This window comes from Roseateles rivi (genome assembly GCF_043555845.1).
GTDB lineage: Bacteria > Pseudomonadota > Gammaproteobacteria > Burkholderiales > Burkholderiaceae_C > Roseateles > Roseateles rivi.
In genome coordinates this window covers 1-115,343 of the sequence record NZ_JBIGHZ010000001.1, presented here as the reverse complement: position 1 = coordinate 115,343, position 115,343 = coordinate 1, and the positions used below count along the sequence as shown (strand labels likewise).

The following is a 115,343-nucleotide window of genomic DNA, read 5'->3' as shown; positions in this document are numbered from 1 at the left end:
GCCCAGGCCTTCGATACGGCTTTTAATCAGTTCGGAAATTTCAGCAGGATTCAGTTGCATTGCTTGCTCCCATGGAGTCGCGGGTTGCTGCCCTCAGGCAGGGCACGCAACCCGGGTTCATCGGGGTATACGCGTTTCGTATCCGGTCCTTCAGGCCGCCAATGCGGCCTTCATACGCTCCAACCGCGCTTTGACGGAGGTATCCAGCACCTCGTCGCCGACCACCACGCGGATACCGCCGATCAAGGCAGGCTCCAGCTCAACATGGGCTTGCAGCTTGCGACCGAAGCGCTTCTCCAGCGTAGCAATCACCTCGGCCAGCTGAGCGGGCTCGATGGGGAAAGCGCTGTAGATGCGCGCATCGGCCACGCCGGAAGCGGCGTTGGCCAGGACGTGGAACTGCTCGACCATCGCCGGCAGCGCGGCCAGGCGACCGTTGGCAATCACCTCACGCAGGAAGTTCAGCACACCCGGCTGCAGCGTCGTTTTGGCGGCAGCCACCATGACGTCAATCACCTGTTCGGCGCTGACCTTGGGGCTGTCGGCAAACTGGCGCAGCTGGCTGTCCTGAGCGACCAGGGCCAGCGCGTCGAGCTGCTGCCTCCAAGTGGAGACATCCTGACGGGATGCCACCTGGAACAGCGCCTCGGCGTACGGGCGGGCAATGGTTGCGAGTTCAGCCATGATTACAGCTCCGTCTTCAGACGGCCCAGCAATTCGGCATGCACGCCAGCATTGACCTCGCGTTGCAGAATTTGCTCAGCACCTTTGACGGCCAGTGCAGCCACTTGCTCGCGCAGGGCTTCACGGGCACGCACCGACTGCTGCTCGGCCTCAGCCTTGGCAGCGGTAACGATCTTGGCGCCTTCATCGACTGCACGCTGCTTGGCCTCCTCCACGATGGCGGCTGCACGCTTTTCAGCGTCAGCCAACAGCTTGGCGGTTTCGTTGCGCGTTGCGGCGAGTTGCTCGTCGACCTTTTTGTTGGCAGTAGCCAGCTCGGCTTTCGCCTGGTCAGCGGCAGCCAAGCCCGCACGGATTTTTTCAGCGCGCTCGTCCAGCGCCTTGGTAATGGGCGGCCAAATGAATTTGGCCGTGAACCACACCAGGATGAAGAACGGAATCCACTGAATGAAAAGGCTTGCGTTGATATTCACGGCACGATCCTTTCAGTCGTGAAAGGTTTCGAGCGGATTACTTCGGCAGGAAGGGGTTTGCGAAGGCAAACAGCAGAGCAATTGCCACGCCGATCAGGAATGCAGCGTCGATCAGACCGGCCAAGATGAACATCTTGGTCTGCAGTTCACCCATCAACTCGGGTTGACGAGCAGAAGACTCGAGGAACTTACCGCCCATCAGTGCGATACCGATCGAAGCGCCGATTGCGCCCAGACCAACGATGATGCCGCAAGCCAGAGCGACGAGGCCGAGGGTGTTTTCCATTGTTTGCTCCTGAGAGGTTGAAAAAGAAGGAAGGGGTGAGAAAAGCAAAGAACGAGTCGGGATCAGTGCGCGTCGTGCGCCTGGCCGAGGTAGATCAGGGTCAACATCATGAAGATGAAGGCCTGCAGAACGATCACCAGGATGTGGAACAGTGTCCAGATGGTGCCCGCCACGACATGGCCGATGGCCAAGCCGATACCGGTGCCCGTCATGGCCCAAGCGCCACCCATCAAAGCGATCAACATGAACACCAGCTCACCGGCAAACATATTGCCGAACAACCGCATGCCATGAGAGACGGTCTTGGCCAGGAACTCGATGATTTGCATCGCGAAGTTGAATGGCCACAGCACAGGGTGAGCACCGAAGGGCGCAGAGATCAGCTCATGGCCCCAACCACCCAGACCCTTGATCTTGATGTTGTAGTAGAGGCACAGCAGCAGCACGGCCGTCGACAAGCCCAGCGTGGTCGACAGGTCGGCCGTGGGCACCACACGCATATAGGCGTGATGCGGGTCGGCATGAGGACCGTGGTTGGCCCACAGACCGGGCAACCAGTCCACGGGCAGCATGTCCATGAAGTTCATAAAGAAGATCCACACAAACACCGTCAGGGCCACGGGCCCGACGAATTTGCGGCTCTTCTCGTTGTGGATCACGCCCTTGGCTTGGTTGTCGACCATCTCGATCAACATCTCCACGGCCGCCTGGAAGCGACCGGGAACGCCAGCGTGGACGCTGCGCGCAGCACGCCACAGGAAGAAGCAGGCCAGCACGCCCAGAACCACCGTGAAGATCAGCGAATCTAGGTTGAACACCGTGAAGTCGATGATGTTCTTCTGCTTCACATCCTCGAAAGCGAAGTTCTTCTGCCAGTGCTGCAAATGGTGGGTGATGTACTCACCCGCGGTCGGCGCGTGTCCTTCAGCTGCCATGGTTCAGATTCCCGTTCTATTTCCGTTTCGACCCCGCAAAAACAGGGCCAGCCAATTCGCTTTGAGGCACAGCAACAACGCCGACAACAACGCCAGCCAATGGAGCTGCTGCACCTTCAAGACCACCGCCACCAAAATGGCCATGGCCAACATCATCTTGATCAACTCCCAGACCATCAGCGACAGCACCGCAGTGCCGGCATTCAGGACCGGTCGTCTGGTGAGGCCCCACGCCATCAAGGCATTGGGCAACACAACCGCAGCCGCGCCATACAGCGCAGACCACGGGGCCGAGGCATTGGGCGCGAACAGCCACCACAACACCACCAGCACCAGCCCCACCAAGGCTTGCCCTGCAACCACATGCCAGGGCGAGACGGCGGGTAGCCGTTGCCTCAAGGCCTGCGCCTCCTCGGAGGTCAAGCTCTTGAAAGCACTTTCGTCGGCCCCATCTGCATCCACACTGTCTTGCCACTGCGGCGCCTGATGCGCCCGCTTGCGCAACACTTCGCGCTCACCCTCAGAAGTCATGACGTTCTATGCAGTGCCAGGGAACCGGCAAATCCGCGGGATTATAGGGAGTTTCAAAAGCCCACCCCGAAGCAAAGCTGAAGTGAGCTAAGAGTTTTTTGCTTGACAGCGCCGCACCCTCGCAGCTAGGCGAGGCTCATCACCTTCACAAGGCAACCAACGAAGCCGCCAGACCGGGCACCGAGACGCGCATGCTCAGCACATGCCCCGCCCAGGGCTGCTGGGCCAGTTCGTCGGCCGGACGCTTGTCGCGCGCGGTGGTGATGTAGAGCGTGCGCAGGTCCGCCCCGCCAAAGGCCACCATGGTGGGGCAGCGCACGGGCAGCGAAACCTGCTGCACCACCTCACCTTGGGGCGAGAGGCGCAGCACTTGCTGACCTTCGTACATGGCCGCCCAGTAGCAGCCCTCTTCATCCACAGCAGCGCCATCGGGGCGCCCCCCATAGCTCTCCAAAGGCTGGCCCTCGGCCCGGGGTGCAAAACGCGCCCACACCTCGCGCTCACCCAAGGCACCCGTCTCGAGGTCAAAGCTCATGCGGTAAATCGTGTGGGCTTTGGTGTCGGCCCAGTACATCAGCTGCCCTTGCGGGCACCAGGCCAAGCCATTCGAGGTGGTGATGCCCTCGGCCCGGCGCTGGAACTGGCCGTCGCTCCAGCAATAGAGCGCGGCTTCGGGGCGGCGCGCGTCGTCCAGTGTGCCCACCCAGAGGCGCCCGCGCGGATCAGGCTTGCCATCGTTGAAGCGTTGGCGCGCAGCGTCGTAGGGCGGTGGGGTGAGTTGGTGGTATTCGTCGGTGAGCGGGTCCAGGCGCCACAGCCCGTTGCGCTGGGCCAGCAGCACCGAACCGTCAGCCACCGCAGCCACACAGCCGGGCTCATCACTGAGCGCCCACTGCCGCGTGGCGCCACGCGTGCTGAGGCAATGCAAGGCGCGGCCAGGAATGTCCACATAGAAGAGCTGTTGCGCCACCGGGTGCCACAAGGGCGACTCGCCCAGCAATGCTGGAGTCTCCGAAGCCAGCATCAGCGCTGCGTGTTGTTGTTCTTGCATGGTTCCGATGCTACGCCATGCTTGCCGGTGTAATCCCTAGGTTACCGGCCGGTGTGCCTGCTGGGCTGCAATCAGAGCAAATCGACTTTCAAGTAGTGCGCGCCGGGAATGGGGTTGTAGTAGTAGGGTGGCACTTCGACAAAACCCAAGGTGTCGTAGAGGTCGCGCGCGGCCTCCATATCGTCCAGCGTGTCCAGCAGCATGCAGGAGTAGCCCTGAGCCTGGGCGCGGTCGATGAGCGCTTGCGCCAGCACGCGCCCCAAGCCAAAACGGCGAAACGCTGAGCGCACGTAGAGGCGCTTCATCTCGCAGGCATTGGGGTAGTCGACATCGGCCAGCGGGCGAAAGCCCCCGCAACCGGCCACCTGCCCGTCGACATAGGCCAGCAGCAGCACGCCAGCGGGCTCGGCGTACTCACCGGGCAGCGTGGCGAGCTCCTGGTCGTAGTTTTGGAAACACAGGTCAACCTTGAGGCTGCGTGCGTAGTCCAGCAGGATGTCGCGTGCGTCCTCAAGCAGCTCGGGCTCGAGTGGGCGCAGTTCGTAGTCAGGCGTTTGCACGCAGTCGAGTGTAGCGGGGTGCTGCTTGCCTGCTCAGGGGCCTGCCCCAGGCCCCTGGGCCATGAATGCGGGGCGCTGGCAGAGGCGCTGATAAAAAGCCTCCAGCGCAGGCAGCTCCGGCTTGTCCATGGGGGCAGCGCGCCAGCGATGGGTGGACAGGCCCAGCACCACATCGGCCAGCGTGAACTCAGGCCCCACCACGAAAGTGCCGGTGCTTTGCAGCTGGGCGTCGAGCAGGGTCATGTGCCGGTTCCAGCCCTCGATGCCTGCGCGCAGCAGCTCGGCGTCCTGGTGCGCCGGACTTTGTCGTACCAAGCTCATGAAGGCATAACGCCAACTGTTGTTGAGCTCGGTGGCCTGCCAGTCCATCCAGCGCTCCACGCGCGCACGCTCACGCGGCGTGCTGGGCAGCAAGTCAGCCCGGCCTTGGCGATGCGCCAGATAGCGGCAGATGGTGTTGCTCTCCCAAAGCACAAAGTCAGCCCCGTCCAGCAGCACCGGCATCATGCCGTTGGGGTTGAGTGCCAGGAAATCTGGTGAGCGCCAGTCACGCTCCTCGCGCTCAAAGCTCAGACCCAATTCCAAGCAGGTCCACAATACCTTGCGCACATTGATAGAGCCTGCTCGGCCCAAAATTTTGAGCGCGCTCATGATGCAAAGCCCAGCACGACACGCCGGGTCTTGGCGCTCTTCTTCTCAATCTTGGTCACCACCACGGGGCCAATGTCGGCGGTGTTGTTCACATGGGTGCCACCGCAGGGCTGCAGGTCCACACCGTCGATCTTGAGCACGCGCACCCGGCCCGTACCGCGCGGGGGCTGCACGCTCATGCTGCGCACCAAACCGGGGTTGGCGTCGAGTTCCTCATCGCTGATCCAGCTGTGGCTCACCGCATGAGCCCCAGACACCAGGCGCGCCAGACCCGCTGTGAGCGCTTCTTTGTCCAGCGCATCGGTCATGTGGAAATCCAGCCGCGCATAGCCCGCGGTGATGGAGCAGCCATCCACCGGGTGCGGCACCAGCGCACACAGCAAATGGGTGGCGGTGTGAAAGCGCATATGGGCATGACGCCGCGTCCAATCCAGCTGCGCCAACAGCACCACGCCTGGCGCCAGACCCGCAAGATCAGCGCCGGTGGCGGGCAGGTGGAGGATTTCGCCGCCCTCGCCTTTTCGCGTGTCGGCAATGCCAATCTGGCGTCCATCGGCCAAGCGCAGCACACCGGCATCACCGGCCTGCCCGCCGCCTTGCGGGTAGAACACCGTGCGGTCTAACAAAATGCCGCGCTCGTCCACGCGCAGCACGGTGGCACTGCATTCGCGCAGCTGCGCATCTTCACGAAACAGGTCTTGGGTGGGAGAAAAGCTCATGGCAGCGCCTGGGTTGCAGAGGTCAATGGAGTCACAGCCGCACCTGGCCGTGGATCAGGGGCTGCACATCGCCGCCAATCCAGGTGTGCTCGCCTTCGCGCAACACATGGATGCGGCCTGAGCGCCCCAGCGCCGCGCCCTGGGCGGCCGTGTAGCGCTGCGGTGCCAAGCCCGCACCCTGCAGCCACAGGGCCAGACCGGCATTCAGGCTGCCGGTGACCGGGTCCTCAGGTACGCCCAGGTCCGGCACGAAGGCCCGCACTTCGAACTGCGCGGGGGCGCCGGGTGGGTAGGCGCCCACCACGCCGAGCTTGAGCCCACGCATGGCAGCAAAGTCGGGTTGCAGGGCCAGCACGCGGGCGGCGTCGGGCAGGCGCGCGGCCATCCAGCCCGGGCCGTTGTCCACCCAGACCAGGTCCAGCAAGTCGGAGTCATTCACACACAGCGAGCGCAGCACTTGTTCGCGCAAGGCCTGCTCCTGCACCGGGCCTGAGCGGCGCAGCGGCGGCGCGGCAAAAGCCAGGCGAGCGCCCTCGCGGCGCAGGCGCACAAGGCCAATGCCGCACTCCTGCACCAGCTGCCCAGGCTGCTTAGGGTCGCCGCCAGTGCTAAGCCAAGCGTAGGCCGAACCCAGGGTGGGGTGGCCCGCGAAAGGCAGTTCGCCGCCCGGCGTGAAGATGCGCACCCGGTAATCGGCCGACGGATCGGTGGGTGGCAGCAGAAAGGTGGTTTCGCTCAGATTGGTCCAGCGCGCAAACGCGGCCATCTGCGATTCGTCCAGGCCTGCGCCATCCACCACCACGGCCAGCGGATTGCCTTTGAGTGCCTCATCGGTGAACACATCGACTTGCAGGAAGCGGCGCAGTTGGCTCATGGGGCTATCTGGGTAGGTGGTGGGTGGTGTGCGGCTCAGTCCTGCGGCGGCAGGTAGAGCCCAGGTCGGGCGATTTCCATGGCCCGCTCCGGGTGGGCCAGGGCTGTGAAGCCGAAGGGGGCGTAGAGGCCGTGAGCATCGCGGGTGACCAGCTGCATGCGGCGCAGGCCCTGCAGCTCGGGATGCTGCATCACGGCGGCGATGAGCTGCCGACCCCAGCCGCGACCACGGCAGGCGGGGAGCACAAACACATCGCAGAGATAGGCGTAGGTGGCGCGGTCGGTGATGACGCGCGCATAGCCGCAGAGCTGCTCGCTGGCCGGAGCGCTGTCATCGACCAGCAGGAAGTTCATGGAACCCTGCATGGCGCGGCGCAGCAGGTCCAGCGGCATGCCCTCGGCCCAATAGGAGCGCGACAAAAAAGCGTGGATCTGAGCCAGATCAGCCTCCCCCCAGGCGTGGCGAATGCGGACTGCCGGGCTGAGGGGAGGGTTCATGCGGCCGAGTTTAAGGCGTGGGTTGCGGGGCTTGATCGAGCGCCGCATGCAAGACCCGGCCCAAAATGGCCACGGCCTCGCGGATGCGCTCAGGCGTGAGCGTCACGTAAGACAGGCGCACGCTGCGCACATCTGCCTGGTGCGCAAAGAAAGCCGCGCCCGGCACATAGGCCACACCGGCGGCTACAGCAGTCTCGAGCAGGGCCATGGCGTCCAGCCCCTCGGGCAAGCGCACCCAGAAGAACATGCCGCCCTGGGGTTCCAGCCATTCGCTGCCTTGGGGCAGATGCTGGCGCAGCGCCTCTGCCATGGCGTCGCGGTTGGCTTTGTAGCGGGCGCGAATCTCGGGGATGTGGCGGTCCAAAAAGCCGTCTTTGATGACCTCGTAGACCACGCGCTGGTTGAAGCCTGGCGTGTGCAAATCGGCCGCTTGCTTGGCCTGCAGGAGTTTGGGGTAGAGCTCGGTGGGCGCCACCACATAGCCCAGGCGAAAGCCCGGCGTGAGCACCTTGGAGAACGAGCCCAGGTAGACCGTTCCAGCAGGCCAGCGAGAGGCCAGCGAGGCGGCGGGCGGCGCGTCAAACCACAGGTCGCCGTAGGGGTTGTCTTCCACCAGCGGCACACCCGCAGCCTGCGCGGCGGCCACGACCTCGTCGCGCCGCTGCGCGCTCATGACGCGGCCCGTGGGGTTTTGGAAATTCGGCAGCACATAGGCAAAGCGCGTGCCTGGGGCCTCGCGCTCCAGGGCCGTGAAGGCCTCGGGGCGCACGCCTTCATGGTCACTGGCGAGGCTTTTGAAAATCGGCTCGTAGGGGTTGAAGGCCTGCAGGGCCCCCAAATAGGTGGGGGTTTCGACGCCCACGGGCGCGCCGGCTTCGCACATCACCTTGCCCACCAGGTCCAGGCCCTGCTGCGAGCCGTTGGTCACCAGCACCTGGCTGGCGCTGATGTTGAGCCCCAGCCCGGCCATCTTGGCCACCACCCAGTCGCGCAGCGGCGCAAAGCCTTCGCTGGGCGCGTACTGCAAGGCCTCGCGCGCCTGGGTGCTGAGCACGCGGTCGCAAGCGGCTTGAATGGCCTCGATGGGGAAGGTGTCGGCCGAAGGCAGGCCACCGGCCAGGGACAGCACGCCGGGGCGGTCGGTGATTTTGAGAATTTCGCGGATCAGCGACGGGTTCATGCGCGCCGTACGGCGGGCTTGGATCCAAGGGCTAGCAGACATGCAAAGACTCCGGCAATACAACGCAGTTAAGGGTCAGTCTAGACAGACAGCCGCGCCCTGTACCCATACAGTTAGCCATTACAGCTCGCCATCTGTATCAGTCGCAACAACCATACAGCGCCGCCCGCCGCATGAATCCACTCCAACTTGAGCGTTCCAGCAAACAGCCCTTGACTGAACAGCTGGCGGGGCAGTTGAGCGAACGCATCACCCAAGGTTTGCTGGCACCGGGCAGCCGTTTGCTTTCGGTGCGGGAATGTGCGCGGCGTCACGGCATCAGCCCCAGCACCGTGGTCGCGGCCTATGACCAGCTGCTGGCACGCGGGCTGGTGGAAGCGCGCAAGCAACGCGGCTTTTTCGTGCGCCCGCCGGGCCCGCGCCGCGCCGCGCCGCAACTGGCCCCGCTGAGCCCAGCCGTGCAGCCGCTGGATGCCACGGCCTTGATACGCAGCATGTTCGAACACGGTGGCCGCCCCGCCCCGGGCCTGGGCACCCTGCCCGCCACATGGCTGGACGGGGTGATGCTGCAGTCGGCCCTGCGCAAGGCGCTCAACAGCAGCAGCGCCGATTCGGTGGTGGACTATGGCGACCCGCTGGGTGACGCCGGGCTGCGCGAGGCCTTGAGCCAGCGCCTGGCGGAGCTGGGCATCGTGGCCGCACCCAAGCAAATTCTCACCACCGTGGGGGCCACGCAGGCGCTGGACCTGGTGACGCGCGCGCTGCTGCGCCCGGGTGACGCCGTGCTGGTGGACGACCCAGGCTGGGCCGTGGAGTACGCGCGCCTGAGCCAGGCCGGCATGCAGCTCTTGCCCGTGCCGCGCGGCGCGCAAGGGCCGGACTTGGCGGTGATGGAACAGCTCATTGCCCAGCACCGGCCGCGGCTCTACGCCACGGTGTCGGTGCTGCACAACCCCACGGGCAGCAGCATCAGCCTGAGCCAGGCCCACCAGCTGCTCAAACTCGCCGAGGCCGCGGACTTGATGATCGTCGAGGACGACACCTACGCCGCCTTCGCGCCCCCGCACCTGCCGCGCCTGGCCGCCTTGGACGGGCTGCAGCGCACCATCTACATCTCGGGCTTTTCGAAAATGCTCAGCCCCGGCTGGCGCGTGGGCTTTTTGGCCGCACCGCCGCAGTGGCAGGAGCGCCTGGTGGACATGAAGCTGCTCTCCACCCTCACCACCCCGGCCTGGTTAGAGCGCGCTGTGGCCCACTGCCTGCGCCAGGGCCTGCTGCGCCGCCATGCCGAACGCGTGCTGGCGCAGCTGGAGGCCGCGCGCGAACGCACGGTCAAGCTGGCGCTGGCGCATGGGGTGCGCTTTGTCACGCCGCCCGCGGGCCTGTTCGGTTGGGTGGATGTGGGTGTGGACAGCGAGCGGCTGGGCCAGCGCCTGCGCGAAGAGGGCTGGCTGTGCGCACCGGGCAGCTTGTTCAGCCCGCAGCGCGAGGCTGGCTCGCTCATGCGCATCAACTTCGCCAGCTCGCAAGACGCGGCGTTTTGGAAAGCCCTGGTGCGCTGCCGCGAAACGCTGCTGCGCAGCGGCAGCGTTGCGGCGCGGCTCAGCGGCTGCTGAGGGTGTCCCAGCGCTCCAGCAGCTGCATCAGCTGGTCTTCGATCTGGCTGGCGCGGTCGGTCACTTCCTGAATGCGCGCCGCACCCTGGGTGTAGAGCTCGGTGCCGCCCATCAAGGCGGCGAGCTGCTGTTGCTCGGCCTCCAGCTGCTCGATGCGCGCGGGCAGCTCGTCGAGCTCGCGCTGCTCTTTGTAGCTGAGCTTGCGCTTGGGCAGCGCAGCCGGGGTAGCCGCTGCCGTGCTGGCCGGTGCGGGCACGGCAGCGCCAGCGGTGGCGGGCGCCGCCTTGGCCTGCAGCTCGGCCGCGCGCTGCGATTGCAAGAGCCAGTCCTGCACATTGCCCACGTACTCGCGCCACAGGCCCTGGCCTTCGGCCACCAGACAGCTGCTGACGACGTTGTCGACAAAGCGCCGGTCGTGGCTGACCAGGAACACGGTGCCGTCGTAATCGGCCAGCAGCTCTTCGAGCAGCTCCAGGGTTTCGATGTCCAGATCGTTGGTGGGCTCGTCCAGCACCAGCACATTGGCCGGGCGCGCGAACAAGCGCGCCAGCAGCAGGCGGTTGCGCTCGCCGCCCGAGAGGCTTTTCACGGGTGAGTTGGCGCGCGCGGGCGAGAACAAAAAGTCCGCCAGATAGCTGTTGACGTGCTTCTTCTGGGTGCCGATTTCAATCCACTCGCTGCCCGGGCTGATGGTGTCGGCCAGCGTGGCATCGGGGTTGAGGGTGGCGCGCATCTGGTCGAAATAGGCCACGGACAGGCGTGTGCCCTGGCGCACGCTGCCCTCGTCGGGAGCGAGTTCACCCAGGATGAGCTTGAGCAGCGTGGTCTTGCCCGCGCCATTGGGGCCGATCAGGCCGATCTTGTCGCCGCGCAAGATGGTGGTGGAGAAGTCCTGCACCACGGCGCGCTCGCCAAAGCGTTTGCACACGCCTTCGAGCTCGGCCACGATCTTGCCGCTGGCGCTGCCCGCGTCGATGTCCAGGCGCACGCGGCCTTGCACATCGCGCCGCGCCATGCGCTGCGTGCGCATTTCCTGCAGCCGCGCCACCCGCGCCACGCTGCGCGTGCGCCGTGCTTCGACGCCCTTGCGAATCCAGACCTCTTCCTGCGCCAGCACTTTGTCAAAGCGCGCCTGGGCCAAGGCCTCGTTTTGCAGCTCGTAGGCTTTGGCGGCCTGGAAGGCGGCAAAGTTGCCGGGGTAGCCGCGCAGCTGGCCGCGGTCGAGTTCCACGATGCGCGTGCACACGGCGTCCAAGAAGGCGCGGTCGTGGGTGATGAGCAGCAGCGAGCCGCCAAAGGCGTTGAGCAAGCCTTCGAGCCAGCGTATGGCTTCCAAATCCAGGTGGTTGGTGGGCTCGTCCAGCAGCAGCACATCGGGCCGCGCCACCAGCGCGCGCGCCAGCGCCACGCGCTTTTTCAGGCCGCCCGAGAGCTCGCCCACGCGCCGCGTCCCGTCCAGGCCCAGGCGCTGCAGGGTTTCGTCCACGCGCTGCTCCCAGGTCCAGCCTTCGAGCTGCTCCAGCCGCTCCTGCATGGCCCCGAGGTCATCGCCCGGCGCGTGCTGCTCAAAGCGCAGGCGCAGCGCGCGCGCTTCGGCCACACCGTCGGCCACAGCGTCAAAGATGGTGGATTGCGCATCCAGCTCGGGTTCCTGCGGCACATAGACCGTGCGCAGGCCCTGCTGCAGTTGCAGCAGCCCGTCGTCGAGCTTTTCCAGGCCCGCGAGAATTTTCAGCAAAGAGGACTTGCCCGTGCCGTTGCGGCCGATCAGGCCCACACGGTCACCGGCTTCGAGCGAGAAATTCGCCGCGTCCAGCAGGGGCACATGGCCAAAAGCCAGGTGCGCGTCAGAGATTGAGAGAACAGCCATGGGGCGGGATTGTCCCAGAGCCGCCAACGTTGCTGGCGCGCCATCGCCTGCACTGTCTGACCCCAAGGCCAGCTATGCTCGACGAGATATCTCCAGCAAAGGGAGCGCCCGTGGCTGTGCAGCATCTGACACCCGAATGGCAGTCTTGGTTGCGTAGCAATCTGGAGCGCGGTTGCGCCACCTCGGTGCTGCTGCCTTTGCTCGAACAAGGCGGCTGGCCCAGCGATGTGGCGCAAGACGCCCTGGCCGCCGCCTGCGACCCCCTGCACCCCGACTGGCTGGGCCCGCTGGCCCTGCCCCGCCGCAGCGCTGTTGCAACCAACAGCAGCTTGCTCACACGGCCCCAGCCACGCCTGCAGCACAACCAATACCGCTGCCGCGATGGCACGCTGGTGCGCATGGTCATGCACCACCAGCAGCCCGAGCTGGTGCTGATGCTCGACGTACTCAGCCCCAAGGAATGTGAGGCTCTGATGCACGGTGCGGCACAGACACCGCAGGGCCAAGCGCCAGCTGCCGAGCTGCGCCGCCTGCATGCCCGCGTGGAGCAGCGCCTCTCTGAGCTTCTGGGCTGGCCGCTCGAACAGTCTGAAGCCCTCCAGGTGCAGCGCTACGGCCCGGGCGGGCAGTCTCGCGCCCACACAGACTTCTTCGATCGCAGCGACCCCGATCACCAAGCCCTGTTGGCCCAGGGCGGGCAGCGCGTGGGCACGAGCGTGCTCTACCTCAGCGAGGTGCAAACGGGGGGCGCCACGCACTTTGTCAGACAGGGCTTGGAGCTGCGCCCTGTGCAAGGCGCTTGGCTTTACTTTGCCAATGTAGACGCCCAAGGGCAGGAGGACCAAGCCACTTGGCACGCTGGCATGCCCGTGGTCAGCGGCGTGAAATACCTCGCCGTTCAATGGCACCGGCAACAACGCTGTCGCCATATCGGCAATTCTGAGGCGTGAATTTTCGGCACTGCGCCAAAACACGTTGAACAGCATTGGCGCAACAGCCCCGACTGAACCTATCCTTGAGGCTCTGAACAATGCTGTAAAGGCCGTGCCACATGGCATCACCTCAACCTCGGATGGCCAACCTATGGACAGGCTAAGGCTTGGCGTCCTGGCGTCGTTGGCGTTGTTGTGCACGGTGGTCGGTGCGCAAACGGCTGCACCTGCGTCCGAGCCCGAGCTTGACACTGCCAGCACAGGCCAGGGCCTGCGTATCAGCGGCTTTGGCACCCTGGGCGCGACACGCGTCAACACTCTGGCGCTGGGTGGCTTTCGGCGGGACACCGAACAAGCCCACCGTGCCCGCACGCCAGTGCTGGGCGTGGATTCGCGGCTGGGCCTGCAACTGAACTGGCAGCCCACGCCCCAATGGCAGGCCGTGGCGCAGGTGCTGGTGGCAGACAGCGTGCAAAACAAGCTCAGCAACCAAAGCCTGTCCATGGCTTTTGCGGGCTGGAGCCCGCTGCCGCAATGGACCCTGCGCCTGGGCCGCCTGGGGCTGGATGCCTACATGCTGGGTGATGTGCGTCAAGTCGGCGTGGCCTACCCCTGGGTCAGGCCCAGCCCAGAGTTCTATGGCTGGATGCCGATCTACGCCCTGGATGGCGCTGACGTCGAATACAACCAGCAAAACTGGGGCTGGCGTTGGCGCCTCAAAGTGCAGGGCGGACAGACGGGGCGCACGGTTTCACATGCGGCCTTGGGGAAATACCGTTTAGACATTGACCGCGGCCTTGGCGTGGTGCTGTCGGCGCAGCGCGATGGCTGGACGCTCAGAGCCAGCCAAGTGCGCCTGCGTGTGGGCTCTGAGCTCAATGTGCCTCAGCTCAACGCGGCCCTGCAGCAACTGGAGTCTCAGTTGCCCCCACCCTTGAACACACAGGCTCAAGCCCTCTCCCAAGCCTTGCACATCCGCGGCACCGCGCCCGTCTATTCGGCCGTGGGGGCCGCCTATGAGCTAGGCGCTTGGAGCTGGATGACAGAGTGGAGCCATGTGCGCAGCAGCGCGGCCTCGCTGCCCAATGGCAAGCGCTGGTACGTCAGCGCCGCCTACCGTTGGCAGGATTGGCAGCCCTACGTGATGTACGCGCAAGCACGGCCGGACCGCCCGGCCATGGCCGCACCGCAATGGCAGGCCGCGCTTGCCCCTGTGCTGGGTGCGGCTGCTGCGGCCCAGCTGCAAATGGTGGGGGACCAGAGCAGCGCCGCGGTAAACCTGCTGCGCAATGACCAGCACAGCTGGTCGTTGGGGCTCAGGCGCGATCTGGCCGAAAACATCGCCCTCAAGGCACAGATTGAGCGCGTGACGGTGCGGCCCGTGGGTGGTGGCCTTTGGGGGCAGCCGCTGAGCCCGCAGCAGCGTCGTGCCACGGTCAGCTCCGTCACGGTGGACTTCAGTTTTTGAACGCCATGAAGTGCCTCCACCCCACCCTTCTCGCGCTGGCGGCCCTGGTGTCGGGTCCGTGTTGGGCCGATGTGTACGTGGTCGTCAGCACCCAATCACCCGTCAAGTCGCTCACGCAACGTGAGCTGCAAGATATTTTCCTCAGCCGCTCGCGCACCTTCCCCAGCGGTGAGTTCGCCACGCCGCTGGACCAGCCACGCCAAAGCCCGGTGCGTCAGGAGTTCTACTTCCGGCTCACCGGCATGGGGCTGCCGGAAATCAACAGTTACTGGGCGCGCCTGAGCTTTGCTGGGCAGAGCATGCCGCCCCAGCCCATGGCCACACAGGAACAGCTGCTGCAGACCCTCAGGCGCAACCCCTTGAGCATCAGCTATCTGGCGCATGAGCCGCGTCAGCCTGGCCTCAGGGTAGTCCTGCAGCTCAAAGACCCATGAGGCGAACCGACTCAAGTCTGGGCCGCGCGCCTTTGTCCACCAGCATTCAAGGTCGACTCTTTGTGTTGTGCACGCTGGCGGCGCTGGCGTTTTCAGCCGTGGTCGGCCCGGTGGCCTTTGTTCAGGCCTTTCATGCGGCGCAGCTGGAGGACCAAGACAGCTTCACGCGGCTGATCGACACGCTGGAGAACAGCGCCACCATTGCAGCCTACGCCAAAGACCCCGTGCTGGCTCAAGAGCTGGCCGATGGTCTGGTGCGCGACCCCACCATCACTGCCGCCTCGCTGACCCTGCGCAGCGGCCAGACGCTGGGCCGCGCCGGACCCAGCCCCGAAGCCGGGGCGCAAGCCAGCGTCAGCCGCGTGTTGCGCGCGCCCTTTCGCCCCTTTGAGGAGCTCGGCACGATCGAGCTCTACGGCAACCAACCCGCACTGCGCGCGCGCGCGCAGCAGCGTGCCTTGGTGCTGGCGGGTGTGGCGGTGGGGGCGGCGCTGTGCATGGCACTGGTGGTCTACGCCCTCACCAGCATGCTGGTGAGCCGCCCCATCAGCCGCATCGTGGCACGCTTGATCCGGCTGCAGCCCGACAGCCGCGAGCAGCTGCCCGTGCCGCGCGGGCATGAGCAAGACCAAATCGGCCAACTGGTACACAGCCTCAACGCCATGCTGCGGGACAACGCGGCCGCGTTGCACCGCGAGCGCGAGCTGCGCACCGAAGTCACGGCGCTGGAGCGGCAGTACCGCGCCATTTTTGATGCCAGCAGCGCAGGCATCGTGGTGTTGGCGCCGCAGGGGGGGCTCATCAACGCCAACCCCACGCTGTTTCGCATGCTGGGGGTGTCGCGCGAACAGGCCTATGAGCAGCACGGCACACCCTGGTGGGAGCTGGCCTTCAAACACCCCGAGCAGTTTATGGACTTACTCAAAGACGCGCGCAGCAGCGCCAGCAGCGTCACCGCGGACCTGGAGCTCAAGGACTCTGCGCCCCTGCGCTGGGTGCACTGTCTGCTGTCAGCGCAAGGCCCGCAGGCCGGGCAGCCGGTGTCGGTGGAGGGCGTGCTCTATGACATCACGGCACGGCGGGCCAAAGAGCGTGCCACGCTGGAACTGGCCGAAACCGACGCCCTGACCGGGCTGCGCAACCGCCGCTCGGTGGAGGACGCCATTGACATGGCCTTGCAAAACGGCCGCGAGCTGGCGCTGCTCTACATCGACCTGGACGGCTTCAAGCAAGTCAATGACCACCACGGCCACGACGCTGGCGACCGCGTGCTGCGGCGCGTGGCGCAGCGCCTGCGCGACGGCTTGCAGCGCGGCTCAGACCTGGTGGCACGGCTCGGTGGTGACGAGTTCGTGGTGGTGCTGGTGGACTGCCGCACCGATTCGCCGCGCCTGGCCGAGATTGCGCAATGCGTGCTGAGTTCCCTGCAACAGCCCTTCACCCTGGCGGGCGTGCCGCCCTTGGTGCTGGGTGCAAGCATCGGCATTGCCTGCGCCCCGCACAGCGGCCTGAGCCGACCGGCCCTGATGCGTGCGGCCGACATGACCATGTACGAAGTCAAGCGCACGGGCAAAAACGCCTTCGCCATGGCCTGGGACAACACGTTGCACCGCCCGGGGAAATTGGCCCCTAGCGAGGCAGAAAGCGGCTTTGCAGCGCTGCCCCAGGGCTAGAATCGGCGCCGTCATTGGGGAGTAGCCGCTGCACTTGCATTGCCCCCGCAGGCTCGCGTCAACAGACTTGCATTCCACCTCAAGGAATCATGGCGCGAGCAGCCCGAAGCGCCGCACCCACCCGCACCCCAGCGGGGTTTGCGCGCATCCAGCCTGGCGAGACCTTTGACCACACCCTCCGGGTTAGCGGCCGGCGGGGGGCGTGGTCATGGGTTTTTGCCGGTCGCATGGGTCTCATTCATGGAAGCTTTTGCCATCGCCACCGGTTTGGTCACACTGGCCGAGATCGGGGATAAAACTCAGCTGCTGGCCTTTGTGCTGGCAGCCCGCTACCGCCGCCCCGGTCTCATCTGCCTGGGCATATTGATCGCCACCCTCGCCAACCATGCCGCTGCCGCGGCCTTGGGCACTTGGGTGACGGCCCACCTCTCGGCCAACACGCTGCGATGGGGCTTGGGGCTGGGCTTTTTGGCCATGGCGGCCTGGGCGCTGGTGCCCGACAAGCTCGACGACGTGCAAGCGCGCAGCGCCAGCACGGGCTGGGCGGTGTTGGTCAGCACCGTGGTGGCCTTCTTCTTGGCAGAGATGGGTGACAAGACGCAAATCGCCACCGTGGCCCTGGCGGCGCGCTACAACGACTTTGTGGCCGTGGTGGCGGGCACCACGCTGGGCATGATGCTGGCCAATGTGCCCGCCGTGCTGCTGGGAGACCGCCTGGCGCACCGCATTCCCACACGCTGGGTGCACGGTGTTGCCGCTGCGGTGTTTGCTGCGCTGGGCGTGGCCACATTGTTGGCCACGCCAAACTGGCTACCGCAGTGATATCGATAGAGGAGTGAGGAATTCGCGGTCGGGCGAATTCAGAAAGAACTGACCCTCACCCGCTTCTTCAAACTGACCGAATACTGATCTGTCATGCAGCACAGCCTCTGGCCCAAGGTGGGCGGGCTTGCTGTGCAGTATGGGAGGTCACGATGAACGAAACGCCCCGGATTCTTCTGGTCGACGACGACGAGCTGACGCTGGAGATGCTCAAAGCCACACTCGAAGGTGAATTCCAGCCCGAGAGTGTGGTCAGCGGCGAAGCCGCAGTGCAACGCTGCCAAGAGCAGTCCTATGCCTTGGTGCTGCTGGACGTGGACATGCCCGGCATGGACGGCTACGAAACCTGCCGCCAACTCAAAGCCCTGCCCGGGGGCGACCAACTGCCGGTGATTTTCCACTCGGCGCGGCTGCACGTGGACGAGCGCTTGCGCGGCTACGAGGTTGGTGGCGAAGACTACCTGCCCAAGCCCTTTGACCCGCCCGAGCTGCTGGCCAAGATCCGACGCGTGCTGGCCATCCGCGAGCGCCAACGCGAGATGGCCGGGCAGCTCGATGAAGTCATGAACGCAGTGCTCGTCTCGGCCGATATGGTGGGCGAGGCTGGCGTGGTGCTGGAGTTCCAGCGCCAGCTCTCGCGCTGCACGGACACCGATGCGCTGGCACGGGCGCTGCACGAATCGCTGCAACGCTACAACCTCGATGGCTGCATCCGCCTGCGCAGCGCCAGGGGCGAGACCAGCACCAACATCAAGGGCCCTTGCACCGCGCTGGAGCAGTCCATCTTGGACCATCTGCAAGCCCAGACCGAGGGGGCCTGCATCCAGCCCCTGGGTCCGCACACGGGATTTAGCTACGGCAGCGTGGTGCTGTTTGTGCGCAATCTGCGCATGTCGCGCGAGGGCATGGACCGGGCCGAGTCAGAGCGCATGGGTCGCGCCATTGACAACGTGGCCCTGCTCATCGAGGGTGCCGTGGCCAAGATGGCCGCGCTGGAGAGCGCCATGACGGCGCGCGACTTGGCCGATGTGCGCCATCTCGTGAGCATGACCACCGAGGCCCTCACCGACATCGCCAAGCGCAACCAAGCGCAGCTCGGCGAGGTGCGCACCTTGTTCGAGGAGCTCAAGCAGCAAATCGAAGACAGCTTTTTGCACCTGGGCCTGACGCAGTCGCAGGAGGAGCACCTGGCCTATATCGTGCGCACCCATATGGAATCGGTGATGACGGTGCTGGGCAAGAGCTCGGAGATCGAGCACTTCCTCAGCCGCATCATCACCAAGCTCAAGCAGCACGTCTAAACCCCGGCTGCAGGAGCTCACACGCCATGCCCGCTGTACCCCACTCGACCCCGCCCTCGGCGGCGCAAGACTCGCTGTTTGATGCGCCCTCTGCGCCCGAGTCCATCAGCCTGGACGCGGTTCGCCTGCGTCTGGACCAGGCCATCTTCCACGCCGCGCGCGGCCTGTGGCTGTCCATCATGGGTTTTGCCGCCTTGCACCTGCTCAGCCAGCTGTGGTTGATCCAGGGCGACTGGCTCTACCGGCTCGAGCGCATGGGCACCAGCGTGGCCATCTTGCTGACGGCCATGGCCTCGCTGTGGGTGGCGCGTCGCAGGGGCGTGCCCTATGGGGCCCTATTCTTTGTATGCATCACGCTGGTGGCACTGTTTGGCTTTGCCTGGTATTACGGTTTGGGCCTGCGCTCAGCCACCATGCCCGGCGTGCTGCTGATGATTGTCATGACCGGCTTCATGGTCGGGCGCAAGGCCTCCACCTACGTCACCGCAGCTTCGGTGGGGGGCTTTGCGCTATTGGGCGTGGCGCAGTGGGCGGGCTGGCTGCCGGAGAACGAATCCCTTCATGTGTCGCCGCTGAGCGCTCACATCATCGTTTACGCAGCCTGCGGCTCATTGCTGGGCTGGCTGGTGATGCGCTACTCGGCCATGTTCTGGGGGGTGACCTTGGGGCTGCATGCCTCGCGCGAAACGCTGCACGACGCCCTGCTGGCACAGCGCAGCGCCGCCGAGGCCCTGCAGGCCAGCGAAACGCGCTGGCGCACGCTGCTGGACAGCGCGCACACCAGCGTGTTGATTCTGGAGCCCGGCAAGCTGCGGCTGATCTACAGCAACCCTCTGACGCTGCAAGCCCATGGCTGCGCCACACTGGACGAGCTCACGCCCGAACTGCTGTGCCCCAGCGAGGACTACAACACCCAGCAGGTGCGCGACTGGGCGCGCAAAGCCGACTCCAGCCAAGCGCAGTACTTCCAATGGCAGACACGCAGCCGCCAGGGCGAGACCATGTGGTGGGACGTCAAGCTGCTGCGCACGCAACTGGCTGCTGACCAAGTGCTGGTGGTCTTTGCACACAACATCACCGGGCGCGTGCAAGCCGAGAACGAGCTGCGCCTGCATCGCATGCGGCTGGAGGACGAGGTGCGTTGGCGCACGGCCGAGCTCACCGCAGAACAGCAGCGCATGCGCGCCATCATCGAAGCTCTGCCCATCACGCTGAGCATCCGCGACATCAACGGCCGCTACCTGATGGTCAACCGCCAATTCGAGCAAGCCTGCGGCCTGGACCGCCTCACGCTGTTGGGGCGCGAAGCGGCCGAGGTGCTCTCGCCCGAACAGGCCCACGCCATGCGCGATGCCGACCACCGTGTGCTCGGCGGCGAGGCCCAGCTCACGCTGGAGCAGCAAATCCGCCACCCCCAGTCAGGTCTGCACGACTACCTGGTCACCACCGTGCCGCTGCTGGACGAGCAACAAAAGGCCTATGCGCTCTTGAACCTGGGCACCGATGTGTCCTCGCTCAAGCACCTGCAGCGCGAGCTCTCGCGCGCCAAAGACGGCGCCGAAAACCTGGCCCGCGCCAAGAGCGACTTCCTGGCCAATATGAGCCACGAAATCCGCACCCCGCTCAACGCCGTGCTGGGCCTGGCGCGCATGGGCGCCAAAAAGGCACAAGACCCCTTGGTGGCACGCAGCAGCTTTGAGCGCATTCAAAACGCTGGGCGGCATCTGCTGGGCGTCATCAACGACATCCTGGACTACGCCAAGATCGAAAGTGGCAAGCTCGAGCTGGAGTTGCGGCCCTGCAAGCTCAGCCATTTGCTCAAAGACGTGACCGACCTCATGGCCGAGCGCGCCGCCAGCAAAAATCTGGCGCTGCGCGTCAACACCGCAGGCCCCGCCGATTGGGTGCAGCTCGATTCGCTGCGCGTCAGCCAAGTGCTGCTCAACCTGCTGGGCAATGCCATCAAGTTCACCAACCAAGGACATGTCACGCTCAGCGTGCACCTGGAAGAGCAGACCCTGCGTTTTGCCGTCCAGGACACCGGTGTGGGCATTGCCCCCGAGCAGATTTCGCGTGTGTTCAACGCCTTCGAGCAAGCCGACAGCTCCACCACGCGGCGCTTTGGCGGCACGGGCCTGGGCCTGAGCATCAGCCGCCAGCTGGCGCTGGCCATGGGGGGGGATTTGCAAGTCAGCAGCACCTTGGGCCAAGGCTCTTGCTTCACGCTGGAAGTGCCCTACCGCGTGGCCGATGCGGAAGTGATGGTCAGCACCGCCGACCCCGCGCAAAGCACCACCGACATCTTGGCCGGGCTGCACCTGCTGGTGACGGACGACGTGGACATCAACCGCGAAATCCTCAACGACCTGCTGGTGAGCATGGGCGCCAGCGTGGAGTGCGCCGATGGCGGCCCCTCCACCCTGGCCAAGGTGCAAGCCGCAGGCGCTGGCGCCTACGACCTGGTGTTGATGGATGTGCAAATGCCTGAGATGGACGGCTACGAAACCACGCGCCGCCTGCACGAGATGGCGCCCCAGCTGCGCATCATTGCCCTGACCGCGCACGCCCTGCCCGAGGAGCGCTTGCGCTGCCTGGACGCCGGCATGCGTGCCCACGTCACCAAGCCCGTGGACCCGCCGGAGCTGCTGCGCGTCATCCTGGCGGAAACGCGCGACCTGCCCCGCCGCCCGCTGCATGCCACGCCACCGCCACCGCCACCGCCACCGCCACCGCCACCGCCACCGCCAGCGCCAGCGCCAGCAAGCCTGCCAGCGCCCCAGCCCGCTGCAAGCACCACAGCGCTGCCCCCTCCTCCAGCACCTGCGCCGAGGCCAGCCCCTGCAGCGGCCGACAGCACGGGCTGGCCGAACATCCCCGAGAGCGATTTCCCCGCCGCGCTGGCACGCTGCGCCAACCAGGCCCCCTTGCTGCGCAAGCTGCTCAAGTCCTTCCACCAGCAATACCTTGAGCACGACAAGCTGCTGCAGGACGCCTTGGCCGAGAGCAGTACCGCCCTCAAGAGTGCTGCCCACAAAATCAAGGGAATGAGCGGCAACCTGGGCCTGAGCGGCATTGCCGCGCGAGCTGCCGAGCTCGAAGGGCTGGCACTGCAAAGCGCAGGTGCGGACGAGCTCCAAGCGGGTTGTGCCTCGCTCAACACCGCCTTGGCGCAGGCCCTGGCAGCCCTGGCCGTGTGGCTGGAATAGCCCCACTCACCAGCACACGTGCCCCCCTCCCCCCCAAAAGCCACCTCGCATGCAGGGTGGCTTTCCCGCAACACCGCGGGAAGGGCCTGAGCCCCGTACTCGCTGGAGGCCGTGACAGTCCCTAAGCGCAAAGGCCGCAGCGGTTGACGGCCTGTATCTGCATTTCCCGGAGTGACATTTATGCATTCAATGAATCGATTCTCACAAGCCATGACGCTGGCGTTGTGCGCGCTGGCCGGCAGTCAAGCCTTGGCTCAGAACACGACGCTGGACAAAGTCACTGTCACGGGCTCCTCGATCAAGCGGCTGGAGTCTGAGACCGCCCTGCCCGTCACCGTGGTGACGCGCGAACAGATTGAAAAAACCGGCGCCACCAGCACCGAAGAGGTGCTCAAGCGCCTGTCGGCCAACAGCGCGATGTTCAGCGACACCACGCAAGGTGCGGGCTACGCCACCTCCAACGCCAACCTGCGCGGTCTGGGTGCCAACTCCACGCTGGTGCTGCTCAACGGCCGCCGCCTGGCCAACCACCCCTTTGGTTCCATCGGCGGCTCGGCCTCGGTGGACCTCAACAGCATCCCCTTCGCCGCCATTGAGCGCATTGAGGTGCTGCGCGATGGCGCCTCGGCCGTGTACGGCACCGACGCCGTGGGCGGCGTGATCAACTTCATCACACGTAAGGACTACCGCAGTGGCGAGGTCTCGCTGCGCTACGGCAACACCGAGGCCAATATCGGCGGTGCCGAAAAAGGCGCCTCCCTGGCTCTGGGCTTTGGCGACCTCGCCAGCCAGGGCTTCAACGTGCTGCTCACGGCCAATGTGCAGAAAAACACCCGGCTGCGCGCGGTGGACCAGCAGTTCTACAACCGTGGCGTGCAAGAGGTGCCAGGCTCGGCACCGCCGTCCTCCAGCGCACCCTTCCCCGGCTATATCGAAAGCCTGATTGCCCCCGGCGCCTACCCCGAGCTCAATCCCGGCGCCAACTACACCAGCTGCGGCAACGGCACCTCCTTTGTGGTGGACACCGGTGCAGTCAGCCCCAACGGCACCTCCATCCGCCGCTGCCGCTTCATCTACGCGGCCACGCTGGACAACCTGCCCGACCAAGACAAGGGCGACCTTTTCGGCCGCCTGACGCTGAACCTCAACAAAGACCACCAGCTCTTTGCCGAGGGCTCCTTCGCCCGCTCGCACAGCATTGGGCGCATTGCACCCACGCCCATTCGCTACGGCTTTGGTCCCTTCAACGCGCAGAAGTTCGACTTCGAGCCGGTGCTCATGCCCGTCTCCAGCAAGTACTTCCCGCTGGCCCTGCTCACGCAGATGGGCATTGGCGCCAAGAACGTCTACAAGACCGACGCTAACGGCGCTCCGGTGCTGGACAAAGACGGCAACCGCATCCTGCAATACCGCGGCTACGACAACGACGGTGACGGCTTTGCCGAGGTGGCGCTGCGCGCCATCCCGGCGGGCAATCGCATCAACGACAACACCAACACGCAGCAGCGCCTGGTGGTGGGTGCCACAGGGCAGCTCTCAGGCTGGGACTACGACACAGCGCTGAATGTCTCGCGCGCCCAAGGCCTGCTCAACTACAAGGGCTATGTGCAAGAAGCGCGTTTCCTGGAAGCGCTCAAGACCGGCAATCTCAACCCCTTTGGGCCGGGTGATGCCAAGGACGCCGAGCTGTGGCGCTATGCCGCCATGGAGGGCGATATGCGCAAGTCCTCCAGCACCACCACGGCGTTTGACTTCAAGGTCAGCCGCGAGCTCATGGCCATGCGCGGCGGTGCCATGGCCCTGGCTGCTGGCGTCGACCTGCGCCGCGAGAGCGCCGACGACAAGCCACTGAACGCCGACTACGCCGCGGGCAACCACATCGGCGGTGAAGGCTCGGTGCCCGCCACCAAGGCCTCGCGCACCGTGAAGGCCGTGTTCAGCGAACTCTCCATGCCTTTTGCCAAGGGCTGGGAAGCCAGCCTGGCCGCGCGCTTTGACCACTACAGCGACTTCGGCTCGACCTTCAACCCCCGTGCTTCGCTGCGCTTCCAACCCATGCGCGAGCTGCTGCTGCGCGCCGCTGCTGGTACGGGCTTCCGTGCCCCGACGCTGTGGGATGTGAACTCGCCGCCCTCCTTCTCCAACACCGCCGACTCGGTGAACGATCCGGAATGCCCAGACCCCAGCGAAGTGGAAGGCCGCTGCGCCACGCAGCTGCCCACGCGTTCGGCCGCTGCGTCGGGCCTGAAGCCGGAGAAGAGCCGCCAGTTCTCGCTGGGCGCTGTCATCGAGCCCAGCGCCAACCTCTCGGTGGCGGTGGACTACTGGCGCATCGCCAAACGCGACCAGATCGGTGTGATCGCCGCCAACACCCTGCTGCAAACGCCTGAGCTCTACAGCCGCTTCAAGAGCCGTGTGCACCGCAATGCCGACGGCTTCGTCCTCTTCGTCGACACGCCCGTGGACAACCTCGGCGAGCTGCGTACCTCGGGGGTGGACCTGGATGTGCGCGGGCGCCTGAACCTGGGCAACGCGGGCCGACTCAACCTCGGCTACGCCGGCACCTATGTGGCGCAGTACGACTCGCAAAAGTACGCGGGTGGCCCCTTCGGCAGCTTTGCAGGCACCGGTGGCGACAGCACCTTGGCTCCCGTGCCGCGCTGGATGCACACCGCCAGTGCGGAGTGGCAGCTCAAAGACCTGAGCCTGGTGCTGGAGCACACCTATGTGCGTGGCTGGGTAGAGTCGGCCGAGTCAGTGGACGCCAACATCGGTGTGGCAGAGCCTCATGCCGTGGCCAGCACCCAGCGGGTGAACATGTCCATGGCCTACCGGGGCTTCAAGAACACGACGCTGCGCATCGGCGTGCGCAACCTCTTCAACGAGGAGCCGCCCTATGTGGCCTCGTCGTCCTACGGCTCGCATGCCTCGGGTTACGCAGCCTCGTTTGCCGACCCGCGTGGACGCTACTGGTACGCTGGCCTGAGCTATCAGTTCAAGTAATCGTCCCAGCACTGTTCTCAACGCAACACAACCGCCCCCCGGGGCGGTTTTTCATGGCGGCTGAGGCGCTGGTTTTGCCCGCACCACGCCTACACTGCCGCGACACCCACTGCGACCGCGTTGCCGTGCCACTTCACTCAGCCTTTGACCCCGACTTGCCCGCCGACAACGCCTTGTGGGACGTGCTCGTGGTGGGCGGTGGGCTCAACGGCTGCGGCATTGCGCGGGACTTGGCCGGGCGCGGCTGGCGGGTGCTCCTGGCCGAGGCCGGGGACTTGGGCGCACAGAGCTCCTGTGCCACCTCCAAGCTCATCCACGGCGGCCTGCTCGAACTCAACCAGAGCCCCTTGCGCGAGATTCGCAAGGCTTTGCGTGAAGGCGAGCTGCTGCTGCACAGTGCCCCGCACATTGTCTGGCCGCTGCGCTTTGTGTTGCCACTGGAGCCAACCAGCCCCCCGGCGTGGCGGCTGCGCCTGGACCTGCTGCTGCACGACCACTTGGCGCCAGGCAATGCGCTGCCTCGCCACGAGCGGCTGGCCCTGCGTGGTCATGTTGCCAAGCAGCCCCTGCCCGCAGCGCTGCAAAACGCTTTTGCCTACTCCGACGTCTGGGCGGACGATGCCCGCTTGGTCTTGCTCAACGCCCTGGATGCACGCAACAAAGGCGCTCGCGTGTTGCCCCACACGCGGGTGCAGGCCGCAAGACCCTGCACCGATGGGGCGACGCCCTGCTGGGCGGTCAGCCTGGACACGGCGCAGGGCCCACTGCGGCAACGCGCCCGCGTGCTGGTCAACGCCACCGGAGCCTGGGCCCATCAGTTCAGCAACCACGTGTTGGGCCATACCCGCGCCGCACCGCGCCTGGTGCGCAGCAGCCATATCGTGGTGCCACGCATTCACGAGCATGAGCACGCCTACCTCTGGCCCGCAGGCCAGGGCCAGGCGCTGTTTGCTCTGCCCTATGAACACCGCTACACGCTCATTGGCAGCACGCAAGTCGAGGTCGGTGCTGCAGCGCTGGAGCACCCCACGGCGGCCAGCGCTGAGGACGTCGACACGCTGTGCCGTGAAGCCAGTCGACACCTGCACCAATGCCTGACCCCCAGCGATGTGGTGTGGCACTTCGCTGCCCTTCGCCCCATGCCGGTCGAACTTGGTGGCAGCGCCCAAAACGGACAGCTGGAGCTCAGCCGCAGCGGCCCCGCGCTGCTGCAGGTCTGGGGTGGGCGGCTGTGCACCTACCGCCACTTGGCCGAGAAGGCCGCCAATCTGCTGGGCCCCGTGCTGGGTGAATCGCGCCTGGCCTGGACGACGCATGCGCATCTCCCTGGGGGCGACTTCTCTGCCTGGGTCAACCCCGCGTTGGCCAGCAGCGACCCCCAACAAGCTTTCGAACAGCTGGTGCGCGCACTCAATCAGCGCTACCCCTTTATGGACGGCGACTCCATGCGCCGCTTGGCGCGGCGCTATGGCTCGCGCGTGCCCATGGTGTTGGGGCTGGCTGAAACACTCTCTGACCTGGGCAGCGCCGTGGCGCCGGGCCTCTACGAACGCGAACTGCACTACCTGCGCGACGAGGAATGGGCGCGCAGCGCCGACGATGTGCTGTGGCGCCGCACCAAGCTGGGGCTGCGCTACAACGCCCAGCAGCGCCACAACGTGCAGCGCTGGTTTGCCTGAGCGGCGCTGGCCCCAGGGCCGCTCAGCGCAAGCTCACCACCCCAGTGCACCACCCACCCAACCACCCTGGGGCGAGGTGCTGTAGGGCATGCGCGCCAGGCTGCCCGCGCCGCCGCACTGCGCGGCGTCAACCGCCGAGGTCAGAGCCAACTGCTCGCTGGTGACTTTGCGCTTGAAGCAGCCGCCGGCCGTGTCGGTGTAGAAGTAGTTGTGCGCAGCGCGGCGCAGCTTGCCTTCGGGTTTGAGCGGCACGTAGGAGTAGGTGCTGACCTCACTCTGCACGCTGGAGGCAAAGCTGCCACCCTTGCTGTCTTGGCGCAGCAGCGCTTCGGTAAAACCAATATCGGTCTTCCACTCATATTTGCCATCCGCATCCACCTTCAAGTCCACCACCAACGGGTAGCTGTAGTTGCGCTGCACGGTGTGGGTCACCCCGCCCAGCTGCGCCGTGGAGGTGGTGCTGACTCGGGTGTTCTGGGTGTAGTTCTGCGTGCTCTCGGTGTAGGTCTGAAGGTTGGAAAAGCTCATGCTGTAGCTGGTGCTGAGCTCCTCGCGCCCTTTGGAGGACACGATGTAGCCGCTGGTGCTGTAGCTGCGCTGCGCCCCCATGCTCAGGCTGCCCGTGGCTTCGCTGCTGTTGTTGCCTTTGATTTGATCGTCCACGCCCACCTTGGCCGCATCAGCAGCGGTGTTGCTGATAACGCCACCGCTGACCACGGTGCTGGCAGCATCGGTATAGCCCAGCAGCACACCCAGCACGGCAAAGTAGCTGGTCGAGCCCGGCACGCTGAAGCTGAACTCATGCGACTTGCCGTCGTTGAGCAGGCCAGCAAAGGGCGAAAGATCCAGACGGTAGGGCAGAAGGTTGAAGGCCTGCACAGAGGGGATGGAGCGCCACAGCGCGGGGTTCATGCCCCCAGTAAAAATCCAGGGGTAGACCGGCGCCACGCCCACAGTTTGCCCATCGATTTGCACCACCAGCTCGCGCAAGGCCGTACCACCGCAACTGTCCAAAATGGTCTTGAGTCGGTCGGTCACGCAGGAGAACCAGAACTCCTCGCCTGATTGACCTTGAGGAATCACGTCCAAGTAGACGCGCACCATATTGCGCGGCAACTCCAGTGTGCGTTTGGCCAGTGGATTGCCTGAGCTGATTTGTATCGGGCGCCCATTGGCCCCCGCGCTAAAACCCCACACGACCTGCGCCGCCGGCAGGGCCGGCTCGGTGGCGCTGGCGGGGTAGAACTTCAGCCGCGCACTGCCCGTCAACAAGCCCGTGTAGGTGTTGTCAAAGAGGTTGTCCAAATCCACATAGCCCACTGCCGCGTTGCGCAGCACCTGGCTGTATTCGGTGACGTCGCGCTGCACATGCCAGGTGGGCGCCACATCGGCCGAAGGCTCTTGCGTGGTGCCCGTGTAGAGGTTGACGCCGTTGATGGAGATGTGGGCCGAGCGGTCGTACTGGCGCCCCATGGTGCTGCTGAAGTCGGCCTCCAGCACCACCTTGGCCCAAGGCCCGGCGCAAGCGGCGGGCGGCGCGTAGTCAAAGCGCTTGGAGCTGAAATCCTTGAACTCCTGCCCCTTGAACAGCACCACCTCGCAAGGCGTGGTGCTGGGTCGAGGCACGGTGGGGTCGGCGGTAAAGGTGTCTTTGGAACCCACCGTCATGCCCTGCACCGCAGCGTCAGACGCCGCTTGCGGTGCCGTTGGCGTGGACCCGCTGTTGTTGGCGCTGTCATCAGAGCCGCCACAAGCAGCCAAACACAGCACCAACGCGCACAAGGCGCCATAACTCGGCGCAATTGCTCTGATCATTCGTCGCTCTCCCTCGCAGCGCAAGCCACATTGGTCGGTCCATGGGGTGGACCATGGGCGTCGAATGTCTCTCTCCGAGTCGAGCATGGGCATCGCGACTTGCCCTAGGCCTTGCCCCCTAAAACATAGGGCTCACACCCGCCCTCTACCCAGAGGTTTGAACAAGCTGGCGCGCGATTGGGGGGGATGGCGCGCCGTGGCAAGGCCCAGGGTTTGTCGGAATCTTTCAATACAGCCCGAACGCCAGACCCGGACACTGCACGGAGCCATCCCCCAGACAACACTGCACATGACTTTGGCCACATCCAAAAGCCCCGATGGGCGCCCCCTCAAGCGCGCACCCTTGACTCAGCCGTGCTTGGGCGCGTGCGCGCGCCGCGACCCCTTGCACGCGGCCCAGCGCAGCGCCGCAATGGGTGACTTGGTCTTCAGCCGTGTGTTTTGCAAGCGCGTGTGGGACGTGCATCACCCCCGCTGGCTGCGGGCCCTGGTGGTCGGTCCGGCGCCCTCTCGGTTGCGCTGGGAGCACCCCGTCGAAGCCTTCCTACGCACCCAAGGGGCAGCTGCCAATGCGGCGACAGCTTGGCAAGAACAGCACCAGTGCTTGCGCGACAGCATCTCCCGCCAGCGGCTGGAGAGTCTGGCGCCATCAATCTGCTTGGCCACAGAGCGTGCGCTATCGCGCCTGCTACCTGGGCCCGCAAGCATGGATGACTGGATCAATCAGCTGGTCATGGAGGTGCTGCTGGATGCGCTCTTCAGCGGCATTTGCGATGGCGATCCGCGCCAAGCGGCCACCGCCGTGCAGGGCATCAGTGCGCAAGCCCTGTTCGATCTGAGACAGCCTTTCACCTGGCCGCAGTGGACACCTTGGCAGCGGCGCCAGCGCCAGTGGCTGCGCGTCCTGGACGGTCTGGTGCGCTCGGGGCTGCAACGGCGCGAGCGCATGCCCCACATCACACGCCCCTCAGACATCTTGGCCTGGCTGATGGCCTGGCGAGACAGCCAGGGGCAGCCCCTGGACACCACCGCCCTGCACAAGACCTGCGTGGGCCTGCTGCTGGCCCAGCAGGCCAGCATCACAGCAGCCCTGCGCGGGTGGGCGGCGTGCATGGCCAAGCACCCGCGCGCGCAGGCCCAAGCCTTTGCACAAGTGCAGTCGGTGCTGGGCAACCAGACGCCGACATCCGCCCAGCTGCTGGGCCCGCTGCGCGTCATTGACGCCACGCTGCATGAGGCCATGCGGCTGCACCCGCCCGTACCTGCCCTCGTGACGGGCCAGCTCAACGCCGACATCGAGCTGGGCGGACAGCGACTGGCGCGTGGCGATTGGCTGCGCGTCACGCCTTGGGTGTTGCACCACGACGCGCGCTGGTGGCGCCAGCCTGATGCCTTTGTGCCGCAACGCTTTCTGGGGGAGGAGGGGCACCCCAAGCCCTTGCGCTGGGCCTACTTGCCCTTTGGCTTGGATTCCCACATCGGCCCAGGCCAGCACCTGCCCATGATGGTGATGCGCATCGTCGCCGCCATGGTGCTGCAGCGCTTGGCACTCAGCCCTGTGGCGGAAGGTGCCGACGCAGCCCCCGAGCCCAAGCGCTCAAGCGCCCTGCAAGCCGACAAGCCCTTGATCTTGCAGCTGAGCCGGCGCCAACCGCAGACCCAACCCAATAGGAAGCCCAGGCCAGGGGCCTAGGCTGACTGTCGGAGTGCCTAAAGCTCAGACCCGGGACGAACGGCGACGGTTCAAGCCCAGCACACTCAGGCCTGCGGCGAGCAACGCCAACGTTGAAGGCTCGGGCACGGCCGCCACGCCGTTGAGCGTGAAGGGCAGCTCCACGCCTGCTCCAGTGCCCGTATCCACCAGCCCGACAAACGCCGCGCCCCCAATTGACTGCATGGCGTTGCCCACCACCCCGTCGGCCGTGGGAGGTTGCCAGGGCCCAGTCAGGCTGGTGCTGCCCGCCAAACTCCAGGTCAGCCAATAAGACCCAGCCGCCAGGTTCACGTCCGGAATGTCCACGCCCACGCGGTAAATGGCGCGCTGGGTGTTGGTCAGGGTCGTCTCAGACACGCGGTAGCCCACGCGCCCACCGTTGCTGGCCGCCGTCGTGCCAGAGACCACTACCGCAGCCGAGGCGAGCGAGGCGCCGGACAGAATGCTCCACGTCACCGAAGTGAAGGGGAATGCCGCGGCATTGGTTTGATAGGCGTAAAAGTCGATGGACTGCACGGTCCAGCCCGTGCCCGACACCATGAAGTCATCGGCCACCTTGTTGGTGCTGCTCGCTTGGGCACCGAAGCCAAAGACGGTGCTTGGCGTGCGCATGATCGACAAGCCAGAGGCCTCCACCACTGGCCCGTTGTTGTACAAAGTGTCCGCCTGTGCCGCGCCCACACAGGCCGCAGCCACAACTGCACTCAGCAGGATTCGCTTGGGATTTGCCAACATATCACCCTCGAATGGTTTGCATTGAGGCTATGAAATTAGTCACAAATGCGGGAACCGTAGCTTGGGTAATGGAGCTTGAAATCTCCTCATTCCCCACCTAATTCCCACCAGCTCAAACCACGCTGTCACGCAAAGCGGGTGCTGTGCGCCCTCGAAGCTGGACAGCCGGCCCCAGCTCCTGACCGAAGGGCCGCTGCGGCTACTTGGTTTGCGCACAAGCTCATGAGGTGAACGCAGTTCACGCCGCGGCCCTGTCTCTTTAGGCTCAAGGCTCTAGCAAGCCATTTTTCTCACCCTTGAGCGAGGAGCCTGTATGAGCAACACCCCCGACACCCCGGCCGCCGCACCCGCTGGCGCCGCCCGCTGGCGCCGCCCGCCCGGCCTTGAACCCGCAGTGGCGGTTTGAGACCCGCTCGCTGCACGCGGGCTATGCGCTGGACCCCACCACGCGCGCCGTGGCCGTGCCCATCTACCAGACCGTGGCCTACGGCTTTGACAGCGCCCAGCACGGCGCCGATTTGTTCGACCTCAAAACCCCCGGCCACATCTACACGCGCATCAACAACCCCACGCAAGACGTGCTCGAAGCGCGGCTGGCGGCACTCGAAGGCGGCGTGGGTGCGCTGGCCGTGGCCTCGGGCCAAGCGGCGGTGACCTACGCCATCCAGACCATTGCCGAGGCGGGCGACAACATCGTGGCCTCCAGCGCGCTTTACGGCGGCACCTACAACCTGCTGGCGCACACGCTGCCGCAGCTGGGCATCACCACGCAGTTCGCCGACTACCGCCAGCCCGACAGCTTTGAGGCCCTCATCAACGAGCGCACCAAGGCCGTGTTTGTGGAGTCGCTGGGCAACCCGCAGGGCAATGTCACCGACATCGCGCGCATCGCCGAGATTGCCCACCGCCACGGCGTGCCGCTGATCGTGGACAACACCGTGCCCAGCCCCTACCTGAGCCGCCCCATCGAGCACGGGGCCGACATCGTCGTGCACTCGCTGACCAAATACCTGGGCGGGCACGGCGTGGCCGTGGGCGGCGCCATCATCGATGGCGGCACCTTCCCCTGGGCTCAGCACAAAGAGCGCTTCAAGCGCCTCAATGAGCCGGATGTGAGCTACCACGGCGTGGTCTACACCGAGGCCGCGGGCCCGGCGGCCTTCATCACGCGCGCCCGCGTTGTGCCGCTGCGCAACACGGGCGCGGCCATCTCGCCCTTCAACGCCTTCCTCATCCTGCAAGGCATTGAAACGCTGTCGCTGCGCGTGGACCGCATCAGCGACAACGCCCTCAAAGTGGCCCAGCACCTCAAGCAGCACGCCAAAGTAGCCTGGGTGAACTACGCCGGACTGGAGGACCACCCCGACCATGCCTTGGTCAAAAAATACCTCAGCGGCAAGGCCTCGGGCGTGCTGACCTTCGGTCTCAAAGCGCAGGGCACGGGCAGCACGCGTGAAGCGGGTGCGCGCTTCCTCGATGGCTTGGCGCTGTTCACGCGCCTGGTCAATATCGGCGACGCCAAATCGCTGGCCACCCACCCGGCCTCCACCACGCACCGCCAGCTCTCACCGCAGGAGCTGGACCGCGCCGGTGTGGGCGAAGACACGGTGCGCCTGTCCATCGGCATTGAGCACATCGACGATTTGCTGGCCGATCTGGACGCCGCGCTGGCGCGGGTCTGAGCCCCCCCCTGCAGCACACACACCGCCGCCCGAGGCTTTGGGGCGGCGGTGGCGCGGTTCAGGCCTGCGCCACGGCGCGCTCCAGCGCGTCGACAAACAGTGCGGCCACATCGCAGCCGGTTTGCTGGCCGATTTCCTGGAAGCAGGTCGGGCTGGTGACGTTGATTTCGGTGAGCCGCCCGCCAATCACATCCAGACCCACCAGCATCAAGCCGCGCGCGTGCAGGATGGGCGCCAGATGCTCGGCAATGGCGCGCTCCGCCTCGGTGATGGGCATGGCCACGCCCTTGCCACCGGCGGCGAGGTTGCCGCGCACTTCACCGCCTTGCGGAATGCGGGCCAGCGCATAGGGCACGACCTGGCCGCCGATGAGCAACACGCGCTTGTCGCCCTGGTCGATTTCAGCAATGCGCCGCTGCGCCATCACGGTTTGCGCCCCGTCGCGGTTGAGCGTTTCGATGATGGCCCCGAGGTTCATGCCATCGGGCCCGACGCGGAAGATGCCCATGCCGCCCATGCCGTCCAGGGGCTTGAAGATGACGTCGTGGTGCTCGGCATGAAAAGCGCGCAGCTGCGCGGCCGAGCGCGTCACCAGCGTGGGCGCGGTGTGCTGGGGGAACTCCAGAATGGCGAGCTTTTCCGGGTGCTCACGCAGCGCGCTGGGGTCGTTGAACACGCGCGCGCCCTCGCGCTGGGCCTGGCTCAGCAGCTGGGTGGCGTAGAAGAACTCGCTGTCAAACGGCGGGTCGGTGCGCATGAGCACGGCGTCGGTCTCGGCCAGCGGCAGGTCGGCGTGTTCTTGCACCTCAAACCAGTGCTCCACGCTTTGCCCATAGCCGCTGGCCAGCGCTTGCGCGCTGAGCGCAATGCGCCGCGCCGCCAATGCCGTCACCCGCCCGCCATGGCGCCAGGCCAGATCCGGCGCTTCGGTGCACCACAACTCATGCCCGCGCCGCGCCGCTTGGCGCAGCATAGCAAAAGTGGAGTCTTTGTAGGTCTTGAACCCGTGCAGCGGGTCAGCAATGGTGAGCAGCTTCATGGGCCTGAGTCTCGCAAAAATTTCAGGTCGCCAGCGTCACTCATGGAAATGCACTCACGCGCGCCTGAAGTTTTGCACCAGCAGCACCAGGCCGCCCACCACCACGGCCCAAAAGGCGGCGCCTATGCCCGCCACGGACAGGCCGGAGAAGCTCACCAAAAAGCACAGCAGGGCGGCGTCGCGGTGGTGCTCGTCTTTGAGTGCGCTGGCCAGTGCGCCCGCCACAGTGCCCAGCAGCGCCAGACCGGCCACGGCAGCCACCAACTCGCGCGGGGCCGCCAGCAGCAAGGCGGCCACCAAACCGCCGCTCAAACCCACCGCCAGATAGAACACGCCCGCGCACAGCGCTGCGGTGTAGCGCCGTGCCGGGTCTTCATGGGCTTCGCGCCCCATGCAGATGGCCGCGGTGATGGCCGCCAGATTGAAGGCGAACCCGCCAAAAGGAGCCAGCAGCAACGTCATGCCGCCCGTGGCGTTGAGCGAGGCCGACACCGGCGTGTCGTAACCGCAGGCGCGCTGCGCGGCCACGCCAGGCAGGTTTTGCGAAGCCATGGTGACCAGAAACAGCGGCAGCCCCAGGCCCACGGCAGCCCCCACGCTGAAGTGCGGCGCGGTGAACTGCGGCAGGCCCCAATGGCTGTGCTGCCAGGCCGCACCCATACCACCCAGCAGGCCCTGCGCCGCGGCCAAGGCCACACCGGCCAACAGCACCAAGGGCACGGCCCAGCGCGGCAGCCAGCGGCGTGCCAGCACATACACCACCCCCATGCCCAGCACCAGCACAGGTGCTGTGCGTACTGCCAGCACGGCGTCCAGCGAGAAGCGCGCCAACACGCCCGCCAGCAAGGCCGAGGCCAGGGCCAGAGGGATGCGCTGCATGAAGCGCTCAAAGCCGCGCGTGAGCCCAGCCAGCGTCAGCAGCGCCCCGCACACCATGAAAGCCCCCACACCCTCGGCCATGCTCAGGCCATGCGATTGCGCAATCAGCGCCGCGCCGGGGGTGGAAAAAGCGGTGAGCACAGGCTGGCGCGTCCACAGCGACAGGCCCAGCGTGGTCAACCCCGTGCCCACACCCAGCGCCCACAGCCAGGAGCCCAGCTGCGTGGCATCGGCACCCAGGGCCTGTGCGGCGTGGAACACCACAGCAATGGCGCTGGTAAAGCCCACCAGCACGGCCACAAAACCAGCCACGGCGGTGGAGAGGCTCAAGTCCGCATAGCTTTGGCGCAGAAATCGCATCATGGTGGGGTGGTGGGCAGTGGCAGTGCAGAGGTCCATCCTCGCACGCTCGGGCGCCCAGGCCTTGCCGCTGTGCCAAGGCTGTCGCGCTGGCGGCGCATTCGTGACAAGTTGGCACACACCTGGGCACGGTGAGGTTTAGGATTTCCTGCAGATGTGCCGAAGCTCAAACCATGTGTCGATTTCTTGCCTACCTGGGTGACCCCGTGTACTTGGACGAGCTCGTGTGCGAGCCACGCCACTCCCTGGTGCGTCAGTCCTTGCGCGCCGAGGAAGCCAAAACCGTGACCAACGGCGACGGCTTTGGCCTGGGCTGGTATGGCGACCGTCCGCAGCCGGGCATTTACCGCGAAGTCATGCCCGCTTGGTCTGACGAAAACCTGCTGGCGCTGTGCGCCAATGTGCGCTCGCCGCTGTTTTTTGCGCATGTGCGGGCAGCCACGGGCGGCGGCATCACGCGGCTGAACTGCCACCCCTTTCAGCATGGGCCTTGGATGTTCATGCACAACGGCCAGATTGGCGGGTTCTCGCAGCTGCGGCGCATCATGGAGATGCGCCTGCCCGACCACCTCTACGAGCGCCGCCGTGGCGCCACCGATTCCGAGCTGCTGTTCCTGCTGATTCTGCAAGCCATGGAGGCCGGGCGCAGTGCCCCCGACGCCACCCAGCAGGTGCTGCAAGAAACCCACGCCATGATGCGCGCGCTGCAAATTCAGCAGCCACTGCGCTTTGCCGCGGCCCTGGCCGATGGGCAGCAGATCTGGGCTTTTCGCTTCTCCAGCGACGACCGCCCACCCACGCTCTACCGCCGTGCGCATGGTCGGGGCTGGGTGGTGGCCTCAGAGCCCCTGGACGGTGACGACTCGGCCTGGACGCCGCTGGCCCCCAACGAGGTGCTGCACCTGCGGCCGGAGCAACTCAGCGTCAGCCAGCTGGCTTGAAACACGGCCACCCCTTCGGGGCGGCCGTTGGCACTCAGATCTCGACCTTGGAGCCCAGCTCCACGATGCGGTTGGTGGGCAGGTGCAGGAAGTCGGCCGCAGCCGCCGCGTTGCGGTGCATGCTGGCAAAGAGCTTCTCGCGCCACAGCGCCATGCCCGACCCAATGGTGGGGATGACGATGTCGCGAGACAGGAAGTAGCTCGTTTCCATCTCGTCCAACTGCACGCCTTGCTGCTCCAGCAGCTTGAGCGCCTCGGGCACATCCGGCTCGTTTTTGAAGCCGAAGTGGATGGTGATCTGCCAGCAGTCATTGCCCAAAGCCTGCACTTGCACGCGATTGTCAAAGCCCACCCAAGGCACCTCATGGTGGCGCACCGTCACGAACAGGTTTTGCTGGTGCAGCACCTTGTTGTGCTTGAGGTTGTGCAGCAAGGCGTTGGGCGTCACGCCGGATTCAGCCGACAAGAACACCGCCGTGCCCGCCACGCGCGTGGGTGGGTTGATGAAGACGGCTTCCAAAAAGCTGCCCAGGTCGATGGCATCCTCGCGCAGCTTGTCCGAGAGCTGGCGCCGCCCCTGCTGCCAGGTCAGCATCAACGTGAACATGCCAACACCGATGAGCAAGGGGAACCAGCCGCCATGCATCACTTTGAGCAGGTTGGAAGCCAGGAAGGTGATGTCGATGATGAAGAAAAAGCCCGTGGCCGCCACACACAGCGCCAACGGGTACTTCCAGCCGTGACGGATGACGAAGAAGGTCATCACCGTGGTGATGGTCATGTCGATGGTCACCGCCACGCCATAGGCCGCCGCGAGCTTGCTGGAGGAGCCAAAAAAGCTCACCGCCACCACCACAAAGAGGAACAGCATCCAGTTGATAAAGGGCACATAGATCTGCCCCGTGTCGCGCACCGAGGTGTGGATGATGCGCATGCGCGGCAGGATGCCCAGCTGAATGGCCTGCTTGGTCACCGAGTAGGCCGCCGTGATCAGCGCCTGCGAAGCCACGATGGCCGCCAGCGTGGCCAGCACGAACAGCGGAATCTCGGCCCAGGACGGTGCAATCAGGTAGAAGGGGTTTTTGATGGCCGCAGGCTCGGCCAGCAAGAGCGCACCCTGGCCGAAGTAGTTGATCACCAGCGCCGGCATGACAAAGCCATACCAGGCAATGCGAATGGGCTGCTTGCCGAAGTGGCCCAGGTCCGCGTAGAGCGCCTCACCGCCGGTGACCACCAGCACCACCGCGCCCAGCGCCACAAAGGCAATCCAGCCAAAGTTCAGGCAGAACTGCAAGGCATAAGCCGGGTTGAGCGCGCGCAGCACCTCGGGGTTGCCCAGAATCTGCGGAATGCCCAAGGCCGCCAGCGTGGTGAACCACAGCAGCATTACCGGACCAAAAGCCTTGCCCACACTGGCGGTGCCAAAGCGCTGCACGGCAAACAGGCCAGTGAGCACCAGCAGCGTGATGGGCACGATGAACTCGTGGTACTGCGGCGCGTACACATCAATGCCCTCCACCGCGCCCAGCACCGTCATGGCGGGGGTGATGACTGCATCGCCAAAGAAAATGGCCGTGCCGAACAGACCCACCAGCATGAGCACCCGGCGCAAGCGCGGCCGGTCGGCCACCGCCTGCGTGGCCAGCGCCAGCATGGCGATCAAGCCGCCCTCGCCGTTGTTGTCCGCGCGCAGGATCAGCAGCACGTATTTGAGCGAGACCACGATGGTCATGGTCCAAAACAGCAGGGAGAGCACACCCAGGATGTTGTCCTGTGTCAGCGGCACATGGCCGCCGTGGAACACTTCCTTGAGGGCATACAAGGGCGATGTGCCGATGTCTCCGTACACCACGCCCAAGGCCGCCACAGTCAGGGCCGCCAGCGCAGTGGAACTGCGCTGCGAAGTAGCTGAACTCACAAAGATTCGAAGGGCTGGTTCCACCGCCTCAATAAGGCGCACCCAGGCCCTCCTGTTGCCAAAACCCGTATTGTGAGCCCGCTTTTGTGCGGTGCGTCAATTCTTGTTTGTGGGGGAACCCCTTGATTGCACAGGTCCACGCGCGGCCTCAGCGGCAAGAAAAAAGGGCCGCATCGCGGCCCTCGGGGTCTTGGCATCAACGCCGATCAGCGGAACTCGTAGCTCGCCACCAGGTTGTAGCGGCGGCCCACTTGCCCTGCCGAGCCACCATCGTAATAGCCCGGTGCAGCTGGGCCATTCAAGGTGTAGCCGTACTGATTGCCCACATTGAGCACCGAGGCCGACAGGGTCAAGCCCTTGAAGCCACGGTAGGTCAGGCCCACGTCGGTGCTTTGCTTGGCGGTGACGTAGCACAGAGCGTTGTCACGCAGCAGCGTGTAGTTGGCTGCGGTAGAGCTCAGGCAGGTATCGGTCGTGGAGGCTTTGAGCTTGTCTTCGTGGTTGAAGCGCACAAAGCTGCTCCAGTCATTCTTCTTCCACGACAGCGTGACCTTGACCTTGGACTTGGGGATGTCGCTGCTGGTCGTGCCCACAGCGACAGTCGGGGCGTCCGTGCTCAGGATCTTGTAGTCAAAACGCTTGGTCAGGGTGCCGTCGACCTTGAAGGTGAATTGCCCCAGCTGTTCGGTGGGCAAACGCAGGTTCAGCTCGTAGTCCAAGCCAGCGGTCTTGGTCCAGTTGAAGTTGCGGTACTGGCGCACCAGCATCAGGATGGGACCGCTGTTGGGAATGGTCTTGCCCGTGGCCTTGTCCACCACCCAGGTCGCGGGGTCGCTGTCACGGATGACCTTGTCGCCCCACGTTGCTGGATCCGCAGCGTAGTCAGCCAACAAGTCCACGCCGCGTTGCACACGCACTTCGTTGTTGCGCTTGTAATACCAGCCGTCCAAGGTCAAGTCGGCGTTCTTGAAAGGCGAGAACAGCAAGCCCAGGGTGAAGCTGTGCGACTTCTCAGGCTTGAGGTTAGGGTTGGCGGCCACCGTGGTAGGAAGGCTGCCAGGGTTGGGCGTTGCCGAGCTGAAACCCAGCACATTGCAGTCACGGCTGTTAGGTGGATCAGTCCGGCTCACGGGGTTCTTGGGGTCTGTCACGTCGCAGCGCACGGGATCCACCACCCGGTACTGGCTGAAGCTGTGGAAGGACGACATGTAGGACTTGCTGATCTGCGAGATCGACGGAGCACGGAAACCCGTGGCCGCTGTACCGCGGAAGGCCAGGATGGAGGGCAGCGCCGACCACTTGAAACCCAGCTTGCCGGTGGTGGCGTTGCCAAAGTCGCTGTACCGCTCGGTGCGCAGCGCCGTTTGCAGCTCCAGGCTCTTGAACACTGGCAAGCTCAGCTCGCCGAACAAGGCTGTGGAGTTGCGTGCGCCGGACGTGCCGTTGGCCACCAAACCCACAAAGTCGCCGGACTGGTAAGCCTCGTTGGGTGCGGCTTCCAGGGTTTCGCGGCGGAACTCCGCCCCCACAGCCACGCCAGCCTTGCCGCCGGGCAGGTCAAACCAAGGGCGGCTGGCGCGCAGGTCCGCCGACATGATGCTGGCATTGCCTTCCACGATGGCGTCAGAAGCCACGGTGGCGATGGCCGCCGCGTCGTTGACCTGACCAAAGCGGTAGGTCTGGTTCTTGATGGCGTCTTTCAGCAGCGAGGCGCGCAGCTGGTTCTGGCGAACGCGTTCAGAGTTCTGGCGCGAGTAGATAAAGGCACTGTCCAAGTCCCAGCCCGCAGCCACACCCACAAAGCCGGCACTGAAGCGCGCCGCGTCATAAGTGGCGATGTCCTGGCGGTCGATGTCGGCAAAGCGGTAGATCAGCTGCACCGGCTGCGAATTGGCCTTGCCATTGGTGGGGTTGTCGGGGTGCCCCACGGGCAGCACGATGGTGGGGTAGCGCACCATCGTGCCATCGAGCTTGGGCCAAGTCACCACATTGGGGTTGCTGGCCGTGCCCAGCGTGGTGGTCAAAGCTTGGGGTGCAAACGTTTCAGTCGTGCGGGTGCGGGCCACCATCAGGTCGGCGAAAACCTGCCAGTCGTCGTTGACCTGGTAGGTGCCGCGCAGGCTGCCGCCGAACTTGTCTTGTTTGGAAATGGCCTGAGCCGCTTCATCGCTGTTGAAACGGCACATGCCCACGGGCTGGCTGCCCGTGGTGGCCGAGAACCATTCGGGCCGCTTGGGCACGCCAGCGCCAACACGCAGGTCGTCCGGGCAGCCGGGCAGGGTTCCCAGATAGTTCACACCCACGGTGCTGTTGTTATTGACCTTGACGCCGTCAATGGTCGTGCTGCCCGACAGGCTGGTGGGCAGCTTGTAGTAGTTACCCCAGGGCGAAGCCACCGAGTCTGCGGAGAAGCGCGGGGAACCGTTGCCGGCAATCAGGTAGCGGTTCATCAGTTCCAAGTTGCCGCGATCCTTGAGCTCGTTGAGCATCACCGGGTCACGGCGCGACACCTCAAAGCCACCAAAGATGTTGAAGCGCTGCGTATCCAGATTGCCAAAGCCAAAGCTCATGCTGGCTTGCTTGTTCTGGCCCACGCCATCGGGGGCCGCGCCGTACTCCACGCTGCCTTCAACGCCGTTGTATTCCTTCTTCAGCACATAGTTCACCACCCCGGCCACGGCGTCAGAACCATAGAGTGAGGAGGCGCCGTCCTTCAGGATTTCGATGCTGGCGATGGCAGCCTTAGGGATGGTGTTGACGTTGATCAGGTTGCCCCGACCGAAGTTGATGTCCACCGCAGCAGCCGGCGCGATGCGGCGGCCATTGATCAGGGTCAGCGTGCCTTGCGAGCCCATGCCGCGCAGCGAGATGGTGGACAGGCCCGAAACAAAACCCGTACCCGTTCCATCGCCCACGGAGGAACTGTCCACGGCACTGACCGAGCGCAGCATCTCCGTCACACTGGCGTAGCCGCTGAGCTTGATGTCTTCGGACGTGATGCGCTGCACCACCGAGGGCGTTTCACGATCAACGCGCTTGATGAGCGAGCCCGTGACCTGGACCTTTTCGAGCTTCTGGGGCTCTCCCACAGGTGCGGACTGGGCCTGCGCTTGCATGGACACGACAATGGTGGCCAAGGCCACAAGATGAAGACGGTGTTTCATGGAGTTCCCCAAAACTTCAAAAGCTGCGCATTATTCGCAAAGTCCAGACCCTACGTTTCAATGTGTTGACCTTGCATGAGGCAATGTTTTGCTAGAGTTTTCGCGCGGTTATTCCGCGCCCAATAAGTCCTATCCCTGATGCACAACAGCCCCTCCCCGGAACAAGTCGAGAACTTCGTCACAAGACGCATGAGCCTGCGGCACCTGAGGGTGTTGTTAGCACTGGACACAGGGGGCAGCGTGAGCGCTGCGGCAGAGCTGCTGCACGTGACGCAGCCCGCCGTCAGCAAGGCGCTGGCGGAACTGGAGCAAGAGCTAGGAATTACCCTGTTTGCACGCCGCGGGCGTGGGTTTCGTGCCACGCCGCTGTGCGAACGGCTGCTGGCGCTGGGGCGAAAACTCGAATCCGACCTGCGCCGCGGTGCCGAGGATGCGGCCTCGATTGCGCGGGGGGCCTCCGGGGCGCTGTTGATTGGGGCCACCAATGCTGCGCTGGCACAAGTGCTGCCCGACGCCATGGCCGCCATGAAGCGCGACTTCCCCCAAGTCACGCTCAGCGTGCGCACCCATGCGGTGAGCGATTTGTTTGCCGAACTGCGTGCCGGGCGGCTGGACTTGGTGGTGGCGCGCACGCCGGACCACGACATGGTGCCTGACTTGGCGCACACCTCGCTGGGCTCGACGCGCGAAGTGCTGGTCATCAGCCAGCTACACCCCCTGGCACGTGAGCGACAGGTGACGTGGGCGCAGCTCAACGAGCAGGGCTGGGTGTGGCATCTGCCGGGCACGCGCTCACGCGCGCTGCGCGACACGCTGTGGCAGCGCATGGGGCTGCCCCTGCCCAATCAGCTCATCGAAACGGGCGACACCATGCTGGCGCTGTCCATGCTGAGACGCCTGCCCTTGCTGGCCATCTTGCCCGAGCCCGTGGCGCGCATGGCGGCGCAGCGCGAGCTGGTGAAGATCCTGCCTCTGGCCGTGGAGATTCCGCTCTCCGACCTCATGATGTGGCATCTGCCAGAGCCGCAGTCGGAGCTGGTGACGCGCTTCAAAGCGCTGATGTGCGAGGCGGCGCTCAACACCGCACCACCACTCAACACCGCGCAGGTTTAAAGCTCCTCGGCCTCGGGGTCGGTGGCTTCGAGCTCATAGCTGGCAGCGAGCATGGCCAGGCGCGCCACCACGCCGTACATGTAGAAGCGATTGGGCGCGCTCACCCCCGGCGTCTCGCCCGGGCGCGGCAGCTGCGCCCCTTGCGCAAAGGCCAGCGGCACGTAGCGCGCACCCGGCACGTTCAGGGCTTCGTTTTCCTGGCGCCCAGCGTGCACGCGGTAGTAGCCGCCCACCACAAAGCGGTCCATCAGGCAGACCACAGGCTCAGCCACGGTGTCGTGAATGCGCTCGTAGCTCGGGATGCCCTCTTGCACGATGAGGTCGCAAGGGCCCTGGGGCAAGCGCGTGCTGGCGCCGTGGCGCGCCAAGATCTCGGGCAGGTCTTTGGCGTCACGCACCATCAGCACGCAGTCGCTGCACGAAGCCGCATCGGGCTTGATGGCGACAAAAGCGTTTTCTTGAATGCCGTAGTCCTTGAACTTGCGCCGCGTGCGCGACAGCACCACGTCCACCTGCGCCTGCAAGGCCTGCACATGCTGGGCTTGGTTCAAGTCGACTTGCTGCTGCGCCACGGTGGCGGGCACCAGCAGCCAGGGGTCCATGCCCAGCAGCTTGGCAAAGCGTTTGCACACCTCTTCGTAGGCCTGCTGGTGATGGCGCTTGCGCCGCAGCGGCCAGCCCGCGTGCAGCGGTGGCAGCAGGTATTGCTCGTGCAAGGCGCGCAGCCGGTCGGGAATGCCCGCGCTCAAGTCGTCATTGAGCAAGATGGTGCAGGGGTCAAAATCTTTGAGCCCGATGCGCGAGCGCTGGCGCAGCACCGGCTCGATCTGCAGGCTGCGGCCATCGGCCAGGCGCAGGGTTTGCGCCTCTTGCACGGTTTCATCCAGGGTGCCCAGGCGCACGTTCAGGCCGGCCATGGTGAAGATGCGCACCAGGGTCAGCAAATGGCTGAGGTAGAAGCTATCGGGCTGGCGGCGCTGCACCACCAGCAGCAGGTTTTTGGCCTCGGGGCAGATTTTCTCGATGGCGGCCATGGCCGCTTGCACGGCCAGGGGCAAGACCTCTTCGCTGAGGTGGTTGAAGCCCGCCGGGAACAAATTGGTGTCCACCGGCGCGAGCTTGTAGCCCGCGTTGCGCAAGTCCACCGAGGCGTAGAAGGTGGGCGTGTGCTCCATCCACTCGAGGCGAAACCAGCGCTCGATGGCGGGCATGGACTCCAGAACGCGCTGTTCCAGCTCGTTGATCGGGCCACTCAGTGCAGTGGTGAGGTGGGGGACCATGGCGCGCTCTTGAAAGCTGTGGGGAGCCCGATTTTAGGTGGGCCCCCACGGGCGCCAGACTACTTGTGATACGCCGTTTCGCCGTGCGCCGTGATGTCCAGGCCCTGGCGCTCGTCTTCCTCACACACCCGCAGCCCGATGGTGACTTGCACCAGCTTGAAAGCGGCGTAAGACACCGCGGCGGACCACAGCACCGTCACGCCCACCGCTTTGGCCTGCACCCAGACCTGTGCGGCGATGCTGTAGTCCTGCGCGGGGACCATGCTGAGCGTGACCCAATCGCCCACCATGCTGGGCCCACCCAGGGCCGGGCTGTTGAACACGCCGGTGAGCAAGGCACCAACAATGCCGCCCACGCCGTGCACGCCAAACACATCGAGCGCATCGTCCACGCCCAGCACGCGCTTGAGGCCACTCACGCCCCACAGGCAAGCAGGCCCAGCCACCAGCCCGATCACCAGGGCGCCACCCAGGCCGACATTGCCCGCCGCCGGGGTGATGGCCACCAAGCCCGCCACCGCGCCCGAGGCCGCGCCCAGCATGGAGGCCTTGCCCTTGAGCAGGGCCTCGCCCAAGCTCCAAGACAAGACCGCAGCCGCAGCAGCCACCAGCGTGTTCATGAAGGACAGCGCGGCCACACCATTGGCTTCCAGCGCCGAGCCCGCGTTAAAGCCAAACCAACCCACCCACAGCAGCGCCGCGCCCACCATGGTCAGCGTCAGGCTGTGCGGGGTGAAGGCCTCGCGCCGCCAGCCCAGGCGCGGCCCCACCATGGCCGCCCCCACCAAGCCCGCCACGGCGGCATTGATGTGCACCACCGTGCCACCCGCAAAGTCCAGCGCCCCCCATTGCCAGATCAAGCCAGCCTGCGCCTGCAGCGCGGGCACCACGTCGGCATGGGTGTAGGCGTCAGGCCCGGCCCAGAACCACACCATATGGGCAATGGGCAGATAGCTGAAGGTGAACCACAGCACCATGAACAGCAGCACAGCGGCGAAGCGGATGCGCTCGGCAAACGCGCCCACGATCAAGCAGCAGGTGATGCCGGCAAAGGTGGCCTGGAAGGCGGCAAAAGCGATCTCAGGCACGACCACGCCTTTGCTGAAGGTGGCCGCGGGCGAGAACACGCCGCTGACGGGGTCCCACAGCCCGCGCATGAGCAAGCGCTCGGTGCCGCCAATCAGCGCATTGCCCTGGGTGAAGGCCAGGCTGTAGCCATACAGCACCCACAGCACCACCGCCAGCGAGAAGGTGACGGTGACTTGCATCAGCACCGACAGCATGTTTTTGCTGCGCACCAGGCCACCGTAGAACAGCGCCAGACCCGGCACGGCCATGAGCACCACCAGCAAAGTCGAGAGCATGAGCCAGCCGGTGTCGCCCTTGTCGAAGTGCGGGGCGGAGGCCGCTGCTGGCAGCTCAGCAGCCTGAGCCCAGACCTCGGGCGTCAGCGAAAAAGTCAGCGCCACCAGCGCCAGCGCGGTCAAACAGCGTTTGATCATGGAGCCTCCGTGCCTTGAGTTACAAAGCGTCTGGACCAGTCTCGCCGGTACGAATGCGCAGGACCTGCTCCAGCTCCGTCACGAAGATCTTCCCGTCACCAATCTTGCCGGTGCGTGCAGCCTTTTCTATGGCTTCGATGACTTGGTCCACCACAGCCGCTGGCACCGCAGCCTCGACCTTGACCTTGGGCAAGAAGTCCACCACGTACTCGGCGCCGCGGTAGAGCTCGGTGTGGCCTTTTTGCCGGCCAAAGCCTTTGACCTCGGTGACGGTCAAGCCCTGGATGCCGATGGCATTGAGGGCTTCGCGCACCTCGTCGAGCTTGAAGGGTTTGATGACCGCGCTGATCAACTTCATGACGTCCCTCTCGTGTGGCAGGTTGACTCAGAGTGCTGCACACAGGCCTCTGGGCCTGGCGCGCTCTGAAAATTTATGGCCTGCGAGGAACGCTTGCAGTTTCTGTGCCAAGGCCCATGTCAGGGCACAGGGGGGTGCGGCGCATCACGCGCCCACCCCGGATGCACCGTTTCAGTGCGCATGGCCCAGGCTTGGCACCAAGTTGGTGAGCCTGGGCTTGGGGGGTGTGGCGGGGCTGTACCGCGCCCACCCCGCGCCTCAATACGTGTACTTCAAGCCAGCAACCACGCCGCGCTTGCCCAAAAACTGGGTGCTGCGCGCCAGCGTGCCCGGCACGTAGTAGCTCTGGTCGGCATTGGTGCCCACCAGCGTCAGGCTGGGAGTGAAGCCCTTGTAGGTTTTGGACAGGGTCAGCGAGTAGTCGGTGTAGCTGGCCTGTGGGTTGAGCGTGCCGGCCACGCGCTGGTGGCCGATGTGGGGCGTGAGTATCAGCCCATAAGGCAGCTCGAAATTGCCCGACACATCCCAATAGCCGCTGTTGCGCGTGCCCTTGCCTTCCTTGAGCAGCGGCGAATACGTCAGGCCAAACAAGGGCGTGAGTGCATGCGAGTACTTCAGCGTCAGCGGCCCCCAGCTCAGCGCGGTGTAGAGCTCGAACGTGTCCGCATCGACATAGTCGGTGTTGTGCACCAAATGGCTGGAGGGGTACCAGTAGTACAGGCCGCCCAGGTCCAGCGTCATGCCGTTGTCCATCTTGTGCTTGTAACCGGCATAGATGTCGATCTCGGCCTTGCCGCCGCCCTCGGGGATGTCTCGGGTCCACTTGATGCTTGACGCCCACACGCCCACATAGGTGCCGCTGGCGTGAGCAAAGTCCACCCCGGCCTGCACGGCGGGCTTGAGCCGTGTTTGAGAAATGCCGCGATAGCGGTAGTCGCTGACCACACCAGCGTTGGCGCTCAGGCTGTAGTCTTCGGCCGCCTCGGCGGGCTTGACGGCCAACACCGCCGTGGCAGCAACAGCCGCGTAACCCAGCGCCATAGGCCAATGCTTCTTGATTGAATTCATGCGCGAACTCCTATTCAGTGCAAGAGGACGAGGAGGTCGTGCCGCACATCTCTGCACAGGTCGCGTGCCAGCACTCCGGCGCCGAATGTGCGTCGGCGCGCTGCTCTCGTGTTGGTACGAATGCCCACTTCGCGCGCTCTTTTGCGGTTTGCGCGGCAAATGCCGGGCAGTTCAGCGCTTTGCTGAATCCGCACCGCAACATCTTCCTCAGCCTGTGCGGTGCAGGGCCAAGACAGGCCCGCTTCGCCCCAGGCCTTGCTGGGCAGAATCAGCGGCCATGCCCAAGGGAGAGGAGCCGCCATGTCATTGGCCCTGGTCAACAGCCGCGCACTCGATGGTCTGCACGCCGTCGCCGTGGGCGTGGAAGTCCACCTCAGCAACGGTCTGCCCAGCTTCACCTTGGTGGGCCTGCCCGACACCGAGGTGAAAGAGTCGCGCGAGCGCGTGCGCGCCGCTCTGCTCTCCAGCGCCCTGGTGTTCCCGCACAACAAGCGCATCACCGTCAACCTCAGCCCCGCCGACCTGCCCAAAGAAGGCGCTCGCTTTGACCTGCCCGTGGCCCTGGGCCTGCTGGCCGCCAGCGGGCAGATTGACGCCGAGCAGCTCGCGCGCTTTGAGTGCGCGGGGGAGCTGGCGCTGTCTGGCGAGCTGCGCCCCGTGCGCGGCGCCCTGGCCATGGCCCTGGCGCTGCGCGACACGGGCCGCGAACTCATCCTGCCCCCGGGTAGTGCCGCCGAGGCCGCCCTGGTGCCGGGCCTCAAGGTGCGCGAGGCACGCCACCTGCTGGACTTGGTGGCCGTGCTGCAGCCCCACAGCAGCGAGGCCCTGCCCCTGTGCACTGCGCCCGAACCCCAGCCCGAGCCCTGGCTGCCCGACCTGCGCGACATCAAAGGCCATGCCGCGCCCAAGCGCGCGCTGGAGATTGCCGCCGCGGGCGGTCTGAGCCTGCTGATGGTGGGCCCACCGGGTACGGGCAAATCCATGCTGGCGCAGCGTCTGCCCGGGCTGCTGCCCGCGCTGCCAGCCAGCGAGGCGCTGGAGTCCGCAGCCCTGCTGGGTTTGGCCGGGCAGTTCCACCCCGCGCGCTGGGGCCAGCGGCCGTTTCGCGCGCCACACCACAGCGCGTCGGCCGTGGCGCTGGTGGGCGGAGGCTCGCCGCCGCGCCCGGGCGAGATTTCGCTGTCTCAGCACGGCATTTTGTTCTTGGACGAGCTGCCCGAGTTCCACCGCAGCGCCCTCGAAGCCCTGCGCGAGCCGCTGGAGACCGGGCGCATTTTGATTTCGCGCGCCGCGCGCCAGGCCGAATTCCCAGCGCGCTTTCAGCTCATCGCCGCCATGAACCCCTGCCCCTGCGGGCAGCTGGGCAACCCGCTGCAGGACTGCCGCTGCAGCGCCGATCAGGTGGCGCGCTACCAGGGCCGGCTCTCGGGCCCCTTCCTGGACCGCATTGACATGACCATCGAGGTGCCCGTGCTGCCGCCCCACACCCTGGCCGAGCTGCCCGATGGCGAGCCCAGCCACACCGTGGCGCAACGCGTGGTGGCCGCGCGCGAACGCGCCCTGGCACGCCAGGGTTGCGTCAACGCGCTGTTGGGCGCCGCACAGCTGGACCAGCACGCCCCCTTGGGCGAGGCGGCCAGCGCCCTGCTGCAAAAGGCCGCACAGCGCCTGGCCTGGTCAGCGCGCAGCTACCACCGCGTGCTGCGCGTGGCGCGCACCATTGCCGACCTCAGCGGCTGCGTGGAGATTGAATCGGCCCATGTGAGCGAGGCCATCCAGCTGCGCCGTGCCCTGCCCGCGCGGCGCTAAGCCGCTGCGCGCTCACTTGAGCACCGCGTACTCCGGGGAAGCCAGGGTCAGGAAGATGGCCAAGCGCACGCGGTTGAGTTGCTGCTGCTGCACCGCACTGCGGTTGCTGCCATCGGCTTTGAGCGGCTCCACCGCCACCGTGGCCACGGCGTCCTGCAACTCCTGACGCAAGGCGGCATTGACGCGCCCGCCCAGCAGCCGCGCAGTGATGCGCTCCACCAGCGCATCGGGCTGGTCGGCCCAGGGCAGATCGGCCTCCAGCGGCAGCTGGATGTCGCGCCGCGGCGCCTTCCACAGCCGGCCATACATGCCAAAGCCGTTGGCCACGCCGTCCAGCATGTATTGCGCATAGCCCGCCACCGAGGTCTCGTTGACGAGCTCAAACTCCGGCATGGTCAGCCCGCGCTGGCCCGTGAGCGTGCCCGGCGCCACAAAGCCCGGGCGGTAGAAATTGAACACCGCCGGGGCGCGCAGCGGCGTTTGCCCCAGCTCTTGCGAGGGGTCGTCGGTCAGGCCCACCAGCCACTGCCCGCTGTCGCTGCTGGCACCCAGGGTGCGCAGCGCATGCGCCATGCGCAGCACGGGCTCTTGCAGCTTGCCGCTTTCGGGCAGCGCGGCCTGGCGCATGTCGCGCGCCTCGGGGTCCAGCAGCACGGCCTTGACCATGGACTTCAAATCGCCCTGCGGCCCCAAGGCCTGTGCCACACGCCCCACATAGGCTGGGCTGGGGTGGCTTTTGACCATGCGCTGGATGAGCTGGCGCGCCAGAAAGGGCGCCACATTGGGGTGGGCCGCCAGGGTATCCAGCGCCACGCTCAGGCTGCGCAGCGGGTTGGGGCTGGTCTGGGCCTCGATGGTGACGCCCAGAAAGCGCTTCTCGCTGGTGGAGTGGTATTGCGCATATGCCTGCATGGGCTGCGTTTCGCGCCCGGCCATGCAGAACTCGGGGCACCAGCCCCAGAACCAGCCTTCTGTGGTCTGGGGCGCACTCCAGCTCCAGCCGGTGAAGACCTTGGCCAGATCGGTGATGTCTTGCGCTGTAAACGTGGGCTGTGTTTGCTGATTCACCAGCAGCGGTGTGCCGTCGCTCTGCAGCTGGACCATGCCGATGGTGAAGAGCTGCATCACCTCGCGTGCGAAGTTTTCATCGGGGCTGCGGCCCAATGCATAGTCTTCTTTTTGATTGCGGATGTGCGAGAGGTACATGCCCATGGCAGGCGACAGCGCCACGCCTTCGAGCAGCGCGCGGTAGCTGCCCCCGGCATGGGTGGCCAGCAGGTCCAGATAAGCCGCGGCATTGCGCGACTCGAAGGACACGCTGTCGTTGGCGGTGGAGACCACAAAGATTTGCGACAGCCCATAGGCCACGCGCTGGCGCAGCTGGTCGGGGCCGGTCACGGCCACTTTGTAGAAGCTGCCCACCACGTCCAGCACGCCGCCGTGCTCCTGGCTGTTTTGCTGTTTGAGCTGGGCATCGGCCGCGTCCCAATTCGCCACGTGGGAGCTTTGCGGTGCGGCCCATTGCTCGTCGATCCAGGCCGCATAGCCCAGCGCCATGACGCGATCGATATCGGCCGGTGTGGGCCCGAAGCTGGCTTGCATGAGGAAGCGGTAGGCCTGCTCGCGCGTGGCGGGTTTGGCGCTGCTGCCGTCGTCCACCAGTACCGGCGCCGACGCCGCTGGGGGTGCAGGCGTGGGCACAGGCGCCTGCGGCGCTGCAGTGGCGGCCGGACTGCCCCCACCGCCGCCGCCGCCGCAAGCGCTCAATAGACCCGCCAAGCACAGCGCCAGCCAGCCAGGCAGGCGCGCGTTGATTGCTGTTTGTCTCACCACAGTCCTCCTACCCCGACAGGCACTGTCCGCCGACCTGTCGAAGCCTTCAACCACGACGCCTTCGCCGGTGGCCCCTCACTTGCCTTGGATGGCACAGGCCTGGCCCTTGCGCCACCGCCAGGCGCAGTGCCTGGCGGTGCGGCTGTAGGCTCTATCGGCCGGGTCGCTCAAGCCATGAAGCCCAAGGTGCGGCGGTTGCTGTCGAACTGCCCCAAATTCGGGAATACGTCGAGCATGGTGGTCTCGCTGACCCCCATCCACGAGCCCAGCGTGGCACCGAACTGGTCCACCGAGGTGCTGGGCAGCAAGGCGCCGTTGCGCAGTTGGTGGGGGCTGCTGTCGAAATCGTTGTTATTGCTGTTCTTCACACCCAGCTGTGGGAACTCGCCGTAGATGTCGCCGCCGCGCACCGCGCCGCCCATCACAAAGTGGTGGCCGCCCCAGCCGTGATCGGTGCCATCGCCATTGCTGGTGAAGGTGCGGCCGAAGTCCGAGGCCGTGAAGGTGGTGACCTGATCGGCCATCCCCATGGCTTGCACGACATCGCCAAAGTACTGCATGCCGTGGGCCAGGCGGGCCATGAGCTTGGCGTGCTGGCGGTTTTGCTGGTCGTGCGTGTCAAAGCCGCTCATGCTGACAAAGAACACCTGGCGCTTGAGCCCCAAGGCGCTGCGCGCCGCGATCATGCGCGCCACCACCTGCAGCTGCTGGGCCAAGGGGTTGATGGCCTTGCTGCCACTGAGTGGGTCGTCGTACATCAGCAAAGGCTCGGGGGCCCATTGCGACAAGCCTGGCGTGCCAAAGGGGCTGCTGGTGGCCGAGGGCAGCGCGCCGTTGATCAGAGCTTCGGCATCAATCGAGCGGCCCACCACAGCGGCATGGTCTCGGCCCAGCACATCGTCGGTGCGCGTGTTGCGCATGATGCGCCGCAAGGACTCCTGTGCCGACACCGACCCGAATAGATGGTGGCCATTGCCCACGCCGATGCGCACTGCGCCGTTCAAGCCCATCTGGTACTGCAGGGTTTGGCGGCCGGAGAGAAACACCGCATTGCCTGAGGTCGAGATGGCCGTGAACAGCGCGTGGTGATTGGCGCTGGCCAGCAAGTCAGCCATGCGTCCGCCCCAACCGTTGGAGGCGCCTTCGCCACGCATGGCCTGCCAGTGGAACTGCTGGTCGTTGTGCGAGAACAGGCCAGAGGGCTTGGGGTGGCTGGCGCTGGCGTATTCGGCCTTGGTGGTGGGGCGCATCAGCGGGCCGACGTTGGAGACAATCGCCAGGCGCCCGGCGTTGAACATATCGCGGGTGCTGCCCATGAGGGGGTGCAGCGCAAATTGGCGGCCTTGGGCGTTGCGCGGCGTGATGGGCAGCACACCACCCAAGCGCTCCGGTGTGCCAACTTTGGCGTTGGCCTGGGCCAGCGTGCCGGGGGCCAGCAGCGCGATGGAGTCCGGCGCCTGGCGCCGCACCGCCTGGTAGGCGCGCCAGGAGGCCTCGTCGGTGGGCAGCACGGTGTTGAAAGCATCGTTGCCGCCATACATGAAGATGCACACCAGGGCTTTGTAGTCGGAGGCCGCGGCGCTGGCGCTGCCCAGCGCGGCCAAGTTCAGTGCGAATGCGCTACCCCCACCCAGGGAGGCCAGGGCTGCACCCCGGCCCAGGAGGCTGCGTCGAGTCAAGCGAATCGGAGACATGCTGATCACCCCAAGGGAATTACTTCAACACCGTGTATTCGGGCGAAACCGTCGTCAGGAATAGGGTGAGCAGGGCTCTGTTACGTTTTTGCTCATTCACCTGCTGGGCGTTGGAGCCATCTGCCCTGAGAGCGTCGAGGTGGACCGAGCGCACAGCAGCTTGAATTTCCGACTCCAGCGCTGGGTTGCTACGCCCCCCCAAGAGCCGTGTTGTGACGCGCTTGACCAAGGCCGCAGGCTGATGAGCCAAGGCCATTTCGGCGCTGATATTGAACTGGATGTCGCGGCGCGGTGCATCCCAGTGGCGGCCATACATGCCGATGCCGTGGGAGAGTCCGTCGAGCATGTACTGGGTGTAGCCCGCCACGGTGGTTTCGTGCACGGTTTGCAGCTCGGGCACCGTCATGCCGCGGGCGGCGGCCTCACCGCTGGTGGGCACATAGCCGGGGCGGAAGAAGTTGAAGACGCTGGGCGAGCTCAGGGGCGATTGGCCCAGCTCGCTGGCCGGGTCGTCCGTCATGCCCACCAGCCACATCCCACTGTCGCTGCTGGCCCCTTGCGAGCGCAGCAGCTGCGTCAGACGCAGCACCGGCTCCTGGACCTTGCCAGCATCGGCCGCGGCGGCCTGCGTCATGTCGCGCGCCTCGGCGTCCAGCAGCACCGCCGTCACGGCTGCCTTGATGTCACCACTGGGGCCAAAGGCCTGCGCCACACGGGCCACATAGGCGGGGCTGGGGTTGCTCTTGACCATGCGCTGGATGAGCTGGCGCGAGATGAAGGGCGCCACATTGGGGTGAGCGGCCAGGGTGTCCAGTGCCACCTTCAGGCTGGCGTGGGGATTGGGCACCATTTGGCGCGGCACCACCGCACCCAGGAAACGCTTTTCCTCGGAGGAATGGAAGCTGGGGTAGCCACGCATGGGCTGCACCAGACGCTCGGCCGAGCAGAACTCCGGGCACCAGCCCCAGAAGCGGCCGGTTTGGGTGTCAGACCCTCCCCAGCTCCAGCCGGTGAAGACCTTGGCCAGACCGGAAATATCGTCCGGCCCGTAGGTCGGAATGGGCTGGCCGTTGCTGAGCTGCAGCGTGCCGTCGGGGTTGAGCTTGTGCAGGCCGATGGAGAACAACTGCATGATCTCGCGGGCGTAGTTCTCGTCGGGAATGCGGCCTGTTGTGGCGTCCTCCTTGAGCGACTGCATGCTGGAGAGGTAGAGGCCCATGGCCGGCGAGAGCGTCACTTGCTCCAGCAGGCCGCGGTACTGCAGCGTCACATGCTTGGCCAGCACGTCGTAGTAGGCCGCGGCGGTGCGGGGGTAGAACTTGATGCCGTCGTTTTGGGTCGAGACCACGAAGATTTGCGACAGCGCGTAGGCCGTGCGCTGGCGCAGTTGGTCCTTGCCGGTCAGCGCCACCTTGTAGAAGCTGCTGCTGACGTCTTGCACATAGGCGCCTTCCGTGGGGTTCTTGGACTTCACATAGGCGTCGGCGGCATCAAAGTTGGCCAGGTGCGAGCTCACCGGTGCCGTCCATTGCGATTGAATCCACTCCCTGTAGCCCAGGTTCATGACGGCGTTGATGTCGTCCTCTGTCGGGCCAAAAGTGGCTTGCATCAAGAAGCGGTGCGCTTCGGCCCGCGTGGCGGGGCGGTCGTTTTTGCCAACAATCAAACCCGTTGCGCGCAGGCCCTGGGCCTGGGAACGGCTTGCGGACTCCCCTTCTTGCACTTGGCTGCCACCACCGCCACAAGCCACCAATGCACTGGCAAAACCAATCGCAGCGAGCTTGCCGACCTTTGTACCTGTTGAAACCTTGCACTTCATGATGTTCCCCTGAGCACCGCCGGGAAGTTGAGGTGGCAGCGCTTTTGTGTGACATCACTTTAGGGATTACCCCAATTCAAAGCCGGAACAGGTCGTCAGCACCCGTAAGGGTCTGTGTCACCCCGCGCCTATGAGCAGGCGTATGAATTGCAGCACTTGCTTGCAATTCACCCAGTTTGCTCACAGCTCATGTGCGGAGTAATTGTCAACAAGCTGGAAATATTTCGACAAAGCCTCCCCCGGCCGCACCACATGGGCGGCCACACAAAGGCGCAAGAACAAGCGGGGGGGGCTCAGCCCAGCAGGGGTGCGAGCGCGCGGCGCGCGTCGTCCTCGCTCAGGCCGCAGCGCTGGGCCCAGTCCTGCAGCTGATCGCCGCCGATCTGGCCCACATTGAAATAGGCCGCCTCGGGGTGAGCGAAGTAAAAGCCGCTGACGCTGGCCGCTGGCGTCATGGCCATGGACTCGGTCAACCCCATGCCAATGGCCGGGGCGTCCAGCACGCGCAGCAAATCGCGCTTGACCAGGTGGTCCGGGCAGGCCGGATAGCCTGGCGCGGGGCGGATGCCGCGGTACTGCTCGGCAATCAGCGCGCTGTTGTCCAGCTGCTCTTGCGCGGCATAGCCCCAGAGCTCGCGGCGCACGCGCTGGTGCAGGTATTCGGCAAAGGCCTCGGCCAGACGATCGGCCAGGGCTTTGAACATGATGGCGCTGTAGTCGTCATGCGCGGCCAGGAACTCGGCTTCCTTTTTCTCGGCGTTGAGCCCGGCGGTCACGGCAAAAAGCCCGATGTGGTCGCCCACCGCGCTGCCCTCGGGGGCAATGAAATCGGCCAGGCAGCGGTTGGGGCGGCGCAGCTTCTCGCCATTGGTGCCTTCCACCAGCGGGCGTTCGGTCTGCATGCGCAGGCCGTGCCAGCGCATCAACTCCTCGCTTCGCGCGGCATCGCGGTAGATCACGATGTCATCGTCACCCACCTGCGCGGCCGGGTAGAGGCCCATCACGCCATTGGCCTGCAGCCAACGCCCGTCGATGATGCGCTTGAGCATGGCGCGGCCGTCCTCCAGCACCTTGCGCGCCTGCTCGCCCACCACCGCATCGTTCAAGATGGCGGGGTAAGGCCCGGCCAAGTCCCAGGTCTGGAAGAAGGGGCCCCAGTCGATGAAGCGCTCCAGCTCGGCGAGGTCAACATTGCGGAACTCACGCCGACCAATGAATTTGGGCGCCACCACCGTGCTGGCATCGAAGGGCACTTGCGCCTTGTTGGCGCGGGCCTGGGCCAGGCTCACCAGCGGCGTGGTCTTTTTGTTGGCGTGCAGCTGGCGCACTTTTTCGTAGTCGCTGCGCAGCTCGTCGACAAACTTCTCGGAGCGCTCATCCGACAGCAGCTCCGCGCACACGCCCACCGAGCGCGAAGCGTCGGGCACATACACCACCGGGCCCTCGTACTTGGGCGCGATCTTCACCGCTGTGTGCACGCGGCTGCAGGTGGCGCCACCAATGAGCAGCGGGATTTTCTTGACGCGGAAGTAGTCGTCGCGCTGCATCTCGGCAGCCACATGCTGCATCTCTTCGAGGCTGGGCGTGATCAAGCCGGAGAGGCCGATGATGTCCGCCCCTTCCACCTTGGCGCGCGCCAGAATGTCCTGGCAGGGCACCATCACGCCCATGTTGACGACTTCAAAGTTGTTGCACTGCAAGACCACGGTGACGATGTTCTTGCCGATGTCGTGCACATCGCCCTTGACGGTGGCAATCACGATCTTGCCCTTGGGCTTGACGTCGCCACCGGCGGCTTCGAGCTGGCGTTTTTCCTCTTCGATATAGGGCACCAGGTGCGCCACGGCCTGCTTCATGACGCGCGCGCTCTTGACCACCTGCGGCAGGAACATCTTGCCCTGACCAAACAAGTCGCCCACGATGTTCATGCCAGCCATCAGCGGCCCTTCGATGACGTGCAGCGGGCGCCCGCCGCTGGCGCGAATGGCCTGCCAGCACTCCTCGGTGTCTTCGGTGATGAAGTCGGTGATGCCGTGCACCAGCGCGTGCGAGAGCCGCTCCGCCACGCCCTGCGCGCGCCAGGCCAAGCGCGCGGAGTCGTCCTTGGCCGCGCCCTTGGCGCTTTCGGCCACCTCGATGAGGCGCTCGCCAGCATCCGGGCGGCGGTTCAGCACCACGTCCTCCACGCGCTCGCGCAGCACGGGCTCCAAATCGTCGTACACGCCCACCATGCCGGCGTTGACGATGCCCATGTCCATGCCCGCCTGAATGGCGTGGTAGAGGAAGACGGTGTGAATGGCCTCGCGCACCGGGTCGTTGCCGCGGAAGCTGAAAGAGACGTTGGACACCCCGCCCGAGACCTTGGCGCCGGGGAGGTTTTGCTTGATCCAGCGCGTGGCCTCGATGAAGTCCACCGCGTAGTTGTCGTGCTCCTCAATGCCGGTGGCAATGGCAAAGATATTGGGGTCGAAGATGATGTCTTCGGGCGCGAAACCCACCTCTTGCACCAGCACGCGGTAGGCACGCGCGCAGATGTCGATCTTGCGCTGGAAGGTGTCGGCCTGCCCCACTTCGTCAAAAGCCATCACCACCGCCGCAGCGCCGTAGCGCCTGAGCAGCTTGGCCTGGCGCTTGAACTCGGCCTCGCCCTCTTTGAGCGAGATGGAGTTGACGATGCCCTTGCCCTGGATGCACTTCAAGCCCGCCTCGATCACCTCCCACTTGGAGCTGTCGATCATGATGGGCACGCGCGCGATCTCGGGCTCGCTGGCGATGAGGTTCAGAAAGCGCACCATGGCGGCCTTGCTGTCGAGCATGGCCTCGTCCATGTTGATGTCGATGATCTGCGCGCCGTTTTCCACCTGCTGACGCGCCACCGACAGGGCGTCCTCGTAGCGCCCCTCCAGAATCATGCGCGCAAAGGCTTTGGAGCCGGTGACGTTGGTGCGCTCGCCCACGTTGACAAAGAGCGAGCCTTCGCCGATGTACACGGGCTCCAAGCCCGAGAGCTTCATGGGCGGGGGCGACAGAGGGGTGTTGGGCGTGTCAGACATGGCGGCGGCGGGTTCGGTTCGGTCAGGCCGCCGCGTGTGGACTCACCGCGGCCTGCAAAAGGCTGCAACGGTGAGCGTGGTTTGACCACCCTGCACGCCCGAGGCGGCGTCGGCCAGAGTGTGCCTTCCAAGCCTGGTGGGCGCTCGGTTCAGCCCCATCGCAACGCTCCTCGGAAAGCAGCGCGCGATTTTATGCCGTCAGCTCGGGCTCACACAGGTAGCAATGCTCGAAATCCTCGCAGGGCAGCGCGGGGCTGACCAAAAAGCCCTGGCCGTAGTCGCAACCCAGCGACAGCAGCGTTTGGCGCTGGGCCTCGGTTTCCACCCCTTCGGCCACGACGCTGTGGCCGAGCTTGTGCGCCAGCGTCACCACCGCCTCCACCAAGGTGCAGTCGTTGGGGTCGTTGAGCATGTCGCGCACAAAGCTCTGGTCGATCTTGATCACGCTGATGGGCAGGGACTTCAGATAGGCCAGGCTGGAGTAGCCCGTGCCAAAGTCGTCAATGCTCAGGCTCACCCCCTGCTGCAGCAGGCAATTCAAATCGTTTTGCACCCGGTCCGAGAGCTGCACCAGCACGCTTTCGCTGAGCTCGATGTCCAGCAGGCTGCCGTCGAGCTGGCGGCTGTTCAACTCGCTGACAAACTGGCGGGCGTAGTCCAGCACCGCCAGATCGTCGGCGGTTTGGTTGATGCCCAGGCGCCAGCCATCGGGCCACAGCCCCTGGCTGCGCCAGCGCTGCAGCCAGTCCATGGACTCACGCAAGACCCAAGCGTCGAGCTTGGGCAGCAAGCCCGCACGCTGCGCCACGGGCAGAAATTCATCTGGGCCCAGCAGGCCAAAACCCGGGCGCTCCCAGCGCAGCAGCACCTCGCCGCCGATCAGCGAGCAATCGCTGAGCCGGAACTTGGGCTGCACGTGCAAGCGCAACTCCCCTTGCACCAGCGCCCGCTGCAGCCCGTTGATGAGGTCAAACATGTGCGCGCTGGCGGCACTCATGGCGGGCTCGTAGGCCAGCACGCGGTCGCGCCCAGCGGCCTTGGCCGCGTACATGGCGGTGTCGGCGTTGCGCAGGAGCAGCTCGGCACTGTTGCCGTCGCTGGGAAACACCGCCACGCCTGCCGAGCAGCGCACGCGGTACTGCACGGCGCCGGGCAGCTCGGTGGGCACGCTGAGCTGGCTCAGCAGGCGCTGCGCCAGCACCAGCGCATCCAGGCCGTCCGTGGCAGGCAGCAGGGCCACAAACTCGTCGCCGCCCAAACGCGCCACGGTGTCTTGCTCGCGCAGCTCAGCGCGCAGCGTGCGTGCCACATGCTTGAGCAGCTCATCCCCGGCTTGGTGGCCCAGGCTGTCGTTGACTTCCTTGAAATGATCCAGGTCCAAAAACAGCAAGGAAAACACCTGGTTGCGGCGACGCGACTGCAGCACCAACTGTTCCAGACGGTCCTGCAGCAAGGCCCGGTTGGTCAGCCCCGTGAGTGGATCAAAGGACGCCAAGTGCTCCAATTGCGTCTGTGCACAGCGCAGCTGCGTCATGTCGGCCTCGATGGCCATATAGCCGCTGACCTGCCCATGGTCGTCACGCAAGGCCACGATGTGCGCCCATACCGTGAAATGCCCACCTGCGGCATTGCGGTTGATGAATTCACCCTCCCAGCGCCCATTGCTGCCAAGCACGGCCCACATGGCAGCGTAAAAAGCTGGAGGGTGTGCCCCCGAGGACAACAGCGAAGTCTTGCGCCCCACCACGGCTTCCATGGAAAAGCCCGACAGCAGCTCAAACGCTGGGTTGACGCGCTGAATGCGCGTGTCCGCGTCGGTGATGATGATGGCCTCGGTGGCGTTCATGAACACCAGCTCGCTGAGCCGGTGCTGGCGCCGCGCCTCGTATTCGGCACTCACATCGCGGGAGATACCGCCCACACCCAGCGCCGCACCGAAGTGGTCGCGCAGCAGGAATTTGTGCGTCAGGTAGTGCCGCAGCTCGCCTGCTGGCTGCACATGCACCACCTCCTCGGTCAGCAGCGACTCGCCCGTGTCCAGCACCAAGCGGTCGCTGTGGTTCATGCCCATGGCCTCAGGCAGGGCCAGAAACTGCTCACGCTTGCGCCCCACCAAGGTGGCGCCGTCGGGGCTCAGTGCAGCATCGGCCGCGCGGTTGGTCAGGATCACGCGCCCGCTGGGGTCGGTGGCGCTGATCAGGTCAGCCGTGCTGTCGAGCAAAGCGTGCAACACGCCGCGCTCGGCATCCAGAGCTTCGCCCCGGCGCTCAGGCATGAGCAGCAACACGCGGCAGCCTGGCGCCAGTTCAGGGTCTTCCACACGCCGCAGCCAGACCTGGAACTGCTGCACCTCACCGCCCGGCAGCACCCAGTTCACACCCTCGATATGCAGCTCCGCCACCGAGCTGCTCAGCGCCATGCGCAGACGCTGCTGATCAGCGCGCGCCAAGGCGTCCAGCCAGCTGTGAGTGGCCCCTTGGGGGCCGAGGAGATGGTACGCACCGGCGCTGTGCCACAACACCCGACATTGGCGATCGACCAGCAGCATGGGCAAGGGCACATGCTGCTGAACCAAGGCACCCAGACGCAACAGCACGGGGTCTGTGCCGTCAATCAAGCGAGGCACCGCAGGCGGCGTTGCGGCAGTTTCGGCTGAGGTATTCAGTTCAAGCTCCCCGCAGATGTCTTGCAATCAAGACGGCTGGTCGACACGGTGTTGTTCGGGCGGGCACCAGACGGTGATGTCCAAGAAGCTGATCACCACCCCGCGCATGGCCGAACTCGGCACGTTGTAGGGCAGCATGCGCACCAGGTAGCGGCGCTGGTCGCGGCTGACCACATCGCGCTCCAGGATGTGACCGCACTCCTGCGCGCTGCGCAGCATGGGCAACAAGTCCGGGAAGTCGAGGTTGTGGTTGAGGTCGTCGATGGGCCGCCCGACATCGCCGTCGCGCAGTCGGAAGATGTGCGCTGCCTCAGGCGAGAAACGCGTGAGGTTGAGCTTCTCGTCCACAAACACCGTCCCGGCCGCGACCACGCGCGCGAGGTTGTCCAAGTCGGCATTGACCCGGTTGAGGATCTCGATCTTTTCCTGGTACTCCGCGTTGACGGTATTGAGCTCTTCGTTGACGGACTGCAGCTCCTCGTTGGCGCTTTGCAGCTCTTCGTTGGAGGCCATCATTTCCTCGTTGGTGGCCTGCAACTCTTCGTTGGAGGTCTCCAGCTCTTCGATGGTGGCTTGCAGGCTCTCACGCGTGGCGCCGAGTTCGCGCTCCAGTGCGGCCATGCGCTCGGAGTTCTCTTGCGGCACGTCGACGCAAGGCAATGCCGTGGCGCCCGCGCTGACGGTTTGCGTTTCAAACACGATGAGCACCAGCGGCGGCTCGTCATTGCCCACGCCCTCGCTGATGGGCCAGGCGCACAGGCGCACGAACCGCGTGGGCACGGCCTCGCCGGGCTCGCCATCTTCCATGGGCTGGATCAAACGCAGCGGCTCGGCACGCACCGCCACCAGTTCACGCAGCACGCGGTGAATCAGCGCCGTGGCCACCGAAACCAAGCTATCGGGCAAGAGCCGCGTGATGTCCAAACTGGCCTCGCCATCGCGCAAGCGCACGAGCTGGTGCAGCTCGCCATAGCTGTGCAGCAGCTGGTGCTTGCTGTTGACCAAGATGGCCGGCGGCAGCGGATAGGCTTTGAGCAGCGTGGCAAAGCCCGCCTCTACGGGCAAGGCCGAAGCCTGGCGCAGCTTGCTCACGCTGGCGCGCGTGACGCGCGGCAAAGCCGGCTGCAAGGGCCCCGGGCGCAGGTCGCGGAAGATGTTGACCGAGCGCAGCATGCGCCAGATCTTGTGCTTGCCGCTAAGGGTTTCGACGTCTTGCTGCAAGTCGCCCAGCGTCTCGCTGGGGCCCAGGAAGATATAGCCCGAAGAACCCACGGCGTACTGCATGCGCCGCAGCACACGCTGCTGGGACTGGGGCTGGAAGTAGATGAGCACATTGCGGCACACCACCAAGTCCAGCCGCGTGAAGGGAGGGTCGCTCAAGAGGTTGTGCTGCGCGAACACGATGCACTGGCGCAGCTCGGGGCGCACGACCAAGCCGGCCTCGCGCCGCTCGAAATAGCGCTCCAGCAAATGCTCGGGGATTTCCACCGCCACCGACTCTGGATACAGCCCGGCGGAGGCGTATTCAAGATTGTGTTCATCCACATCGGTGGCGAACACCTTGAGCTTGGGCCAGCGCCGCAGACGGTCGCACGCATCCAAAAACAGCATGGCCACGGTATAGACCTCTTCACCCGTGGCCACGCCTGCGCACCACACACGCAGCGGCTCGGAGAGGCTGCTGCGCCGCACCAGCGGTTCGATCACCTGCTCGACCAGCGCCTCGAAAGCCTCGGCATCGCGGAAAAAGCGCGTCACGGGTATGAGCAGCTCGCGCTTGAGCGTGCGCACCTCTTCGGGGTTGGCGTGCAGCAGCAGCAGGTAGTCTTCGAGCGTGGCTTGCTGTTTGACCACCATGCGCCGCTCAATGCGCCGCAACACGGTGCCGGGCTTGTACTCGGTGAAGTTGATGCCGCCCATCTGCAGCAGGTAGTGCTGAATGCCGGCCAGCGCCTGCTCGGAGCGATGGCGCTCACCCGTGGGCTTGGGCGCCACCAGCTCCACCGCCACGGGCTCGTTCGTGAAGTGAGCGGCCAGACGCGGTCCGATGTCATGGGCGGGCAGCACCACATCCACCAGGCCCGAGGCGATGACGCTGCGCGGCATGCCGTCGAACTTGGCGTCTTCGGGGCTTTGCGCAATGACAAAGCCACCGGCTTCGTTGATGGCGCCAGAGCCACGTGTGCCATCTGAGCCCGTGCCCGAGAGCACCACCCCCACCGAGTGAGTGCCATAGGCACTGGCCAGGGACTGGAAGAACACGTCGATGGTCAGCACAAAGGCTTTGGCGTCTTTGGGCGTGAGGCGCAGGCGACCTTGCTCCAAATACAGCAGCATGCCCGGCGGGATGAGGTAGACATGGTTGGCTTGCAGTTGCAAGCCGTCTTCGATCGTGTGCACCGGCAGCCGCGTGTGACGCGCCAGCAGGCTCTCCATCATGCTCTTGTGCTCTGGCGAGAGGTGCTGCACCACCACAAAAGCGGCATCGGTGTCTGGCGCCATGCTGTCAAACAGCCGCTCCAGGGCCTCCAGCCCCCCTGCCGATGCGCCGATGCCGACCACAAAACGCGGCGCGTTGGGCAGCTCATTCAAGGAGGTATGCGCGAAAGCGTCCTGACCGCCCTCTGCGGCGCCAGAGGGGTCTAGGAGATCAGTGGTGGTCATAGGGTAAATCTGCCAGCAGGGCAAGGAGGACGGTCCCAAGTCCTCATCGGCACATCTTGCGGCAAAACATGGCACGCGCGTCCGCATAGCGAACGCCGCGCATGCATCAGTCAGAGGATTGGCGGGACGGTTTTTGGCACGCCCGCCACGGAGGCTGCGTTAGATGCGTTAGATCAAAGCGCTGAAGAGTGGCGCCCCAAACCCGCGAGGACGGTAGGCGCTGACAGCCTGGCTGATGGCGTGGATGTGCGCCGGCGTGGTGCCGCAGCAGCCCCCGGCGATATTGAGAAATCCCGCCTGGGCAAACTCACCCACCAAACGGCCGGTGACTTCGGGGGTTTCGTCAAAACCGGTGTCGCTCATGGGGTTGGGCAGCCCGGCGTTGGGGTAGCAGCTGATGGCGGTGTCTGCGGCCGCGCGCGACAGCTCTTCCACATAGGGGCGCATGAGGGTGGCGCCCAGCGCGCAGTTCAGCCCAATGGCCAGGGGCTTGGCGTGGCGCACCGAGTGCCAAAAGGCCGAGACCGTCTGCCCGGAGAGGATGCGCCCGGAGGCGTCGGTCACCGTGCCGGAGATGATCACCGGCAGGCGCTCGCCGCTGTCCTCCATGAGCTCTTCCAGCGCAAAGATGGCGGCCTTGGCGTTGAGCGTGTCGAAGATGGTTTCGACCAAGAAGAGATCCACACCGCCGTCGAGCAAACCTTTGGCCTGCTCGTAATAGGCTGCGCGCAAGGTGTCGAAATCGACGTTGCGAGCGCCGGGGTCGTTCACATCGGGGCTGATGGACGCCGTGCGCGGCGTGGGGCCCAGGGCACCCGCAGCAAAGCGCGGTTTGTCCGCACTGCTGTATTTGTCGCAGGCGGCGCGGGCCAGCCGTGCTGCAGCGACGTTCATCTCGTAGGCAAAGGCCTCCAGCCCGTAGTCTTCTTGCGCCACCGAGGTGGTGCCAAAGCTGTTGGTCTCGATAATGTCGGCGCCTGCCGCAAGGTATTGCTCGTGAATCTCGCTGATCACGTCTGGGCGAGTGAGCACCAGCAAATCGTTATTGCCTTTGAGGTCTTTGGGGTGCTGCGCGAAGCGCTCGCTGCGGAAATCAGCTTCACTCAGCTTGTAGCGCTGAATCATCGTGCCCATGGCGCCGTCCAGGACCAGGATGCGCTGACGCATCAGCTCAGGCAGATGCTGGGCACGGGTGTAGGCGATGGGGGGATGTGGGGCGGCTACGGCAGTCATGTCCCAATTGTAGGCAGCCGCTCGCCACAAAGGCCCAGACCTACAGCGCTGCCCTGCCAAGCACCGCGAGGGGCTCAACCTCACACCATCAACACAAATCGAGACAAATAGCACCAGTCACTTGAATATTGGCGACTCTTCAAGGTAAACACCCAGCTTTGCGCCCTACAAACGCGAATGCCCACCACGGCCACTTGCGCTGCGTCGACACCAGCCAAACAGCTTGGCGCCGCCCTGATGGCGTCAATGCTGTTGCATCTCGCCTTGCTGGGTCCGAGCCCCGTGTGGCGGATAGCCCCATTGCCAAGTGCATCGATACCGGCCTTTGAACTGCAATTGCAACCGTCGCGCCACAGCACCGGCGCAGCAAGCACACCGCCCCGCGAGCCCCAGCACCCCGGGCTGCGCACGTCCCAGACAGCTGCCAAGGCCGCTGCACGGCAGGAGACCCAGGCCCCAAGGCGCTCAAGCCATCGCCCTCGCGCACAACCCCCTGCGCAGCCGCACCCCCACAGCGCAGCCGTTCGCCTGCCGCTGCCTGCCCCGCAAGGTGAGCTGCACTACGCCTACCACTACGGCGCAACGCAAGGCACAGCGCAGCTGCAATGGCGCTTGGACGCTGAGGGCTATGTGCTGCAGCTGCAGCGCCAGCGTCCGGGCCGCGCGCCCACGGCCTCGATCAGCCAAGGGCAATGGGGCGATCAAGGACTGAGTCCCGCGCGTCACAGCCGCCTGCGCAAAGAGCGTGAGCACGAAGTGCTGTGGCTGGACCCTGAGGACGGCGCGGAGCCCCAAGCCCCCCTGCCCGGCGGCACGCAAGACGCCCTGAGCTGGTGGTGGCAGCTCGCGGGCATGGTGGCGGGCCACCCCACCCCACTGCGCCCAGGACTGCGCTGGCAACTGCCCCTTGCGCAACGCCGTGGCGGTGTGCAGTGGTGGACGTTTGAGCTCACCGATGTCGACGCCCGACATTGGCGCTTGCAGCGTGTGGCCGCAGCCGACGGGGAGGCTGTGGCCTTGCAATTCGAGCTGTTGCTCGACGCCCAACGCGGCGGACTACCGCTGCGCTTGACCTTGAGGCAGGAAGGGCAATTGCGCTGGTCTCTGGAACTTCTTGAGGGGACATCGCCACCCTGAACAACCGCAACATGCCCCATCGGCAGGAGATGCGCGACAGCCACCCATCTGTGCTGCATTGACGACAATTCAACTCGGGAACACCACTAGACGCGGCGGATGCTGCGAGGATCGAGCCACGCCCTTGGGGGCTTGATTCAGCCGCTGGGCGCCCCCACCTCAGGGTGAACTAGGAGTTCTGTCATGCACATGCTCTACAACTCGCCCAGCTACATCGTGGTGCAGTTCGATGTCCCACTGCCCCACAACCTCACCGACACCATAGACCCCGCCATGGCGCTGCGCCGCGAGGGCTTTGAGATCGTCGACAAGTTCACACGCAAGGAAATCTTCATCGAGGGCGCACTGGCCCAGCAGTTCCAGGAAGGGGTGGAGTCGCTCATCGACCTGGGGCCAGATGTTGAAGATTTGGAGGATTTCATCGGGCTCTACGCCCAGCTCGGGCAACAGCCGGTTGTCATGCATTGAGGCAAAGCGCGACGAAGTTGGCTCTCAGAGCGACTGTTCAAGCACATATGGGACTTGTGGGCCCTGCAGCCCTGCGACAAGATGAATTGCAGGACTGCACCCCACCAAAGGTGACGGCCTCAAGCCCTTCAACTCCCCAATGGCCAAACGCATGACGCTGCAACTGCGAACCCCAGGCATGGACGATGTACCCGCGCTGGACCGCATGTGCACGCAGTTCGTGTTGGCCCTGACCATCAAGCACGCCGCGCGCTTCAACCCGCGGCGCGACCTCAGCGCCCTGCTCTCGCTCACCGCGCGCCAACTGGTGTGGCCGCAACCCGTGCTCTCGCGTTTGCGTGCCTACCTCAGCACGCGCTGCATGGGGCATGTGCTTTGGCAGGGGCATGAGCAGCTCGACGACGAGGCTTTTCTGGAGCGCTTTGGCGTCTGGCACGGGCCGTTTTCCGAAGGCACGCTGTTCTTCTATCTCGACGAATTCGTCAAAGACGCGCCCAAGGACTTGATGGCCCTACTGGCGGCCACGGGCGAGTATTTGTCGCGCCAAGCCCCGCGCAGCCCCACGCTGGTGGAGCAAAACATTGCCACGCTGGCGCAGCTGCTGCAGCTCAACGCTGCCGAGCGCGCCCTGCTGCTGTACGGCACGCTGGCGCGCTACCAGCGCGAGCTGCGCGGTGCGCTGGTGGAGTTCAAGGTCAACACGGCGCACGAGGCCTACGCCGCGCTGGCCGAGGTGGCCGGCGTGAACCCGCAGGAGGTGGCCGACGCGCTGCGCTCGGGCTCGCGCCTGGAGCGCATCGGCATGGTGGAGAACCTGGTCTCCGAGCACAACATCACCGACTTGTCGGACCTGATGAAGGTCTCCGACCAGCTGCCGCCCGTGCTCATGCGCGCCTACGAAGGGCCGCACGATTTGATGGCGGTGTTCACGCGCCCGGTGCTGCCATCAGCCCTGGTGAGCAATGACTTTGAATACATGGCCGACGAGCTGCGCGTGCTCGCCACACTGCTGCGCCAAGCCGTACAGCGCGGCGAGGCCGGCGTGAACGTGCTGCTGTACGGCCCGCCGGGCACGGGCAAAACCGAGTTGGCCAAGCTGGCGGCGCGCGAAGCGGGCCTGAGCCTGTTTGAAGTGGAGTACGCCGACCGCGACGGCAACGCGCTGTCGGGCCGCGACCGCTACCGCTCGCTGCAAATCAGCCAGGTGTTCCTGACCTCCAGCCCCAATGTAGCCCTGCTATTTGACGAGGTTGAAGACGTGTTCCCGGCCTTGTGCGGCGACACCGCCCACCTCATGGCACGGCTGGATGCGGCCATGGACATGCCCGGCCCCGTGTCCGTCAACGGCAAGGCCTGGGTGAACCAAATCCTGGAGCACAACCCCGTGCCGGTGATTTGGGTCACCAACCGCATCGAGCACATCGACCCTGCGTTTCGCCGCCGCTTTCAGTACCACCTGGAGCTGCGCTCGCCGCCGCCAGGCGCACGCCTGGGCTTGGTGCGCAAGGCCCTGGGCGAGCTGCCGGTGAGCGCCGATTACGCCGCGCGCCTGGCCGAGCGCCAGCACCTCACGCCCGCACAGATCCGCACCGCGGTGCGCTTTGCCACGCTCGCGGGCGAAGGCCAGCAAGACATCGAAGCCCTCATCAACCGCCAGCTGCTGCACGCCGACAAAGCACTTGGCCATGTCGAGCAGGGCAAAGCGCGGCGCAATGCCGCCACGCGCTATGCGCTGGACCTCATCCACTGCGAATCGCGCTTTGAGCTGCCGCGCATCATCGAAGCCCTGCGCCGCCGCGGCATGGGCACGCTTTGTTTTCACGGCCCACCGGGCACGGGCAAAACCGCGCTGGCCGAGCATATGGCCGACGCGCTGGGGCGCCCGCTCATGCTGCGCCTGGCCAGTGATTTGATGAGCAAATACGTGGGCGAGACCGAGCAAAACATGGCGCGCATGTTCGAGGCGGCACGCCAGGAAGGCGCGCTGCTGCTGCTGGACGAAGCCGACAGCTTTTTGCGCAGCCGCCGCATGGCCGAGCGCCACTACGAGGTGTCTGAAGTCAATGAGATGCTCGCGGGCATGGAACGCTTTGACGGCATCTTCATCTGCACCACCAACGCTTTTGACGACCTGGACGAAGCCGCGCTGCGCCGCTTCATGTTCAAGATCCGTTTCAAGCCGCTGAAGACCGAGCAGCGCGAGCGCATGTTTGCGCAGGAATGCCGGCTCGAGCAGCTCTGCCCCACCCAGCGAGAGCGCCTGGCCCAGCTCGACGCGCTGACCTTGGGCGACTTTGCCGCCGTCTGCCAGCAGTCCGAAGTGCTGGGCGAGCCGCTGCTGCCCGAGGACTTCCTGGCCCTGCTGGAAGCCGAGCACCGCGTCAAACCCGAGCAGCGGGGGCGCCGCAGCATGGGCTTTGGCATGCCCAAGTCCTCGTGAGGCTGGCGCACTTCAGCCACGCGCTGCGGCGCGGCTTGTCGCGGCTCGGTGCCGCGGCCCTGCTGCTGCCCGCCCTGGGCCAGGCACAGGACTGCCCCACGCCGCCCGCGCCCCTCAGCAAGCCCCAGCTGCAGGCTGCAGCGGCCGACCGCGGCTTGCTCTGGCAGCTGCAGCGCGACGGGCGCACCTCCTACCTCTACGCCACCTTGCATGTGGGCAAGGCCAGCTGGGCCGCGCCGGGACCGCAGCTGCGCCAGGCCCTGCAAGCGGTGCAGCGCGTGGCGCTGGAAATCGACCCGCACTCGCCCGAGATGCAAAGCCCACCCAGCACCGCTGCCGTCACGCTGGCTCCGGCGCTGCAGCAGCGGCTGCGCCAGCAACTGCGCCGCGCCTGCCTGCCCGAGGTGCTGCTGCAGCACATGCACCCCAGCCTGCTGCTGGCCTCGCTCTCCGCCTTCGAGGCGCGCCGTGCAGGCATGGACGCGAGCTTTGGCAGCGAGCTGATGCTGGCGCAGTGGGCGCGCGACAACAACCGCCCCGTACTGAGCCTGGAGCGTGCGCAAGAACAGCTGCAGGCCCTCATCCCCAGCGACCCACGCCAGCGCGACGCCGAACTCGACGAAGGCTTGCAAGCCATGGAAGACGGCAGCGCCATGCGCCAGCTCCAGGCCCTGGTGAGTGCCTGGGAGCGCGGCGACCTCGCCACCTTGTCCAACCCCCAGCGCTGGTGCCACTGCAGCGCTGACGCGGCGGCCCTGTCGCTCTTGCGCCGGCTCAACGACGGCCGCAACCCCGCCCTGGCCCAGCGCATTGAGCAGTTGCACCAGCAAGGGCCGGTGCTGGCCGCCGTGGGTGCGCTGCACATGACCGGATCCGCCGCACTGCCCACCTTGCTGCGCGCACGGGGTTTTGAGCTGCGGCGTTTGTGGCCGCCAGAAACACGGCCCTAAGCCCGGCTTCCAAGAGGCTTGACCGACCCAGTTCTGGGGCACACTGCCGGTCGTTTTCTTTTTGAAATTGCCGTCGTGGAAACGCTCCCACAAATCGCCCAGTCCCTGTTGCTGGTGCCCCTGACCCTGCTGCCCATCATCAACCCCGTCAGTGCGGCGCCCATTTTGCTGACCAGCGCCAACGGCGTGGACAGCGTGCTCAAGCGCCTGGCGCGCCAGGTGGCCATCAACGCCTGCTTTGTGATCGTGGTGTCCATGCTGGTGGGCACCTATGTGCTGGATTTGTTCGGCATCTCCTTGCCCATCGTGCGCATTGCGGGGGGCTTGCTGGTGGCCTCAGCGGGCTGGAGCATGCTCACCGGGCAGGACCAGGACGCCGTGCGCAGCGCCGTGCGCGACCACAGCACGCCCGACCTGAGCGAGGCCGAGATCGTGAAGCGCAGCTTCTTCCCGCTGACCTTCCCGCTGACCACCGGGCCCGGTTGCATTGCCGCGTGCATTGCACTGGGCGCCCAATTCCCGCGCAGCCCCATGCTGTATGTGGCGGGTGCGGGCATTGCCATCCTGGGCGCGGCCATCACCTCGCTGGTGCTCTACCTGGTGCTGCGCAACGCCGGGCGATTGCTGACGTTGCTGGGCGAAATCGGCACGCTGGTGATGATGCGCATCATGGCCTTCATCCTGGTGTGCGTGGGCATCCAGATCCTCTGGACGGGCTGGGTGGAGTTGAACAGCATCACCACTTGATCGGCACACTTTGGGGGGTGGACATGACCCCCAAAACAAGTGGGGGTGCGTTGCACGCGAAAAGCAGCTGGGTGCAGCCGCATAGCCAAAGCCTGCCAAGTACCGATACCATGGGCCGCACCTCGCCACCGAACCTGGTCCCCCATGAGCACTCCTGGCTTCAACCCTTTCGCCCCCGGCATGGACTTCTTCAACAGCCTGCTGCAACACAGCGGCAAAGCCCTGCCGGGCATGAGCCAGTGGGCCACGCCCACGCTCAATGCAGAAGAGCTGGAGCAGCGCATCCGTGATCTGCGCGCCGTGCAGTTCTGGCTGGACCAAAACAGCCAGATGCTCACCGCCACCATCCAGGCCCTGGAGGTGCAGCGCCTCACGCTGAGCACGCTGCAGGCCATGAATGTGCCCATGCCCGACCTGCAGCGCGTGCTCACCCCCAACCCCGCTGCAGCGCCAGGCGCCAAGCCCGCTGAGGACGCTGAGAGCGCCGAGGCCCCGGCAGTCGACCCCATGCAATGGTGGCAGGCGCTGACCCAGCAGTTTGGGCAGATTGCCCAGCAAACCTTTGCCAACACCGCTGCCGCTGCGCCTGCGCAGAGCCCCGCGGCAGCGGCAGCACCTGCGGTTGCCAAGAAAGCAGCCCCACGACGGCGCGGCACGGCCTCCAAGTAGGCCTGCCGCCATGACCGCCGCCGTCGCCCCCCTGCCCCGATCACAACGGCAACAGGCGCTGGTCCAGGCCCTGCTGCCGGTGCTGCCCGCCCACGCCGTGTTGTGGACGACCGAGCACACCACGCCTTATGAGTGCGACGGGCTCACCGCCTACCGCCAAAAGCCCCTGGCCGTGGCCCTGCCCGAGACCGATGCCCAAGTGGGCGAGGTGCTGCGCGCCTGCCACCGCCTGGGCGTTCCCGTGGTGGCACGCGGCGCGGGCACCGGCTTGTCAGGCGGCGCCATGCCTCACGCCGAGGGGCTCACACTGAGCCTGACGCGGCTCAACCGCATCCTGCACCTCGACCCGCTGACGGCGCGCGCCCGCGTGCAGTGCGGCGTGCGCAATGCCGCCATCACACAAGCCGCAGCGGCCCACCAGCTCTATTACGCCCCCGACCCCAGCAGCCAGATTGCCTGCACCATTGGGGGCAATGTGGCCGAGAACTCGGGCGGCCTGCACTGCCTGAAATACGGCCTGACGCTGCACAACGTGGTGAGCCTGCGCGGCTACACCGCCGCGGGCGAGCCCGTGCAATTCGGCAGCGGCGCGCCCGACGGGCCCGGGCTCGACCTGCTGCCCCTGGTGGTGGGCAGCGAGGGCATGCTGGCCGTGGTCACCGAGGTGACGGTGCGCCTCACCCCCACCCCGCAGCTGGCGCGCTGCATCATGGCCAGCTTTGCCGATCTGGCCAGCACCGGCCACGCCATTGCGGCGGTGATTGCCGCGGGCATCATTCCGGCCGGACTGGAGATGATGGACAAGCCCATGATCGCCGCCGTGGACGACTTTGTGCAGGCCGGCTACGACCGCGAGGCCGCCGCCATCTTGCTGTGCGAGAGCGACGGCACGCCCGAGGAGGTGGAGGAAGAAATCCAGCGCATGTGCGCCGTGCTGCAGCAAGCCGGGGCCACGCGCTTGGAAGTCAGCCGAGACGAAGCCCAGCGCCAGCGCTTTTGGAGCGGGCGCAAAAACGCTTTTCCGGCCTCGGGGCGCATCAGCCCGGACTACCTGTGCATGGACTCCACCATCCCGCGCAAGCGCCTGGCCGAGATGCTGCTGGCCATTCAAGAGATGGAGCGCAAATACGCGCTGCGCTGCGTCAATGTGTTTCACGCGGGCGATGGCAATTTGCACCCGCTCATCCTCTACGACGGCAGCGACCCCGACCAGCTGCGCCGCTGCGAAGCCTTTGGCACCGAGATTCTGGAGACCAGCGTGGCCATGGGCGGCACCATCACCGGCGAACACGGCGTGGGCGTGGAAAAGCTCGGCAGCATGTGCGTGCAGTTCTCGCCCGAAGAGCTGGAGCAGATGCGCCGCCTGCGCCGCGCTTTTGACCCGCACGAACACCTCAACCCCGGCAAGCTCCTGCCCAGCCTGGCGCGCTGTGCGGAGCACGGCCGCATGCACGTCAGCCGCGGCGTGCTGCCCTTTGCCGAGCTGGAGCGCTTTTGATGCTGCCCTACCCCATCCGTGCGCTGCAAGAGCGCATCCGCGCCGCCGCGGCCGAGCACCAGACGCTGCGCATCGTGGGCCACGGCAGCAAAGACTTCTGGGGGGCGGCCCCGGCGGGCGAGCCCCTGTCCACGCGTGAGCTCAGCGGCATCGGTGCCTACGAACCCAGCGAGCTGGTGGTCACCGTGGGGGCGGGCACGCCGCTGGTGGAACTCGAAGCCGCGCTGGCGCAGTGCGGACAAGTCCTGGCCTTTGAGCCGCCGCGTCTGGGTCCGCCCGAGCGCAGCGGCACGGTGGGCGGCATGGTGGCCAGCGGCCTGGCGGGCCCCGCACGCCTGGCCAGCGGCGGCGTGCGCGACCATGTGCTCGGCGTGCAGCTGCTGAACGGGCGCGCCGAGCTGCTGCGCTTTGGCGGCACGGTCATGAAGAACGTGGCGGGCTTTGATGTCTCACGCGTCATGGCCGGCAGCTGGGGGGCGCTGGGCCTGCTGGTGGAAGTCTCACTCAAAGTCTTGCCCCAGGCCCCGGCCCAGCGCACGCTGTGCTTTGAGCTGACGCAGGCCCAAGCCCTGGCGCAGCTGGTGCGCTGGAGCAGCCAGGCCCTGCCGCTGCAAGCCAGCGCTTGGGAGCAAGGCGTGCTGCGCCTGCGCCTGGCGGGAGCTGCGGCGGCCGTGCAAACCGCCGCCGCGCGCCTGGGCGGCGACAGCCTGCCCGAGGCCCAGGCCAGCGCCTACTGGCAAAGCCTGCGCGACCAACAACACCCGTGGTTCGAGCAAGCCTGTGCGGCGGCCGATGCCGGTGCGCAGCTCTGGCGCCTGAGCCTGCCCCCGGGCACGGCGGAGCTGCCGCTGGAGGCCGCCACACTGCTGGAGTGGCACGGCTGCCAGCGCTGGCTGCTGCTGCCCCCGACACAGGCGCCCGCGCCCGCGCTGCAAGCGCTGGCGGCGTCGCTGGGCGGGCAGGCCACGCTCTACCGCTGCAGCGACCGCTCGCTGCGCCGCGCCCAGCCCCTGGGGGCCGTGGAGCTGCGCCTGCAGCAAAACCTGCTCGAAGCCTTCGACCCGGACCGCGTGTTTCACGCCGGACGGCTGCACGACGAACTCTGACCTCACCCACACAGCCGCCATGCAGATTCGACTTGCTCAGCACCTGCGCGCCAACCCGGACGCGCTGGCCGCACAGGCCCTGCTCCAGCGCTGCGTGCATTGCGGTTTTTGCACTGCCACCTGCCCCACCTACCAAGTCACGGGTGACGAGCTCGACGGCCCGCGCGGACGCATCTACCTCATGGCCCAGATGCTGGAGGGCGCACCGGCGGGCGCGACCACGCGCGAGCACCTGGACCGCTGCCTGAGCTGCCGCAGCTGCGAGACCACCTGCCCATCGGGCGTGCAATACGCCGCCATGCGCGAGCACGGCCTGCGCGTGCTCGACGCGCAAGCGCCGCGCCCCGCGCGCCAACGCGCGCTGCGCTGGCTGCTGCGCGAAGGTCTGACCTCGGCGCTGTTTGCTCCGGCCCTGCGCGTGGGGCAATGGCTGCGCCCGCTGCTGCCCGCTGTGCTGCGCGACAAAGTGCCCGCACGCGCATCGGCACGCGCCTGGCGCTGGCCCACACGCCAACACCCGCGCCAGATGCTGCTGCTCATGGGCTGTGTGCAACCGGCCATGGCCCCCAATATCAACACCGCCACGGCGCGCGTGCTCGATGCCTGCGGCATTCAAACCCTGGTGGCCGACGAGGCGGGCTGTTGCGGCGCGCTGGCTGCGCACCTGGACGACCACCACGGCGCCCAAGCCGCCGCGCGGCGCAATATCGACGCCTGGTGGCCGCTGGTGGACGGCGCGGCCGCGCGGGTCGAGGCCATTGTGGTCAACGCCTCGGGCTGCAGCCTGCAGGTCAAGGACTACGCCCAGCTGCTGGCCCACGACCCGGCCTATGCCGAACGCGCCCAGCGCATCGTGGCGCTGACGCGCGACCTCAGCGAGCTGCTGCCCCTGCTGGTGGAGCCGCTGCAGCGCGCCCTGCCCCAGCAGCCAGCGCGCCAGCGCCTGGCCTACCACCCACCCTGCACGCTGCAACATGGCCAGAAGCTGCGCGGCGGCGTGGAGGCGGCGCTGCGCACACTGGGCTTTGACGTACAGATCGCCAGCGGCCAGGAGCACCTGTGCTGCGGCTCGGCCGGAGCCTACTCGGTGCTGCAGCCCGCCATGGCCACCGAGCTGCGCCAGCGCAAGCTCGCCGCGCTCGCGCCGCTGCAGGCGGAGGTCATCGTCTCGGCCAATGTGGGGTGCATCCAGCATCTGCAAGCGGGCACCCCCGTGCCCGTGCGCCACTGGGTGGAAGTGCTGGACGAGGCCCTATACCCGAACAGGTGACAAGCCCTGTGCTGCGTCAACCCCTGGTTTGCGTGGCGCAGCGGCTGGCACACGCCCTAGGGCAAACCTGCAAATCACTGTCATGTAAGCACCGCACAATCTCACTCAACAACAGGAGGAGATGGCGCCGCGGCGCCCATCTACAGCCAAGCCGGATGTCGCTGTTCGCAGCGCGTCCGGCTTTCTTATTGGCGGCAGGCTTCATCACCGGAGCGACTGCCACCCATGCCTTGAGCTCATGGCGCCACCACGGCCAAAGGTCGGGGTCTCCGCGATACTGCGCCCCTCCGCTTAGACCCAAGGCGACTGACCATGTTTACACCCACTCGCTGCGCCCTCCTGCCGCTGGCCGCTCTTGCGCTGAGCCTGTTGGCGGGCTGTGCCACCGCCCCTGCCCCCAAAGCCGCGCCAAGCCCGGCCACTACCACCCAGAGCCCCCCGAAGTTGGTGGTGTTCCTGGTCGTCGACGGCCTGCCCATGCGCCAGGTGCTGGGCTACCGCGATCAGCTCCAGCCCGACGGCTTTCGCCGCTTTCTGGACCGCGGTCTGTGGTTCTCTGACGCGCACTACGGCCACGGCTACACCGTGACGGCGGCGGGCCACTCCGTCATGCTCTCGGGTGCTTACCCGCAGCGCAGCGGCATCATCGGCAACGAATGGCGTGACCGCGACAGCGGCGAGCCCCAGTACTGCACGGCCGACCCGGCGCATGTCTACATCGGCAACACCACCGAGCCGCTGGCGGGCACCAGCCCCAAGAACTACCGCGTGGAAACCGTGGGCGATGTGTTGCGCACCGGCCAGAGCGTGTCCAAGGTGATTGGCATTTCGGGCAAGGACCGCGGCGCCATCCTGCCCGCAGGCCACAAGGGCGTGGCCTATATGTATATGGGCAGCTCGGGCCAGTTCGCCTCCAGCACCTATTACATGGCGCGTCACCCGGCCTGGGTGGAGGCCTTCAACGCCGCCAAGCCCGCCGATGCCTTCTTTGGCAAAACCTGGGCGCCGCGACTGCCCGGCTATGACTGCCCGTTTGTGGCCGACCCCAAGGCCAGCAGCTGCGCCTATGCGCGCTCGGCCCCGGATGGCCAAGCTTGGCAAGCCAACAGCGGCAACGGCAACAAGCTGCCCGCCACCGTGGGTGCAGGCATGGACGGCCCGGGCCCGCGCTTTTACGGCAACCTGCTGCCCACGCCCTTTGGCGACGAGCTGACGCTGGCCTTTGCGCGCGCCGCCATCGAGGGCGAACAGCTGGGCGCGGACGCGCATGCCGACATCCTCTCGGTCAGCCTCTCCAGCCACGACTATGTGAACCACGCCTTTGGGCCGGAGTCGCGCCTCTCGCACGACCACATGCTGCACCTGGACGCGCACCTGCAAGCCTTCTTCCAGTACCTGGATGCGCGCGTGGGTCGCGGCAACTACGTGGCCATGCTCACGGCCGACCACGGCTTTGTGGACACGCCGGAATGGGCCCAGAGCCAGGGGCGTGACGCCGGACGCGCCAACCCCACGCAGCTCATCGGCTTCATCAACAAGGGCTTGGGTGAGCGCTTCGGCGCGGGCCAGTGGGTGAGCAACGTCTCGGGCTCGGGCTTGATCTTCAACAACAAGCTCATGGCCGAGCGTGGTGTGCAGCCCGACGCCGTGTACGCCGCAGCGGCTGAGTTGGCCGTGCAGCTGCCCGGCATCGAGGCGGCGTTCACGCCCGCACAGCTGCGCTCCACCGACACGCAAACGCCCTATCTGGCGCAGATGCGCAAGTCATGGCACCCCGAGTTGAGTGCGCCGCTGCAAATCATCACGCGTGCGGGTTGGATTCCGAGCTCACGCATCGGTGGCACCACGCATGGTTCGCCGCACGCCTACGACACCCATGTGCCCATCCTGGCCTGGGGCCCGGCATGGTTTGGGCAAGGGCAAGTGAGCCAGCGCGTGGAGGTGGCTGATATCGCCCCCACGCTGGCGCAAATCCTGGGCGTGCCCGCGCCTGCTCAGGCGCAAGGGCGCCCCTTGCCGCGACCCGCGCAGCCCTGAGTCGCGTCGCCGTTCGAGTTCCGGAGGTTCCCCTTGTTTTCATGGTTTGAAAAACGCGTCGACCCCTTTCCTGAAGACGCGGTGGCCGCGCCGCCCAAGGGTTTTTGGCCTTTTGTCTGGGCGGGCACGCAGGGCATGCGCGGCCTGCTGCTGCTGGTGATCTTGCTCACGGCACTGATTGGCGCTTTTGAGGCCCTGCTCTTTGCCATGCTGGGCTCGGTGGTGGATTGGCTGTCCAACACGCCACCGGCCACGCTGTGGGAGACGCAGCGCGACAAGCTGCTGTGGCTGGGCGCCATCTTGCTGGCCAGCCCGCTGCTGATTGCGCTGCAGTCGCTGTGCAAATACCAGGGCCTCGCTGCCAATTTCCCCATGCGGCTGCGCTGGAACTTCCACCGCCTGCTGCTGACGCAGAGCATGAGCTTTTTCCAGGACGAGTTTGCCGGGCGCGTCTCTGCCAAGCTGATGCAAACCGCGCTGGCAGTGCGCGACTGCGTGCTGACGGTGGCGGACATCATGGTCTTCATCACCATCTACTTCGTCACCATGCTGGGCGTGGTGGGGGGCTTTGACGCCACGCTGCTGCTGCCCTTTCTGGCCTGGCTGGGCGCCTACGTTCTGGCGCTGATGTACTTTGTGCCGCGCCTGGGGCGCGCGGCCAAGCAGCAGGCCGATGCGCGCAGCCTCATGAGCGGGCGCGTCACCGACGCCTACACCAACATCAGCACCGTCAAGCTCTTTGCGCACAGCCAGGGCGAGGCACGTTATGCGCGCGAGGCCATGCGCGACTTCCTCGGCACGGCCTACGGCCAGATGCGCTTGGTCAGCGGCTTTGAGATCATCAACCACATCCTCTCCATGGGCCTGATTGCCGCCACGGCGGGCATGACGCTGCTGCTGTGGTCGCGCGGCGAGGTGGGGCTGGGCGCGGTGGCGGCAGCCACGGCCATGGCGCTGCGGCTCAACGGCATTGCGCACTGGATCATGTGGGAGATGTCCAGCCTGTTCGAGCACATCGGCACCGTGCAAGACGGCATCACCACCCTGGCCAAGCCCGTGGCGATTCAAGACCACCCCCAGGCCCAGGCGCTGCGCGTGGCGCAGGGCGAGATCCGCTTCGAGCAGCTGAGCTTTGCCTACGGCGGCAGCAAGCCCGTGCTGCAACAGCTGGACCTGCACATCCGGCCCGGTGAAAAAATCGGCCTGGTGGGGCGCTCGGGCGCGGGCAAGAGCACGCTCTTGAACCTGCTGCTGCGCTTTCACGAGGTGGAGCAAGGGCGCATCCTGATCGACGGGCAAGACATCGCCCGCGTCACGCAAGACAGCCTGCGCGCGCAGATCGGCATGGTCACGCAGGACACCTCGCTGCTGCACCGCTCGGTGCGCGACAACCTGCGCTACGGCCGCCCCGACGCCAGCGATGCCCAGATGCTGCACGCCGCCACCCAGGCCGAGGCGCACGAGTTCATCGAGCAGCTCAGCGACCCGCAAGGCCGCCGCGGCTACGACGCTCATGTGGGCGAGCGTGGCGTCAAGCTCAGCGGCGGGCAGCGCCAGCGCGTGGCGATTGCGCGCGTGATGCTCAAAGACGCCCCCATCCTGCTGCTGGACGAAGCCACCAGTGCGCTGGACTCGGAGGTGGAAGCCGCCATCCAGCGCAGCCTCTACCGCCTCATGGAAGGCAAGACGGTGGTGGCTATTGCCCACCGGCTCTCCACCATCGCGGCCATGGACCGGCTCATCGTCATGGACCAGGGCCGCATCGTCGAGCAGGGCGACCACGCCTCGCTGCTGGCTCAGGGCGGCCTGTATGCGCGGCTGTGGACGCACCAAAGCGGCGGCTTTTTGGTGGACGACGAAGACGAGGCCACCGCGACGCAAGACAGCCGCAACACCGCAGCGCTGGGCTGAGCCCCCCTAGCCATAGGGGTCGGTGCTTTGTGCACTCCCGCACAGAATGTGTCGCAGCGCTGCGGTCTTGGGCGCATCAACAGGGAGAAAAACCATGCGACACCCACTGTGCGCGGCGGCGCTGGCCTTGGCGCCGCTGCTGGCCCAGGCCTACACACTTGACTTCGGCCAGGGGCCCAATGCCCCCACGCTGTGCGCCACCAATGCCGATGGCTCCGGCAGCGCGAGCGTCTGTGCCAACGGCTCTTGGGTCAACCAGTCCTACGGCGACATGGCCGGGCTGGTGGACGTGAGCTACGGCCAGCCCCTCACGCCCAATACCTCGCTGCGCTGGTGGGACCAGCGCTACAACAACCTCTACGGCGTGCTGTGGGCCGACGGGGGCGATGGCCCGCAGTCCTACGCCCGCATCGACATGCGCGCGCTGGGCGGTGGCCTGCGCCTGACCAACTTCACCCTGGGCGCCTACTCCGAAACCTCGCGCTCCACACAAGTGGATGTGTTTGACCTGGGCAGCAACGCGCTGCTCTACCACTACGAGGGCATGGTGGGCGACGCCACCACCAACACGGCCACCGTCTTCAACGTGGACCTCAGCTCCAGCACGGGGCTGCGCCTGGAGTGGCGCAACTCCGCCTACAACGTAGGGCTGGACAACGTGGTGCTGCAGGCCGTGCCCGAACCCAGCAGCCTGGCCCTGATGCTGGGCGGCTTGGCGGGCGTGCTGCCCCTGGTGCGCCGGCGCCGCCAGGCGTCGAGCGCGCGGCCTGCGGCCTGAACGGCTGGAGCGATTGCGCGTGGGTGGCGGCTGCATCACGTATGCTCCCGCCCCATGACTCGTCCCAAGCCGTTTTCCATGATCCGCGAGTTCCATCTCGCCGATTGGTTCACCCTGGCCAATGCCTTTTGCGGCATGGGCGCGCTGTTTGCGGTGATGACCTATCTGCAGCGCCAGGAAGTGCTGCACCTGTTCTACGCCTGTGCCCTCATCCCAGCCGCGCTGGTGTTTGATGTGCTGGATGGGCGCATTGCGCGCTGGCGCCAGAAAAGCTCCGCCATGGGGCGCGAGCTCGATTCCCTGGCCGATGTGATCAGCTTCGGTGTGGCCCCCGCGGCCATTGCCTACGGCTGCGGCATGCAAGGCCTGTGGGACCGCATCATCCTGGTGTACTTCGTGGCCTGCGGTGTATCGCGCCTGGCGCGCTACAACGTCACCGCCGAAAAGCTCAGCGGTGACGACAACAAGGTCAGCCACTTCGAGGGCACGCCCATCCCGACCTCGCTGGTGCTGGTGCTGGTGCTGTGGGCCGCCGCAGCCCAGGGCGCGCTGGGCGAGCAGCTCTGGGGTGGTCGTGTGGAGATTGCGGGCTTTTACCTACACCCGCTGGTGCTGCTGTTTGCGCTGTCGGGCTCGCTGATGATCAGCCGCATCCGCATTCCCAAGCTCTGAATGTCGGCAGGGCGCCCCCATGTGAGGTGAAGCCGCACAACCCGCGTCTGTTGCCGACGCCCTCCCTGAAACAGCCGTGCAGCCTCACTCTAAGTAACGCAGACCAGACAACAAACCCGACATCGCAAACAAGCGCTTTCGCTTCAACCCGCTGCCCCTGTAGAGTGGGTGAGCCCGTACAGGATAGGCGGGCCCACCCTGCACCATGAACGACATCACCTTGCTGCTGCATGAAGCTCGCGACGGTGCGCCTGGCGCAGCCGACCGGGTGGTTGCGCTGCTGTATGCCGACTTACAGCGGATCGCGCACGCACGCATGCGCCTGAGCGGCCATGTGACCTTGCTGTGCACGCAGGAGCTGGTCAACGAAGCCTGGCTCAAGATGCGCGGCGCGCACCAGGGTGAGGGCTTCAACAACCGCCAACACTTCCTGGCCTACGCCTCGCGCGTGATGCGCTCCGTGGTGGTGGATCTGGTGCGCGCGCGCCAGGCGCAGCGCCGCGGCGGGCAGCTGCAGTTGCAGACCTTCAGCACCACGCTGAGCGAGCAGCTCAGCGACGCCGACATGCAGGCCGAGGTACTGCGCGTGCACGAGGCGCTGGATGAGCTCGCCCAGCTTGACGAGCGCCTGGCACGCGTGGTGGAGATGCGCTACTTCGGGGGGCTGGGCGAGCGCGACATCGCCGCCGCCCTGGGAGTGACAGAACGCACCGTGCAGCGCCTCTGGGCCAAGGCCCGGCTGCTGCTGGCACAGCAGCTGCGGCAATGAGCCCATGACGACACAGGCCCACTTCCCTCCCACCCTGGCGGCAGGCCCCAGCCCCGAGCAATGGCTCCGACTCAACCCCCTGCTGGACGAACTGCTGGACCTGGAGCCCGACGCGCGTGCGCCGCGCCTGGCCGAGCTCAGCGCCACGCTGAATGCCCAAGACTTGGCCATGCTGCAGCAATGGCTGGCCTTGGACGCGCGATTGATGGGCGCACCGTTCATGGAGCGCCCCGCCGCGCAACAAACCCGCCTGGCCGAAGCCCTGACCGAACTGGGCGACCTCAGCGGCCTGCAAGTCGGGGCCTACACGCTGGAGCGTGAACTCGGCAGCGGCGGCATGGGCTCGGTGTGGCTGGCCAAGCGCAGCGACGGCCGCTTTCAAGGCAAGGTGGCCGTCAAGTTTTTGAAGTTCGGCAGCTTCAGCCGCGGCGCGCGGGCACGCTTCGAGCGTGAGGGCCACATCCTGGCGCGTCTGACCCACCCCCATATTGCGCGCCTGCTCGACGCGGGTGTACACGTCCTGCCCCAGGGCGGTCAGCCCTACCTGGTGCTGGAGTATGTGGACGGCATGCCCATCGACACCTTCTGCCAAGCGCGCCAGCTGGACGTGCGCCAGCGCGTGAGCCTGCTGCTGGACGTGATCGACGCCGTGGCCCATGCCCAGCAGCGCCTGATCCTGCACCGCGACATCAAGCCCAACAACATCCTGGTCACGCCCGAGGGGCAGGCCAAGCTGCTGGACTTTGGCATTGCCAAGTTGCAAGACGAAACCCAGCCCGCGGCCGCCCCTACCGCGCTGACTCGCCTGGCCGGGCACGCCTTCACGCTGCTGTATGCCGCGCCCGAGCAAGTGCGCCAGCAAGACGTCACCACGGCCACCGATGTCTACGCCCTGGGCGTGCTGATGTTTGCCCTGCTCAGTGGGCGCCACCCCACCGGCGACGCCACCCAAAGCGATTTGGACCAGCTGCGCGCCGTGCTGGTCACGCCGCCCTCGCGCTTGTCCGATGCCGCGCGGCGTTGCGACAACCGGCAGCTGGCGCGCCAAGCCGTGCTGATGCGCGGCGACCTGGACACCATTGCCGCCAAAGCCCTCAAAAAAGACCCCGCAGCACGCTACCCCAATGCCCTGGCCCTGGGCGCCGACCTGCGCCGCTGGCTGGCCCGCGAGCCCATCAGTGCACGCCCCGACAGCGCGCTCTACACCCTGCAGTGCTTTGTGCGCCGCCACCGCCTGGCCGTGGCCGCAGGCAGCGCCGCCATGCTCGCACTGTTGGGGCTCACTGGAGTGAGCCTGTGGCAAGCGCAGCGCGCCGCCACCGCGGAGCAGCACGCCCAGAGCCGCCAGCGCCAGTCCGACGCCCTGCTGGCCTATATGCTGGGGGACTTTGCCGAGCGGCTGCGCCCCATCGGGCGGCTGGAGCTGCTGGACCAAGTGGGCAGCCAGGCTCTGCAGCACCTCTCGCTTCAAGACCACCCCAGCCCCACCGAGCGACTGCACCGCGCCAAAGCACTCACGGTGATTGGCGAAGTGCGGGCGGGACGGCGCGAACTCGATGCCGCGCGCGAACCCCTCACCCAAGCCCACCAGCTGCTGCAAGACGAGCCCCCCAGCCAAGGCCAACCCGCCCACTTTGCCGCGAGCTGGCGCAAAGCCCAGGGCACCGCCGCCTTCTGGCTGGGCCACATTGCCTACCACCAGCGCCGCTTTGACGAAGCCGAGCAGGCCTGGCAGCGCTACCGCAGCGTCAGCCAGCAGTGGCTGCACGCTGCGCCGCAAGACCTCGACGCGCAGGTGGAGCTGGCCTATGCCCACAACAACCTGGCCTCCCTCAACCTGGAGCAGGGCCGACTGCTGCAGGCCGAGGCGCTGTTTCAGTCTGCGCTGCAAGGCCTCACGCGGGCGCGCGCCGCGCGCCGCGACGACCCCACCTTGCAAGCCGAGCACAGCAATGTGCTGAGCTGGCTGGGCTCCACCTTGCTGCTGCTGGGGCGCCACCCTCAGGCCCTGGAGGTGCTGGGCCAAGCGCTCAGTCAAGCTCAGGCGCTGCGCCAAGCCCACCCTGCCGACCGGGGCTGGCTGGAGCACAAAGCCAACGCCGCCTATGTTCTGGGAGACGCCGAATGGCGCAGCGGCCAGCACGCTGCGGCGCGCCTGCATTTGGCACAGGCCGTGGCCGACTTCAGCGCGCTGGAGCAGCTCGACCCCACACGCCGCCCCTGGAGCCTGGGCCTGGTGCGCGCCCAAACCGCACAGCAGCGCGGCAAGCCCTCGCTGGAGGCGATGCAAGCCCTCGCCCAACGCCTGCAACGCCTGGACAAGCCGCAGGCCCCCTCGGTGCGCCTGCACGTGCTGCGCGCCGAAATCAGCCGCCTGTTGGCGCAAGCCCAGTTGGCGCGCGGGCAACTGAGCGAAGCCAAGCACCAGCTCGGCGAGGTGCTGGCGCTGTTGAACAAAGACGCTGCCGAGAACGCCCAAGACCTGCGCCTGCACATGGCGCGGCTGGAGCTCTCGCTCTTCCAGGCCGAACAACTCAGCCCCAGCAGCGCGCAGCAACAACAGCGCTGCGCCACTGCGCAACAAAGCCTGCTGCGCGCCCCCTTGCAAAACGCCTTGACCCACCACGCCCCGCTGCAGCTCCTGGCTGCGCGTGCCCAGCACTGCCTGACCCAGACGCCCTCGCGGCCTGGGCCCAAGCAGCCGCCCGCCATGGCGAGCCTTTAGCGCGCTGTGGTCTATCAACAATTCAATTCAAGGAGCCATCTCAATGTCCAGCAACACCTTCTACGTGCAAGCCGGCCCGTCCCCACAAAACCCAGACATGGCCGCCTGTCACTACTACAGCGACTACGCCTGCACGCAAGAAGTGCAGGAGCCGCTGCGCATCCCCAAAGACGCAGGCGAAGTGGTCTTTGTCCTGGTGCCCTATGCCGCTGCAGCCAACCCCAGCAAAGTCAGCAACCAGTGGCTGATGGTGGGGTCCGTGGCAGACCGTGTGGACACCGCCGCCATCGACCCCATCATGACCCCGGCCACGGGCAACACGGTGCGCATTCCCATGCCCAAGGAAAAGACCGTCAAGCAAGGCGTGATCTTGCTGTTCTCCAGCCAAGGTCCCACCACCCAGCTCTACGCCAGCGACGACCCCACGGTCATCAACGAAGGCCAGTAATCCACGCCAACGCGCGCCAGAGGCTGCTGCCGTGTGGCGCTCTTGCGCGCCTCAGCGCCCCAGCAGCAGCAAGGCCTGGGGCTCAGCGCTGAGAAGCAGGTCGGCGCCTGCAGGCAGCAGCAGGGTGTCGTCCAGGGCCAGCCAGTGGTCCTCGATCTGACCGCTACAGGTCAGCCACAGACGGCCCTGCAACACGCGCAGCCGCGCAGGGTGGGTCAGACGCAAGCGCAGCAGGGGCTGCTGCGGCCCCAGCTCCAGCACCGGGCTGGGTGTGGGGTGCGCCGGCCCACGCAGCCATGCCCACCACAGGCGAGTGGCGGGGGTTGAGAGCGAGAGTGTGTGTGCTTTCATGGTGCCCCTAGCCTAGGCGGGGCACCGCGCCCGCACCAGCCACAGCCGGGGGCCAAGCCAAGCAGTACAGAAGGCGCCGCAGCGGCGGCTGTATTGGCCCGCTTGGGTGGCATCTGTACTGCACCGCAGGCCGCGAGCACCCGCACAATCAAGCGCATGGACGCTTCTCCGCTCTACCAGCAACTGGCCCAGCGCCTGTGCGCAGCCATGGACAGCGGCGTGCTGGCGCGTGGCAGTCGCCTGCCCTCGGTGCGCCAGCTCGCGCAGCAAGAGGGCGTCTCGCAAGCCACGGTGGTACAGGCCTACCGCTGGCTGGAGGACGCCCAGCGCGTACAGGCGCGGCCGCGCTCGGGGTACTTTGTGCGCCCCACCGTGCTGCAGCTGCCCGAGCCCCGGCCCAGCTTGCCCGACCCCATGGCGCGGCGCATCCAGCTCGACCGCCTGGGCCGCCAGGTCATGCATGCCTCGCGCGAGCCGGGTGTGATTTCCTTCGGCGCGGCCTGCCCGGGCCCAGAACTCTTTGACATGGAGCGCGCCCGGCGCACGCTGACACGCGTGGTGCAGCGCCAGCGCCACCTGCTGGGCCACTACCCGCTGGGACCGGGCCAGATGCAGGTGCGCCAAGCGGTGGCCCGCCATGCCATGAGCTTGGGCTGCATGCTGCAGCCAGACGACATCGTCATGACCAACGGCTGCCTGGACGCCATCACCCTGGCACTGCGCAGCGTGACGCGCCCCGGCGATGTGGTGGCCATCGAGTCGCCCACCTACTTTGGCTTTTTGGAGCTGCTGCAAAGCCTGCACTTGCGCGCCCTGTCCATCCCCACGCACCCGCGCAGCGGTCTGTCGGTCGAGGCGCTGGAGTTGGCGCTGCACACCCAGCCCGTGCGCGCTGTGGTGCTCACGCCCACGCTGTCCAACCCGCTGGGCTGCTGCATGCCCCAGGCCGCGCGGCGCCGCCTCGCCCAGCTCGCCAGCGCCCACGATGTGGCGGTGGTGGAGGACGTGATCTACAACGACCTGTGCGAACTCGACGAGCAACGCCGTGCCATCAAGGCCTATGACACCAGCGGGCATGTGTTGATGTGCGGCTCCTTCAGCAAAACCCTGGCGCCGGGCCTGCGCCTGGGCTATGTGGCGGCCGGGCGCTGGTGCGCCACGCTGCAGCGGCACAAAGAGGTGCAAAGCGGTGGGCAAACCCCGGTGCTGGAACTGGCGCTGGCGGAGCTGCTGCAGCAAAACGGACTGCTGGCGCAGCAGCGGCAGTTGCGCGCTGCGCTCTGCACGCGGCTGGCGCAGGCGCGCGAGCTGGTGGCGCTGAGCTTTCCGCCCGGCACGCGGGTGAGCAACCCGGCCGGAGGCTTCATCCTATGGGTCGAGATGCCCCAGGGCGTGGACAGCGCCGTGCTGTTCGAGCACTGTCTGGCTGAGAACATCTGCATTGCACCGGGGCTGATGTTCTCCACCGACGAACGCTACCGCCACTGCCTGCGCCTGGGTGTGGGCGGCGCCTGGGGGCCCGCTCAGCTGCAGGCCCTGCGCCGCATGGGCGCCCTGGCCCAGGCCCTGTGGGCCGCCCAGCAGCGCAGCGCCGCCGCCGCTTAAGGCCGGCCCTGCCAGCGCTGCTCGCGCCACCAGGGGCGCTTGAGCTCAAAGCGCACGCCAACATCACCGGTCGCGCCTTGCCAGGCGCTGGGCTTGCTGGCGTTGGGCGGGCAGTTGCCGGTAGCGCGGTGGTGCAGCGCAGCGGCCAGCTGGCCTTCGGCAGGGTCGCCCAGAGCGTGATCAAAGTCGTCGGCCACGGCGCAGCCCAGCACCTCGCGGCCGTTGTCCGCTGCGGCGGGGGTGAAGCCTTCGGCATAGTCTCCAAAGCCCTTGGCGTTCACACCCTGGAATTCGATGGCCATGTAGCGGTAGCCGCAGTTTTCATCGCCCGAGAACCCATAGGGCTTGCCGCAGGTGGTGCCGCCAATTTGCACCACTTGCACGCCAATGCCGCGCAGGCCGTTGATGATGGCCTCGCTGGCCGAGCACGTGCCCGACTGCGTGAGCACATACACGCGGCGCAGGTTGAGCTGGGGCAGCGTTTCCTCGCGCGTGCAGCGCCCGCCTGAGTAGTAGCAAGAGGTGTTGTAGAAGGGCGTGCGCTCGTTCTTGGCGCTTTGGCGGCTGTTGTAGCGCAGCTCGTCAAACACCTGGTTGCCCGTGGTGGCGCTGCCCGCAATCATGGTGGCCAGCTGCGAGGCAATGAAGACATAGCCGCCACCGTTGTAGCGCAGGTCCAGCACCAAGTCGCGCACGCCCTGGCGTGCAAAGCCCTGCATGGTGCTGATGAGCTGGCCCTCGGCGGGCAGGTTGTGGTCGTTGAAGAGCAAGTAGCCCACGGGTGCGCCGTCTTGCGCGGTGAGCACACCTTGGGTGGGCACAGGCGTGAGGGCTTGGCTTTGCGCCGTCATGCGCACCGTGCGCGTGGCCCCGCCGCTGCTTTGCACGGTGAAATCCACCGCCCGGGCCTGGCCGTCGGGGTAGAGCATGTCGCTGATTTGCGACCACACATTGGCGTCACCCGTGTCCACGCTCAAGCCGCCCACTTGCAGCACGCGGTCGCCACGCACCAGCCCGGCCTGGGCCGCCGGGCTGCCCGGCTCCACCATGGCCACACGCAAAGCGCGCGGCGCCTTCTTGGCCGTGAGCGCCCACTCTGCGCCGTAGTTCAGGCTCACGCCCGACTCGGACAAAGCCACCCATTCCCGCTCGGGCATCATGAAGCTGAAGCGGTCACGCGGCGCACCGGTGGCCGTGGTCTGCGGGGTGCGCAAATCGTAGAAATAGTTCTCCAGCGCCGTGCGCACCACGCTGCCGCCGTAGAGGGAGTCCCCCGCATTGAGCTGCGGCACCTGCTCGCGCCAGAGGTACATCTCGTCGAAGTAGGAACGTATCCAGGCCTTCTCGGTGCTGAGGCTGCCGGTCTTGCTGCCCGGCTTGGCTTCGAGATTGCTGGCCGAGCACTGCTGCGCCAACGTGCTGCGCGCTGGCAAGGCCGCTTGCCCGGAACCACCCCCGGCGGAACCGCCGCTGCCCAGCTCTGGCGGGAAGGGGCTGCGCCCCGAGTCGGAACTCCCGCCGCCGCCACAGCCCGCCACCAGGGCCAAGACCATCAACATCGAGGCCGTAGCCCCTGCACGGGTGAAGGGAGCGGCGGCACGCGCCATGGGCAATCTCATACATCTCCTCTAGGGGTCAGGTGCTTTGGCAGCGCTTATGGGGCTGTGTGTGGCCGGTTTATACCAACCCTGTCCCCTGTTCTGTCCCATCCTCTTTGGGGGGAATTGCGCGCACTGCGCACGACCCCGCGTCCCCCGTGTGAGGTGGTTTTTCCCGCCCCGGTGGCCTATGTTCAAGAGAGCACCAGGCACAAGCACTGCCCCACGAGGGCTGGACCTGGCGCCACCATCGAGGAGCCCCACCATGACCTTCACTCCCCTAGGCCGCTACCTGGCCACGCTGTGCGCTGGCCTGCTGCTGGCCGCCAGTGCCTCGGCGCAAAGCCAAGATGCACTCAACACCCAACTCAGCGCCCCACAGCCGGTGCTCACCGGCGACGTGGACGTCACCGTGCACCTCACCGTGCACAACCCCACGCGCCAACCCATGCGCTTGCTGACCTGGCAGCTGCCTGGGCAAAAACTACCCAGCCCGCTGTTTGCCATCACCCGCGACGGCCAGCCTGTGGACTACCTGGGCCCCCTGGTCAAACGCACCCCACCGCAAGACAAAGACTATGTGCGCCTGGAGCCCGGCGCCACGCTGAGCTATGACGTCGAGCTCACCGGCACCTACGACCTCAGCCGCGATGGCCGCTACGACATCCGCTACATCGGCCTGGACAGCCACACAGCCGCCAAAGTCAGCGTGGACGCCGCCCCCCTGACCCTGTGGCTGCAAGGGCGCAGCGCCCGCTATGTGCGCTCCCCCGCACCCCTGCCCCAAGCCACCACAGGCGGCAGCATCAGCTTCACCGGCAACTGCAGCGCCGCGCGCCAAACCACGCTGACCGACGCCGTCGCCGCCGCCACCCACTACACCAACGAATCCCTCAACCACCTGGGCAGCACACGCAGCCCGACCGAGCGCTACATCACCTGGTTCGGCGCCTTCAGCGTGGCCAACCGCAAAACCGCCACCCAGCACTACGAAGCTGCACTCGAAGCCTTCCGCAACCGCCCCCTCACCCTGGACTGCAGCTGCACCGACAGCTACTACGCCTACGTCTACCCCAGCCAGCCCTACAAGATCTACCTCTGCAACGCCTTCTGGGCCGCCCCCATGACCGGCACCGACTCCAAAGGCGGCACCCTGGTGCACGAGATGATGCACTTCACCGTCGTGGCCGGCACCAACGACTGGGCCTACGGCCAAGCCGCCGCCCGCGCCCTGGCCATCTCCAACCCCACCCGGGCCCTGAACAACTCGGACAACCACGAGTACCTGGCCGAAAACACCCCGCCACTGCCGTGAGGTGAGGCGGGTAGTGCCCCCCTAGAATGCCGCCGTCGGTCCATCTCGGGCCGACAGCGTTCTCAGGGCGGGGCGAAATTCCCCACCGGCGGTATCTGCGGGCCACTGCAGGAGCCCGCGAGCGCCTGATGCAAGCCCTTGCCTGCGTCAGGGTCAGCAGATCTGGTGCGATGCCAGAGCCGACGGTCACAGTCCGGATGAAAGAGACCGCGTAGCCTCGGCGTTGGCACCTTCGTGTGCCCGCGCCGCGTTTGCGTGCGCCCTGATTCATGACCCACTCATCACGAGGCTTCTATGAATCAGACCCACTCACAGTTCTCGACCAAGAGCGGCAGCGCCACTGGGCCCCGCATTGCCATCGTCTCGGCGAGCTGGCATCGCGACATCGTCGCCAACGCCACCACGGCCATACGCGCCGAGCTCAACCAAAGCAACGCGCCGCCCTTGCGGCTGGACCACTTCGAGGTGCCCGGCGCCTTTGAAATCCCGCTGCACGCCCAGCGGCTGGCACGGTCTGGCGCATACGACGCGATCATTGCCTGCGCCCTAGTGGTCAACGGCGGCATCTACCGCCACGAGTTCGTGGCCTCCGCCGTCATCGACGCCCTCATGCGCGTGCAGCTGGACACCGACACCCCTGTCTTCTCTGCGGTGCTCACCCCACGCGACTTCCACGAGCACGACGAGCACCGCCAGTTCTTCGCACAGCACTTCGTCAAGAAAGGCCGTGAGGCCGCACAAGCCTGCCTGCAAACACTCAGCAGCCTCCAGCGCTTGGCGAGCTGATCAGTCGGCACCCCCACTCCACCGTGAGGTGGAGTGGGGGTGTTTTCTGACAAACCAAAGGATATTCGGGGTCAGTTCGGCGCCACCTTGCAGATGCTCTGCCGCGTTGGATTTAACCCAGAACCACGCGGCCCCAGCTCACGGCGGGAGGTGCGGTTCAGAGCGCCGCTTGCGCCTAGAGCCGGCACAGGCGGCGGATTGGTGGGGTGGAGCCAAACTATTTGAGGCCCGACCCCGAATTCACTTTGATGAGTCAAAGCGAAAAGCAAACAGCCAACTGCGGAGCCGACCGCGGGATGGGCTCCGCTCTTTTCCTACTCCCCCTTCTTTGCTCGAACTGCTTCCAGTAGTTTCTCGAGGATTTTCTGCGCAATTGGGTTCTGAGGCGTCGCTGCTGGTGGGCTCTTACGAGAGCCCGGGTTGTCGCGAATCTCCATGAAGACCCCTGCCACAATTTCTTCTCGGTACTCCGGTGCCTCTCGCTTAAATCCATCTACCGCCTTGGCCATCGCCGCCTTGTGTGCGTACTCACGGGACAGATGGAAAAGTTCTGCATAGTTGCCTGCAAAGAACGCGGTAGCCCAAGTGGCCGGTAGCAGCAAGATGACCTTCCCAAGCGTGGCAAGCCATGGGTCCGAATTGCCTCCGCTTGGAGCCTGGAACCACAGTTGCCAAGGCCCAGGAATCAACTGCCCTGCGATCGGCAGCAGGCAAAGCAGCAGAACCGCCACAGACCCAAGGAACCACCACCCAGTAGTTTTTAGCCGCGCTTCATACGCGCACCGTGCCTCGTCAAGGCTGTTCGAAAGCCCTGCCGTGGTTGCCCCACGAATCATCGTGTCGGCCCTCCCAATCAGCGCGTCAATTTCAGACTCACGCGTCTTGTTGGCCGCGGTCGCCTCCACCATATCCGCAGCAAATTTCTGATGTGCAGCCACGCGGGCGTCGAGAGACTCTTTGAACGCCTCGAAAGAAGCACCGTAGTCATCGACCTGGGTACTCAACGAGTCAGATGCTTGGGTAATCTCTCTGACGCGTGCTAGCTTGGCTCTAATCTCCTCCAGAGCCTGCTGCGACTCCAATGCAGCGGAGTTCACCTGTTCTCGGCTCACCCGCACGGCATCGACGTCACTCTGTGCTTGTTGTAAAACGGTGTCCGCTGCCGCCCTGGATGCATGAACCGCCGTGACTATCGACCTGCTTTGTTCGAGCAGCTTTGCCAGTTCGGCAGCCATAGTTTGAAGCTCGCGTGCTCGCTCCTGGAAAAGACCAACACCCTTGTACCGGCCAAACCTGAGGCCAAGCGTCAGTTGGTCAAGCAGAACCGTTTGCTGGGCCGCAATGGGGTCTAGGTTGCCACCCAAAAACCAGTTCGTGTAGACCGAACCCCCTCGCATCACCTGAACTGTCAGATTGCCCGAGGGGTCACTCAGGGTCGCATCAGCGAAGCTGCGCAGCTGACTAAGCGCAACATCCGCATGTTGATGAATCTGCGACAGCGGTCCTTCTATCGAGGGCAACCTTGCGGCCAACAGAGTCACCGCGCTGTCTTCGATGTTCCTGAGCCCGTCCGCGAGCAAGAATGTCGCTGCTAAGCGCTCGTTCAACTCGTCGATGCTCGACCGCTGCAACGACGCATAGCTCCTATCCATCAAGAGGCCGCTGTCTCGCATCAGCGCATACAGTTCATCCCATGCCTTCTGAGCTTGCTGAACAAGCAGAAGTGTTTTTTCGATTCTCGAATTCACGCAATCTCCTCCCTGGGCGTTCGCTTACGCCGTTGCTGCCTTGCTCCATTCAGAGGCCTAGTTGACCAACAAGCTCTCCGCTTGCCCCATCACCGTCTTTGTAGCCAGCTCCTACCTGCCCTGCTGAGCCCCCCTCTCACGCCGCACCAACGAGACGGAAGTCCGGGTTGAAGCCTACCCGATCTCTTTGCCTGCAGCCGGTGAGGGTAGGTTTTTGCTGCGATGCCGCTGGGCAAGATCAATCGGTGGGATGCACCCCAGACTGCTGTGCGGACGGACTTGCTCGCCCTTGAGTTCGAGCACCCGGCTGCAAGCCGGGCTGCCAGCGCTGAAAGCAAGGACTGCGCGGGCAACACGGCCGACGCCGGGGCTCAGGGCTTGGCCGGTGCTTGCGGCCGCTGCCGCAGCGCCAGCACCACGCCCAGCAGCAGCGCGGCTGCACCCAGCAGCACGCCGGGGGCGGGCCCGTGTTGGCGCAGCAGCAGCACGTAGAGCAAGGCAGCGAGGGTTTCGAACACGATGAGCTGGCCCACCAGGGCGGTGGGCAGGCGCTGGCTGGCGGCGTTCCAGCACAGGGTGCCGAGCCAGGAGGCCAGCAGGCCCAGGGCGAGCATGAGGCCGGCGTAGGCCCAGGGCTGGGGGCCCAGCGCGCCGGGGCCGGGCAGCGGCGCCAGCCAGGGGGCGGCGACCAGCAGCAACAAAGCCATGGGCAGGGTGACGAGGCCCTGCGCGCTGGCCCAGCTGCGAGGCGAGCGCCCGGGGTGCTGGCGCAGCCAGTCGGCGTTGCGCAGGGGGTACCAGGTCCAGCAGGCCACCGCGCCCAGGGCCAGCAGCGCGCCCAGGGCGTAGGCGCCCACGCGCTCGGGGCGCAGCGCGGCGTATTCGGCGTGGTGCACCGCCGCCAGACCCAGGGCGATGAGGCCCAGCGGCGCGGCGAGCTGGCGCAGCCGGTAGCGGCCGTCGCGGGCGGCGTTGCGCCAGTTGGCGCTCAGGGCAATGGCCAGCGGCAGGGTGCCGATGATCATGGTGGGCAGCGCGCCGCCTGCGTGCTGAATGGCGCCCGACAGCAGCAGGTAGTAGAGGAAGTTGCCCACCGCGCTCAAGGCCACGGCGTGCAGCCAGTCGGCACGGGTGAGGCGCCGCAGCGCCTGCACATCCAGCAGCGCCAGCGGCAGGGCCACCAGGCCAAACGCCAGGTAGCGCCCGGCGGTGAGCCACAGCGGCGGGTAGTCGGGCAGCAGCAGCGGGGTGACAAACACCAAGCCCCACAGCAGGCCTGCGGCTGCGGCATAGAGCCAACCTGACGCCTTCATGTCCCCCCTTGTGGCCAGAACCCGAGGGCCTGCTTGTACCACCGCAGCGCCAGCGCCTCGGCCCCCGCACCAACAGGTGTCGACGCATGTGGCAAAGCAGCACCGCTTGGCCAACTTCTTGCACCACAGCGCGGTCCCGGCGCCGCGGCTGCTACCGTGCAGGCATGGACAACGTTGACGTGCAAGTGCTGCGCCAGGCACAGAGCTGGCTGGAACAAGGGTTTGGCGGGCTGCTGGCCACCGTGGTGCGCACCTGGGGCTCGGCGCCGCGCCCGGTGGGTGCGCTCATGGCGCTGCGCGAGGACGGGCTGCTGGCGGGCTCGGTGTCGGGCGGCTGCATCGAGGACGACTTGGTGGCGCAAATGCGCCAGGGCGGCTTGCAGCTGGAGCGGCCGCAGCACCTGCGCTACGGCGTGGGCGCGCAGGAAGCCCAGGCCTTTGGCCTGCCCTGCGGTGGCACGCTGGAGCTGCTGCTCGAGCCCCTGGGCCCGCACACCCGCGTGGCCGAGCTGCTGGCGCTGCTGGCACAAGGGCAGATGGTGTGCCGCGAGCTCAACCTGGCCAGCGGCGCCGTGCAGCTGCACAGCAATGCCGAGGGCCGCGAGCGCGTGCAGCTCAGCGACACCCAGCTCATCACCCACCACGGCCCGCAGTGGCGCTTGCTCATCATTGGCGCGGGCCAGCTCAGCCAGTACCTGGCGCCCATGGCGCTGGCGCTGGACTACCAGGTGCTGGTGTGTGACCCGCGCACCGAGCACGACTGGCAGGCCAGCGGCGTGCAACGCCTCTACACCATGCCCGACGACGCCGTGCTGGCGCTGCGCCCCGACGCCCACACCGCCGTGGTGGCCCTCACCCACGACCCCAAGCTCGACGACCTGGCCTTGCTCGAAGCCCTGCGCAGCCCGGCGTTTTATGTGGGCGCCCTGGGCTCGCGTGCCAACCAGGCCAAGCGCCGCGCGCGCCTGGCCGAGCACTTCGGGCTCAGCCCCGCCGAGCTGGACCGCCTGCACGGCCCCGTGGGCCTGGCCATAGGCGCGCGCACGCCGCCGGAGATTGCCGTCTCCATCCTGGCCGAGCTCACGGCCAAGCGCTACGGCGTCAGCACATAGCCATGCGCTATTGATCAGCTCAAGTCGCTTGTCCCAAAACTTAATGACATCGTCGCCCGCGACCGTGAAATTCTGACGGGAAGTGCCGAAGCCCCCTTCAGACCTCCCGCTCTGCTGCCGAAGCCCAATCAAGCCGGTTGAGTTGTCGGCGGGGCGTGCCACTGCGAGGGTGCGCCATGCCGTACCGGTTACCAGCGCTCGCAGTGGAGCCCATCGTGAATATCTTGCCCACCTCTCAGTTGTCGGTGGCATCACCAGGTTGGACGGCCCCAGGGCCCCATCCCGCCACCGAATCTCCCGCGCAGGCGGCGCCCGTGCCAGCACGGCCGCGCGCCCAGCTGCACCGCGCCGTACAGGATGCGCTGGTTGCCTTGGGCGGCCGTGCAGAGCCGCATGCCCGCCCGCAGGCCAGCCCCCCCAGCGCGCCGCCCGATCGCAGCCCCATACCCGGCCAGTTGCACGAACTCACACACGCGCTCTACCAAGCCCTGCAGCAGGTGCAGCGCGGCACCCAGCCCCCGGCCGGTGACGGCCCAGGCGGCGCCGACCCCGTCAGCGGCCAGGGTGATTTGGGCAGCGCACTCTCCACGCTGGCCACCCAAGCCAGCCAACAGCAAGCGCCCGAGGGCCTCAAGCGAGCCTATGCCCAGGTGGAACAAAGCCTGTCATGGACGGGGGCAGACACACCGCACACGCTGATGGTGCCCATCTCCCCCTCGCTGCAGGAGTTCATCCAGGCCCTGGCCCGGGCACTCAACGGCACCGACATGCCACCGGCCAAGGGGCAGCTGCTGCAAACGCAGGCTTGAGCCGCGACAAAGGCGGCACACGCCGCCCTACCTAGAATGGGCTGGATGCGCCAGCCCTCTCAACGCCCCACTGCCTGGACCGTCCTGGTGACGATCGTGCTGTGGGCGCTTTGGCCCACGCTCTCGCACCTGCTTCGCCCGGTCACGCCGGGCATTTCGTGGGTGGAAGTGTGCAGCGCCACGGGCGCACGCTTGGTGGCGCTGGAAGGCACCGACACCTCCGCACCGGCTGAGGCCAAGCCCACCGACCCCGCCTGCTGCTTGCTACATGCCTTGCAGAGCTGGGCCGCGCCACCTCAAGCTTCTGGCCCGCCCCAGGCTGCAGCTCAAGCTTTGACCTTGAGCCACTGGGTGAGGCCCGCCCTGCCGAGCCTACCGTGGGCCACGGCGCAGGCCCGCGCGCCCCCTCTGGCCTGAGGGCTTGGCGCGGCCGCCGCACGGCTGGCAGCGCTCACACCGTCGAATTTCCCTTTCACTTTCATTCTGCAGGCACGGCCACTCGCTTTGGCCCGGCCGCGCCTGCGCGTCTGTTGATTGACTGACCATCATGTTCCGTCCCCATACCCTATGGCTGGCGCTGTGCGCCGCCAGCCTCACCCACGCCGCTGCAGCAAACACCGCCTCGGCCCAGCATCTCGAGCCCGTGCAGATCAACGCCAGCGCTTCCACCTCGCCGCTGACACGCCACGCCGCGGGCAGCTCGCGCCTGAACCTCACCCTGATGCAGACCCCGGCCAGCCTCACCGTGCTGGAGCGCGCGGACATCGAGGCCATGGGTGCACTCAACACCCAGGACATCCTCAAAGGCGTGCCCGGCGTGGTGTTTGCCGACCCACCAGGCTCGGCAGGCAGCGTGTTCTACCGGGGCTTTGGCTCCGGCTCGCTGTCACAGCTCTACAACGGCATCAGCGTGCAGTACGACGCCATCGCCGCGCGCCCAGTGGACAGCTGGATCGTGCAGCGGCTTGAAGCCCTGGGTGGTGCCTCAGGCTTTCTCAACGGCGCCGGTGCGGTGGGTGGCACCCTCAACGTGATCACCAAAGTGGCCGACGACAGCGGCCCCATCAGCCGTGTGGTACTGGGCCTGGGTGAGCGCACCCAGCTCGCCGCGAGCTGGCAGCGCAGCCTGGGCGCATCGGCCCATGTGCTGCGCGTGGAGCTCAACCGCAGCGAAGGCGCGCTGTGGACCCAGGGCCGCGAGCGCGAGGCCACGCAGCTGGCCGCCTCGTGGCGCGCCCCGCTGGCCAGTGGGGCCACCCACACGCTGGCACTGGAGCACCAGCACGAGCGCGTGGACCAACCCTACTGGGGCACGCCCATGCTGCGCGACGCGCAAGGCGGTGTCAGCGGCGCACTGCGCTTTGACCCGGCCACCTACGGTGTGAACTACAACGTGCTGGACGGTCGCTACGAGCAAACCGTGCGCTGGGCTCGATCCATCTTGGAGCTGCCGCTGTCGATGGCCACCCACGCCACGCACACGATCTACCACTACGACGCACTGCGCGACTACGACAACGTCGAGACCTACACCTTCAAGCGCAACAACAGCGTGGTTGAACGCAGCAACGCCTTGCTGCAGCGCCACGACCAGCAGGTGTGGGGTAGTCGGGGTGAGCTCACACACCATACGCAACTGGGGCGTCACCGCTCAGACTTTGCCCTGGGCTGGGATTGGAGCTACAACCGCCAGACGCGCTTCCCACTGTCGGTGGCCGGGCCGTTTGACCAGACCAGTCCCTACACGCCTGCGCCGAGCTACTTTCTGCAAACGCCCGGTATCACGCGCAGCTACACACCCGGTGCGACCAATGTGCTGCACACCGTGGCGCTGTTTGCCGAGAACCGCACCGAGCTGGGCGCGGGCTGGGCACTGGTGAGCGCGCTGCGCAAAGACCGTATTGCGCTGCAAGCACGCAACCACCGCTCAGCCACCGCCACCAACCCGGCGCTGTTCACCACCGCCACCAACCCGGCGCTGTTCACCACGGCCTATCACCCGCTGACAGGGCGGCTGGGCCTGGTGAAAGACCTCTCGGCACAATGGCAGGTCTACGCCCAAGCCAGCACGGCGGCCGATCCACCCGCTGGCGTGCTGGCCACGGCAGGCTACAGCTCACTGCGCGATTTCGACCTGACGCGCGGCCGCCAGTTCGAGCTGGGCAGCAAATGGACCTTTGACCAAGGTCGAGGCAGCGCCACCGTGGCGGTGTACGACATCACACGCCGCAATCTGGCCATCACCGACCCGAATGACCGCACCAAGGTCATCCCCGTGGGAGCCCAAAGCAGCCAGGGCATGGAGCTCAGCGCACGCTGGCAGGCCAGCAGCGCCTGGCTGCTCAGCGGCCACTGGGCCCACACCCGGGCACGCTATGACGCATTTGCCGAAACCGTGGGGGGCAGTGTCGTCTCGCGCGCGGGCCACACACCGGCCAATGTGCCCACCGTGGTCGCCGGCGCGGCCCTGCGCTGGCAAGCCAATGCAGCCCTGGGCCTGAGCTTGGACTGGCGCTATGTGGGCCGACGCTGGGCCAACACGGCCAACACCGTCTGGGATGAGGCCTACCAGCTGGTTGGACTGGGCGCCACGCTGCGCCTCACGCCCGCGCTGCAAGCGCGCGTGCGCGTGGACAACCTCACCGACCAGCGCTACGTCGCCAGCCTCAACACCAGCCTGCCCTACTTGGGCGCGCCCCGCAGCATCAGCGCGGTGCTGGACTTGCAGTGGTGAGGCCAGCCATGAAACGCTGGCTGGGCATTGCACTGTGCCTGGTGATGGCCTTGTGGTTTGTCTCGGGCATGGTCATGCTCTACGTGGGCTACCCCAGGCTCACGCCGCAGGAACAGCTTCAAGCCCTGCCCGCCCTCAGCGTAACGGCCAACGCATCAGCTCGGTAGCACCCGGCCTAAGGGCAACTGCTGCAAACGCAGGCTAGAGCCACTTGCCCTCAGCGCCACTGCACCAGTGACACCCCCAGACCCAGACGGGTCTGGCGGACGTTGTAGTCCACCATGTTGTCGCCCCAGCCGCGAAACAGCTGGGCGTAGCCGTGCAGCCCGCCACCCAGCACAAACGACCACTCCAGCAGGGCCGAGCCGCGCGAGCGCTCGCCACTGTGCAGGCTGTGGCGGGCAGTCAGGCTCAGCACATGGCCGCCAAAGCGGCGGACCCACTGCACTTCGCCACGGCCCATGTAGTCGGCGATGTCGGGGTTGTCGTCCTGATCTGGCGCTTCGCGCAAGCGCACCCAGGGACGCAGGCTCAGGCTGGAGTTGTCGCCCTCCCACGTGATGTCACCAATGACGCGGTTCCAGCTGCGCGAAAACGGCAGCGATCGGCCATTGGACTGGTGGTTCAGCGCCAGGCCCAGAAAGCGCACCCGCCCACCCGCCAGCGGCACATTGGCGCGCAGCGTGGCCAGCAGCTCCGGCTCGTAGTTGGTCTCGCGAAACGGCCGCGAGGTGGCCTCGTTGTAAACCTGCCAACGCGAGGACTGGGTGTAGGCCGCCCACAGGCTCAGCGGGCCGTCGTCGTCCTGACTCCACAAGCGGGCTTTGAGGCTGAGCTGGAACTGCGACTCGAGGTGCTTGAGCTGCAAGTCCTCCTCCACCTGGCGCCCTGGCGTGGGTGAGCGCGGGCGCTGGTTGAGCCGCGTCACCTGGCTCAAAGGCAGCAAGTAGACAGGCCGGTAGGGTTGGGGCAGGAAGGCGGGCTTGCGCAGCGCCTCGGTGAGCTCCCAGCGTTCATCCAGGACGCTGGGCGGCGCGGATGACGCCGCCGCCGCCGCTTCTCGGGCCGCAGGGGCCGATGCAACAGGCATCGCCGGTGCAGCAGCCTGGGCCAAGGCGTCGTAGCAGGCCAGGCGCTGGGTCGCAGCCGGGATGGCCTGGCAGTCCGCCAGCTCGCGGGGCGTGAGCGCCTGAGCCTGCGCCGTGGCGCACACCAGCGACAGGGCGCTGAAGGCAAGCCGGTAAGGGGTAAGCAGAGGCGGCGGTGGCGTCATGGCGATGTCCAAGTGCGGAGCTCAAACAGGGGCGGAGCCCAGATGCTCAAGATTAGTCGGCCACCGCGCCCAATGCCAATGCCAATGCCAATGCCAATGCCAATGCCAATGCCAATGCCTCAGCCCGGCCCCGTCGCAGGCGGCTCAGACAGCCGCGCGCTGTGGCGCAGGGCACTGAGCGCGCCATAGCTGGCCAGCGCCAGCGCCACGCAGGCGCCGCTGGGGGCGTCCCAAGCCCAGCTCGCCCCCAAGCCCAGTGCACAAGCCAGCACTGCCCCGCCCCAGGCGCGCCAGGGCGCCACACCGCTGCGCTGCCACAGCGCCGGGGCGATGAGCGTGGCAAACACCAGGAACAAACCCAGCACCGGCACAGCCAGGCTGGTGACCACGGCAAAGACGGGGAAGAACACCACGTCACGCGTCAGGCGCCGCCCCAGCAGCAGCACCAGGGCCGCGCAGCCCGCCAGCACCGCCACCTGCGGGGTGTGGGCCCACAGCACATCAGCGGCCAGCAGCTCGGCCATGCGTTCGCGGCCATGTGGGTCTTGGCGCGCGCCCAGCAGGGCAATGCTGGCACCAGCCACGTAGAGCAGGCCAATCAAGGCCTCGCGCTGCGCGGGCCAGCGCCGCGACACCCAGGCCACCACGCCCGCGCAGGCCAGCGCCCCCGCCACGGCCAGGCCGTGGGTGGTGAGCCAGTCGGCATGCTCCATGGCCGCGCCCACCCACAGCGCCGCCGCCGCCGCGGCCTGGGCCACGGCCAGGTCGATGAACACCACGCCGCGTGCCAGCACCTGCGCCCCCAGGGGCGCGAGGGCCAGCACGCCGCACAGCAGCGCCAGCAGGGGCAGCATGAACCAGGCGTCCAGCAGCAGCGTGTCCAGGCTCATGGCTTGGCCGCCTGCAGCAGCTGACGCACCAAGGTATCCATCCACTGCACCAGCTGCGGCTCGGCCGCGTCTTCGGCCACGGTGGCGGGCAGCACCAACAGCGGCACTTTGACTTTGGCGCTCTCCAGCTGCGTGGTGAGCCAGCGTGCCGAGCGCGGGTCTTGGTAGTTGGACGCCACCACGGCCATGGGCGGTGCGCTGCGCAGGCCTTCGAGCAGCCGCTGCAAATGCCCGGGCGTGGGCGCCATGCCGGGCTTGGGTTCGAGGTCGGCGTCTTGCTTGATCTCCAGCCAATGCCACAGGTAGGCAAAGCTGGTGTGCTGGGCCGCCACGCGCTGGCCGCGCAGGGGTGCGGCACTGCGCTCCCAGGCGGCAATGTGCTGGCGCCAGCGCGCTTCAAACGCGGCACGGCGCTGCTCAATGCCCGCGCGCTCGGCCGGGGCTTCCTGGCCCAGGCGCTGGGCCAGTGCAGCCGTCACCTGCAGCAGGCGGCGCGGGTCCAGGTGCACATGGGGGTTGCCCTCGGCATGCACATCACCCGCCCAGGGCGTGCCAATGGCGCTGGGCTGGGGGTTGAGCAGCGACACCTGTGCCGCGGCGAAGAACACCTCACGGGCTCGCGCATTGCCCGCGCGCTCTTGCAGCGTGGGCAGCCAGCCCCCCTCCAGCGACGCGCCGGTGCACACCACCACCTCAGCCGCACGCAGCTGCGCGATGAGCGCGGGGCGGGCCTCGATGTGGTGGGGGTCCTGCTCGGCGTGGGTGGCCACGTGCACGCGCGCACTGGGCAGCAGCACGCGCGTAAGGGCGGCCCATTCGGGCTCGCAGGCAAACACCGTCAGGGCGGCGGCAGGTGTGGCCAGCGCCGTGCCCAGCAGGGCCAGTGCCGCTGCGGCGGCGCGCTTCAAAGTGGCATCAAAACGCATGGGATCCATGGGCCCCGAAGGCCAAGATGTACTGCAGTTGGAGGGAACGTTTGGCGGGGTTTTCAAATTCAACCGCGCCGCGCTGGGTGCTGTATTGCAGGCGCACCGTCTGCATATGGCTGGGCTTCCAGGCCAGCATCAGGGCGTGCTCGCGCAGCCGCGCGCCGTGGAAGTGGTCGCCATGGGGCATGCTGGCGCGCAGCCAGTCAGTGCGGGCCCCCAGCTCCCACTCCGACTGGAAGCGCCACACCAGCGAGACGGATTCGGCCTGGTGCTGGTCTTGCGAGGTGGCGTAGCGGTTGAGCCCCGTGGTGCGCGCGGCCTCCACGTTCAGGCGCAGCTGCTGTTCGCGGTTGTTGCCGCCGGGCGCCCATTTCCAGGTAGCGTCCACCAGCCAGGTTTTGCGGCCGCTGAACTGCGCGCCGTGCGCGTGCTCATGGGCGTGCTCGGCTGCGGCTTCCAACAGGGGCTCGGCCCCGTGGTCTTCCAGCGCAGCTTCGCGGCGGTTGTGGATGTAGGACAGCCCCAGCTGCCAGCTGTGCGAGCGCCCGATGTCGTCACCGGCTTTGATCACCCAGGTGCTGGCCCCCACGCGCGGGGCGGCCGCTGCCGTTTCCTCCACCAGGCGTTTGCCACGCAGGGCTTCAACGCCAAGCATCAGATAGAAAGGCGTGGGCGCGGTCCAGTTCAGGCGCAGGCCGTCGTCACTCCAGTGCCCGCCAAAAAGGCCGCGGTACAGCAGCGGGCGCTCGACGAAATCGTCGGCATGCGGGTGCTGTTGGTTGAGGTAGCCAATCTGCGACGCAAAGCGCCCCGCACGCAGCTGCAGGCCTGCGGGCAGCGCGGTGCTGTCGACCCAGGCTTCTTCAAGCTCGCGTTCGAGCTTGCCTTCATGCGTGGCCAGCACCAGGGTGAACTGCGCGCGTGCCCAGCGCCCGAGTGGGCCGCTGGCGGTGAGGTCGCTGTGGCCCAGCTGCAGGCCTTTGTCGCGCCCGCCCAGCTCCAGCGCGCGGGTGGTGTAGGCCGCATCCAGCACAGCGCCCAGGCGCCAGCTGTCATTGGCTTGGGCCGCCGCGGTGCCGCACAGGGTGAGGGTGGCCAAGGCGGCCAGGGTGTGTTTGGCAATCATGTTGTGTCTCAAAGAATGCATGGTTTTACCTCAGCGCTTGATGCCCAGCCAGGCCATGGCCGAGGGCACGAACGTGAGGGGGTGTCGGGTCACCACTTCACCGGTCTTGCTGTTAAGCACCAGCAGTTGCTTGGCCACGGGGTCGCTGAGGTAGAGCTCATCGGCAGCCCCGTTGGCCGCCAGCGCGGGCCAAGGCGCGGACGATGGCATGGCCGGGATGACGCCGCTCCAGCGCTTGAGCGTGGCCCAGCCGCTGCCCTGGCGCTGCAGCACCGTCAGCGTGCCTTGCCCGTCCAGGATGAAGAAGCGCTGGCCGCTGCGATCAAAGCCGTGCGCGCGGCGCAGGTTGCCGGTGCTCCAACCCTCGGGCACCAAGGGGCTGACCTCGCCACTGACCCCATCCAGGGCGAAGAAGCGCGTGGTCGTGGCGCCAGGCGCCTCCCCTTCGGTGCCAAAGCCGATGAACTGGTCGGGCAGCAGCGGGTGCCCGGCGATGGTGCCCACCCATTGCGGGGTGCGGATCAGGCGCCCCGCGTCCACGGCCGTGGCCGACACATGCCGCACCAGCAGCATGCCCTCCTCGCAACCCGTGACCGTGCTGCTGCCAGAGCTGTAGCTGCCATGCATGGTGTTGCAGCGTGCGGGCACTTGGGCCACGGGGGTGTAGGCCGTGCCGTTGCGTTGGTAGTGCGTCAGGTGGGTGGGCAGGGCGTCCACAGCGTCAGCCGCGCGGGTGGCGACCAGCAGCTTGTTGCCCACGGGCTCGGCCATGCCGTGCAGAGGGGCGCTCAAGTCCAGCGCCGCCAGGGTTTGGCCTGCCGCGATGGAGGCGTCGCTGATGACACGCACGCCTGCGTTTTGCACAGGGCTGGCCGCCGCGTTGCCATCCAAAAACACAGCCGCTTGCTTGCCGGCTTCCACGTCGTAATGCGAGGGCCTGGGGCCGCTGAGCACAAAGCTCACGGCTTTGGAGCCCTGCTTGTAGTCGTGCATGTGGTCGCCATGGTTTTCTTGCCAAATGCCACCGTCGACAAACTGCACGCGGTCTTGTGTGCGCTGGAACACCACGGCATAGCGCCCACCGGGGCTGGCATGAACCGCCGAAGCCACGCCCAAGAGCGCATGGCTGGCTTGCACGCTGTTGCTGTCGCGGTCAAAGACGTGCAGCGCTGGTGCGCCTGCTTCGGCCAAGGCCAGGCGGCCGCCGGTTTGAATGCTGGTGGCCTCGTGCTCGTGGGCCGACTCTGGCTCAGCCCCGCCGCCGCAAGCGGCCAGCAAACTCAGCGCTGCACTGCCCGCCAGCAGGCCTGCGCGCCAGCGCTTGGTGTGTGTCTTGGTGTTCTGCATCATGACTTCTCTCCCTGAGAGTCGTCATCATATTGGAATTTCATTATCAACAAGGAACACCACTTCTGGGGCAGACAAGGTGTTGGGAGGTGGTCACTTCCGCTACGCTTACGCCATGCAACGCAATACCCGCCAGCGCAGCGCCATTCAAGAGGCCATCGCGCAAGCACAACGCCCATTACTGCCGCAAGAAGTCCTGGAGGCCGCACAGCTGAGCGTGCCAGGCCTGGGCATCGCCACCGTCTACCGCAACCTCAAAGCCCTGGTGGAAGAGGGCGAACTGCAGGCCGTGAACCTGCCCGGCGAGAACCCGCGTTTTGAGCTGGTGGGCCAACACCACCACCATCACTTCCAGTGCCTGCACTGCCAGCGCGTGTTCGATGTGCACGCCTGCCCGGGCGATCTCTCCCGCCTGGCACCGGCGGGTTTCACGGTGGAAGCGCACGACCTCACGCTCTACGGCCGCTGCCAGGACTGCGCCAAACCGGCACGGGCCAGCCGCAGCCGCGCCTGAAGGCGGCAGAAAGTCACAGCGGCCGCGCCGCCCTCCTCCGACTGCAGGACGCTGGCCCCCTCGGCCCTCTGCAGCACGGGCACAGACCGTCCGATAGCCGGGCATGCCTTCGGAGCTTTGCCATGCCCGTTCTTCGTTTCATCCGCCGCCTCGGGCTAGCACCGTCCCCGCCCGCCCCCGCCCCTGCAGCGGCGCCCGAGCCCACTCAAGCCCAACAGGCGCATCCTCCCACCGTGCCTGGGTTGGAGGTGCTTGAGCTGAAGTGGTCTGACTGGGAAACCGTCAACAACGCGCAGCGCCTCACCCCTTGGCGTTGAGCGCGGCGCGCGCGCCGCATGAAAAAAGGCTCCGCATGCGGAGCCTTGGTGTTTGCGCGCAGCAGCGCAGCTCAGTGGATGCCGTGCATCTTCCTCTTCATCCACGGTGCCAGCAGCATCAGCACCACGCCTGCGCCTGCGGGCACGAGGGTGAAGATCAGGAAGAAGGTGGACATCGAGTAGGTCGTCGAGATCACGTCGATATAGCTGCCCGTCTTGCCCGCCACCCAGTTGGCCACGGCGCTGTTGACGAACCACACGCCAAACATCAGGCCCAGCAAGCGCGCCGGAGCGAGCTTGGACACATAGGACAGGCCCACGGGCGAGAGGCAGAGCTCACCCATGGTGTGCAGCAAGTAGGCCAGGATGATGAACATCATGCTGATCTGCGCCGTCTTGGCGCCGGGCGGGATGCTCGAAGCGCCGATGGCCAGCGACAAAAAGCCCAGGCCCAGCAGCACCAGACCCACGCCGAACTTCACCGGGCCTGAAGGGTTCCAGTGGCGCTCCCACATCTTGGAAAAGGCCGGGGCCAGGATGACGATGAAGAAGGAGTTCAGCACCCCAAACCAGGTGGCGGGCACGACGGTGCTCTCAGCCCCGAACTCGCGGCCCAGCATCCACAGCGACAGCGCCCAGATCAGGCCCAGCGCGCCAACCAGCAGCAGGTTGGAGGTGAGGTACTTGCCACCCGTGCCGCCAAAGAGCTTGGCCAGCAACCAGGTCAGCACCACGGCCGGGCCCAGCGTCAGCACGGTGTTGACGAGGTTGAAGATGGTGCCAGCGCTGCCGGTGAGGGTGCGGTCGGTGTAGTCGGCGGCAAAGATGGTCATGGACCCGCCGGCCTGCTCGAACGCGAACCAGAAGAAGATGGTGAAGAAGGAGAACACGCCGATGGCGATGAGGCGGTCACGCACCACATGGGCCGGGCCCTCGTCTTGCTGGGCCTGCAGGGCTGCGGCACGGCTCTCGTCCGAAGGCGGATCGCCAATCTTGCCGAAGATGCCCTGCGCCAGGTAGAACTGCAGCGCGCCCAGAATCATGAACACACCGGCCAGGCCAAAGCCATAGTGCCAGGAGATCTTCTCGCCGATATAGCCGCACAGCGAGATGCCGAAGAAGGCGCCGGCGTTGATGCCCATGTAGAACAGCGTGTAGCCGCCGTCACGGCCGGCCGCGTCGTTCTTGTCGTAGAGCTGGCCCACGATGGCCGAGATATTGGGCTTGAACAGCCCCGTGCCCAGGATGATGAGCGACAGGCCGGTGTAGAACAGCGGCACGGTCTCGAAGAACAGCGAGGCATGACCCGCCGCGATGATGATGGCGCCCAGCAAAACCGCCCGGCGCGTACCCATGAAGCGGTCGGCGATATAGCCGCCCAGAATCGGCGTCAGGTACACCAGCATGGTGTACCAGCCGTAGAGCTGGGTGGCCTCGGCGCGGCTCCAGCCCCAGCCGCCCTTGGCGGTTTCGGAGATCAGGAACAGCACCAGCAAGGCGCGCATGCCGTAGTAGGAGAAGCGCTCCCACATCTCTGTGAAGAACAGGACGAAGAGGCTGTCGGGGTGGCCCAGGATTTTGTGCCCAGGCGTGGGGGCGGTTTGGGTGCTCAAGTCAAGGCTCCGGGTAGTGGAACGGGGCAATCAGTCAGGCAGCCGTTTGTGCGGCGCAGAGGGCGCGATTCTCGTTGCCCCGGCTCTGTCAGCGGCAAGTCAGTACGTACGGGATATCCCTGATCACCAGGCGCCCACATTGGGCATGGAGACCCAGGGCTCGGCCGGTGCCAAGGCCCCGCCTTGCTGCAGCAGCTCGATGGAGATCTGGTCGGGCGAGCGCACAAAGGCCATGCGCCCATCACGCGGCGGGCGCAAGAGGGTCACGCCGTGGCGCTGCAGGCGCTCGCAGGCGGCGTAGATGTCGGGCACGGCATAGGCCAGGTGGCCGAAGTTGCGCCCACCGCCGTACTGCTCCACCTGGCCTTGCGCATCGGGCCAGTTGTAGGTCAGCTCCAGCTGGGGCTGCAGGGGGCCGGGCGCGTCGCTGGGTGCGGCCAGATAGACCAGGGTGAAACGCCCAGCCTCGTGCTCGCTGCGGCGCACCTCGCGCAGGCCCAGGGCCTCGCAGTAAAAGGCCAGCGAGGCTTGCAAATCTGTCACGCGCACCATGGTGTGCAGGTAATTCATGGGGCTCTCCAATTCAGTGTGGCGGCGCGATTGTGCGGCCTGCCTCTAGACTGGGCTGCATGGCAAACCCACGGGCGGCCGGTGGTTTGAATACCCACTCCCGCGACAAGGCTGCGCCGAAAAATCTGCCCGCGCAAGATTCCAATGTCCCCATGAGCACTCACACCGCCCCCACCGCCTTGCACATCCACATCCGTGAAATGGACTGCGCCGCCGAGGAGGCCGAGGTGCGCCGCGCCCTGGACGCCCTGCCCGGCGTGGTGGGACTGCGCTTTGACCTGCGCCGACGCGTGCTCAGCGCCCAGCTGCAGCCCGGCAGCCAGGCCGCCGAGCTGGCGCCGCCAATGCTGAGCGCCATACGCGGCCTGGGCTACACGCCGCAGCTGCTGCAAGCCCCTGAAGAGGCCCGCCGCGCGCCCGAGACCGGCTGCTGCGAGAACCCCGCCAGCGGCTGCGGCACGGCTGCGCATGGCCACGCCCACGCGCATGACCACCACGGCGACGAGCACCACGGGCACCACCACGCGCAAGCCCCCAGCGCCGCACCGGCAGAGGTAAACCCGCTGCCGCGCCTGCTGCTGGCGCTGGCCTTGGCCCTGACGGCCGAGGGCCTGCACGACTTCGGCGGGGAGGCCGCGCTGTGGCGCTACCTGGGCCTGGCCGTGGCGGTGGGCGCCGTGGCGCTGTCGGGCCTGGGCACCTACCGCAAGGGCTGGCAGGCACTGCGCCAAGGGCGGCTCAACATCAACGCGCTCATGGCCGTGGCCGTCACCGGCGCCATCGCCATTGGCAGCTGGCCCGAGGCTGCCATGGTGATGTCCCTCTACGCCCTGGCCGAGCTCATCGAAGGCCGCTCGGTGGAGCGCGCGCGCAACGCCATCCGCACCCTGCTGGCGCTGAGCCCGCCCGATGCCGAGGTGCTGCAGGCCGACGGCCGCTGGCTGCGCCAGCCCGTGGGCGAGATTGCCCTTGGGCAGACCGTGCGCCTGCGCCCGGGCGAGCGCGCCGCGCTCGACGGCCAGGTGCTGCGCGGCCACAGCGCGCTGGACCAATCGCCCATCACCGGCGAGAGCCTGCCCGTGGACAAAGGCCCGGGCGACGCCGTCTACGCCGGCAGCATCAACCAGCAAGGCGAGCTGGAGCTGCGCGCCACCGCCCTGGCGCAAGACAGCCTGCTGGCGCGCATCATCGAAGCCGTCGAGCAGGCCCAGGCCAGCCGCGCGCCCACGCAGCGCTTTGTCGACCGCTTTGCCGCCGTCTACACCCCGGCCGTGTTTGTGTTGGCCCTGGGCGTGGCTGTGGGCGCCCCGCTGCTGCTGGGCTGGGGCTGGCTGGAGGCGGCCTACCAGGCCCTGGTGCTGCTGGTCATTGCCTGCCCCTGTGCGCTGGTGATTGCCACGCCCGTGACCATCGTCAGCGGGCTGACCGCAGCCGCGCGCCGGGGCCTGCTCTTCAAAGGCGGCCTGCACCTGGAACAAGCGCGGCGGCTGCGCGCGATGGCGCTGGACAAAACCGGCACCCTCACCCAAGGCCGCCCCGAACTCGTGGCGGCGGAGCTCTGGCGCGAAGGCGCCTCAGCCGCCCAAGTCCACGCCCTGGCCCATGCCCTGGCGCAGCGCTCCGACCACCCGGTCTCCCAAGCCATCGCCCAGGGTCTGGGCAGCCCCACACCGGCACCGCTGCCCGAACTGGAACAGCTGCAAGCCCTGCCCGGCTGCGGCCTCACCGCCCAGCAGCGCAGCGCCAGCGGCCTGCAAACCCTGCAGCTGGGCCAGGTGCGCTGGATCAGCGCCACCCACGCCCTCAGCCCCGCACAGCAAGCCCAGCTGCACGCCCATGAGGCGGCTGGGCGCAGCGTCAGCCTGCTGGCCGACGCCCAAGGCCTGCTGGCCTGCTACGCCGTGGCCGACACCCTGCGCCCCCACGCCCGCGAGGCCCTGCAAGCCCTGCAGCGCCTGGGTGTGCACACCGTCATGCTCACCGGCGACAACACCCGCACCGCCCAGGCCATCGCCCAAGCTGCGGGCGTGGCCACGCTGCGCGCCGAACTGCTGCCGCAAGACAAGCTCCAAGCCCTGCAACAGCTGCGCCAGCAACTGGGCCCCATCGGCATGGTGGGCGACGGCATCAACGACGCCCCCGCCCTGGCCGGTGCCGACCTGGGCTTTGCCATGGGCGGCGCAGGCACCGACACCGCCATGGAAGCCGCCGACGTGGTCATCATGACCGACGACCTGCGCCGCCTGCCCGAAGCCATCGCCCTCTCACGCCGCACCCACACCCTGCTGTGGCAAAACATCAGCCTGGCGCTGGGCATCAAAGCCGCCTTCATGGCCGCCGCCCTCCTCGGCCAAGCCCATATGTGGATGGCCGTGGTCGCCGACGTCGGCGCCAGCCTGCTGGTGGTGGCCAATGGCTTGCGGGTGTTGAGGTGGCGGGGCCCATGGCATTGACAGCTACGCCGTAATGGGGTGCCCACGCCCCCGTTAAGGGGGTTTGCCGCCCAAGCCCCCGAATGTCAACAATGCATGACATGACCCCAGCGGCGCTTTGCTGCGCAAATTTTTCCCACTCCGGGGTTTGAAGCGGACTCAGCCCTCGAGGCACCACCCCATGAAAACAAAGATCTTCCTCTTTGCAACTGCGTTTTTGGCCTATTTCGCCCACGCGGAGTACGTGTTTTCAGAACGCCACCTCAAATCCTGGGTGGCCAACCACGCAGCCAAAGCCATGAGCGGAGACCCTGCCGCCTGTGACAACTTCACGACAGACGCCGAAGTGGTGGTCCACGCCGAAATGCTCCAAGGCACCTGGGAAGTTGAGGGCGGCAAAGACGAGATCTGCGGCTACCTCAAACAAGCATCTGCCGCCTACATCCTGCTTCAAGCCCAGCTTCACACCGAATACGACGACTTCGTCATCACCCGCTCACGCTTTCCCTGGCTGAAGGCCGAAGTGAGCTATACCGCCCAAAGCCTCATGTCGAGGGCCCAACTCCCCAATATACGCAGCACCTCGGAAGAGACGATGGTGCTCTCCAGAACCCTCACCGGGCTGAAAATCAGCTCGGTGCAGGCGCAGTCGTATACGAGGTAGGGGCAGCGGGGGAGCTACGGGACCGCGTGGCGGCCCAGCGCGTCGCGCTGCCAGTGGGTGCGCAAGCTGCCTTGGCTGCGCCGCACTTCGCGGTGCAGTGCGTCGCGCTCGATGTCGCTGATGACGCGCCCGTCCAGGTTGATCTGGTGCAGGTGCCCGCTGCCGTAGTGCAGGTAGTTGAGGGTTTGACCCTGGGGCAGCGTGGTGGCGGTGCGGTTGCCCAGGGCGTCGTGCTGGTGCTGGATGCAGCTGCGCCGCGGTGCGGCCTCGCTGGGCGGCGCGCCAGCGGGCAGTTGCGGCCAGTGGCAGGCGTGTTCCTCGGCCAGATGGCCCCAGGCGTCGTACACAAAGCGGTGTTCGTCCCACTGCGGGGTGGGCGGTGGCACCAGGGCTTGCTCGGGTGTCAGCCGCGCCGCTGCCGCTGCAGGCGCGGCCCAGCGCTGGACCTGGTGCAGCCGGTCGGCCGCGTCGTAGTGGTAGTGGGTGTGGCTCAGCGGCGTGTGTTTGGCGCGCAGCCGCCCCAGCAGGTCGCGGTAGAGGTCGAGCTGCAAGGGGTGCTCTCCCGGGAGAGTTTGCCCGGCAGCTGGCCAATCGCGGGCTGACGGTGGCCGATGTTTTCGACGGCTACGCGGCGCCGGCCACCATCACGCGCGATCCGGCCAATGACTAGGTGCTGGCCGCCGCGCTGGCAGCGCGGGCCGACCTGATCGTCTCGAGTGATGCCCACTTGCTCGACCTGAAGGGCTTTAAGGGCATCGAGATCGTCACCGCGGCCGTGGTCGTGGCCGTCGAGCGGCTTTCAGCTTGAAGCGTTCAGCAAATCGTGTAGACCAATCGCCTGCGGATCATTCAATATGACCCGCTGATCGGCGAGATACGCCAACTCGAATCGTCCACCCTCGTCATCAATCGTTCGCGCTCCATCGAGCACAGCAAGAACGCCGAACATCGCTTCATGCACAGCAGTGGCAATGACGCTATTGACGTGCTTGGCGTCCTCTGGTGACAGGGCGTTGTACCAGTCTGATCGAGCCCGTTCCGCTGGTGGTACACGTCTGCTAGGCGGTTGCTTCAGGTTAGCAATCATGTCTTCGACTGCAGCATCCCCAACATGACGTCTGAGGGCCTCAACAAAGTCTTCACTGTTCACGTTGGTTCTCTCTACTTCCCAAACGCCCCGGGGTACGTCTGCTTGTTCAGGTCGATCAACTCATGCAATGAGCTGTTCGGTGCGTTGGTGTTGTTGCGAAGATCGCGAATGTCTTTGGCGAGCAGATCCCTCGCAGTGCCGGTGTACTCACCCTTGATCGTTGGAATCCTCGAATGCTCGCCTCGTGGGACAGCTATCGAAGGCCCAGTTGCCGGGTTGTAGCCACCAACAGCTTGTCCGGCCGGGTTCTTCTGCATCGCATGGTGAATATCGAGGCCATCACCCGGAACCGATCGACTCTTCAACGCGTCGTAGGCCCCAACCTCGTACTTGCCTACCCCCTTTACGGCCCTATTGTGCCCTCGTCTGCCGCCCAATGCATTGCCACAACTCCACCCCCACGGATCAATCCAAGAAATCGCATTGGGCGCAAACTGATACAAATTCATCCCGCCCGCCAATCCAATCGGGTCCTGGGAGATAAACCGGCCGCAGTCGGGATCGTAGTAGCGGAAGGTGTTGTAGTACAGGCCGGTTTCAGCGTCGGCGTATTGGCCTTGCAGGCGCAGGTTTTGCGCTTGCAGCGGGGGCTGCGCAAAGCGGTCGGCGTCGGCCTCGGGGGTGTCTTGCAGCGCCAGGTTGCCCCAGCTCTTGTAGCGCGCGCGCCAGTGGATGCGGCCGTCTTCGTCGCTGAGCTCCTCGGGCGCGCCGCTGGGGTTGGTGTGGAACCAGTAGAGGCGGGCTTTGGGTGGGTCGGCCGCTTCGCCCAGGGGCGGCGGCGTGCTGTCGATGCGCGCCAGCGGGGCGTAGCTGCCGGGCTCGTAGACCAGGGTGGTGATGCGGGGGCCTTGCTGCTCTTGCAGCAGGCGCAGGCCTTCCCACACAAAGAACACGCTGCCAAAGCTGTTGGTCTTGCTGATGCGCCGGCCCAGGGCGTCGTACTCGAAGCTGACGCTCTGCGGCTTGCCGTTGCGCTTGGTGTGCACCGATTCAAGCTGGTGCTCGGCGTTCCACTGCAGGTGCTGCTCGGTGTGGCGCCCGGCTTGTTTGTGGATGAGCCGCCCCAGGGTGTCGTAGGCGTAGCGTTGGTCTTGCCACACCAGCAGCCGGTTGTGCCGCACGTGGCCTTCGGAACCTTGGGAGCCCGAGCGCGGGTTGGAGGCGGCGTCCCAGTCGAAGTCTTCGCGCCAGTCCTGCGCACTCAGCGGGGCGAGGTGGGGGTGGTGTTGGGCGGTCAGCTCCCTCAGGTCCAGCCCACTGCTGGGAGCGGGGGCGCTGGCGTTGCGGCTGCGCACCAGGCGCCCGGCGGCGTCGTAGCCGTAGTGCTGCTCGCCCTGGATGGGGTCGATGCGCTGTGCCAGCTCGCCGCTGGCATCCCAATGCCAGGCCTTGGAGGGCAAGGCAATGTGGGCGCCGCTGAGCTGTGCGGGCCGCAGCAGCGCGCCCCAGGGCTGGGCCCCGAGCTCACCGGGCTGGGCGTTTTGCCCGGGTTGCAGCAGCCGGGGCAGCCAGGCCATGGCGCCTTGGCTGCACCACTGCTGCAGCGGGCGGCCCAGCGCGTCGCGCTGCCAGTGGGTGCGCAAGCTGCCTTGGCTGCGCCGCACTTCGCGGTGCAGTGCGTCGCGCTCGATGTCGCTGATGACGCGCCCGTCCAGGTTGATCTGGTGCAGGTGCCCGCTGCCGTAGTGCAGGTAGTTGAGGGTTTGACCCTGGGGCAGCGTGGTGGCGGTGCGGTTGCCCAGGGCGTCGTGCTGGTGCTGGATGCAGCTGCGCCGCGGTGCGGCCTCGCTGGGCGGCGCGCCAGCGGGCAGTTGCGGCCAGTGGCAGGCGTGTTCCTCGGCCAGATGGCCCCAGGCGTCGTACACAAAGCGGTGTTCGTCCCACTGCGGGGTGGGCGGTGGCACCAGGGCTTGCTCGGGTGTCAGCCGCGCCGCTGCTGCTACAGGCGCGGCCCAGCGCTGGACCTGGTGCAGCCGGTCGGCCGCGTCGTAGTGGTAGTGGGTGTGGCTCAGCGGCGTGTGTTTGGCGCGCAGCCGCCCCAGCAGGTCGCGGTAGAGGTCGATGTGCTGGGCCTGCTCGGTGCCCACGGCTTCGCGCACTTGCACGGGCCAGCCTTGGGCGTCGAGCTGGTATTCGGTGCGCAGGCCGTCGCTGCCCTGCTGGGCCACCAGGCGCCCGGCGGCGTCGTGCTCAAAGCGCGTGCGCTGGCCCAGCGCGTCGGTGAGGCTTTGCAGCTCGCCCAGGGCGTTGTAGTGCAGCCGCGTGGTCTGGCCCAGCGGGTCGGTCTGGGCCAAGGCCTGCCCCAGCGGGTTGTAGCGCGTGCGGCTGATGTGGCCGGCCGCATCTTGCTGCGCGCTCAACTGGCCCGCCGGGCCCCATTGCCAGCGCAGCACTTCGCCGTTGGCTTGGCGCTGGGCCAGGGGCTGACCCAGGGCGTCGCATTGCCATTGGGTGGTGTGGCCCAGGGCGTCGGTGTGGCTCAGCAGTTCGCCGCGCGGGCCCCAGTGCCAGTGGCTGGCTTGGCCTGAGCAGTCGCGCGCGAAACGCAGCAAGCCGTGGCGGGTGTAGGCGTAGTGCTGGGTGCCGCCGCGCCCGTCGGTGTGCGCCACGGCCTGCCCATGATCGTCCAGCACCCAGCTCTGGGTCAGGGGCGGCAACGGGGGCTCGCTGGGCGCGGGCTGGAAGACATGGCCGAGCAGACCGCCCACTTCGTCGTAGGTCCAGCGCTCTTGGCTGCCGTCGGCATAGCTTTGCACCAGCGGCAGAGCGAGCTGCTCATGCCACTGGGTTTGGGTCACGCGGCCCAGCGGGTCTTGCACGGCGCTGAGGTTGCCGCGCTCGTCGTAATCAAACTTGCAGCTCACGCCGCCGGGGGCCACCAGCGCCAGCAGCTGGCGCTGCTCGGGGTGCCAGGTGAGCTGGGTGTCTTGGCCCAGGGGGTCGGTGTAGCGGGTGATGCGCAGGTCCTCGTCCCACTGCCACGCTTCGGTGCGCGGGGCCAGTTCGGGCGCTTGGGTGCGGGCCCAGGCCCGGCGTTGGGCCAGCTCGTACTGAAGCTCCACCTGCTCGCCCAGGCTGGTGCGCCAGCCCACCACACGCCAGTGCCCGCCTCCTGCGGCAAGCACGGACTGCGGCTCGGCGGCTTGGGCAAAGTGCTGCCATTGGTAGTCCACCTGCAGCCCTGTGGGCAGGGTTTGTTGGCACATCAGGCCTTGCGAGTTGTAGGCAAAGCGTCGGGTCTCCTGGCCCAGCGCGTTGCTGACGCCACTGAGCTGCCCCTCGGCGTTGTAGCGGTAGCTGGCCAGCAGCAGCAGCTCGCCGGGCGCTTGCGCGGCACGCAGGCTGATGCGCTCGGGGCCGCTCTGGCCCGCGGCGTAGTGCAAGACCAATTCCTGGCCGCAGCTGCTGGCCACATGGGTGAGGCGCCCTTGCTCGTCACGGCGCAGATGGTGGCGGTTGCCGTGCGGGTCTTCCAGGCTTTGCAGGTGCAGGGTGTGGGGCGCATCGCTGTGGGCCGGGCCGAAGTTGAGCACCAGGCCGTCGTCACTCATCAGCAGGTAGTGGCCGCTGTCCAGGCAGGCAAAGCTCAGGCCTTCTTGCAGCAAGTGGTGGCGCTGCCCGGGCGCCAGGGCGGGCAGTGGCAGCCAGCGGCCTTGTTCGTCCAACAAAGCGTGCACAGCCTGCTCGTCCCCCAGGCCCAGCACATCGGGGCGGTGCAGGTGCAGCTGGGTGTCCCACAGCGTGGTCCAGCCGGGGCCAAAGAGCCCACGCTCGGCCTGGGCCGCGTTGTAGCGTCGCACCAGCGCGAGGGGCAGTCGCGCGGGCACGCTGAAGTCTTGGTCGTGCTCACCGTTCAAAAATTTGCTGCCCGTGGGCAGGTGCACCGGGTGACCTTTGGCACCGCCCAGGGCTTGACCCGCCACTCCTACTGCGGCGCGTACGCCCATGTCGGCAGCCATGCCAATGGCCATATTGGTGCCCAGGCAAATGACTTTTTTCAGCAAGGGGCCCTTGCCGCGTATCGCCTGACAGACCGCGAGGGCAAAACCTCCCCATTTGGCGATAGCCCCCAGCCAGGCCGGCATCTCCGAATTGATGGCCCGCACCGTGACCTGCCCGCCCCCAATGCCCACATTGCCGCGCCGGTCGGGCAACACACTGAGCACCGCGTCGCAGGTGGTCTTGTCGCCCGCTCGGGCCGCGGGTTGGCCGTTGATGAACACACCCGCTGAACCCTGGGCGATGAATTGATCGGGCGAGGGCGGGTGCTTCTGGCACAGCACTTTGTCCATGTCCACCGGCGCAAAACCGGGATCGGGCGGTGTGCTGCTGTCAAAGATGGACAGCACGGCATCCACCGCGGCATCCCACCAGGTTTTGGGGGCGGGTGGGGGCGGCGTGGCACCACTGACCTTGCCCGCCGCCCGTGCGGCCTTCTTGCTGTTGATGCGCACGTTGTGCGAGCCGGTGCTCACCGTGCCTTTGACCTCGCCGGGAAAGAATTTGTCGATGGCCGCCATGATGGGCGCGGCGATAGCATCTTCCAGGCTCTTGCCTGTGATGGCCTGCGAGGCCGCATCGGCCGCCATGCCGATGGCCGCACCCACCACGGCGCCCAACACCACCGCGCCCAGCCCCCCCGTGCCCACAATGAACACCGCCGCGGCTCCAATGGCCAAGCCCGTCAACAGGCCAGCCCCCAAGGTAGTGGCCACTTTCAGAATTTGCCCCATGATGGGTGTGTGGCGAATTTCGTCATCGAGCGTGGCGGCGGCCGGCAATCCCATGGTGAATCCTTATGTTCGTCGGGGGCCGAGCCCTCAGGACGCCGGTTGTGCGGGGTCCAGCGTCGCCAGCAGTTCGTTCCAGAAACGCCGGTGGCCGTCGTTGAGGGCCACACCGCTGCTGAGCGTCAACACCAGCAGCTTGGGCGCGCTGGCCGTAAGCAGCATGCATTGCAGCTGGTAGTGGGTGCGGGCCGCTTGAACAAAGCTGCTCTCCACGGTGTGCAGTGGCTGCAGCCCGCCTTCGCGTTGCTGCACGTCTTTGCGCAGGATCTTGAACTGCTTGGTCTGGCGCCCCAGCAGCGAGAGCTGGCGCTCGAAACACTGCGCAATGGTTTCTTCGCCGATCAGCACGTCGCGGTTGAGCACGATTTGAAAAGGCGCTTGCGTGCCGGGCTCAACGTAGCTGAGCACATTCACGCTGCGGTCCTGCAGGGGTTCGGGCAGGTTCAATGAGGCTTCTTGGATGAGGTACATGGCGAGGACTCAGGGGTTGATGTCGACTTGCTTGGGCCCGTTGATGACGATGTTGCCGTCGGTCAAGGTGATGCTGCTGGCGCCGACTTGCAGCACGATGGACGTGGTGGCCGTGAGGAAGATGGAGTGCGCCGCGGAGGTGATGGCGATGTTGCCGTCCACCGAAGTCACGGCAATGTCCTTCTGGATGGTCTCGCTAGAACCCGCCTCCGTGACGGTCAGCGTGCGCTGCTTCTTGATGGTTTCGGTGTGGGTGCCACCCACGGTCTCGCGGCGGTGCGCGCCAATGGAGGTGGTCTCGTTGCTGCCCACGCTCTTGCTGCGGTTGACCCCCACGCTGTGGCTCTCGTTGTTCTCCACCTCCGTGCGCAGGTCCTTCTCCGCATGCAGCCACACCTCTTCCTGGCCCTTCTTGTCTTCAAAGCGCAGCGCATTGGCGTTGGCCGGGCCGCCGCCTTCGCTGGAGCGCGTGAGGATGCCCGTCTGCGTCATATTGGCGGGCAGCTCCCAGGGCGGCATGTTCAGCCCGTTGTAGACGCGCCCGATGATGATGGGGCGGTCGGGGTCGCCGTTTTCAAAGTCGACGATCACCTCTTGCCCGATGCGCGGGATGGCGATGCCGCCGAAGTTGGTGCCCGCCCACGGGCTGGCCACGCGGATCCAGCAGCTGGCGTTCTCGTCCTTGCTGCAGTAGCGGTTCCAGTGGAAGCTCACTTTGACGCGGCCGTATTGGTCCGTGTAGATCTCGCGCCCGGCCGGGCCCGTGACGATGGCCGTTTGCGGCCCGTGCGTGTGTGGCTTGGCGTGGCGCTGGCTGCTGCGGTAGAGCTGGCTGGCCGCTTGCACTTCGAACTGGCAGTGGCAGTGGTAGCTGCCCTGCCCGCTGGCTTGGCCCACCTCGCTCACGCTCAGGTGTGTGCCCAGAATCAGGTAGTCGGTGTTGGTCGGGCCGTTGGGGTGTTCGCGCAGCGTGAAGGTGCAGCCCGGCACCATGCCCCGCAGATTGCCACTGCCGCTGGCGCGGCTGCCCGGGTTGCCTTCTCGCTCCATGCGCACGCGCGCCAGCTCTTTGCCTTCGGCAGGCTCGGTGTAGTCCCCCGGCCAGCGGTAGAGCTCCCCGTCGGCATGGCCGGTCTTGCGCGGCATGGCCACGCTTTGCTGCAGATTCGCGCGCGGCTTGGTGAAGTCAAAGTCGCTGGTCACCCACGCCCCGCTTTGCAGCCCTTCGTGCCGCGTGAACTCGCTGCAGTGCTCTTCGTCAATCTTGGGCTGCCCCGCGTGGTAGGCCACGTCCTGGTAGGCCTCGCTGGGGTTCTTGGCATGCGCGCTGGGGTCGTCCACCACCACCAGGCGGTGCGCCCCGCCCTGGTGTTCGAAGTAGTAGTAGAGGCCCCACTCCTGCATGAGCCGCTCGATGAAGACCAGGTCCGTCTCGCCGTACTGCACCTGGAACTCCCGCTTGGGGTAGCGGTGGGTGA

General features: G+C 66.4%; 91 protein-coding genes and 3 riboswitches (1 of these 94 running past the window's edge). Of the genes, 44 read left to right on the top strand and 47 right to left on the bottom strand.

Annotation, left to right across the window (positions count from 1 at the left end):
• The 13 genes from atpA to ACG0Z6_RS00395 form a co-directional block, all read right to left on the bottom strand.
• Window positions 1–60, bottom strand: partial view of a F0F1 ATP synthase subunit alpha gene (gene atpA / locus ACG0Z6_RS00455; protein ID WP_394457784.1) — the start only. 1,494 nt of this gene lie to the left of the window's left edge; 60 of the gene's 1,554 nt are visible here — the first part of the coding sequence; its start codon is at window positions 58–60; the stop codon falls past the left edge of the window.
• Window positions 61–150: 90 nt separating this feature from the next.
• On the bottom strand, window positions 151–684 hold the full coding sequence (locus tag ACG0Z6_RS00450) for a F0F1 ATP synthase subunit delta (protein ID WP_394457782.1): 534 nt from the start codon (window positions 682–684) through the stop codon (window positions 151–153).
• A 2-nt stretch (window positions 685–686) separates the two neighbouring features.
• Window positions 687–1,157: a F0F1 ATP synthase subunit B gene (locus ACG0Z6_RS00445; RefSeq protein ID WP_394457780.1), complete on the bottom strand. Its 471-nt coding sequence runs from the start codon at window positions 1,155–1,157 to the stop codon at window positions 687–689.
• Window positions 1,158–1,194: 37 nt separating this feature from the next.
• Complete coding sequence (atpE, locus tag ACG0Z6_RS00440; protein WP_394457778.1) at window positions 1,195–1,443, bottom strand: F0F1 ATP synthase subunit C; 249 nt, start codon at window positions 1,441–1,443, stop codon at window positions 1,195–1,197.
• Window positions 1,444–1,505: 62 nt separating this feature from the next.
• A complete protein-coding gene (gene atpB, locus ACG0Z6_RS00435; protein ID WP_394457777.1) occupies window positions 1,506–2,378 on the bottom strand; it encodes a F0F1 ATP synthase subunit A in 873 nt (290 codons plus the stop codon).
• Window positions 2,379–2,381: 3 nt separating this feature from the next.
• A complete protein-coding gene (locus tag ACG0Z6_RS00430; protein ID WP_394457775.1) occupies window positions 2,382–2,909 on the bottom strand; it encodes an ATP synthase subunit I in 528 nt (175 codons plus the stop codon).
• 145 nt (window positions 2,910–3,054) lie between these two features.
• Entirely contained in the window at window positions 3,055–3,960 is a 906-nt protein-coding gene (locus ACG0Z6_RS00425) for an SMP-30/gluconolactonase/LRE family protein (protein WP_394457774.1), read from the bottom strand.
• Between the two features lie 71 nt (window positions 3,961–4,031).
• On the bottom strand, window positions 4,032–4,520 hold the full coding sequence (locus tag ACG0Z6_RS00420) for a GNAT family N-acetyltransferase (protein WP_394457773.1): 489 nt from the start codon (window positions 4,518–4,520) through the stop codon (window positions 4,032–4,034).
• A 33-nt stretch (window positions 4,521–4,553) separates the two neighbouring features.
• A complete protein-coding gene (locus ACG0Z6_RS00415) occupies window positions 4,554–5,171 on the bottom strand; it encodes a glutathione S-transferase family protein (RefSeq protein WP_394457772.1) in 618 nt (205 codons plus the stop codon).
• Window positions 5,168–5,890, bottom strand: a complete 723-nt coding sequence (locus ACG0Z6_RS00410; protein ID WP_394457770.1) for an alanyl-tRNA editing protein — start codon at window positions 5,888–5,890, stop codon at window positions 5,168–5,170. The genes ACG0Z6_RS00415 and ACG0Z6_RS00410 overlap by 4 nt, the downstream gene beginning before the upstream one ends.
• Window positions 5,891–5,921: 31 nt before the next feature.
• Window positions 5,922–6,764: a PhzF family phenazine biosynthesis protein gene (locus ACG0Z6_RS00405; RefSeq protein WP_394457768.1), complete on the bottom strand. Its 843-nt coding sequence runs from the start codon at window positions 6,762–6,764 to the stop codon at window positions 5,922–5,924.
• A gap of 35 nt (window positions 6,765–6,799) precedes the next feature.
• Window positions 6,800–7,261: a GNAT family N-acetyltransferase gene (locus ACG0Z6_RS00400; protein ID WP_394457766.1), complete on the bottom strand. Its 462-nt coding sequence runs from the start codon at window positions 7,259–7,261 to the stop codon at window positions 6,800–6,802.
• Window positions 7,262–7,271: 10 nt separating this feature from the next.
• Window positions 7,272–8,483 (bottom strand): aminotransferase-like domain-containing protein, encoded by a 1,212-nt coding sequence (locus tag ACG0Z6_RS00395; protein WP_394457764.1) that lies wholly within the window; start codon window positions 8,481–8,483, stop codon window positions 7,272–7,274.
• Window positions 8,484–8,614: 131 nt separating this feature from the next.
• Here ACG0Z6_RS00395 and ACG0Z6_RS00390 point away from each other — a divergent pair, with 131 nt between their 5' ends.
• Complete coding sequence (locus tag ACG0Z6_RS00390; RefSeq protein WP_394457763.1) at window positions 8,615–10,057, top strand: aminotransferase-like domain-containing protein; 1,443 nt, start codon at window positions 8,615–8,617, stop codon at window positions 10,055–10,057.
• On the opposite strand, the gene ACG0Z6_RS00385 is transcribed toward ACG0Z6_RS00390, so the two are convergent.
• Window positions 10,044–11,927, bottom strand: a complete 1,884-nt coding sequence (locus tag ACG0Z6_RS00385; protein ID WP_394457761.1) for an ATP-binding cassette domain-containing protein — start codon at window positions 11,925–11,927, stop codon at window positions 10,044–10,046. The two genes, ACG0Z6_RS00390 and ACG0Z6_RS00385, sit on opposite strands and share 14 nt — an antisense overlap.
• A 110-nt stretch (window positions 11,928–12,037) precedes the next feature.
• On the opposite strand from ACG0Z6_RS00385, the gene ACG0Z6_RS00380 reads away from it, so the two are divergent.
• The 9 genes from ACG0Z6_RS00380 (at window position 12,038) to glpD (ending at window position 26,445) form a co-directional block, all read left to right on the top strand.
• Entirely contained in the window at window positions 12,038–12,877 is an 840-nt protein-coding gene (locus ACG0Z6_RS00380) for a 2OG-Fe(II) oxygenase (protein WP_394457759.1), read from the top strand.
• 166 nt (window positions 12,878–13,043) lie between these two features.
• Window positions 13,044–14,327 carry a hypothetical protein gene (locus ACG0Z6_RS00375; protein WP_394457758.1) on the top strand — a complete coding sequence of 428 codons (1,284 nt, stop codon included), beginning with the start codon at window positions 13,044–13,046 and terminating at the stop codon, window positions 14,325–14,327.
• 5 nt (window positions 14,328–14,332) lie between these two features.
• Complete coding sequence (locus tag ACG0Z6_RS00370) at window positions 14,333–14,761, top strand: hypothetical protein (protein WP_394457756.1); 429 nt, start codon at window positions 14,333–14,335, stop codon at window positions 14,759–14,761.
• Entirely contained in the window at window positions 14,758–16,434 is a 1,677-nt protein-coding gene (locus ACG0Z6_RS00365) for a diguanylate cyclase domain-containing protein (RefSeq protein ID WP_394457754.1), read from the top strand. The genes ACG0Z6_RS00370 and ACG0Z6_RS00365 overlap by 4 nt, the downstream gene beginning before the upstream one ends.
• Window positions 16,431–16,619, top strand: a riboswitch (yybP-ykoY riboswitch). Its footprint overlaps the gene before it by 4 nt.
• 55 nt (window positions 16,620–16,674) lie before the next feature.
• Entirely contained in the window at window positions 16,675–17,256 is a 582-nt protein-coding gene (locus tag ACG0Z6_RS00360) for a TMEM165/GDT1 family protein (protein ID WP_394457753.1), read from the top strand.
• A gap of 152 nt (window positions 17,257–17,408) precedes the next feature.
• Window positions 17,409–18,557: a response regulator gene (locus ACG0Z6_RS00355; RefSeq protein ID WP_394457752.1), complete on the top strand. Its 1,149-nt coding sequence runs from the start codon at window positions 17,409–17,411 to the stop codon at window positions 18,555–18,557.
• A 26-nt stretch (window positions 18,558–18,583) separates the two neighbouring features.
• On the top strand, window positions 18,584–21,763 hold the full coding sequence (locus ACG0Z6_RS00350; protein WP_394457751.1) for an ATP-binding protein: 3,180 nt from the start codon (window positions 18,584–18,586) through the stop codon (window positions 21,761–21,763).
• Between the two features lie 189 nt (window positions 21,764–21,952).
• Entirely contained in the window at window positions 21,953–24,766 is a 2,814-nt protein-coding gene (locus ACG0Z6_RS00345; RefSeq protein WP_394457749.1) for a TonB-dependent receptor, read from the top strand.
• 125 nt (window positions 24,767–24,891) lie between these two features.
• Complete coding sequence (gene glpD / locus ACG0Z6_RS00340; RefSeq protein ID WP_394457747.1) at window positions 24,892–26,445, top strand: glycerol-3-phosphate dehydrogenase; 1,554 nt, start codon at window positions 24,892–24,894, stop codon at window positions 26,443–26,445.
• Between the two features lie 33 nt (window positions 26,446–26,478).
• Here glpD and ACG0Z6_RS00335 read toward each other — a convergent pair whose 3' ends face one another.
• Entirely contained in the window at window positions 26,479–28,260 is a 1,782-nt protein-coding gene (locus tag ACG0Z6_RS00335) for a peptide-N4-asparagine amidase (protein ID WP_394457745.1), read from the bottom strand.
• A 64-nt stretch (window positions 28,261–28,324) separates the two neighbouring features.
• On the opposite strand from ACG0Z6_RS00335, the gene ACG0Z6_RS00330 reads away from it, so the two are divergent.
• Window positions 28,325–29,953 (top strand): cytochrome P450, encoded by a 1,629-nt coding sequence (locus tag ACG0Z6_RS00330; protein ID WP_394457744.1) that lies wholly within the window; start codon window positions 28,325–28,327, stop codon window positions 29,951–29,953.
• A gap of 24 nt (window positions 29,954–29,977) precedes the next feature.
• Here the strand turns inward: ACG0Z6_RS00330 and ACG0Z6_RS00325 are convergent, their stop codons facing one another.
• Window positions 29,978–30,709, bottom strand: a complete 732-nt coding sequence (locus ACG0Z6_RS00325; RefSeq protein WP_394457742.1) for a PEP-CTERM sorting domain-containing protein — start codon at window positions 30,707–30,709, stop codon at window positions 29,978–29,980.
• A gap of 383 nt (window positions 30,710–31,092) precedes the next feature.
• Here ACG0Z6_RS00325 and ACG0Z6_RS00320 point away from each other — a divergent pair, with 383 nt between their 5' ends.
• Window positions 31,093–32,391: an O-acetylhomoserine aminocarboxypropyltransferase/cysteine synthase family protein gene (locus tag ACG0Z6_RS00320; RefSeq protein WP_394457740.1), complete on the top strand. Its 1,299-nt coding sequence runs from the start codon at window positions 31,093–31,095 to the stop codon at window positions 32,389–32,391.
• A 58-nt stretch (window positions 32,392–32,449) separates the two neighbouring features.
• On the opposite strand, the gene gshB is transcribed toward ACG0Z6_RS00320, so the two are convergent.
• Window positions 32,450–33,430, bottom strand: a complete 981-nt coding sequence (gene gshB, locus ACG0Z6_RS00315; RefSeq protein WP_394457738.1) for a glutathione synthase — start codon at window positions 33,428–33,430, stop codon at window positions 32,450–32,452.
• A gap of 54 nt (window positions 33,431–33,484) precedes the next feature.
• Window positions 33,485–34,669: a benzoate/H(+) symporter BenE family transporter gene (locus ACG0Z6_RS00310; RefSeq protein WP_394458786.1), complete on the bottom strand. Its 1,185-nt coding sequence runs from the start codon at window positions 34,667–34,669 to the stop codon at window positions 33,485–33,487.
• 173 nt (window positions 34,670–34,842) lie between these two features.
• On the opposite strand from ACG0Z6_RS00310, the gene ACG0Z6_RS00305 reads away from it, so the two are divergent.
• The gene (locus ACG0Z6_RS00305; RefSeq protein WP_394457736.1) at window positions 34,843–35,610 is read left to right on the top strand and encodes a class II glutamine amidotransferase; all 768 of its coding nucleotides are present in this window, start codon (window positions 34,843–34,845) and stop codon (window positions 35,608–35,610) included.
• A gap of 34 nt (window positions 35,611–35,644) precedes the next feature.
• On the opposite strand, the gene ACG0Z6_RS00300 is transcribed toward ACG0Z6_RS00305, so the two are convergent.
• The gene (locus tag ACG0Z6_RS00300; RefSeq protein WP_394457735.1) at window positions 35,645–37,528 is read right to left on the bottom strand and encodes a potassium transporter Kup; all 1,884 of its coding nucleotides are present in this window, start codon (window positions 37,526–37,528) and stop codon (window positions 35,645–35,647) included.
• Window positions 37,529–37,734: 206 nt separating this feature from the next.
• A complete protein-coding gene (locus ACG0Z6_RS00295) occupies window positions 37,735–40,692 on the bottom strand; it encodes a TonB-dependent receptor plug domain-containing protein (protein ID WP_394457733.1) in 2,958 nt (985 codons plus the stop codon).
• A gap of 138 nt (window positions 40,693–40,830) precedes the next feature.
• Between ACG0Z6_RS00295 and ACG0Z6_RS00290 the strand changes: the two genes are divergently transcribed.
• Window positions 40,831–41,805, top strand: coding sequence for a LysR family transcriptional regulator (locus ACG0Z6_RS00290; protein WP_394457732.1), 975 nt, complete (start codon window positions 40,831–40,833; stop codon window positions 41,803–41,805).
• Here the strand turns inward: ACG0Z6_RS00290 and gshA are convergent.
• From gshA to ACG0Z6_RS00270, 4 genes are all read right to left on the bottom strand, one after another.
• Window positions 41,802–43,085 (bottom strand): glutamate--cysteine ligase, encoded by a 1,284-nt coding sequence (gshA, locus tag ACG0Z6_RS00285; protein ID WP_394457731.1) that lies wholly within the window; start codon window positions 43,083–43,085, stop codon window positions 41,802–41,804. The genes ACG0Z6_RS00290 and gshA overlap by 4 nt on opposite strands.
• A 59-nt stretch (window positions 43,086–43,144) precedes the next feature.
• On the bottom strand, window positions 43,145–44,587 hold the full coding sequence (gene amt, locus ACG0Z6_RS00280; RefSeq protein ID WP_394457730.1) for an ammonium transporter: 1,443 nt from the start codon (window positions 44,585–44,587) through the stop codon (window positions 43,145–43,147).
• A gap of 19 nt (window positions 44,588–44,606) precedes the next feature.
• The gene (locus tag ACG0Z6_RS00275) at window positions 44,607–44,945 is read right to left on the bottom strand and encodes a P-II family nitrogen regulator (protein ID WP_394457728.1); all 339 of its coding nucleotides are present in this window, start codon (window positions 44,943–44,945) and stop codon (window positions 44,607–44,609) included.
• Window positions 44,946–45,203: 258 nt separating this feature from the next.
• Window positions 45,204–46,013, bottom strand: a complete 810-nt coding sequence (locus tag ACG0Z6_RS00270) for a TorF family putative porin (protein WP_394457726.1) — start codon at window positions 46,011–46,013, stop codon at window positions 45,204–45,206.
• A 300-nt stretch (window positions 46,014–46,313) separates the two neighbouring features.
• On the opposite strand from ACG0Z6_RS00270, the gene ACG0Z6_RS00265 reads away from it, so the two are divergent.
• Window positions 46,314–47,822 carry a YifB family Mg chelatase-like AAA ATPase gene (locus tag ACG0Z6_RS00265; protein ID WP_394457723.1) on the top strand — a complete coding sequence of 503 codons (1,509 nt, stop codon included), beginning with the start codon at window positions 46,314–46,316 and terminating at the stop codon, window positions 47,820–47,822.
• A 12-nt stretch (window positions 47,823–47,834) separates the two neighbouring features.
• Here ACG0Z6_RS00265 and ACG0Z6_RS00260 read toward each other — a convergent pair whose 3' ends face one another.
• From ACG0Z6_RS00260 to ACG0Z6_RS00230, 7 genes are all read right to left on the bottom strand, one after another.
• The gene (locus tag ACG0Z6_RS00260; protein ID WP_394457721.1) at window positions 47,835–49,652 is read right to left on the bottom strand and encodes a DUF1800 domain-containing protein; all 1,818 of its coding nucleotides are present in this window, start codon (window positions 49,650–49,652) and stop codon (window positions 47,835–47,837) included.
• Window positions 49,653–49,822: 170 nt separating this feature from the next.
• Complete coding sequence (locus ACG0Z6_RS00255; RefSeq protein ID WP_394457719.1) at window positions 49,823–51,349, bottom strand: DUF1501 domain-containing protein; 1,527 nt, start codon at window positions 51,347–51,349, stop codon at window positions 49,823–49,825.
• Between the two features lie 19 nt (window positions 51,350–51,368).
• Window positions 51,369–53,168 (bottom strand): DUF1800 family protein, encoded by a 1,800-nt coding sequence (locus ACG0Z6_RS00250; protein ID WP_394457717.1) that lies wholly within the window; start codon window positions 53,166–53,168, stop codon window positions 51,369–51,371.
• A gap of 293 nt (window positions 53,169–53,461) precedes the next feature.
• Window positions 53,462–56,221, bottom strand: coding sequence for a methionine synthase (gene metH / locus ACG0Z6_RS00245; RefSeq protein WP_394457715.1), 2,760 nt, complete (start codon window positions 56,219–56,221; stop codon window positions 53,462–53,464).
• Between the two features lie 65 nt (window positions 56,222–56,286).
• A riboswitch (S-adenosyl-L-homocysteine riboswitch) is annotated at window positions 56,287–56,399 on the bottom strand.
• Window positions 56,400–56,411: 12 nt separating this feature from the next.
• Window positions 56,412–58,847 carry a putative bifunctional diguanylate cyclase/phosphodiesterase gene (locus tag ACG0Z6_RS00240; protein WP_394457713.1) on the bottom strand — a complete coding sequence of 812 codons (2,436 nt, stop codon included), beginning with the start codon at window positions 58,845–58,847 and terminating at the stop codon, window positions 56,412–56,414.
• Window positions 58,848–58,913: 66 nt separating this feature from the next.
• A complete protein-coding gene (locus ACG0Z6_RS00235; protein WP_394457712.1) occupies window positions 58,914–61,550 on the bottom strand; it encodes a chemotaxis protein CheB in 2,637 nt (878 codons plus the stop codon).
• 168 nt (window positions 61,551–61,718) lie between these two features.
• Window positions 61,719–62,783, bottom strand: coding sequence for a homocysteine S-methyltransferase family protein (locus ACG0Z6_RS00230; protein WP_394457710.1), 1,065 nt, complete (start codon window positions 62,781–62,783; stop codon window positions 61,719–61,721).
• A 336-nt stretch (window positions 62,784–63,119) separates the two neighbouring features.
• Here ACG0Z6_RS00230 and ACG0Z6_RS00225 point away from each other — a divergent pair, with 336 nt between their 5' ends.
• The 16 genes from ACG0Z6_RS00225 to ACG0Z6_RS00150 all read left to right on the top strand — a co-directional run bounded on the left by ACG0Z6_RS00225 (window position 63,120) and on the right by ACG0Z6_RS00150 (window position 82,408).
• Entirely contained in the window at window positions 63,120–63,920 is an 801-nt protein-coding gene (locus tag ACG0Z6_RS00225) for a hypothetical protein (protein ID WP_394457709.1), read from the top strand.
• A 183-nt stretch (window positions 63,921–64,103) separates the two neighbouring features.
• Window positions 64,104–64,388: a BTH_I0359 family protein gene (locus ACG0Z6_RS00220; protein WP_394457708.1), complete on the top strand. Its 285-nt coding sequence runs from the start codon at window positions 64,104–64,106 to the stop codon at window positions 64,386–64,388.
• Between the two features lie 151 nt (window positions 64,389–64,539).
• A complete protein-coding gene (locus ACG0Z6_RS00215; RefSeq protein WP_394457707.1) occupies window positions 64,540–66,828 on the top strand; it encodes an ATP-binding protein in 2,289 nt (762 codons plus the stop codon).
• The gene (locus ACG0Z6_RS00210) at window positions 66,825–67,778 is read left to right on the top strand and encodes a TraB/GumN family protein (RefSeq protein ID WP_394457706.1); all 954 of its coding nucleotides are present in this window, start codon (window positions 66,825–66,827) and stop codon (window positions 67,776–67,778) included. The genes ACG0Z6_RS00215 and ACG0Z6_RS00210 overlap by 4 nt, the downstream gene beginning before the upstream one ends.
• 75 nt (window positions 67,779–67,853) lie before the next feature.
• The gene (locus tag ACG0Z6_RS00205) at window positions 67,854–68,525 is read left to right on the top strand and encodes a MarC family protein (RefSeq protein ID WP_394457704.1); all 672 of its coding nucleotides are present in this window, start codon (window positions 67,854–67,856) and stop codon (window positions 68,523–68,525) included.
• Between the two features lie 144 nt (window positions 68,526–68,669).
• Window positions 68,670–69,194: a PhaM family polyhydroxyalkanoate granule multifunctional regulatory protein gene (locus ACG0Z6_RS00200; protein WP_394457703.1), complete on the top strand. Its 525-nt coding sequence runs from the start codon at window positions 68,670–68,672 to the stop codon at window positions 69,192–69,194.
• A 10-nt stretch (window positions 69,195–69,204) separates the two neighbouring features.
• Window positions 69,205–70,692, top strand: coding sequence for an FAD-linked oxidase C-terminal domain-containing protein (locus tag ACG0Z6_RS00195; RefSeq protein WP_394457701.1), 1,488 nt, complete (start codon window positions 69,205–69,207; stop codon window positions 70,690–70,692).
• Window positions 70,692–71,798: a glycolate oxidase subunit GlcE gene (gene glcE / locus ACG0Z6_RS00190; RefSeq protein ID WP_394457699.1), complete on the top strand. Its 1,107-nt coding sequence runs from the start codon at window positions 70,692–70,694 to the stop codon at window positions 71,796–71,798. The genes ACG0Z6_RS00195 and glcE overlap by 1 nt, the downstream gene beginning before the upstream one ends.
• Before the next feature lie 19 nt (window positions 71,799–71,817).
• Window positions 71,818–73,068, top strand: a complete 1,251-nt coding sequence (gene glcF, locus ACG0Z6_RS00185; RefSeq protein WP_394457698.1) for a glycolate oxidase subunit GlcF — start codon at window positions 71,818–71,820, stop codon at window positions 73,066–73,068.
• Between the two features lie 312 nt (window positions 73,069–73,380).
• Entirely contained in the window at window positions 73,381–75,105 is a 1,725-nt protein-coding gene (locus tag ACG0Z6_RS00180; protein ID WP_394457696.1) for an alkaline phosphatase family protein, read from the top strand.
• A gap of 33 nt (window positions 75,106–75,138) precedes the next feature.
• On the top strand, window positions 75,139–77,016 hold the full coding sequence (locus ACG0Z6_RS00175) for an ABC transporter ATP-binding protein (RefSeq protein WP_394457695.1): 1,878 nt from the start codon (window positions 75,139–75,141) through the stop codon (window positions 77,014–77,016).
• 94 nt (window positions 77,017–77,110) lie between these two features.
• Window positions 77,111–77,794, top strand: a complete 684-nt coding sequence (locus ACG0Z6_RS00170; protein WP_394457694.1) for a PEP-CTERM sorting domain-containing protein — start codon at window positions 77,111–77,113, stop codon at window positions 77,792–77,794.
• 54 nt (window positions 77,795–77,848) lie between these two features.
• Window positions 77,849–78,466 carry a CDP-diacylglycerol--serine O-phosphatidyltransferase gene (gene pssA / locus ACG0Z6_RS00165; RefSeq protein ID WP_394457693.1) on the top strand — a complete coding sequence of 206 codons (618 nt, stop codon included), beginning with the start codon at window positions 77,849–77,851 and terminating at the stop codon, window positions 78,464–78,466.
• A gap of 205 nt (window positions 78,467–78,671) precedes the next feature.
• Window positions 78,672–79,235 carry an ECF-type sigma factor gene (locus tag ACG0Z6_RS00160; protein ID WP_394457691.1) on the top strand — a complete coding sequence of 188 codons (564 nt, stop codon included), beginning with the start codon at window positions 78,672–78,674 and terminating at the stop codon, window positions 79,233–79,235.
• A 4-nt stretch (window positions 79,236–79,239) separates the two neighbouring features.
• Window positions 79,240–81,960 (top strand): protein kinase domain-containing protein, encoded by a 2,721-nt coding sequence (locus ACG0Z6_RS00155; protein WP_394457690.1) that lies wholly within the window; start codon window positions 79,240–79,242, stop codon window positions 81,958–81,960.
• A 43-nt stretch (window positions 81,961–82,003) separates the two neighbouring features.
• Window positions 82,004–82,408: a hypothetical protein gene (locus ACG0Z6_RS00150; protein ID WP_394457688.1), complete on the top strand. Its 405-nt coding sequence runs from the start codon at window positions 82,004–82,006 to the stop codon at window positions 82,406–82,408.
• 51 nt (window positions 82,409–82,459) lie between these two features.
• Here the strand turns inward: ACG0Z6_RS00150 and ACG0Z6_RS00145 are convergent, their stop codons facing one another.
• Window positions 82,460–82,759, bottom strand: coding sequence for a DUF2917 domain-containing protein (locus tag ACG0Z6_RS00145; RefSeq protein WP_394457686.1), 300 nt, complete (start codon window positions 82,757–82,759; stop codon window positions 82,460–82,462).
• 156 nt (window positions 82,760–82,915) lie between these two features.
• Here ACG0Z6_RS00145 and ACG0Z6_RS00140 point away from each other — a divergent pair, with 156 nt between their 5' ends.
• Window positions 82,916–84,364, top strand: coding sequence for an aminotransferase-like domain-containing protein (locus ACG0Z6_RS00140; RefSeq protein WP_394457685.1), 1,449 nt, complete (start codon window positions 82,916–82,918; stop codon window positions 84,362–84,364).
• Here ACG0Z6_RS00140 and ACG0Z6_RS00135 read toward each other — a convergent pair.
• Complete coding sequence (locus ACG0Z6_RS00135; RefSeq protein ID WP_394457683.1) at window positions 84,361–85,983, bottom strand: S41 family peptidase; 1,623 nt, start codon at window positions 85,981–85,983, stop codon at window positions 84,361–84,363. The two genes, ACG0Z6_RS00140 and ACG0Z6_RS00135, sit on opposite strands and share 4 nt — an antisense overlap.
• Window positions 85,984–86,227: 244 nt before the next feature.
• Here ACG0Z6_RS00135 and ACG0Z6_RS00130 point away from each other — a divergent pair, with 244 nt between their 5' ends.
• A complete protein-coding gene (locus tag ACG0Z6_RS00130; RefSeq protein ID WP_394457681.1) occupies window positions 86,228–87,277 on the top strand; it encodes a M35 family metallo-endopeptidase in 1,050 nt (349 codons plus the stop codon).
• A gap of 54 nt (window positions 87,278–87,331) precedes the next feature.
• A riboswitch (FMN riboswitch) is annotated at window positions 87,332–87,490 on the top strand.
• An 81-nt stretch (window positions 87,491–87,571) separates the two neighbouring features.
• A complete protein-coding gene (locus tag ACG0Z6_RS00125) occupies window positions 87,572–88,063 on the top strand; it encodes a 6,7-dimethyl-8-ribityllumazine synthase (protein WP_394457680.1) in 492 nt (163 codons plus the stop codon).
• A 314-nt stretch (window positions 88,064–88,377) separates the two neighbouring features.
• Here ACG0Z6_RS00125 and ACG0Z6_RS00120 read toward each other — a convergent pair whose 3' ends face one another.
• Both ACG0Z6_RS00120 and ACG0Z6_RS00115 read right to left on the bottom strand, forming a co-directional pair.
• A complete protein-coding gene (locus tag ACG0Z6_RS00120; protein WP_394457679.1) occupies window positions 88,378–89,811 on the bottom strand; it encodes a hypothetical protein in 1,434 nt (477 codons plus the stop codon).
• Window positions 89,812–90,182: 371 nt separating this feature from the next.
• The gene (locus tag ACG0Z6_RS00115; protein WP_394457678.1) at window positions 90,183–91,124 is read right to left on the bottom strand and encodes an EamA family transporter; all 942 of its coding nucleotides are present in this window, start codon (window positions 91,122–91,124) and stop codon (window positions 90,183–90,185) included.
• 164 nt (window positions 91,125–91,288) lie between these two features.
• On the opposite strand from ACG0Z6_RS00115, the gene ACG0Z6_RS00110 reads away from it, so the two are divergent.
• The 5 genes from ACG0Z6_RS00110 (at window position 91,289) to ACG0Z6_RS00090 (ending at window position 95,946) form a co-directional block, all read left to right on the top strand.
• Window positions 91,289–92,236 (top strand): XdhC family protein, encoded by a 948-nt coding sequence (locus ACG0Z6_RS00110; RefSeq protein ID WP_394457677.1) that lies wholly within the window; start codon window positions 91,289–91,291, stop codon window positions 92,234–92,236.
• A gap of 215 nt (window positions 92,237–92,451) precedes the next feature.
• A complete protein-coding gene (locus ACG0Z6_RS00105) occupies window positions 92,452–93,045 on the top strand; it encodes a hypothetical protein (RefSeq protein ID WP_394457675.1) in 594 nt (197 codons plus the stop codon).
• Between the two features lie 45 nt (window positions 93,046–93,090).
• Window positions 93,091–93,462, top strand: a complete 372-nt coding sequence (locus ACG0Z6_RS00100) for a DUF2946 family protein (protein WP_394457673.1) — start codon at window positions 93,091–93,093, stop codon at window positions 93,460–93,462.
• A 130-nt stretch (window positions 93,463–93,592) separates the two neighbouring features.
• A complete protein-coding gene (locus ACG0Z6_RS00095) occupies window positions 93,593–95,779 on the top strand; it encodes a TonB-dependent receptor (protein WP_394457672.1) in 2,187 nt (728 codons plus the stop codon).
• 8 nt (window positions 95,780–95,787) lie between these two features.
• Entirely contained in the window at window positions 95,788–95,946 is a 159-nt protein-coding gene (locus tag ACG0Z6_RS00090) for a hypothetical protein (RefSeq protein ID WP_394458820.1), read from the top strand.
• A 50-nt stretch (window positions 95,947–95,996) separates the two neighbouring features.
• On the opposite strand, the gene ACG0Z6_RS00085 is transcribed toward ACG0Z6_RS00090, so the two are convergent.
• From ACG0Z6_RS00085 to ACG0Z6_RS00065, 5 genes are all read right to left on the bottom strand, one after another.
• On the bottom strand, window positions 95,997–97,052 hold the full coding sequence (locus ACG0Z6_RS00085; RefSeq protein ID WP_394457670.1) for a phospholipase A: 1,056 nt from the start codon (window positions 97,050–97,052) through the stop codon (window positions 95,997–95,999).
• Window positions 97,053–97,171: 119 nt separating this feature from the next.
• Entirely contained in the window at window positions 97,172–97,942 is a 771-nt protein-coding gene (locus ACG0Z6_RS00080) for an ABC transporter permease family protein (protein WP_394457669.1), read from the bottom strand.
• Entirely contained in the window at window positions 97,939–98,877 is a 939-nt protein-coding gene (locus ACG0Z6_RS00075) for a metal ABC transporter substrate-binding protein (protein ID WP_394457667.1), read from the bottom strand. The genes ACG0Z6_RS00080 and ACG0Z6_RS00075 overlap by 4 nt, the downstream gene beginning before the upstream one ends.
• On the bottom strand, window positions 98,858–99,997 hold the full coding sequence (locus ACG0Z6_RS00070; RefSeq protein ID WP_394457666.1) for a hypothetical protein: 1,140 nt from the start codon (window positions 99,995–99,997) through the stop codon (window positions 98,858–98,860). The genes ACG0Z6_RS00075 and ACG0Z6_RS00070 overlap by 20 nt, the downstream gene beginning before the upstream one ends.
• Before the next feature lie 30 nt (window positions 99,998–100,027).
• Window positions 100,028–101,347: a YncE family protein gene (locus tag ACG0Z6_RS00065; protein ID WP_394457664.1), complete on the bottom strand. Its 1,320-nt coding sequence runs from the start codon at window positions 101,345–101,347 to the stop codon at window positions 100,028–100,030.
• Between the two features lie 112 nt (window positions 101,348–101,459).
• Between ACG0Z6_RS00065 and ACG0Z6_RS00060 the strand changes: the two genes are divergently transcribed.
• Both ACG0Z6_RS00060 and ACG0Z6_RS00055 read left to right on the top strand, forming a co-directional pair.
• Window positions 101,460–101,858 (top strand): Fur family transcriptional regulator, encoded by a 399-nt coding sequence (locus ACG0Z6_RS00060; protein WP_394457662.1) that lies wholly within the window; start codon window positions 101,460–101,462, stop codon window positions 101,856–101,858.
• Window positions 101,859–101,980: 122 nt separating this feature from the next.
• Complete coding sequence (locus tag ACG0Z6_RS00055; RefSeq protein WP_394457661.1) at window positions 101,981–102,175, top strand: hypothetical protein; 195 nt, start codon at window positions 101,981–101,983, stop codon at window positions 102,173–102,175.
• A 71-nt stretch (window positions 102,176–102,246) separates the two neighbouring features.
• Here the strand turns inward: ACG0Z6_RS00055 and ACG0Z6_RS00050 are convergent, their stop codons facing one another.
• Both ACG0Z6_RS00050 and ACG0Z6_RS00045 read right to left on the bottom strand, forming a co-directional pair.
• Window positions 102,247–103,788: a peptide MFS transporter gene (locus tag ACG0Z6_RS00050; RefSeq protein WP_394457659.1), complete on the bottom strand. Its 1,542-nt coding sequence runs from the start codon at window positions 103,786–103,788 to the stop codon at window positions 102,247–102,249.
• A 123-nt stretch (window positions 103,789–103,911) separates the two neighbouring features.
• A complete protein-coding gene (locus tag ACG0Z6_RS00045) occupies window positions 103,912–104,358 on the bottom strand; it encodes a lactoylglutathione lyase (protein WP_394457658.1) in 447 nt (148 codons plus the stop codon).
• A gap of 152 nt (window positions 104,359–104,510) precedes the next feature.
• Here ACG0Z6_RS00045 and ACG0Z6_RS00040 point away from each other — a divergent pair, with 152 nt between their 5' ends.
• Both ACG0Z6_RS00040 and ACG0Z6_RS00035 read left to right on the top strand, forming a co-directional pair.
• Window positions 104,511–106,811: a heavy metal translocating P-type ATPase gene (locus tag ACG0Z6_RS00040; protein WP_394457656.1), complete on the top strand. Its 2,301-nt coding sequence runs from the start codon at window positions 104,511–104,513 to the stop codon at window positions 106,809–106,811.
• A 160-nt stretch (window positions 106,812–106,971) separates the two neighbouring features.
• Window positions 106,972–107,454: a hypothetical protein gene (locus ACG0Z6_RS00035; protein WP_394457654.1), complete on the top strand. Its 483-nt coding sequence runs from the start codon at window positions 106,972–106,974 to the stop codon at window positions 107,452–107,454.
• Between the two features lie 14 nt (window positions 107,455–107,468).
• Here ACG0Z6_RS00035 and ACG0Z6_RS00030 read toward each other — a convergent pair whose 3' ends face one another.
• On the bottom strand, window positions 107,469–108,005 hold the full coding sequence (locus ACG0Z6_RS00030) for a hypothetical protein (protein ID WP_394457652.1): 537 nt from the start codon (window positions 108,003–108,005) through the stop codon (window positions 107,469–107,471).
• A gap of 119 nt (window positions 108,006–108,124) precedes the next feature.
• On the opposite strand from ACG0Z6_RS00030, the gene ACG0Z6_RS00025 reads away from it, so the two are divergent.
• A complete protein-coding gene (locus ACG0Z6_RS00025; RefSeq protein WP_394457650.1) occupies window positions 108,125–108,262 on the top strand; it encodes a hypothetical protein in 138 nt (45 codons plus the stop codon).
• Here the strand turns inward: ACG0Z6_RS00025 and ACG0Z6_RS00020 are convergent.
• From ACG0Z6_RS00020 to ACG0Z6_RS00005, 4 genes are all read right to left on the bottom strand, one after another.
• Window positions 108,254–108,604: a hypothetical protein gene (locus ACG0Z6_RS00020; protein WP_394457648.1), complete on the bottom strand. Its 351-nt coding sequence runs from the start codon at window positions 108,602–108,604 to the stop codon at window positions 108,254–108,256. The two genes, ACG0Z6_RS00025 and ACG0Z6_RS00020, sit on opposite strands and share 9 nt — an antisense overlap.
• Window positions 108,605–108,615: 11 nt before the next feature.
• Window positions 108,616–113,391: an RHS repeat-associated core domain-containing protein gene (locus tag ACG0Z6_RS00015; RefSeq protein WP_394457646.1), complete on the bottom strand. Its 4,776-nt coding sequence runs from the start codon at window positions 113,389–113,391 to the stop codon at window positions 108,616–108,618.
• A gap of 33 nt (window positions 113,392–113,424) precedes the next feature.
• On the bottom strand, window positions 113,425–113,865 hold the full coding sequence (locus ACG0Z6_RS00010; RefSeq protein WP_394457644.1) for a DcrB-related protein: 441 nt from the start codon (window positions 113,863–113,865) through the stop codon (window positions 113,425–113,427).
• Window positions 113,866–113,874: 9 nt separating this feature from the next.
• On the bottom strand, window positions 113,875–115,343 hold a 1,469-nt coding region (locus tag ACG0Z6_RS00005), incomplete at its 5' end, for a type VI secretion system Vgr family protein (protein WP_394457642.1).

Bases quoted from the DNA above. Each gene is read 5' to 3' on its own strand.
- pssA (WP_394457693.1), top strand. From the start codon at position 77,849: ATGACTCGTCCCAAGCCGTTTTCCATGATCCGCGAGTTCCATCTCGCC.
- ACG0Z6_RS00015 (WP_394457646.1), bottom strand. From the start codon at position 113,391: ATGGGATTGCCGGCCGCCGCCACGCTCGATGACGAAATTCGCCACACA.
- metH (WP_394457715.1), bottom strand. From the start codon at position 56,221: ATGTCTGACACGCCCAACACCCCTCTGTCGCCCCCGCCCATGAAGCTC.
- ACG0Z6_RS00325 (WP_394457742.1), bottom strand. From the start codon at position 30,709: ATGTTGGCAAATCCCAAGCGAATCCTGCTGAGTGCAGTTGTGGCTGCG.
- ACG0Z6_RS00295 (WP_394457733.1), bottom strand. From the start codon at position 40,692: ATGAAACACCGTCTTCATCTTGTGGCCTTGGCCACCATTGTCGTGTCC.
- ACG0Z6_RS00110 (WP_394457677.1), top strand. From the start codon at position 91,289: ATGGACAACGTTGACGTGCAAGTGCTGCGCCAGGCACAGAGCTGGCTG.
- ACG0Z6_RS00450 (WP_394457782.1), bottom strand. From the start codon at position 684: ATGGCTGAACTCGCAACCATTGCCCGCCCGTACGCCGAGGCGCTGTTC.
- ACG0Z6_RS00255 (WP_394457719.1), bottom strand. From the start codon at position 51,349: ATGTCTCCGATTCGCTTGACTCGACGCAGCCTCCTGGGCCGGGGTGCA.
- ACG0Z6_RS00155 (WP_394457690.1), top strand. From the start codon at position 79,240: ATGACGACACAGGCCCACTTCCCTCCCACCCTGGCGGCAGGCCCCAGC.
- ACG0Z6_RS00250 (WP_394457717.1), bottom strand. From the start codon at position 53,168: ATGAAGTGCAAGGTTTCAACAGGTACAAAGGTCGGCAAGCTCGCTGCG.
- ACG0Z6_RS00235 (WP_394457712.1), bottom strand. From the start codon at position 61,550: ATGACCACCACTGATCTCCTAGACCCCTCTGGCGCCGCAGAGGGCGGT.
- ACG0Z6_RS00125 (WP_394457680.1), top strand. From the start codon at position 87,572: ATGAATCAGACCCACTCACAGTTCTCGACCAAGAGCGGCAGCGCCACT.
- ACG0Z6_RS00365 (WP_394457754.1), top strand. From the start codon at position 14,758: ATGAGGCGAACCGACTCAAGTCTGGGCCGCGCGCCTTTGTCCACCAGC.
- ACG0Z6_RS00400 (WP_394457766.1), bottom strand. From the start codon at position 7,261: ATGAACCCTCCCCTCAGCCCGGCAGTCCGCATTCGCCACGCCTGGGGG.
- ACG0Z6_RS00070 (WP_394457666.1), bottom strand. From the start codon at position 99,997: ATGATTGCCAAACACACCCTGGCCGCCTTGGCCACCCTCACCCTGTGC.
- ACG0Z6_RS00410 (WP_394457770.1), bottom strand. From the start codon at position 5,890: ATGAGCTTTTCTCCCACCCAAGACCTGTTTCGTGAAGATGCGCAGCTG.
- ACG0Z6_RS00275 (WP_394457728.1), bottom strand. From the start codon at position 44,945: ATGAAGTTGATCAGCGCGGTCATCAAACCCTTCAAGCTCGACGAGGTG.
- ACG0Z6_RS00385 (WP_394457761.1), bottom strand. From the start codon at position 11,927: ATGGCTGTTCTCTCAATCTCTGACGCGCACCTGGCTTTTGGCCATGTG.
- ACG0Z6_RS00010 (WP_394457644.1), bottom strand. From the start codon at position 113,865: ATGTACCTCATCCAAGAAGCCTCATTGAACCTGCCCGAACCCCTGCAG.
- ACG0Z6_RS00265 (WP_394457723.1), top strand. From the start codon at position 46,314: ATGTCATTGGCCCTGGTCAACAGCCGCGCACTCGATGGTCTGCACGCC.
- ACG0Z6_RS00200 (WP_394457703.1), top strand. From the start codon at position 68,670: ATGAGCACTCCTGGCTTCAACCCTTTCGCCCCCGGCATGGACTTCTTC.
- ACG0Z6_RS00310 (WP_394458786.1), bottom strand. From the start codon at position 34,669: ATGCGATTTCTGCGCCAAAGCTATGCGGACTTGAGCCTCTCCACCGCC.
- atpB (WP_394457777.1), bottom strand. From the start codon at position 2,378: ATGGCAGCTGAAGGACACGCGCCGACCGCGGGTGAGTACATCACCCAC.
- ACG0Z6_RS00355 (WP_394457752.1), top strand. From the start codon at position 17,409: ATGAACGAAACGCCCCGGATTCTTCTGGTCGACGACGACGAGCTGACG.
- ACG0Z6_RS00195 (WP_394457701.1), top strand. From the start codon at position 69,205: ATGACCGCCGCCGTCGCCCCCCTGCCCCGATCACAACGGCAACAGGCG.
- ACG0Z6_RS00090 (WP_394458820.1), top strand. From the start codon at position 95,788: ATGAAACGCTGGCTGGGCATTGCACTGTGCCTGGTGATGGCCTTGTGG.
- ACG0Z6_RS00150 (WP_394457688.1), top strand. From the start codon at position 82,004: ATGTCCAGCAACACCTTCTACGTGCAAGCCGGCCCGTCCCCACAAAAC.
- ACG0Z6_RS00425 (WP_394457774.1), bottom strand. From the start codon at position 3,960: ATGCAAGAACAACAACACGCAGCGCTGATGCTGGCTTCGGAGACTCCA.
- ACG0Z6_RS00220 (WP_394457708.1), top strand. From the start codon at position 64,104: ATGCACATGCTCTACAACTCGCCCAGCTACATCGTGGTGCAGTTCGAT.
- ACG0Z6_RS00370 (WP_394457756.1), top strand. From the start codon at position 14,333: ATGAAGTGCCTCCACCCCACCCTTCTCGCGCTGGCGGCCCTGGTGTCG.
- ACG0Z6_RS00305 (WP_394457736.1), top strand. From the start codon at position 34,843: ATGTGTCGATTTCTTGCCTACCTGGGTGACCCCGTGTACTTGGACGAG.
- ACG0Z6_RS00045 (WP_394457658.1), bottom strand. From the start codon at position 104,358: ATGAATTACCTGCACACCATGGTGCGCGTGACAGATTTGCAAGCCTCG.
- ACG0Z6_RS00135 (WP_394457683.1), bottom strand. From the start codon at position 85,983: ATGAGATTGCCCATGGCGCGTGCCGCCGCTCCCTTCACCCGTGCAGGG.
- gshA (WP_394457731.1), bottom strand. From the start codon at position 43,085: ATGGTCCCCCACCTCACCACTGCACTGAGTGGCCCGATCAACGAGCTG.
- ACG0Z6_RS00035 (WP_394457654.1), top strand. From the start codon at position 106,972: ATGAAAACAAAGATCTTCCTCTTTGCAACTGCGTTTTTGGCCTATTTC.
- ACG0Z6_RS00395 (WP_394457764.1), bottom strand. From the start codon at position 8,483: ATGTCTGCTAGCCCTTGGATCCAAGCCCGCCGTACGGCGCGCATGAAC.
- ACG0Z6_RS00415 (WP_394457772.1), bottom strand. From the start codon at position 5,171: ATGAGCGCGCTCAAAATTTTGGGCCGAGCAGGCTCTATCAATGTGCGC.
- amt (WP_394457730.1), bottom strand. From the start codon at position 44,587: ATGATCAAACGCTGTTTGACCGCGCTGGCGCTGGTGGCGCTGACTTTT.
- ACG0Z6_RS00040 (WP_394457656.1), top strand. From the start codon at position 104,511: ATGAGCACTCACACCGCCCCCACCGCCTTGCACATCCACATCCGTGAA.
- ACG0Z6_RS00405 (WP_394457768.1), bottom strand. From the start codon at position 6,764: ATGAGCCAACTGCGCCGCTTCCTGCAAGTCGATGTGTTCACCGATGAG.
- ACG0Z6_RS00130 (WP_394457681.1), top strand. From the start codon at position 86,228: ATGACCTTCACTCCCCTAGGCCGCTACCTGGCCACGCTGTGCGCTGGC.
- ACG0Z6_RS00095 (WP_394457672.1), top strand. From the start codon at position 93,593: ATGTTCCGTCCCCATACCCTATGGCTGGCGCTGTGCGCCGCCAGCCTC.
- ACG0Z6_RS00115 (WP_394457678.1), bottom strand. From the start codon at position 91,124: ATGAAGGCGTCAGGTTGGCTCTATGCCGCAGCCGCAGGCCTGCTGTGG.
- ACG0Z6_RS00080 (WP_394457669.1), bottom strand. From the start codon at position 97,942: ATGAGCCTGGACACGCTGCTGCTGGACGCCTGGTTCATGCTGCCCCTG.
- atpE (WP_394457778.1), bottom strand. From the start codon at position 1,443: ATGGAAAACACCCTCGGCCTCGTCGCTCTGGCTTGCGGCATCATCGTT.
- ACG0Z6_RS00330 (WP_394457744.1), top strand. From the start codon at position 28,325: ATGTCTCTCTCCGAGTCGAGCATGGGCATCGCGACTTGCCCTAGGCCT.
- ACG0Z6_RS00270 (WP_394457726.1), bottom strand. From the start codon at position 46,013: ATGAATTCAATCAAGAAGCATTGGCCTATGGCGCTGGGTTACGCGGCT.
- ACG0Z6_RS00160 (WP_394457691.1), top strand. From the start codon at position 78,672: ATGAACGACATCACCTTGCTGCTGCATGAAGCTCGCGACGGTGCGCCT.
- glcF (WP_394457698.1), top strand. From the start codon at position 71,818: ATGCAGATTCGACTTGCTCAGCACCTGCGCGCCAACCCGGACGCGCTG.
- ACG0Z6_RS00145 (WP_394457686.1), bottom strand. From the start codon at position 82,759: ATGAAAGCACACACACTCTCGCTCTCAACCCCCGCCACTCGCCTGTGG.
- ACG0Z6_RS00170 (WP_394457694.1), top strand. From the start codon at position 77,111: ATGCGACACCCACTGTGCGCGGCGGCGCTGGCCTTGGCGCCGCTGCTG.
- ACG0Z6_RS00065 (WP_394457664.1), bottom strand. From the start codon at position 101,347: ATGATGCAGAACACCAAGACACACACCAAGCGCTGGCGCGCAGGCCTG.
- ACG0Z6_RS00140 (WP_394457685.1), top strand. From the start codon at position 82,916: ATGGACGCTTCTCCGCTCTACCAGCAACTGGCCCAGCGCCTGTGCGCA.
- ACG0Z6_RS00430 (WP_394457775.1), bottom strand. From the start codon at position 2,909: ATGACTTCTGAGGGTGAGCGCGAAGTGTTGCGCAAGCGGGCGCATCAG.
- glcE (WP_394457699.1), top strand. From the start codon at position 70,692: ATGCTGCCCTACCCCATCCGTGCGCTGCAAGAGCGCATCCGCGCCGCC.
- ACG0Z6_RS00350 (WP_394457751.1), top strand. From the start codon at position 18,584: ATGCCCGCTGTACCCCACTCGACCCCGCCCTCGGCGGCGCAAGACTCG.
- ACG0Z6_RS00055 (WP_394457661.1), top strand. From the start codon at position 101,981: ATGCCCGTTCTTCGTTTCATCCGCCGCCTCGGGCTAGCACCGTCCCCG.
- ACG0Z6_RS00100 (WP_394457673.1), top strand. From the start codon at position 93,091: ATGCGCCAGCCCTCTCAACGCCCCACTGCCTGGACCGTCCTGGTGACG.
- ACG0Z6_RS00390 (WP_394457763.1), top strand. From the start codon at position 8,615: ATGAATCCACTCCAACTTGAGCGTTCCAGCAAACAGCCCTTGACTGAA.
- ACG0Z6_RS00360 (WP_394457753.1), top strand. From the start codon at position 16,675: ATGGAAGCTTTTGCCATCGCCACCGGTTTGGTCACACTGGCCGAGATC.
- ACG0Z6_RS00180 (WP_394457696.1), top strand. From the start codon at position 73,381: ATGTTTACACCCACTCGCTGCGCCCTCCTGCCGCTGGCCGCTCTTGCG.
- ACG0Z6_RS00085 (WP_394457670.1), bottom strand. From the start codon at position 97,052: ATGACGCCACCGCCGCCTCTGCTTACCCCTTACCGGCTTGCCTTCAGC.
- ACG0Z6_RS00230 (WP_394457710.1), bottom strand. From the start codon at position 62,783: ATGACTGCCGTAGCCGCCCCACATCCCCCCATCGCCTACACCCGTGCC.
- ACG0Z6_RS00335 (WP_394457745.1), bottom strand. From the start codon at position 28,260: ATGATCAGAGCAATTGCGCCGAGTTATGGCGCCTTGTGCGCGTTGGTG.
- ACG0Z6_RS00290 (WP_394457732.1), top strand. From the start codon at position 40,831: ATGCACAACAGCCCCTCCCCGGAACAAGTCGAGAACTTCGTCACAAGA.
- ACG0Z6_RS00215 (WP_394457707.1), top strand. From the start codon at position 64,540: ATGACGCTGCAACTGCGAACCCCAGGCATGGACGATGTACCCGCGCTG.
- ACG0Z6_RS00345 (WP_394457749.1), top strand. From the start codon at position 21,953: ATGAATCGATTCTCACAAGCCATGACGCTGGCGTTGTGCGCGCTGGCC.
- ACG0Z6_RS00060 (WP_394457662.1), top strand. From the start codon at position 101,460: ATGCAACGCAATACCCGCCAGCGCAGCGCCATTCAAGAGGCCATCGCG.
- ACG0Z6_RS00075 (WP_394457667.1), bottom strand. From the start codon at position 98,877: ATGGATCCCATGCGTTTTGATGCCACTTTGAAGCGCGCCGCCGCAGCG.
- gshB (WP_394457738.1), bottom strand. From the start codon at position 33,430: ATGAAGCTGCTCACCATTGCTGACCCGCTGCACGGGTTCAAGACCTAC.